This is a genomic window from Clostridium tagluense, from assembly GCF_003865095.1.
Classification (GTDB): Bacteria; Bacillota; Clostridia; order Clostridiales; family Clostridiaceae; genus Clostridium_AD; species Clostridium_AD tagluense.
This window is the reverse complement of sequence record NZ_BHYK01000009.1, coordinates 57672-173014: the sequence shown is the minus strand read 5'-3', so window position 1 is coordinate 173014 and position 115343 is coordinate 57672. Positions and strand designations below refer to the sequence as shown.

Sequence of the window (115343 nt, the reverse complement as noted above, 5' to 3'; positions counted from 1 at the left end):
ACTACACTTTAATTCTTCAACCCTAGTCTCAGTTGAATCAATGAATATTACAATTATAGGTGGTATCTTTTTATCAGCTATTAAATTGTCCAATACTTGTACTGCGGATAGAACATTAATGTACTCATCGCCATCAGTCAAAACTAGAAATCCATAAGGTTTATTCTTTTGACTATATTCATGAGGCGTGTAAATTCTAATTCTACGAGGATTTTCTAAATTTTCACTTTTAAATTTATGTTCCTCTAACTTTCCTTTAGGCACGTTATTTCTTTCTTTAACCCAGATATGTTCCTCCGCGTTTAACATTACTGCATAAGATCTTAACTTATCTTCTTTTCCCTTATCATCTTTAAAAATTGTTATATTTTTATTGAATCTATCATATGCTAAATTTTCAAATCGTTTCTCCCAATCATCATCAAATGAATCGTTTACAGAAAAATAATACCTAAAACGCACATCATTTCTCACCTTATAAGTTATATGCCACAAATTTGTTTTCTTAAATCTTTCCATTTTGTTCTCTAATAAATTTTCTCACCCTACTGGAGGTATAAACACTACATTTTCGTATTCTTCATCAGCTTTATAAACAAAGGTAACTAAGTCATTTTCAAAATCGCACTCTAATTTCTCTATTAATGGAGTACCATTATGCTCTATTTGCCACAAAAACTCTTCCATCGCCTGATTATTTACTTGCTGAAAATTTTCTTCTAACTTCATAATTATTTTACTCTTTAACAAAGTTTTTTCCATAGTAAATCTTTTCCTCCTCGCAAATTTACACGTTACTATATAAAAATAGTCCACTACCAAAGGCGAATGGAAATATTTTATAGTTGAAATTATATTTATAGAAAGTATTTTTGCATTTTTATAAGTTCATAATTTACCTTTCTTTTTCTCAAAATATTGTTTAATTTCAAAAGTTGATTCTCATCTTCACAAATACAAAATTTTCTCGTAAGGTTTCTTCGTCATCTCGATATGAAAATGATATTATTTCATTATTAGCGTCTCTACTGAAAGTCGTGCAATAATAAGGAATATAATTATTAGGTGCACTTATAAAAGTATCTCTGATTGCCGATGTATAATATAAATCCAACGCATTATTATGGCGATTCTCATTACTTATAAATAATTTATGGTTATCAACTATAACATTATATGAGACGCCAAGATTTTCACAATAATAGCTTCCCTCGTATACCTTTAACTCAGAATCATCAATTTTTTCTCCACAGAAAGGATAAAACATTCTGTCAATTTTTCTGCTATGTAACTGAATACCCTCTGGTACATGTTTATTATTTTCTACTACTGTATATGTTTTGCTTTTATCAGCTGATTTAAAAACACCATCACCATAATAAAAAATTTTAGTGCTATTTCCTAAATAATCTTCTACATAGTAAGTATCCTTCTTTTTTCTTATGTTCCATATGCAACTACTGATTGGATCCATATATTTTCCTGATAAGTCCAAATCAAATTCCACTTGATTGATATTTGTTTCAGCTGACTCATTCTCGTCCTTGCTGGCTCTTCCATCCTCATAACCGATTAATAATTTTAGAATACCATGCGTTAATCCGCCATCCTCATTACAAACATCAATATCATGAAAGAAATCCGTGTGATTTCCAAAAACAATCACAGATAATTTCTTTTCTGGCAATTGTGCATAATATGCACTATACCCACCCGCACATCCTCCATGCTGTATTAACTTATTACCATAAAATTTGCCAAGGAACAGGCCACAACCATATCCGCATTCTTCCCCATCATTTAACAATCCAGATGTTGTCAATACTTCTATAAATTTTTTTGAGGATTTTCCTAGAATATTATTATGAAAATTTTTATCCCATAAATAAAAATCGCGTACAGTTGTCCATAGCTGGCCAGCACCACCAACTTCTACATTCTCTTCATTAATGGAAATTGTGTCATGCCTTGAAAAATAACGTTCATAACTGTCATTAAAATGCACATAATCATAATTTGAATATCCAGCTGCTCTATTTTTAATGATTTTTGTACGATCATCTCTGATAAAAGTATTATTCATACCTAATGGTTTAAATATATGCTCCTCTGCATATTGGGTTAATGATATTTTAGTTACAGCTTAAACTATCTCTCCAAGTATAAAATATCCTGTATTACCATAGCTCCACCTCTCTCCCGGCTTGAAAAACGCCCAATCGCATGCTGTAACATATTTCCAAAACTCATCACGGGTGATATTTGTATCTTCTCGGATGCCACACACCAAATTAGCTGTATCATATACATCAGGTAATCCATTTGTCATGTGCAGCAAGTTAGATATCGTAATTTTATTACCACAATCCTTAAGCTCAGGAAATATACTCCTGATATCTTGATCTAATGATAATTTACCTTCTTCTATCAGCAAAGCGATACAAGTTGCTGTAAATTGTTTTGCAATAGAACAAACATGAAATACGGTATTCCCATCAATTGGGATGTCATAGTCTAAGTTAGCCACACCATACCCTTCGCAAAATATCAATTCACCATTCTCAACAACTCCAATAGCAATCCCTGGATAATCCTTCCTATCATACTTTTTACACATTTCATCAATTTTAGTTAATATATTAAATGTTGCCATTATATTTTTCACCCCTGATCAATTTCTTCACATAACTTAAAGCTTCATTAATATCTTTAAAATATTTATGATTAAATTGTTTTTTTCTTTATAATAACTTACAATTTTAACTCAACTAATGATAATTATAGCATATTACCTCATAAAGCACATGCATTTTTTGTTATACATGAAAAATACTTACATTTTAAGTGCCATATTATTTATATTTTCATTTTCAATAGTTAATTCGCATTTTGCTTATTCTTCAACAAACTTCCTACACACTTGTTCTATTTCCTTTTATAAAAAATATCCTAGCTATCCATATATCTTTAAATTAAAAAGACACCCTCTCCGGTGCCCTTAATTTTATTATTTTATTTTTTAGTTGTGTCGCTTTTCTTCAAAATATTGTTTGATTTCAAAGGTTGATTCCCATCTTCGTATTGTATATTCGTTAATTTCACATCTTAATGCTAATTCTCATAACCCACATTTCTTATAAATTTCAGTAATACAAGGACTTTTAGTTTCTATATAACTATCGATATCTGTTGGATACTTTATTGCTGCTTGTAATTTAATTACACTATATTTTTCCCTATCTTCCTTGTGTGTTCTCAAATAATTTCGAAAAGCAATGTACTTTTTCGTTCTAAATTCCTTATAACGTTTCCAACTAAATAGGGCCCTGAACCTAGCCAGACCTGGTTGGATATCTACTCAACTCTTGGATTTAATAAAACCATATGAAGATGGTCTTCCCATTTCCCATTAATCTTTTGATATTTTTCAGATAAACCTTCATTTTTGAAGTTAAGTTTATCTAACACTTTTAATGACAATATATTTTTAGGCATTACTGTAGCCTCGATTCGATGAAGTTTATATTCATCAAATATAGTGTCTATTCCTTTCTTTAATGCCTCTGTTATATAGCCTTTATTTGTTTCACTATAATCAATGCTATAACCTACATAGCATGATAAGCAAAAACTCTTAATTATATGACTAAAACAAATTGTTCCGATTATCTTCTCAAAACCTATATCTGTTTTTTTAAAAATCCATAGTCTTAATTGGTTACCATTAGTTATATCAATCAATTCCTGCTCTACTGCCTTTTTACGATTTTCTGCTTTATAAAAATCCTCACTTCTTAATGAGTCAAACTCTCTTAAATGTTCTCTGTTTCTATTAAAATAATCTAATACTAATTCAGCAAACGAGCCATCTATAACTTTTAAAACAAGCCTTTCTGTTTCATATAATTGATACATAGTAATCCCCCTTAATTTTTCATAAATTAGTTATAATTCATCCTATCCTACAATTGCATCTCAATAAAATCAAATTTAAAAACTTTTAAGCTGTCACTCTGTTTATCTAAAATCATGCATAACGTTACTATTTCCCAACGCTGAGAAGCTTAGCGAGACTTCGCAGGTGTAGCTTGGCTATCTTTTCAAGCTAATCTGAATGGGGATTTTTTATTATCTGATGAGATATGTTCTTCGCTTATTTTAATTGATATCCGTTACCCTTAAACTTCTTATTGAATAATATAAAAAAAATACATATGAATACAATCAAATGTTGTTTGTATTTTTGTAATCAATGTGTTTTTAACCAAGAACTTACCATCAAATAGAATTGGTATTCCCTCTCCACTCCATATTGAACCTTCGACTACTTTCATAGCTTGAATATGAAGATGAGGAAATTCAGTAAGTCCGGAATTACCTACATTAGCTATATGTTGACCTTCATTTACAAAATCTCCAACTTTTACTTTTATACTATCCCTTTGAATATGTCCGATTACAATATTTATTCCTTTACTCTGAATAACGATTTTGTTACCCACATTGTATGGATGGTTGCCTGAAAAAGGCTCCTCATTATCTCTATTGTCTACTACTTCAATAATTGTTCCATTACAAGGGCTATATATAGCTTCTTTATATATAGCATATTTTTCTATTTGTTTTGGCAATATATTTTTCGCAAAACTTCCAATAGAATTAAGTTTCACAATATCTGTGGCATATTGCATTGACTTATTAACATTATTTTTTGTATGCGAAGAACCGGCAAAATGATAGTTAATCAAACTACATTTTTTGCTATTGCCACCTTCAAATACATAATATGTTCCACTTTTAAAAGGAAACGCAAGACTTATTGAAGTCCCATTGTAAGATAATGCAGTTATTGACTTTATTATGAAATGTAGCATGGTACCTGCAACCAACAAGTAAATAAAAATATAAAAACCATTATTATATACAAACTTTGTAACATTTTCTTCGTATATAAACGGTAGTGTTACCATATCTGAAATTGATAAAGCAGAAACTATAACATATAAAACTCCAAATAAATACCTTAAATAGTAACAAATAAAGCCCCAATAACCTATAATAAAGATTAGTAGCATATATAAACCAGAAATTACTATCTTCATTAACCATATTAATTTACTGCTATCTCGTCCAATTAGAATCCATCCTAAAAAAAATAAAGGTATTACTATTATACTCATAAAGAAGAAAGTTAAAGCTATTGTACGATTTACCTTCATATTCTACATCCTTTCAAAGTTTAAATATATATATATCTTTTACCATGGTCTTAAGTTGAGTTCTATGTTAATACGCAAAATCTTACTAGAATAAATGCGTACTATCACTTTTTTATTAGCGGAACTAAACTATAACGTGCGTAGTCCTTTCTATATTTCTAACACTAAATCAATTTTATTCATTTTTGCATTTTCACCTCGTATAAATTCTTCTGTAACCATCTCATCTGAAGGTATATACACTGACCCAGAACTGCAAAACACATATCTTTTTAAATTCTCTTTATTTAAAATTCCAATTAATTTTTGCATATCTTTCATTTCATATGCTGAGGTGTCAAAAATATAGTCATATTTTTCATTTGAAATATTTACTTTTAAATCTTCAATTGATTTTCTATCACCTTTTAAATGTTTTCTAATTCCAGCATATTTAGGAGGCTTAATCCCTCTTGTAAATATATCCACGATATATCCTTTTGATATCAAATATTTTGTCAATGAACTGCTTACAAATTCAGTTCCACCCATGACTAAAATTTTCATACTTTATTCTCCTCTTTAATAAAAAATTACTCTTAATATTGCTTTTGACAACATTCATGAACCTTAGCAAGACGCGCTTGGTGAAAAAATGTGAGTAACTCTATTCATCAAAAGCTACTGAAATTGATTTGATATAAATTGCTACTGTCACTTATTTCCTATATTTGATTCAGTCAAAATAATCTTTATTTCATATTTAATTACTATTGTTCATTAAAAACTTTTAAGCTTTCTACCTTAATGTGATTTAACGATTGCGTTTAGATTATGCTCATTATCTCATAGTAACTTTTCATATAGTCTAAACCAGTTCAACCCGTAGTCTCCAAGTCCCAAGTCAACTGTATCAATATATTTAAAACCACATTTTTCATACAGCCTAATGGCAGGTATATTATCTTCGTAAACATCCAACCTAATTGATTTAGCTTGGGACTTAATGCTGTGTTCAATAGAAAAGTCCATTAATGCTTTGCCTACACCACAGTTCAAAAATTTTGGATGCACTACAAATGTATATACAACAAAAATATCTGCATAGTCAAACTCAAATTCCCATTTAGCTTTATAATATGCAGGTTCAGGTTCATGGCTTAAAATAACAGAACCAACAATTTTTCCATTATGTTTCGATACATAGAGATTGCCATGTTTAACTCCATCAATTGCATTTTGCCGAACAGGGTATATACCCTTTTTCCACCCAGGATAGTTTACTCCCTTTGCCAAGTGGTCATTTAAATCGTTATAAAGCTGTTCTAATTCATCAATATCTTTTGCTTTTCCTAATTCAAAAATGATATCCATATGTGTATCCCTCCAATTAATGTAAAATACAAATAATCTTCATAAGATAACAACTGTATCTTAAAAAATCATTCCAAATAACTTATGGCAATTACCTTTTTGTTCTAAATCCCATATAATGTCTCGTACCCCAGACACCGATCCCATTAGATCCTTTTGCTTTTGTTCGTCATAATAATTATTAATGATAATGCTAATTATGCATGAGACAATACTGGAAACCTTAATTTATTATTTTGAAATAAATCCTCTTTACCCTTCATGACAAATGTTATCCTTGGATATGATTCACTATATAATAATTATGGTGCAATATGTGAAAAATGTGTATTAAATTGTAAATACTATAATTACCCAACACAGTTTATTAATTTCGTTTTTAAGCGCAATACCTCACTATCACTTAACCCTATTTGAGAAAAATATTCTTCTACTGAGTTATATTTTTGTTGGAACATATCCAAAAATTTTTCCATATATTCTATTTTCGGAGTTATGATATTCACGTCAACATTCTTATTACTTTTACAAAACTGTTGTAACATAGAGCCTAAATATGCTTGCGAAATCTGATAATCAGCTAAAATATCTGTTTTGCAAACACCAACTAATAGCAACAACAATACTGAAATTACTCCTGTCCTATCTTTCCCAGCTGTACAATGGTAAAGAACACCGCCTTTAGCTTTTGCAAATACTCTCATGATATTAAGTACAGTTTTTTGCTCGTCTACCATTTCAAAGTATGAATTTGGAACAGCGTAAGCGCTTGCAGGCAAACATCCATCTCCATGTGCTTTGCAATGATAGTATTCAAATTTCTTATCATTTTTTAAAGCACAAGGTTTATTTTGAACCTCATCATCACTTCTCAAATCAACGATTGTTGTTATATTATTGGATAATAATAGTTCTATATCATCATCTGATACTTCAATTGGCACATCGCTACGCAGAAATACCTTATATGTGGTTGATTTTCTACAATCTATGGGATAACCACCTAAATCACGTGTGTTAAGAGTGTTACTTAATAAAAATCTACGCATATATCCACTTCCTTTATTATACATTGTTTAATAATACTTTCTTCTAATAACTACGTCTCAATAAGATCAAAGCCAAAAACTTATGAACAATCACTTTTTTGTTATAAATTCCGTATAATGTTTTGCACTCAAGTCATTCATAAGCCCCAGCGAGAAGCGCTTGTCGAAGGAATGTGCCTTGGCGATTGATCATCAGTTGCCCTATATATAGATTATAAGTCATAAATTTACACATTGCTATATAAAAATAGTCCACTAGCCAAAGCGGACGGCAACATTTTGTTATAGGTCGTTTTTGACAGTACACTTTGAGCAACACCTACTCCAGTTATACTTGAATATGTTTCATACTACATAATTATTGTGGTGCAATATATGAAAATTGTAAATTAATAGCATTAGATATTATCCATTTTTTTCAATTCATTAACCGCATTATTCCACAACATAAAAGATTGATTAATACCTTCTGAAAAACTACCTAACTTAACAACTTCTAATAAATTTTCGCTACATCCTTCGGGTTTAATATCAAAATTTTTAATAAAATCAAGTGTTCTTTTTCGGCTTGGGAAATAGGTTCTATTAATAGCAAACAGTGCTTGAAGGAAATGGTCAATTGCAATATCCATTGCAAAATGATAAAAAAATACATCCTTTCTGATTACAGCACGTTCTAAGTCTTCTGTATCTTCGAGTTCATCCAAATGATATTGTATAAGTATTTTTGCCAATTTGTCAGGATACTCGGATAATCTTTTTTTCAATGCATATAAAAAATCATTTTTATCGTATAAAACATTGATATTTTTTAACATGGCACATCGACCTATAGGATAATAATAATTATCCAATTTGTCTGGATATTCACCATTGAGTATAGATTCTACATCAATTAAAGTTTCACTTACTGTAAAATACATTAACCAAGTTTCAATACCATTTATAAGTATAAAATCTCCTATTCCCCAATGTCCTTCTTTAAAGACATTGATTTTACATTCTTGTATCTGCTCTCCTAATTGATTTATCATGGCTTGCCGCTTCTCAAATTCAGGTATCATATCACAATATATAAAAACATCAATATCACTCTCTCCTGCCTTGGGAAGCTCAATTTTGCTACCACTTATGCCAATTGATTGCACATCCCTCATTGCCGAAATACTATTCATTAATGTATCTATGATTTTCTCTGTATCATGAACCATGTTATCTCCCCCTTTTAGAAATATGAAATTTGATTTGCGATAAATTACAACTGCGTCTTAATAAAACCATGTCCAATAACTTTTGAACAATCAATTTCTAAATCTAAATTACGTATAACATTTCGTGTTGCCGTCGTTTCTGAACCTTAGCTCGACGCGCTTGTGAACTAATGTGCCTTGGCGTTGGTTTATCATTTTCTTGGGTTAAACCATACTTGAGTATATGACGATACCTTATAAAATCACTCTCTAGCCAAGGCAAACTGCAACAATTTGTTATACGTAGTTTTAGCTACCATACTTTAAGCAAAATCTACTCCAGTTATCATTAATCAATTATTTAATAATATTTTTTAAAACACTTAATAAGTTCTCACTACTTTCTATCATAGGAAAATGACATGAATTTGATACTATTTCAATATCAATATGCTTCTGAATAATTGGATTTATACCCAATTGACTTATTACTATTTCTTTATTATTAATGCCTCTATCACCATATATGAAATGAATATTGCTGTTTGCCATATTAATCATCCAAGTTAAATCTAAATTTTGAAGTTGATTTCTTAAAATTGGTGAATAGTATTTAGATTCTTGATTTAGCATATTTGTAACGTTTTCTTTTATAGTATCATTCGTATCTTCCATTAATAAGTTCTGAAAAAATTTCGCAGGACTTGTTATATAAGACTCAATTAATACAATATGTTTTAAATTTACATTTTTTAAAGTAGAAAGATGTAATGCTATTAAACCTCCCATACTATGTCCAACTATAAAATCATAATATTCATCTTCAATAATGAAATTATCTTTTACCCATGTTGAAAAATCAGAGATATTATTAAAATAATTAGTTAAATTTGTTGGCCATTCTATAAACTTTATGTTATGTTCATCATCGCGGAAACTTTTCTCGATATTTTCCCATATCCACGGTTTACATCCATACCCACATAAAAATAAACCTTTCATATCATTTTTCCTCCTTTACCTTTAAATAGATTTTAATTAAATCATTTTTATCCCGCAGTAATTTATTTAAAAATGTTGGATGTACTCCTGCATACATCTCCATGTCATAATCAAGTTGTTTCTGTTGTATAAGTTTACCACCTTTATTTAAGAATTGTATCTTGATACAATATAAATGCTCCCACAGTTTTAAACGCATTTAAAACGCTTAGATCAAACATTTTAATATCCCCCCTATTTCTTTTAAATCACTATTTTTTATGCGGAGTTATAACTTACATAGACAGAAACCTCCTATTGGTGGCAAAGGACTGTTTTACAACTACAAATAATATAAAATTAGAAATCCCGGTTGAAAGAGCATTAGAATACATTAATCTACCCTCTTATAAATATACAATTATTCACATTTTGAAAAATTACAAAGAATTTGTGCGGAAAGCCCACTCTCTTTAGGTGTGGGATGGATAGCACTACTAAAATATACCATTAGACATGGTTATTTTAGTACGATATAATATACTTAGGTTTTAAAACGAGCCATATACTATCGTTAATGTGTCAATTGTGATGCTTGATAGTGAAATTCTTGAAGAAAATAATTAGTTTTTATATGTTGTAATTTATAGTTTTTATTATAAGTGAGAGTATAAAAGAAGTTATTTAGTATTCAAGAACCCCATTCATTTATGTGTGGGAGTTTCAGGCCCTCTGTTTCATTTCCTGATTCATGTAAACTTTTATTATTTTTGATAAATAACTCGGATGCAATGCTAGAAATATAATCAGATTTTATATTTTTCCATTGATCCTTGTCATAAACATACTCTTGTCCAAATATTAAAGAAGATAGTTGCTTTATAATTGAATATGCTGCATATGAATGTGGTATAGACTTGTCATTCTTTGATTGATTTAAGAATTTTTCTATTAAGTTATACGGCTGGGGATTATAAATAAGTTCAATCAATTTTGCCCTGTACTCTAAATTGCTCCCGTTTAAATTTGGAAAATTTTTATAATCACTTAAATGTTGTGCTTCATGCTTTAAAAACCATACTTGAAACTCGGTAGAATTCGTATCTATATTTTCGACTCCATTATTAACGTAATATAGCCCTTCTGGTTTAGCCCATCCCCCTGCATAATGTTTTCCCATTGTAGCAAAATGCGCCCAACTTAACATTAAAAAATCAGTGATAAAGTACACTACTACCTCTTGCTTACCATCAGGTAAGGACACATTAAACTCTTTCTTCAGAGTATTCTTCCAAATATAAGGTCCTCTAAATGGTGATGTCACTCCACCTAAAAATGAATATCCTTTCTCTTTAAATATATTTTCTAATTCTAACTCTATTTCATCTAAATTAGAATGCTGATTAATGGTTACCAATTTTGACAAACTTGAAATTAAACGGTGTTCAGCCTGTCCTATAGAATTATTAATTAACACAGAACGAAAATAACGCAAATAACAATTTAATACATCTTTTACCCATGAATCATCTGAGTCAATTTCATAAATTTCATTATCAGTTAAAAAGCGTTTTTCATATTGTTCTATTAACATAAGAATATCATCGTTTTTATCCTTAAATGTTTTTAAATATTCAATGGCTTTAAGTACATTCCCTTGTAAGCACATGGAATAGAATTTTTGCATATCCATATTTTATTACCCCATTTCTTACTACATCTTCTATATACTTTTCATCTAATTTTTCAAATATCATTTTCTTACCTCACTTAATAATTTATAAATTCCTTTAAATAATCCATAAAATATGACAAATATTCGCTTTAGTATTAAAATTTTTTAAACACCTTAAAACTCAAACTCTCACCTTATTCTAAGTCAAGTCTATAGGTATACTCGTCATATACAATATCAGTTCCACGCTTTTTAAAAGCCCCCTCCTTTTCAACATAGAACCCCAACTTTTTCAAAACAGCATTAGACCCTTCATTTTCTTGGGCAACCTCTGCTGTAATTTTTCTCCCACCATTACGATATCCAAAATTAATTAAACCTTTAATCATTTCCGTTGCATACCCTTGTCTCCAATATTTCTTATGTACGCAATACCCCAGTCCCAAATGTTTGTTATCATCGCTCGGAACTACACTACATGTCCCAATAAACTCACCAGATTCTTTTAAAACAGCAATAAACGGATACCAACCTTTCTGATTTTCAATATCTTTAGCAAAATTCATTTCATCTTCATCTGCCTTGTCACGAGGAGGGTCAGATAAATATTTTCCCATTTCATCATCTAACCAAATGTTAAGACAAAGTGGTCCATCTTCTTCTCGTGTGCTTTTTATAATTAAACGATTTGTTATAATATCTTCCGTTACCATATTTATCAATCTCCTTTTTTTACACTAATTAAATTTATCTTTGCATTAAATTACTATTTATCTACATATCATATAATTTATCCTTCCTGATTTTTTTTACAAACTAGTATTGATTAATAAATTAGTGCGAAACAAAAACTTTAATTAATATGCCATTTCCACTAACGTCTTGTATTTCCAACGTCACTGAACCGGACCATCGGAGCATTTCTTCTAACGTTTCATGTTGGCGACGTTTCCCAACCCTAGTGCGAGCGCACTTGGGCCGGAAAATGTGCCTTGATGGCGGAAAACGATAACCTATATATAGATTATAAACCATAAATTTACACATTGCTACATAAAAAAAGTCCACCATTCAAGGCGGACGTCAACATTTTGTTATGTTTCAGGTAGAGTTAATCTGCACTGTATTTTTTTACCAATACATCGCGATGGTAGGATCATTTCAATTAAGGGAAAAGTCAGCATCAACCTATGCTTGTTATTGAATACTAAGTTTTAATCATGTAAAACTCTTGACTTTAATGAATTTCTTTAGAAATACCATTAATTCTTTCATAAATCTGATTTACTATAACATCTACAGATAACGAGCCATCTATTATAAAATCAGAATTTGCTTTTATTGAATTCAACGCTTCTAAATAAGCTAATCTTCCACATGATAAATAAATATCTAAGTCTTTTAGTATATTGTCAGAAGAAACTCCTTTAAAATCTCTAAGTATACGCCTAGCCATTGCAATATCGAGTGGTGTATCAATAAATATTGTGAAATCTATATATTCACGCATTTTGTTATGTTTATAAGCAAATGGATAATCAAGTAATATGCAGTCTAATGATAAAACAGGATTAGAAAGCAAAGAGCATAAGTCATTAATTAAAGGTGTCAATTTCCATTCATTATAATCTGCACCTCTCTTAAGCCAATCACATATGTCATCGGGACCTTCAAATTCATAATCATCAAAGAATAACGCTTTAGAATTATACAATTTTTTATTCAACTGAGTTGTAATAGTTGTTTTTCCACCACCTGAAACTGCTGCAATCGCAATTACTAACGTCTTTTTGCTGTTCATTGTAATCCTCCAATTCTAATAATTTTCTTAATAATAAAGGATCCCTTAAAATTCTATTAGACTTGGTCTAAAATTTAAAAAGCCCTGGCGAACCAGAGCAAAAAATTCTATAAACGTATGAATGCCAATAAAAATTTAAATATATTAAAATATAAGCCCATAAGTCCTATACCAGCAATACTACCAGTAATAAATCTTCTGAGATTCGTAGACTCCTTAATGTTTAAAAATTGAATTAACCAATCACAGAACATAATAACTATAAATAAAAAACAAATATATAATTTAAAAACTGTATTCGTTAAAAAGAATGGTATTGCAATAATTTGGCCAAGGTAGACACCTGTACACCTTACGCATACTGGAAATTGCATATCAAAAAAGCGAAAACTTCTTTCGGGCATCTGGTGACATCCACCTGCAGCCCCTAGCTTATAAAAAAATAGCCATGTCCTTTTAATATAATTTGGGTAATCAATGAATTTCATTAATCCATTACATTGCCACAATTAGCACAAACTCTTTTTATTTTACTTTTTCCCATACCGCAAAGTCCACATAATAAGCCTACCCAACCAAAGATTATGAATCCACAACATCCTTTTCCTGCCCCAAAACCCTTTGATTCAGATACTACTTGAATATTTTCACTACCACAATTAGGACATGCCATGACAAGTTCCTCCTTAAAATTACGTTTTATATAGAACTATTCTACATATTGTAAAAAAATCCTTCATAATTCTCCAAAAGCTTTAAAATAGTATTAAAGAATATTGTTCATATTTTAGATTTTACGGGTTAGTTCTATAAATAAATTGTGTCTTAATAAAAACAAACTCATGAACTTTCAATAAATCGCTCTTTTTAACTAAAATTACGTATAACATTTCTTGTTGCCGACGTTCTTGAGCCCTAGGGCGACTGCGCTTGGCAAAAGAATGTGTTTTAGCAGTCTTTTCATGCCAAAACGAACGGGAATATTTTGTTATAGGAAGTAGATTGACCCTCTTCACAAAAATTTTTATATCGAAGCAATTATTTATGTATTATAGTAGCTCCACAAGTTTCTTCATAGAATTCTATTGGACCAGCTTCATCAATAATGGCATATTTATATCCATCATTATTCATGTCATTTAAGCAACTATGTAAAATTGTGTATCCTACATTTTTCTTCCTATATGCCATCTTTATTCCCAGTGGTCCAAACAAACCTTTTTTGACTATGTCATATGCCCCAAACCCAATTACCTCATTCTCTTCAATTGCAATATAAATGGGGATTATTTCTTTACAAAATCCACTTTTTATGTTACATAGCCATTTATTATTAAATTCTTTTTCTATAAAACTGAACAATTTGTCTGTATCTGAAAGAGTTGCTCTCTTTACAATGAAAGATGTGGATTTAAAATTAGGCTTAACATAATTTATTAAAGATACAGCTAAGTCGCGAGGGGTTGTGGTTATATCTAATATTAATTCTCTTTCCTCATAACTGAAAAAATTTCTAACCTCATTATCCGAAACAAATATCGCCTTAATGATATGACCTTCATTCAAATATATCTGCCCATACAAATTCATAATCGTTTCTGCCTCTTTTAAAACTTGAATTGTTTTATTGGAAACTTTGCTATTAAAATAGTGATGAATATATTCTTTACCATCAAATTGTAACTGATTTGAGATTTTCATTAATGAATTTATATCTATAGGGAACTTAAGATTTAATTCACCCAATACGCCTGTTTTCACTTGTAGCACGGCAATAAATAGATGGATGGGATATAAAATTGCTCTATTATCATTATTAATTAAATTTTCTGCTAATGAAAAAATTCTCTGTAGTCTTTTGGTTAGTTTAATCTGTTCCATATTATCCCCTTTCTTAAAATACAATTGAAAAATACTTCATTAACTAAACCAACATAACTCTTTGGTTTCGCTTATAAAATAACGCCATTATGGATTATTTTTTGTAGCTGTACTAATTTTTATTGCTCTAAAGAATAAAAATTGAGGTCTCTTAGTTAGTTTATCATAAACCTTTGGCTGCTCTACTCTAAATTGTTCTATTGGCATAGGTTCTAATAATTTATCTATCCTAAATCCATTTTCTATAACTGCAGAAACTATCTTATTCAAAGGTCTCCTGTAGAATTGAACTTTAATTTTACCTTTATGTGTTTCCCACTCATCATCTATAATCTCTGTAGAGAAGTAATTTTCCTTGTTAAAAACTGTAAAGTCCATAAAAGGATGATGAACTGAGAAAATAAGTTGCCCATCCTTCTTTAGAATTCTATTAAATTCACTCATTACTAAATCCCAATTTTTAATGTAGTGAAGTGTTAAAGATGATAACACAACATCAATAGACTCATCCTTAATAAAGTCTAGTGGTTCATTCAGGTCAGCCCTTATAATTTCAGCCTTAGCTCCAACTCTCTCTTTAGTCATTTTTATCATGTTAGGACTAAAATCTAATGCTATTACACTTGCCTCATTTTCCAGTAACCACTTAGTGTACCACCCCGCCGCACAGCCTGCGTCTAAAACTTTCTTTCCTTTTACATCTGGAAGTAAAGATAAGGTTGCAGGTCTTTCATAATAAGCATTGAATGGTTTTATATCAACATATTTAAAATAATATTCTGCCATTTCTTCATATGATTCAAGCGAAACTGAGTCTTTATTTATAACATGTGTTTGTTGTTGTAAATTATCCAATATATTTGCACCACCTTAATTATAATTTTAAAATATTCATTAATAAAAAAGCTTAAAGCGAAATAAACCTTTTATATAACTTATCCGTTATAGTTTCAATTTCACTATATCAGTTAGGGTACATAACTAATTCAAGGCCGTCAGCAGATAATTTTTGACCATCTTCTAATATTATTTTGTAATCAGATTGATAAGGATACTCAGTTATAACTCCTGTTGAACAAAAAAACTCTGTTCCTTTCCTTCATGAATGCCATCCCCTTTAACTTTGGTCTTTTGTATCATTCCCAACAGCTCGTTAGAGTAATGTATTCGTCCTTTGCGACCAAAATCGATTGTTGGTGTATCATAATCATAAATAATTAGATACTCTTGGTTCCTTGGTGCTTCACAAACAATATGGCCGTCTGAATCAATAACCGCCGTTGGAGCTGTTTGATATTTGGATATGCTGTTAACTGATATTATTGTCATTACATTTTCCACAGCCCTTGTTACTAGATGAGATTTAATTATACCGTATCTTTCTATTAAGTCTTGCTCTGAGACATCGCAAAAACTAACAAAGCATAGTTGCACATTTGATTTGAATAATTCTCTAAAGTACTCTGGGAATCGGACTTCAAAACAAATTCGAAAGCCTATCTGAATATCATCAATTTGGTATATGCCTAATGAATCACCTTTTGTAAAATTATCTAAATCCCACCCCCATAATGCTCTCTTATCATAATTACCTATACTTTCACCGTTTGGGCCAATTAGTTGGAGTGAATTGTAGTACTTGGAGTTTTGTATTCTTATAGTTCCTAAAACGATATACATGTCATGTTTTTTAGCAAGCTGTTTAATTTCCTGTAAATATGAATTTAGGATTTCAAAATTTATTTCTTTAATAATAGGTGTTTCAACAGGCGGATATCCGCAAGTTGCACATTCTTGAAAAACAAGAAGCCTAACCTTATTTTGAGATGCACTAGTAATAGCCCTAATTATTGCTTCATGGTTGTCCGAAATGTTGTCACTACCTCGAAACTGAAAAACTCCAACTTTCATTTATTCTCCTCCTTTTTTATACAAATACACATTAGTTCTAAATCTTCTACAAATGAGTCTTTATGATTTTCGTTCTCTATAATTTTAATAGTGTTGAACTCAGGGATTCCCACTAATCCATTCATGATTTAATTAGCTATATATGAGGAATATGACACATGGGTTAATAGAGATAGTAATCATATTCCGTAGTGAATTAAATATTTCTTTTCCTTAATTGCTTCAGATATTTTTTTTAGTAGCAGTTTGAGTTCTTGTGATTGGTATCGATTATTTGCATCGGTAATAATATTACAAAATTTTCCAAGAGACTCTGGTGGGATTAGAGTTATCCCACAATAATTAAGACCCCACATTGGGTTAGTTAAAATGTGAGCATAGGTTTTCATATTCGTAAATTCTTCTACATATTTATTAATTATTTCATCAAGCAAATCATCATTAACCGAAGTACAATTGTATTCTTCAGGTTCATATTCAACATACCATTTGTCTTTTATCAAAAAATCAATTATTCCGAACTCATGTTTTGTCAAATTGTCACCTCCCAAGAATATAGAGTTAATCTGCACTGTATTTTTTTACCAACACGTCACGATGGTAGGATCATTTCAATTAAGAGAAAAGTCAGCATCAACCTATGCTTTTTATTGAATACATCAACTCACCATCATAAGAACTATCCTCTTCATCTTCTATTTCGTACTCAAAACACATCCCCATCTTGTCCAACACTCTCTTTGATACTTCATTATCTTTATTAACAGTTGCGACTATTTTATTAATATTCATATTTTTAAAACCATACTCAATAATGGCCTTTCCAATTTCAGTTGCATATCCTTTCCCATAGTGTTCTTCAAATAGTCCATAGAATAATTCGTTTTCTGTAGTGTCATATGTAAGTGGAAATAATCCAACAAAACCTACACATTCATTGTTATCTTTTGCAACTACTAATAAGAGAAATCCCTTAAAATTAGAAATTGTACTTTCTTTATATCTATTTAATATTCTTTTCATTAATTCTTGACATTCTTCAAGCGTTCTCTCTTTAGCAAATGGAACATATTTCATTATCGCTTCATTATTCATTATCATATGCAATTGAATAATATCAGCATTAGTAAAATTTCCAATCACTAAACGTTCTGTTTCTATTCGTATATGTTCATACATTTTAGTTTTCTCCTTTATTTTACATTTTTACACCAATGTTACTTATTCTTTATATTGGAATAGCTAAAAATCACTAATTGCGTAAACAAATTTCATATAGACCTGAAATGTCACATAACGTTGCTAATTCCCGACTCCGAGAAGCTTAGCGAGACTTCGCTTTGCTTCGCAGGTGTGGCTTGGATGTCTTTTCATGCAAAGCGAACTGGAGTATTTTGTTAGAGGAAGTAGTATATTTTCTCAATACTTTATGCGTTTACTACACCAATTTTATCCTCGACTTTTATTTATCATATAAGAATGTTGTAACCTTATTTTGTGAAAATGATAACTACTTAATCAAATCCATTTCAAATTCAATTTCATGTTTTAAAGGTATATTAAAATCTCCGAATAAAGGAATGGATGGTTTTAACTTTCGCGAAGTATCCACTGCATTATGATATAGATTTGCCATATCAAATCCTCGTTTTTGGTAAAATCGTATAGCATTTATATTATCATTTGTTGTAATCAATTTTATTTTCATACATTTCTTCTTACTTGCGGTTTGAATAACTTTATTTACAAGAGCAGTTCCAACTCCTTGTCTTTCCCTTAAACTGTCTAAAGACATAATTTCACACTCATTGACCTTAATTCTATAAGTAACTAATCCAATAATTGTTTCTTCATCATCATAAATAACAAAACCATCCAATATAGTCATATCAACTAATTCGCCTCTGACAACCATATCAGCAGAAAACCAATGTGAGCTAATAAAATCATTAATTTGTTTTCTGTTTTCAGAAGATATTATTTTTATATTCATGCTTCTATTCACACCTCTTTAAGAACAATGCTTGTTGCATCATATTTTTCAATTATTTTATATTAAAAACTTAATGCGGAATTAAAACTTTCATTATTATACTATTTCCTCTAACGTTTCGTGTTGCCGACGTTCCTGAACTTTAGCCCGGCGGCAACATTTTGTTATACGGAGTTTTAACCCCTACACTTTAAATAAGACTTATTTCGGCTTGCAATAAATTAATCTTGTATTTTTATAAAACTAATAAATTTATCTCCTTGAAAAGTTAATTCTCCAACATCGCCTATATGATGCTTCTTATACTCTTTACGCGGAAGTGAAAATTGTATTATTTCCTCATCTTCAAACTTGAAAGATAACAAGTATATAATAGAGGAGTTTACTAAATAACGTCCTTGACTAAAAATTACATCTGCTTTATCATCTATTATTATCGTTTTATATGTACATACCTCATAAGTTAGTTGCCTAATAATCCATGGTATTCCCCAAACAATTAGTATGAAAAAAAGCACTGGAATACCAACTAAAACGAACATAAGATATATCATAGTAAGCCTTTCATTAGAATTCATATTGTAACTCCTTCTCATAATATTTGTCTTAATAGTAATTCATCCTTTTTTACTACTACGTCTCAATTAGTTCAAAACCAATAACTTATGAGCAATCAATTTCTTGTTCTAAATTCCGTATAACGTCTCGTATTTGCGATGTAGTTTTAGCCACTACACTCTGAGCTGAGTCTGTTCTCCCTATATTTATACTAATATTACGTCTTAACCAACACAAAAATTTTATGTAACTGCTTATAGTTTTAGACATACTACTTTTGAACAATAATATTCCATTTAGTATATGGAAATGGATTAATTGAATGATGAATACTTTCTTCTATATAAGTAGTAGCAATATCTACAAGGCTGACAATTTTCCATTTTCTAAATAAGTCTCTTATTCCTTGTTCATCAAAATAGTGGTGTGGAACTCCTGCTTCAGGACCATCTTCCCTAACAAAAGTGTTTTTTTCTATTTCTTTTCCCCTAAGGTCTGCCCTACCTGATTTTGTGGAAAGCAATGATACCATAAACATACCATCAACACAAAGGGTTTCATATACAACGTCTACAGCCTTATTAATATTACTAATGGTGTTATGGTGTAGAGCATCCCAAGAAATAGCGCCATGAAAATTAAATCCTGTAAATGGGTTATCGGTCATATCTGCTACCTTAAGATTTGCCATTAGTTCATTTTTTTCAAGCCATTTCTGAGTATAAATAATTCCATTCTCAGAGATATCACTGCCATATGCATTATGTCCCATTTGTGATATTAATACAGTATGCCTTCCAGCACCACAACAAAAATCCCATATTGTTAATGGTCTATCAGTAAATATGCCCTCAAGAATTTTTATAAATTTATATACTTCTGGCTGTGGTAATGCTGATATAAATTCTTCATTTAGAAACAATTCATTCCATGTTGCCATTAATTGAACCTCCATTCTCTAATAAAAAAATCAAGTTATTACATAAAAATTAGCTATTAAATTTACTAAAATCAACTATAAAAATTTTTAAGCTGTCACTCTACTTATTTTAAATTACGTATAACGTCGCTAACTCCTGACGTTCTTGAGCCCTAGCGCGACCGCGCTTGGCGAGTGGATGTGTTTTGGCAGTCTATTAATGCCAAAACGAACGGGAGTTTTTTGTTATAGGAAGTGGCAACTCTCTATATTTTGGTATTAATCCCATTTAATCAACTATTCGTTATTATAAACAGTAATCACTCATAGCGAAAATTTCTTCTGAACTCATTTCAATCATATTTTTAACGCCAATTTGCGGATAGCATTTTCTAAAACAATCAATAATTTTATACCCAAAGAAATAGCCTGTGCACCAAGGTATTCCTGCTTCATCATCACCAAACATATATCTGCTATAATCAAAATTAGTCTCATTCAACAATTTATAATAATACTTATTCCACAATTCCTTTTCTTGTTCTTTTGATATATGAGAAATCCATGTAGGATTTAATGTTGGGTTAAGGATTTTTGCGAATGTATCTGCTTGTCCATCAATTAACATTGCTTCTATGAAACTTCCAGTACCCCCTCTTCCATGAACCACATGCCAGTAATTCCCCCACACAGTATGATGATATTCATGAGCAAATACATATGGAATCCATTCTATATAATCCTGAACAAAAGGATTAACATTTATTAAAATATTACCAAATACATTAACTCCCAACACACCATTTTGCCGTTCTTTAACAATACAATTTTCATCATCTAATGGATAGATCGCAATTACGATAGGATCATCATCATAATTAGAAATAGGAATACACATTTATAAATCAAAAGTGTTTTCTATAACACCTGGTAATACACTATATATTGATTTTCCCATCCTCTCTTCAAAATATTGTTTGTTTTTGAAAGTTGATCTCCATTTATTAATAATATGCCCATGTATCCCATGCCTTAATGCTACATCAACCATTCTCTTTTCCATTAAGCAAAACCCGCTTGGTAATGCTAGTGCATCACATAATTGTATCAATCTATCATAATCATCATATTCTGCAGACTCAATGTAATTTTTAATAAAACTGTATTCTTCATCGCTACAATAATCCCATCTTCCAAAACAAGTTCTTATATCTTGGCATTCAAATGAATGAGTTAAACAAACTTTTGCTAGTTTATAATACCCCTTTTCCATAGCAAAATTGTAGCCGTGTAAAATATGCTTCATATATGAAACCCCAAATCTTACACCAATGTCATGCAGCATTCCTAGTACTAAAGCAACATCTGGGTTTAACCCTTTACAATTTTTTGCTATCAACTCTGCTGCTCTTCCTGCATTCATTGAATGCTCAATCCAAGGACCAGGATTTAATTTTTGTCCTTCTAGTAATAGTAATTTTGCCTCCTCTAGGCTTGGCACACCTTGTCCCAAATGATTTATCATAATTGTGCATCTCCTTTAATAACATTTATTAATAAGTACTAAGTAACTAATTTAGGAATGGCATATAACGTTTCGTGTTGCCGACGTTCCTGAACCCTAGCGTGACGACTTGGTGAATGAATGTGCCTTGGCGGTTGTTTCAGAATTATCTTTGCTTGAAAAATACATTTAAGTGAATAACCTGTCCTCTTTCAAAGTACTCTCCAGCCAAGGCGAATGGCAACATTCCACTTTATATTATATTTTTTATTATTTCAATAGCTTTAGGTAGGTTACTTTCTAAAAATTCATTCAAGGAATGAACTAAATTATCTTTATCTATCTCCTCTGTTATTAATACTACCTCAGGATAAGAATCAAATCCCATTTGTTTAGATAAATCATTTCTTGTGTTCATCAACTTTTTAACATCATCTTTCATTTTGTAAGATAAAGCTAATTTATATTGACATCTATCTGCTTTTATATCTTCGGAAATATTATCGCTATAATTATCTAAATTATCAATGCGATTTCTAATTTCTGATACCAAAGGATCTTTATCTACTAAATCCTTTTGCATTAGTAACGAAGCTATTTTGCTTTTTCTATCTATGGGTTGTACTTCTTTATTAAATAGTTTTACTGTATCATATATCTCTGCATCTATTTGAGATAAGTTATAATTTTCATTTTCAAAATAGTTACACCATTGTGACGTTTGTATTTTCCAATATTTGTTTATATATTCCTTCACGAATTCTATTAACACACTAACCACTACTTTTAGGTGATTTCATATAAATTGTCACCCCAATAGGTATATTCCATGTTTTATCATTTAAATTCCATTTATGCCCTTTTCTACTTTTAACTTTAGCTATTCTTTCTTGTGAATAATCGAATGATACAGCTAATTCATTTTCATGTTTTGGTACATTTACAGTCATCGCAATACCTTCTTTCTATATTACAAGAACATTTGTTCTTGTAATAGTAATTGCCATGCCGTAAACATATTATACCATTATTTTAATTTTATGTGTATTTATTTATGGTATTTCATCTATTATTGATTTAATATGTAATTATTTACAATATCCTAGCTCGTAACTATATAAAAAATACCGTCCACCCAAGGTGAACGGTGATGATTTAATTTTGTTAAAGCTATTTTTTATAAATTTATTATTTTGAAAAACCTTAACCCTCTCTTCTGGAATAAGTGGAACAACTACTTTGATTTTCCTTTTTCCTGTATTTAAAATATTATTACAGCAAGGTTTTGGACTCCCTCCACTTAACTGTCGAAGCATGCATTGAGAACACTATATACAATTTTAGATATCCTCGCCCATTTTTTACGTGCTTTTTTCGCCAACTCAATGGCAATGCGTAAAAAATCTTCGTCTGTAAATGACGTATAAAAGCACTTCCTTATGAAACCTTAGTAATTAAATTGCCTTTGTAAATGTACATTTTCTTTTATTTAATAAATTCTCTAGGCGAATTCTTAAGTTTACCATCCATTCAGGTTCATTATTCCATTTTTCTTCTACAGAGCGTAGCAATCGCACATATCCATATAAATCACTATATCTTCTGAAGATAGGTAATAATTTAAGCATACCATCGGAAATATTATACTCGTCGCGGTAGCCTTTCATAAATTGATTTATTGCGGATTCTACTTGTTCTTCTAGCATATCCTCTGTAATTTCATCTATTGATATTTGAATATCCAGTGCATACCAATGATACATTGCATCATCAAAATCTATAGGGTTATAGCTTTTCGTAACTTCATCATAAAATACGTTGTCAGGTTCAAAGTCATAATGGATAAGTCCAAAATTCTCTTTTGTAGTAAGTAGCTTTAAAAAGTAATCTTTAAGCATATAGAGCTCACTTTTAGCAGCTGTTTCATCTGGAAAAGCTGCTAATACATCTTCCATCCAGTCTATTTTTTCTTTCCAGTCATTACGTTTATTATTTACTGGTTTATGTTCACTGCTTAGTTTATGCAATTTCCCTAATGCTTTACCTAATCCTAAGATAATATCATCTGTCAAAGGGATTTCATTTAATTGTTTACCAGATGCTTTTTTAAATGCAACCGCATAGTATATCCCCCAAGGCATATTTACTTCCTCAGGTTCATTACAATATTTGTGTGGAAAGCCCACTCCTTAAGGTGTGGTATGGATAGATAAGAAACTAGCTTTGTATTTTTTGGGGGGTATAAAATCATTTACAATATATTACTTACCCCTATTTCTTTTCAATAACAATATGTTCAGTTTCATCTTTGTTTTTATTCATTTGCATAATCATATTTTTAAATTTCTCCGCTACTTCCTCTTTTTCTATTAATAATTTATTAATTCTATCATTAAAGCTTTCTTGCAATTCCTGTATTTTTAATTGTTGTTCCTCTTTTAATTTTAAAATTTCTTTGTCCATTTGGAAACTTGTTCTTTCCCTCTGCATTTCAATATCTTGATTAGCTTTAATTTCAAGTTCACCTATTTTACTTTTGTTTATTTGCTTTAACTCATCTATTTGTTTTATTAATCTATCTTCTTCATCATTTTTATTTGCTAAATCATTCTTCAATTGCATATTCTCATTTGTTGATTTGTCCTGCTCTGTTTTAAGTTTTACAATTTCATCTCTGTACTTAATATATTTTTCATTGGTTTCCGTTAGCTTTAATATTTTTTCCTCCTGCATATTATTAAGGGTTTTTGAACTCTTAATACTTTCTTGTAGGTCTTTACTTATATGCTTTGCATCTGATAAGTCTTTTTCCAGAGTGTTTATTTTTTTATTCTCTTCTTTTAACACGTTAATCGCTTCTTTTAGTTTTTGAAGGTCGTTATTCTTATCTACTAGCTCATTTCTATGAATATTTTTTACTTCTAAGGCTTTAATATTATTTCTTTCTACTATGTTTATGTATATATCCGCCATTCTACTGGTTATTGTTTGTAACTCCTTTATATCCTCGGACATATTACTGTCTTCTTCTCTTGCTCTATTTAATTCGTAGTATTTAACTACTTGCTCCATGAGTTCCTTATTATTTATACCTTCACTTTGAGCCAATTCATTAAACTTTTGTTTTAATTCATCACTTATTCTTACGCTTAATATTGCATCCATTTCCTGCTTCCTCTCTTAGTCCAGTATTTTCTATGATTAATAGAATAAATTTAATATTTTTGTAATCAAATGACATTTATACGTTGAATCCGTCTACTACTTGCTAAAATATTTATATAAACACTATAATTGCTAGGATATTTGGGTTCAATAATTTATTTATATTAATAATTGAAAAATACTTAGTATATTATATAAAATTCATTATTGTAAACATTGGTATACATTTGTATATAGATAGTTTATACATGTATACATAATGTTTACTTTATAAGTATACCATAAAACTTTAAAAAATACATGTAAAATCAGTAAAAAAGCGTGATTTAAAGTAAAAGCAAAACCATTCAATATAACTTTTATTATATTGAATGGTTATTTTGAAGCATATGATGAAAATTTATAAGTATTATTAATTTACTAATATATTAAATCAATAAGGACATAAGAAAAATATATATAGTAGTTTAAAAACGTTGTACTCAAAAAGAGGAAGTGCCTTATAATAGACTATTTAAACAGATTTATGGATGAAACTATAAATACTGAAGAAAAATTTTTGAACTCCTTATACAATCCTTATAATTACCTAGTATTATAAAACTATAGCAAACGAAAGGAAGAAAGTCATATAAATAAGGAGAGATTATTATGAAGATAAAAAAAATATTGATACCTTTGTTCACAGTTTTATTTTGTACACTAGTAATAGGGTATTTTGCAAAAGATATAATAATTAAAAAAGTAAGAACCTATGAAATTAAAGATAAAATTGTTTGCAAAGTTAATGCTAAAAATGCTACTCAAATCAGTTATAAGGAAGTAACCTATCAAATTTCAAATGTTTCATTGAATCAATCTAAAATTGGGGGATGGAACGGAATTATTGACCGAGTGGTAGTTCTTGATAAAAAAAATTGTATACTTTCGCAAGAAGAAATTGATTCATCTGCCACGTTAACTATAAAGGATATGATGGAGAATATTCCCAAAGATGCAAAGTTTATTGTTTCTTTTCAAAATGTTTGTTCAATAAAGGGTACGGACAATAAAGAAGCCATTGCCGTTCAAATCAATAACAGCTTTTATAAAGCTATTCCGGCAATAACAGGGTTTACTGATAAAACAGCAATTACATATGAAAAAGAGGCTTATTCAGAATAAGCTACAATTTGCTATGAAAATTATGGATAATATAAGTTGATTTGATAATATTTTGACGTTATACTGTTTATTGACATCAGAAAGGAGTGATGAACATGGCAAAAATTTTGGTTATTGATGATGAGCCAGATATTCTGGCTTTAATTAAAAATATTCTTCAGAAAGATAATCATTTAGTAACTACAGTTGTAAATCCTGAAAAAATTTTAACTAACGAATTCATAAACTTTGATTTGATTTTACTGGATGTTATGATGCCGGGTATGGATGGCTTTACTTTTTGTCTAAATATTCGAGACATTGTGGACTGTCCAATTATTTTTCTTACCGCAAAGACCACTGAAATAGATATCATGTATGGTTTAGGGATTGGTGCTGATGATTACATTACGAAACCATTTGGCGTGGGGGAATTAAGAGCTAGAGTAAATGCTTACTTAAGGCGGGAAAACCGTGAAAAACGAAGTACTCTTTGCGTATCTGGAGTAAAGTTTGATTTAGCTGGCAAGGAAATTTTAGGGGATGATAAGAAAATTCCCTTAACAAAAAGTGAATATAACATCTGCGAGTTTCTTGCCAGAAATCAAGGACAAGTTTTTTCAAAGGATAAAATATACGAAGCCGTTTATGGGTATGATGGTGAAAGCGATAGTTCAGCTATTACTGAACATATTAAAAATATAAGGGCAAAGCTGGCTATTTTTGAACTGTTGCCCATTGAGACTGTTTGGGGGATAGGATACAAATGGAAATAAAGAAAAAAGCTTTTACCCTAAAGATAGTCTTTTTTAAGTATCTATTAACTTTAGGAGTTGCATTTATTCTTTTCGTCGGACTATATGTGGTAATTATAGATCTATGCACAAGAAATGGTGTGATTCTTATACCGAGTTATAGTGAGGATTTGGCGCGGCGAGCAAAACCGTTGCTTGCTAAAACACCAAAAATTACAGAGAATATGATACCCTATGGATGTAAATTTGCTGTTTTCGATAAAAAATATAAAGTTGTAAAAACAAATTTAGAAGGTCAGACCTTACTGAGTGCAACAGAATATGCTAAGGGTACTTACCCTAAAAGTGGGAGTAAAAAAAGCTATTATTTTATTGAAAGGCAAGATGGTTTTTGTGTTTTGCAATACTATGTTCAAATGAGCTACAGGTCTGATTTTTTAAATCAACATTTTCTATCTCCGGAAACCATTATGATTGTAACCTTTATAATCTTATATTTTTCCATTGTTTTAATCATTACCACTATTTATGCAAAGAATCTAAATAAACATCTAAGGCCCCTTTTGCAAGCTACTGAAAAAATTAAGAAACAGGATTTGAACTTTGACATAAAATATTCAGGAATCAAAGAATTCAATGATGTGCTTTTATCAATATCGGAGATGAAAACAGAATTAAATAAGTCTTTGAAACAGCAATGGAATCTTGAACAAGCAAAGAAAGAGCAGATTTCCGCTCTTGCCCACGACCTTAAAACCCCATTAACCATTATCAGTGGAAATGCTGAATTACTGTTTGATTCAAGATTAAATAAAGAGCAGCAAGAATATACTGATTATATTTTAAAAAATACTGGGCAAATCCAGAAGTATATTAAAACATTGATTGAAATTTCAAATTCAGAAAAAGCTCTTTTCTTACAACCAGAAAAGATAGATTCCGAAAATTTTATTAATATAATTCACAATCAGCTTGAAGCACTTGCAAATACCAAGGAACTTAAAATTGAATTTACTAAAACTGATCTTCCTAGGTCAATTATGGTTGATAAGTCTCTGCTTTACCGTGCCATTATGAATGTCATTTCAAATGCGGTGGATTATTCCCCTAATAGCGGAAAAATTTATTTTGAAGTGAAATCCCTGGATAATGAAATCCACTTCATTACAACAGACAGTGGTAAAGGTCTTTCAAGGGAGGATATCAAATCTGCCACAAAACAATTTTATATGGGCGATAGTAGCCGAACATCGAAAATTCATTTTGGGATAGGTTTGTACATTACCCAATCATTTGTAAACCTTCATGGTGGAAGCCTTCATATCGGTAACTCATCTGTCACTGGTGGTGCAGAGATAACAATAGCGATTCCAATTTTCAAATAGGATAATAGCGGCTTTTGCCTATGCCTGCACCATTTGTATCTTTTTATATTCCTCAGTTTTAGAAATCTCTTCAAATGTACCCTTTTGTACAATTTTTCCACTATCCATTAGAATTACTTCATCGAATTTATCTAAATTTTTTGATAGTTTATGAGTAACCATAATAATTGTTTTTTCTTCAATATTAAGAAGAGTATTTTCTAATAATTCAGTTGTCTTTACATCAATGGCTGAAAAAGGCTCATCCATAAGACATATTTCTGTATTTGCTGTAAGCATTCTTATGATTCCTAAAACTTGTTTTTCACCACCACTTAACTGCTGTGAATTATTTTGGGATTTAACAACATCAACTATTTTCATTTTCAAATTATCAGTGACTTTATTTACGTCTGATTCTGAATAAGAAGAAAATACTGTAGCATTATTCATAAAATCATCAGAAAATATATGTTCATTTTGATTAAGACAATACATAATTTGAGCAGTATCTAAAGAACTTATATTTTCTCCATCAATTTTAATGGTACCAGAAGCTTCCGTCATATACGACATAAGCATGTTAATTAAAGTTGATTTTCCTGATCCATTATGGCCAATTAATGCATATTTTTTGCCTTTTTCAAATCTACAGCTAACACCTGATAACGAAAAGTTATTATACTCAAAAGCTACATTATCAAATACAATATCACTATTAAATTGCTTCTTAACTTTTAATTCATCATTTGGTACTTCTTTTAGATAAGAAAGTACCTTTTCTTTTGTCATTTTTAAAGAACTAACAGAGTTAAGATCATACATAAAGTCGTTAATAGGTTCAATAAAAACATTGATATAACCAAAAGCTGCTAAACATGTACCAATTGTTATTTCATGCTTTAATAGTAAAATTGATACAATTATAAACGCAATTGCACTTACACAACTTAAGCTAAGATGTTCTAAAGCCATTGTCAAGCATTTAAATTTGCCATATTCAAATCTCATATTTTTTGTGGTAACTAATGCTTTTTCATGTTCTCTATTAATACTTTTTCTTGTTCTGCTTTGAATAACTTTAAATCCTTCAAGAAAATCTTTAATCTTTGAAACATAAACACCCATTTGATTTAAATAAGCATTTCTTTTAGTAGCTAATGGTTTCGAAGCCCACTTTGGAATCATTATTGTAAGTATAGATCCTAAAAGTATTACAGTTGAAATTCTCCAATCTACATTTACAAATAAGAAAACACCAAAAATTATAATTTTATTAGCAGCTTGTATTATATCTATAAGTGGTGTTAAGTAATCTTGGTCAAGTGCAGTTATATCATTTCCTTGAATTGAAATATATTCACCCGCATCTTTTGCTGAAAAATTCTCATACCTAGAGCTAAAAATTGATTTGAAAAAATCACTTTTTAATGATTGTTCAAAATTTAAACCGGCTTTCCAACTAAAAATCATCGAAAAATAGCAAAATATTACGGCGCCTAATAAACATATAACGTATATGACTACAATTGTAAGAAAAGAATTTGTGTTTATTACTTTTCCTGTTATTAAATCAAATAATTTTTTTTGCAGTGCTGGTAGTGCTGCAACAGATAATGCCATAATCCCATCACATAAAATTCTCATAAAAATAAAAAATTTTATTTCATAAAAGTACTTTTTCAAAATTATTTCCCCCTTCTATTTTGTCTTGCATAAAAACCCGTCTCATTACTTACAGCACATAGTCCTATATGATATATGTGTATGCGTCTTGACTATAAATTCAGTAATTCTCTAAGCAAAATTATACCCTAGTACTATGTTCTTTTCACGTTCATAAATGCTTCTGTATAGAACTTGACTTATACTAATCTAATTACGGCACGTAAATAAACCCAGCAGAGTTATCCCCTGTTGGGTTTATTTTTAACTAGCTAATTTTTCACTTCTTATTGCTCTTCTTATACTACTCTCGGAAAGGTAATATTCAGAGCATAGCTCCTCTACGCTAAATCCATATGTAAATTTCTCATATATTTCAACATTCCTAGCCTTTAAGGAACTTTTGGCTCCGCTATTTTCTCCCCAAAGCTTCTCATTACCTTTTTTTCTAGGGATATATAAATACCCCCCATCTATATAACTTTGAATAATTTCTATTACATGTTCTGGTAAGATATTTTCTGCTTTAACATATTTCATTCCTATACGCTCCTTTAATTCCATAATATAACTATGAATTAAGCGCAAAAACTACTATATGTTAAGCCCATTTTATCTACTATATCTAATTACTCTAAGCAAAATTGTAGACTTAACATTAAAATAGTCTTTGCTTAGAGCTCCTACTACATAATGTAAACTTTAAGTTATACATTTTTTCACATCCTTAAATTATTTATATGATCAACATAACATAGGTCATAATAAAATTTAAAATTACTATAATATTTTAGTTTTTACTAATTATACATACAATTAATTTACATGTCAAATTTTCAACATAATTACAGTTAAGCTATTTTCGTAATTTTCTGACTTAACAATTATTTGTTGTTTCAATTTTATGGATTTACTGATAAACTTAGTATATAATTATCATTACAAAACGTTTACAAAATCATGTAAATTGTAATGTACTAATTTATTACTAAAATTTATTTATACACTAAAAGAAATATGGGGGGATAATTTAATGAAAGTTTCAATGTCGAGTTTTTTAATGAATCAAAAACCTATTTTGAAAAAAATAGTAAACCTTCTTTCTGAAAACTATAAATATGTATCAATCTTAGGTACAGATACTAAAGGCAAAATATATAACGTACAAAAAACTGGTATAGATTTAAGCGACTCACACTGGTGTGAACGTGGTTTTGTTATAAGGGTTCATAACGGTATAAACTATTCTGAGTTTTCTTTTAATGAAATCAATGAAAATAACTTAAATACTATAGTGGATGAAATACACTTAAAAATGGCCAAAACTCTTGAAAGACTAAAAAATGCCTCAATAACTATAAATACTTATGAATTAATAGAGGAAGCTTTAATAAAGGAGCAGTTTTTAGGTGAAGTCACTACTCTTCCTTCGAGTTTAACGTCAAAAGAAAAAATAGAGAAAATGTGTTCTATTAAAGATTCTGCTTTAAGTTATTCAGATTTACTTGTAGATTTTAAGGTAACTTATCATGAGGTTCACGTGTCAAAAATATTTATTTCAAATAATAAAGAACTAGAACAATCCTATATATGGAGCGAAGGATATTTGGTAAGTATAGTCCGTAGAGATGAAAATACTAAATACGCCCATGCATCTTTCTCTGGTTTAAAGGCAGTAGAATTAATTGATGAAATGGAAAATAACATAGAAAAAGTGATAGATACTAGTATAAAACTTTTAGACGCTAGAAGCGTAATACCAGGCGAATATGAAGTAATATGTTCTCCTGAAATATCAGGGTTAATTGCTCATGAAGCTTTTGGCCATGGAGTAGAAATGGACATGTTCGTCAAAAAAAGAGCAAAATCTATGGAATATCTAGGTAAAAGCGTGGCATCAGAATTAGTTACAATGCATGACGGCGCTGCAGCTGCTAGTAATATGTCTTCTTATTTGTTTGATGATGAAGGAGTCCTTGGAACAGATACTATTGTTATAGAAAAAGGTCAACTTAAAACTGGAATTTCTGATATATTATCGGCTCTTAAGCTAGGAACTACACCTACTGGTAATGGTAAAAGAGAATCTTTTGAAAGAAAAGCTTATGCAAGAATGACTAATACCTTCTTTACTGCGGGAAATGATACTTTAGAAGATATGATAGCATCTATCAAACACGGGTACATTTTAGACGGCACCATGAGCGGCATGGAAGACCCTAAGAATTGGGGAATCCAATGTATGATACTTCAAGGTAGTGAGATTAAAGATGGAAGATTAACGGGCAAAATAGTCTCCCCTGTAATTATGACAGGATATGTGCCTGATGTTTTAAAATCCATATCTATGCTATCAGAAACCGTGGAACTTTCTGGTTCTGGTGCTTGTGGCAAAGGTTATAAGGAATGGGTTAAGGTTTCAGATGGTGGCCCATATATCAAAGCAAAAGTGAGGTTAGGATAATGATAGAAAGAATAAAAAAATTAATTGCTGAATCTGTAAAATTGAATAGTTTAGAAAAAGATAGTATTAAAATGGATGGTTTTAAAATAATAGAAAATAAAATAACTGCAAATGAACTTTTCTTTGTAAAAAAAGGATTAGATATGTATAGAGCTAAAGATGTTAATAATTTTAATATAACAATCTATAAAAACTTCACGGAAGAAGATGTAATGTATACAGGCTCCTCTTCAGCTATAATTCATCCTACTATGAGTGATGAAGAAATCCTTCAGGTTATTGAAGAAGTTTCCTTCGCAGCAAGCTTTATAAAAAACAAATATTATCCTTTGGTAGAACCTTCTAATAAAGTTCAGGAGGAAATAACAAGTAATTTTTCTGAGAAGCCACTTAGCGAATGGCTTCCTACACTAACTGATGCAATCTACAATTCAGATACTTGTGATAAAGGAGGTATAAATTCTTCTGAAATCTTCCTTAATAAAGTTTATACACGTATTGTAAGTTCTACTGGAATAGATGTATCTTTCACCACATATAAGGGGGAAATTGAATTTATAACCAATTGGAAGGAAGATACTGAAGAAATCGAACTGTACACGCACCTAGATTTTTCAGACATGGATTATGATTTGATAGATGAAAAAGTAAAAGAGATGCTTATTATTAGCAAAGAAAAAGCCATTGCATCCCCTACTCCAGCACTTGAAAAGTACAACATATTACTTAATGGAACCCCAGTAATAGAACTATTAAGCTATTACGTATCGCAAGCTTCTGCTAAAACTGTATACAATAGAATGTCTACTGCAAAACTTGGTGAGAACATTCAAGGTGATGATGCACAGGGTGACTTAATAACTCTTACTTTAGATCCTTTTATGAAAAACTCAACCAACTCTTCCCCTTATGATTCTAATGGTTTTCCTTTGAATTCTGTTAAGATATTTAATAGTGGTGTTTTAAATAGATATCATGGAGATTTGCGTCATTGCCATTATTTAAATATAGAGCCTACAGGCAATATATCAAACTTTATTATTGAAGGTGGAAAACATTCCATAGCAGATTTTAAAATGGATCCATACCTAGAAATAATAGCTTTTTCCGATTTCCAAATGGACACTTTAACAGGCGATTTTGCTGGAGAAATTAGGCTAGGCTGGGTTTTTGATGGTACAAGTACTATTCCAGTTACAGGTGGTTCCGTGTCAGGTAATATTAAGAAACTTCAAAAGCAAATGTATTTATCAAAAGAAATGCAAAAGGATAATAACTTTATAGGACCTAAAATTGTTAAACTATTGGATGTAAGTGTAGCTGGAATAGCATAAAACTTTGCTTTTTATGAACATTAACAGTAGCTTTATCATAGAATTTAATAATAGTAATTTTATGGAGCGTAATATGGAATTTTTTAAAACAAGCAAGTATTCTAGAATAAATGCTGTTAATTATGCAAGGACCTATGCACTACATCCAAACCCTAGCTTTAGGTACTTCCCTCTTATTGATAATGAGACAAGTGGGGATTGTGCAAATTTTATATCTCAGTGCCTACTAGCTGGTGGAGCACCTATGATTTATAATGGCTCACATCCTTGGTGGTATAACAAGGCTAATACCTTAAGTACAAAGGATGACACATGGTCTGTGACCTGGACTGTAGCACATTCCCTATATTGGACATTAAAGGTTAATGAGCAATCTAATGCCAACGCAATTAAGGGTCTTGAAATATATGATACTAGTTTGCTTGAATTAGGCGATTTGATATTTTTCGAAGGTAATAATGGAAATATATTTCACTCAGCTATTATTACCTCTTTTAGATATGGGCAGACTTTAGTTTCTCATCATTCTTTTGAGGCCTTAGATATATATTATAAAAATTCTTGGCCAGCTAAGCGTGTTCATTTTTTTAAAATAAGTTTGTAAAAATAATAATTTTATACTTTAGATACACATAAAAAATAACAAGTCAAAAATGCTAGCATAATGACTTGTTATTTTTTATGTGTAAATTTCAAACCAACGTTATAAATTCAATATTATAACGTTAAATATATTTATTTTAAACGTTGTATTTTAACTTAATAGTACTTATAATAGTAGTATAGCATAAATTTGGAGGTGAATTGTTTGATTAATAAAACTACAATAGCAGATATAGCATCGGCTTTAGATATCTCAGCAATATCTGTGAGCAGAGCGCTATCAGGCAAAAATGGAGTTGGAGAAGAATTAAGAGAAAAAATCACACTTAAAGCAAAAGAAATGGGATATAAAAAGTCTATAAACAAAAATACTTATAAGATTTTGGTACTTCATCAAAGACCTCTTATACAAGATAATAGTAATTTTACTTATATGATACAGGGAATTGAGCACGCTCTTCAAAATATGAATATATCTTATCACACAGAATTTGTCGATAAAAATAACCAAGATAAGATGCAACTTCCATTTAAATTATTAAAAGAGAATAATTTTAACGGTCTAATTTTCATTGGGAAATTTGATGATAACTACGTTGGTTTTCTAAAAGACAAAATTAAAAATTACATTTTTTATACAGGATATTCTCCCTCTTGCGATGTTGACAGTGTTTGGTTTAATTATAATAATGGTGGATATAAGCAATGCGAGTATTTAATTAAAAAAGGACATGTGGATATTGGTTTTTTAGGAAGGCGCAGTATTTTGTTTCGGAATAAAGAAAAGGTACTTGGAATAACTTCAGCTCTTGAAGACTATGAAATACCTATTCAAAGTGAATTCTTTACTTATATTGAAGAGAATTTCGAAGAAAATTTTGAAGCCTCAGTTATGAATTTACTAAAAGCTAAACATAGGCCCTCAGCAATTATATGCCAAGGAGACTTTATAGCTGTGAAATTAATCAATCTCCTTTATAAAAAAGGAATCAAAGTTCCAGAGGATATTTCTATTATTAGTAGTGGCAATACTGAAATGGCATCGCTAACTATGCCTCCCCTTACAACTTTAGATTTAAACATTGAATATTCCTGTGAAATAGCAGTGGAGCTCCTTTTGAAAAGGATTAATAACCCTGATAAACCTTGTGAATGCATAACTATAAACAGCACTTTAATTTCAAGAGAATCTGTTAAAAACTTAACCACGTTTCAGCATTCCAGGTGATGATTAATTAAAATTTGTAAAGGAGAGAATTAAATGGGAAAGAGCATAATAGTAGATTTTATTAAAAAGCACAAAATATCATATATTATTGGCATTCTATTTATGTTTTTAACATCTTATATTCAGTCGTTTTTCCCTAGAGTTCTAGGTGATACCATTGATATATTAGGAAGGTCTAATTTTAATTTAAATCTTGTGAAAATCAAAATAGTATACATACTTTTAATTACTACGGGCACTTTTATAAGTACTTATGCATGGAGAAATCTAATTGTAGTAAATGGTAGAAATCTTGAATGTCATCTTCGTGAAAAATTATATAGTCATTTTCAAAAACTGTCTCCAGAGTTTTATAACAAAAGGAAAACCGGAGATTTAATCGCTTACGCTATAAATGATATTTCTGCTGTAAGAATGACTTTGGGGCCAGCAACAGCCATGATAATAAATGGCATTGCTATTTGTAGCGTTTCTATATATTCCATGTCAAAGATTATGAATCTAAAATTCACTTTAATGATACTAATGCCAATTCCCTTTATCATATTTTTCATGCTAAAAATAGGAGGACTAGTTCAAAAGCGATTTAGAGTTGTTCAAGAGAACTTTGCATCTATATCTGGCAGAGTTCAAGAAAATATATACGGAATTAGAGTAATAAAGTCTTACGTTCAGGAAGAAGCTGAGGCTAAGAAGTTTGAGATATTAAATGATGCAATGATGGACTCTAACATTAGTATGGTAAAAGTATCTGCCTCGCTATCCCCTGTAATTGAGATTTCTTTTAGTATAAGCTTTGTTATGAACCTTATCATAGGTGGAAATATGGTGTTAAATGGAGGCATAACTCTTGGTGATTTTATCGCCTTTAATGGATATTTGACCATGATTATGAGACCTATAATTTCCATTGGAAGAGTTATAAATATAGTTCAAAGAGGTATTGCTTCAATTAAAAGATTAGATGAAATATTTAATGTAAACCCCGAAATTTGCGATGGAGAGAAAATGATAAGTACTAATATTGAGGGTGAAATAGAATTCAAGAATCTGAGCTTTTCTTATACAGGTTCTGACAAAAATGCTTTGCAAAACATTAACCTTAAAATACCTAAGGGCTATACCATTGGAATCACAGGAAAAACCGGTTCGGGGAAAACCACCCTAGTAAACTTATTATTAAAGCTTTATATGCCATCACCAGAAGAAATATTTATTGACTCAGTAGACATAAATGACTATTGCCTTGCAACACTTAGAAGTAGCATTGGGTATGTGCCTCAAGACAACTTCTTGTTTTCAGCATCCATTAAAGAAAATATAAAATTTTTCAAGGATATATACACAGATGACCAAATTGAAAAGGCTGCGATTATAAGTTCTATATATGAAAGCATTATGGATTTTCCCAAGGGCTTTGATACCATACTCGGAGAACGTGGTGTTAATTTATCAGGTGGTGAAAAACAACGTATTTCTATAGCAAGGGCCATAATTCGTGATCCGTCAATACTAATTTTAGATGACTCACTATCGGCTGTGGACACTATTACTGAATCTAAGTTACTTAAAAATATAAAAAAGTGCAGAGGTGGAAAAACCACAATAATTGTTGCTCATAGAATTTCCACAATAAAAGACGCTGATTTTATTATAGTCTTAGATGAAGGCAATATATGCGAAAATGGAACTCATAATGAACTCATAAAGAAGGGAGGCCTATATTATGAAACCTACAAATCTCAACATGAAGAGATTGAAAAAAAATCAGAGTGGGAAGTTTCATAAAATCAATAGTATTAAAAGACTCTTATCCTTAACAAAACCATACCTTAATAAGATAATTTTAGCTGCATTATGTGTAATGATTGTAAATGCAGCAGAACTTTTAAAACCATATATATTAAAGCTTGTTATTGATGATTTTTTAATAAAGAGAATATCACAAAAGGGTATCTATTCTATAACATCTATGGCGCTATTATATTTTGCTGTTGTTGCTATTGGTGGGTTATCTTCTTTTGCGCAAGTTAATTTAATAAATAAAGCTGGTCAGGAGATTATGAGAAATTTAAGAAGAAGAGTATTTAGAACAATACAATTTCTTCCACTATCCTATCTTGATAAAACCTCCTCAGGAAGACTCATAACTAGAGCCACAAATGATGTGGAAGCACTAAGTGAAATGTATACTGATGTAATTATTAGTCTATTTAAAGATGTTTTCTTACTTATAGGGATTGTATATGTTATGCTTGCCCTTGATGTAAAATTAGCTCTTATATCATTTTCTGTGGTTCCTATGATGTTTTTTATTATTTTTCTTTTGAAAAATAAGATTAAGAATAATTTTTCAAAAATGAAAAGTCTAATAGGCAGAATTAATGGATTTATGTCTGAGAATATTTCAGGAATGAAAATAATACAAATATTTACAGGTGAAAAAGAAAAAAATAATGAGTTTCTAAAATTAAATGGCGAGTATTTAAAAAGCACATTATTTCAAGTTAGGATGAACAGTATATTAAGACCCGCAGCGGATGTTTTCCAAAACCTTGCAGTAGCAATTATACTATGGTATTCCATGAGCAAAATTGCAAATCATACTATAGAGATAGGTGTGCTTTTCGCTTTTACAACCTATATAAAACAATTTTTTAATCCAATTTCTGATCTTGCGGATAACTATACTACTATCCAATCTGCTTTGGTTTCTGCAGAACGGATTTTTGAACTCCTAGATGAGGAAGATTCTCTTGAAGATTTAGATGAGGGCAGGAGCATTGAAAATTTACAGGGAGATATAGAATTTAAGAATGTATGGTTTTCCTATAATAATTCAGATTGGACATTAAAGAATCTTTGTTTTAAAGTTAAAAAGGGAGAAACTGTTGCTTTTATAGGAGAAACTGGTGCTGGAAAAACTACGATAATAAGCCTCATAAGTGGATTTTATAAAATTCAAAAAGGTGAGATACTAATAGATGGAATTAACATTAATGATATAAAAAAAAGAGACTTAAGAAAAGCTATATCCGTTGTGCTTCAAGATGTATTTTTATTTTCAGGAGATATAAAATCTAATGTTATATTAAATGATAATATAAGTGAAAAAACATTAACCAAGTCCCTTAAAACTACCTGTGCCTTAGACTTTGTAAATGGACTGACCGGGGGAATACACTCACCTGTTATGGAAAGAGGCGCAACTTTCTCATCAGGGCAGAAGCAGCTTTTATCATTTTCTAGAGCTCTCGCTCATTCACCATCGATATTTATATTAGATGAAGCTACAGCCAACATAGATACACATACTGAAAAGCTAATACAAAAGGTAATTGAAGAAATGGCTCAAGATAGGACCACACTTATTATTGCACATAGATTATCAACCATACGAAATGCAGATAAAATAGTGGTGCTAAAACATGGAGAAATTATAGAAGTAGGAAATCACCATGAACTTATGGGTCGTGGTGGATATTATAAAGATATGATACAAGATGATACAAAGATTGCAAACTAATATAAAAGTGGTATGAAAATGCTACTTTAGAGAATGTTTATAGATTTGTGTAAATAACTTTAGAAGTGTATATCTAACTAGAAATTAGTATGGGAATTTACTCCTGTACTAATTTTTTACTTTTTTAGCGTGGTAAAGTAAAAAATATAGCAAGCTCTACATCTCTGTAAGGCTTGCTATATCAACATTTGGTGATTCCTAGGGGAATTGAACCCCTGAGTCGTTAATTTGACTTTTATAACTTTCTGCAATCTGCTATAACTTATGTATATCAGGCCTTCCAAGGGTATAACATTCTAAACCTTTCTAACACTTATGTGGGAAAATAAATGAAAAAATCTTAATAACTTCTCTTAGCATTATTAAGAATAATGGATAGTTGAAGAATATATAAAAACACAGAATTACTCCATTACTTTAGTAATCCTAACAGTTGTTTGTGTCGTCCGTTATGAAAGATTCGAACTAACCATGACTCTCAACCACAATAAATGGTACCATCATCTCCTGCTTGGTCATTCCTGCATGATTTGATAAGAACCGTTTTGATTTAGGACTGTAGGCAATGCCTTGGTCCCCAATGGCAACTGCCAAAAAATCACCAATAAACTCCTCAAATTTTCTATGGGCTTGACCCTCTCCAAATAAATTTCCTTCTAAGACTTCCGCCTTGGAAAACAATAAAAAATCCTTGCCAAAGGCTTTGTAAAATTCCTCTTTAAACATTTCTCTAAACTCCTCTTTTACATAAAAACAGGTGGCTCTACTTTCAATAGAAATTGGTCTTACTAACATCTTTAAAAGATGAGGATGTTCGCTAACAAACCTATAGTTCAAATTAATATGCCCATGGTCTGCGGTTACAATAACAATAGTATCCTTTAGCACCTGGCACGTTTTTTCTACTCCCTCATTTAGTTCTTTCACCCATGAAGTTACTTCACTACTATAGCAGCCATATTCGTGCATAGCAGCATCAGGTTGTGGGAAGTATGCATAAATATACTTGTTTCCAGCAAGATTACAAAGTCTTTCTACCTCTTCAAACATTTCAATATGTGATGAAACTTTATTGGTGCCAAAAGGTGATACACTGTAAGCTGTAGCATTACCAGTTTCATTGATAATATCATATACGCTTTTATAAGGGATTATTTTTCCAGCCACATGATAATCAGCAGCTTTTTCATCACTATCTCCCAGCGTGTTAATAAAAGCATTCACAATCTTATCTATTTCGCTAAAATATAAACTCCAGCCAAGCCACCCATGTTCCTTAGGCGTCAATCCACTTTCAATAGAAGTTGTTGCCGCAGTTGTGGTGGGTGGAAACACTGTAGATATTTCTGACACAAAATGCCTTCTCAAAAAACTTCCTTTATCAAGATGGTTTTCTAAGGCATCTACGCCTAGACCATCTAATAACATGACCACAACATTTTTATAATTTTTCTTTAAATAGTTATCAAATATTGTTAAAGTTTCATGATGGTTTTCTGCTCCATAATGTTTCAGAACTGAGCAAGCCAAATTCACGATAGAATTATTATAGTCTGGATGTTTTATGTCCATAAAGTGCCTCCAATCGTCTTCTTCAGATTTTGCATTTTGTTCTAACTGATTCCCAATGTGCCATTGTATATAAATAAGCTTAATTATAAACAAATGTTCTCTTTCCCATTATCTTTATACCCCTATTAGTAAACCCAGTAGATATTAAAATAATTTTTTGCTTCAAAATCACCATTTTCATCTTCATCCCCAATACGTCTATCTATTCAGCATCAAAATCAATAAAGTACTTTCTCTCTGGTGTATGTATCGTGAGGGTTGCTAAATTAATATTGTCCTCTAAAATATCCACTCTGTATTCGAACATGATATCATCATTTTGCTTCTTCATGAATAAGTAACTTCCTTCTTCTTGATCCTCGGCCTTATCACTTATTTCATCGTAGATTTCTTCGCCACTGACTTCTCCAGGATATCCTGACTTTCTTATCTTTTCATCTATTGCTTTAAAAAACTGTTCCATTTTTTCGCTCTCCTTCTTTTTTAATAGCTATTTCTCTTCAAATCAAGTATATACTATGCTTCTAAATAACAGTAGCCTTAATCATTATTAATTAATGATCAGAGCAAAACCTCACTTATCAAACTCACATGGTTCTCAATGACCTCTAGGCTAGTAATTACTTCATATTTTAATTATTCAATTAGATTATTATACCTTCAAAATGATCCATTTCATGTTGAATTATTTGTGCTATAAATCCAGTAAACTCTTGCTTTTGCTTCTTAAAATTTCTATCAAGATACTCCACTTCTATCAGTTCATATCTCTTTGTTTTTCTAAATCCAATTAAAGATAAACAACTCTCTTCAGTTTCATAAATCTTTTCTTTATTTAGTATAAATGGATTTATCATAGGCACAATAAGGTTGCCTACAGTAAATACCAATATACGCCTTTTTACTCCAATCATATTACTAGCCAATCCAACACAATTCTCTAGGTTTGCTCTTAATGTATCTATTAAATCATCAATTACTACTATATCATTTTTAGTTGCATCTTCTGATTTTTGTCCTAAAAACAATATATCTTTTACAATTGGTTTTATCATAATGTATACCTCTTTTTCAGTTGTATTTTTTATAGATCATACTATATCATATATAAAATTAACACATAAAGTCCAACACCCAGTTGGCACATCAATTACACAGGTTAACTTACATTTTTTAATTTTTTTTACAAATTATTTCTGATTATACATTGTACTGTAAGAAATTTATGTTTAACTCAATGATAAATTACTATTTATCTACAGATTATTATAAATTGTCTTTACTTCACAATTATTTAAAATTGACTACACTTTTTAATAAAATTTTATATACTTCAAGTTCTTGTTATTAAGAATAATTGGAAGCTGAAGAATATATAAAAAACGCAGAATTACTCCATTACTTTAGTAATTCTAACAGTTGTTTGTATCGTCCGTTAAGAATGATGCGAACTAATTAAACTAAAAATTGAAATTTATCGCTGATGAATAATAGTATCAAATAGTTTTTCATGAGCATAAAAACGTTCTCTTATAAAATTGACATAATCATCTGTTTTAATGAACTGCTTAAACTCATTATATGGTATATAGCGATAATCAATAGTTTCTCCTTCTTGTAATTGAATTTTTGTTTTTTCTTTATTTATGAATACTACAAAACATTTATAAATTGAGGAATCATTATTATAAACATAAGAACATACAAAATTCAAGTCAGAATCTGTTACTTCTATCCCTATTTCTTCCTTTAGTTCTCTGATAGCACCTTGCTCTGGTGTTTCGCCTTTCAAGATTGATCCACCAGTTATTTCCCACTTTAACGCCAATGCTTTATTTTGATGTCTTTGAGTTATCAATACTTCATTATCTTTTGTTACAGTATAAATTTCAACAACTATATGATAAACACCTTTTGGAATAGGTTCATCTCTAAATTGGTCAAATCCCAACTTATTACAATCCTTATCATAAGCATCCCAGATTTCACTTGCCATATACATCATCCTTTTCAAATTGCTATTTATATCACTCAACCTTAAACTGGAATTTATGGTTCTAATTCCTTAAATAAAAAGCGTAATGACATTACTGTTTTAGATATTTTATATTTACTTTCTAAAGATACTAACTTAGGATTTTCCACTAAATAAATAACTTCTTTTTCACTAACTCCAGACATTAATGCAATTGTTTCTGCCGAAATACTATGATATTCTAATAACACTTGCAAAAATGCTCCAATTTTAAAATCAGCATCATCTTTTCCACTAAGTTCAATCATAGAAATTAAATTAGACATTTTAGAAAAGTCTTTAGAATTTTCAAATATTTTTTTTTCATCTTGACTTAAAATAACTTCTTCTTTTACATCTAATAGTTTTGAAAGCACATCTATATTAAATTTGTATTTTTCAATCAATAGTTGCAACTCTTCCATCACATCTTTTTTAGTTATCACTTTCACATCTTCCATATTGATCATCTTTCTTACAAAATAAATTACTATTTATTAAATTGTTTTACATCATTCATGTGTCGCATAAATTTACTAGTTCGCCATATCCAAGTTATTCATTTTCACTACACTCATCAATTAAATATTCATTTTTTCGACTGCCTATTATTAGCCTAATCGGTATATGGATAATTAAGAAGTTGATTTATGTAATTCTCGTGTTATTGAAAAATTTATGTGTTGCTATATTTTTGAATATAAAATACCAAATAATAGGTAGCTTAGCAAATGAAATGTTGGAACTTGCTATTTGGTATTTTCCATCTCCTTATAAGCACCTATCACTCTTGTGATTTAAATCTTATTACCTAAAAGTTTTTGTTTTTTGAGCATTTAAAACAATATTATTTATATCTAATTTTATTTTTTTTAATTCCACTAACTTCATCCACTCTGTAAAGGTTTTTAAACCGTCTTTTATTCCTAAAATTTCCATATTGCATTCTGGCGTGCTACAAAATAATACATAATTGTATTCATCCTTTTCAAGTGAACTCTCATATTTTATCCCATCATATCCTAACATTTTTATATATTCGGCTAATACTTGAGTGGGTACATATTCTACATCGGTATTATCTTCTTTTTTCATGGGTTTGCTTATTTCTTTTGTAAACTCGATTAGAAATTCCTTTGCAAATATTAAACTATGATTATATTTAGGACTAAATAAATTTTCCATTGGCATATTAGGAATTTCTGAAAGATTTAATATTTTCAAATCTTTTTTTAATTTAAATTTGCCTAATAAAATATTATCTCCTATTTTAGGTCTTATTTCTCTAATAGTAGTGTCTGCATTTTCAGCGACATACATATAAGAAATTCCCGCTGGACTCATTCTATTATTTTTTACATACTTTGAGGGAGAAGGTCCTATTTCACATATTAATTTTTGTTTTTCTCTGTGTAAATTTATATCTTTATCTTCTAAATTTCTTGATCTAAAAAGATACTTACCCTCGTTTAAATTTAGAATTAAACTTTTATATAATAATACTTCTTTTATTCCGTTTAATAATTCTTTTCTATTTATACAATCTTCTTGTAAGTCAAAATACCTTGTAATATATTTAACTTTGCATTTAAAATAATTCCACATATCTTTATACTCATTGTCAGTGTAACCATAATGAGTATATCCATCATCAAAAATTAGAATATCTCTATTATCATTAAAAGTTTCAAATCTTTTTTGTGCTGTATCATTATATGTTAGTGCATTAAATAATCTTTTAATATCTTCAACCTCTTCTGAAAATATATCTTCTTTATCTCTTAATAATTCAAATGTTGAGATACCCCTAATCACTTCTTTTATTTCATTCATCCCAAGATACATACTCATTTTTTCCATATCATATACTTCAGTATTATATATATTTGAGTATGCTCTTGATACTTTATCATAAATATAATATCCTAAATCTTCTGTGTTGCTAATATACGCATTTTGACTATGGCAATATGTACACTTTCCCTTTTGGTTATTACTAATAATAAATTTTTTTATGTATTCATTTTTAAAACAATTAACACAACAATTCAAATTTATCTTCTCCTTTTAACTCTCATCTATAGTCATCAAACTTTTTATTATTCAAACATAAACCTCTTTCCTTATTTCACATTTTGCTTATCCATTATTTACTTCTTTCGAACTAACTGCTTATTACCTAAACCTTAATATTTTATTCTCATAATTAATACAAAATCAAATGATTTTTGATATAGTGATACCCTCTTTTTCTTTTGTAATATTCATCATTTTAAAATCATACTTCCAATTTACCATTATATGGAATAATGGGTAGTTAAAATAATACAATTTCAAATTATTTTGGCCATCACTAATTAGTACAGGAGAGGATATTGTACTCTCTAAAAAAACGTAGCCCAACTGATTTTGTCGAATATGTAATTGTCAGATGAACTAATAGTTTTAAATCACTTAAACTCATACTAATTAATATAAATCTATCTAACCCCCCATAACAAAAATAAACTATTTATATTAGATTAGCAATTCAACAATTTGTAAAGTTATGAGCAAAATCATAATTTTAATATGTCACGCGTCAATTTTTCTAATGGTTTCTTTAAATCCTGATTTTTGTCTTCAACATTGATTCCATAAAGAATACGGTTTTTTTCATTTTCTGAAAGCGTTTCTTTGGTACCTCCTCCTAAATGAGATAATATAGCGCTAAGGCTTTCTTCCCTATCTTTGTTTAATAATGGTTCATTATTAAACAAAGTGTTCATCACAGAATCATGTACATTGCTGCCATAAATAGCATTTGTCCTAATAATTTCAGCTGCATATTCTTTATGTGACTGGTATACTTGTTCTAATTGAAACATTTCAATAGAGCCATCAACATATTTCTTCTTTTTTTTATCACTTATGCTAGACCTATCAATACTAATTCTATATTTTTCAAATTTCAGAGTATCATCTTTTCCATATAAAAGATCAAAAAGTGATTTCCCCTCATTTTTTTTATCCACAGGTATAACTTCAAATTTTACTTCATCTCCAAAGCATTCTGCATAGGGGTATAAAATCTCAATTGGCTTGTCAATCTTCATTCGAGAATTGCATATTTGACAAGCCGGCACAAAGTTATATAATGATAAAGAAAATAATTGAAACTTAGCTTTTGGATAAAAATGATCTAAATCTGCTGTAGCTAATACATCAATCTTATCTTTTTTATTTTCACTAGGCTCATATGATGTAATATACTGTCTGTTGCAATATGGGCAAACTACTATGTCTAATGTGTTCAGAATAATATGCCGTTGTTTATCATTTAGCATTTCATAACTAAAAAAAAATTTAATCATATCATTAAATTTTTCAATATCACATAACTTATTAACATCACCAGAACTATTTGTATAAAATTTCTCTTTTCCCTGTAGTTCAATACACATTGTCTTTTTTATATCTATAACACTTTGCTTAACAAACTTTTTTCTACTGTTTATATTCCATTTAGTTATCTTTTTATATGCTATTTTTAATATTTTAGGTGTGATTTTAAATTTATTATGGTTAGAATTATACTCTTTAATTTTTGCATTATAAATATTTTCTATAACATATATACATTCCTGCTCATTAAATTTATTATCTTCAACTAACTTCATAACATCATTTTTCATTTTTTCTATATCATAAAATACAAATTTAGAAAGTGTATAGTACCCTATTATTTTAAACCAGTAATCACTGAAATCTTTACTAGGTGGTTCCTCAGACAAATCAGCTAGATTTCCAATAAAATTTCCTGTTAGTAAACTACTAACTAAGCCTTCATCCATATCTCCATCTTTTTTTTTAAAAAAAGGAATAATGTTATCTGTAATATATTTTTTATTTGTTATATACAAATTTTTAGCACTCGTACCAGTACCTTTACTTGGCGTACCCTGAGTGTTGTATTTAATTAATACCTGTTTCATCATAGTTGTTTGATACCATTGGGCTAAATACTGTATTTTACCATCACCATATATATTGGAATCAATTTTATTATTAAAGCATTTTTTATTTATTAAAATCATAATTTTTCCCCATCGTAACCTTTATTTTTTAGTTTTGATACTTCTTGTTTTAATTCTTTTATTTCTTTTATTAAATGCTCTATTATGGTTGGTGAATCAATATCAAGTAAAAGTTTCTTATTCTTCTGAAGCATATCATTTAGGCGGGCTCTTATTAATTTATCCGAAACCATATTAATTAAATTAGATATATCATCTATTTCCTTACTTAGACATTGAGCAGGCAAATTCTCCTACAGGTGCATCCATAAAAAATCCATCATTTAGAAGTTCGTAAATATTCGCTGCAAAACTATGCTTCGGCTTTTTTATAGTTCGATTATATGTTCCATTTTCATCTAGCTCCAATTTAATACAAGTAACATAATCTGATGGCATATCAGAAACCATGAATGGAGAATGAGTAGTGATAATAAACTGACATTTATTATTAGTTTCACTAAGCAAACTATTAATAAACGTAGTCACATAGTATATTAATCTTCTAGACCATTCAGGATGAAACCCCGCATCCGGTTCATCTAAGAGAAATAGATAATTTGAAGCTTTATTATATTTCTCAAACTCATAATTTTCCTCCTCATCTGAGATTATGTTCAATGAGAAAATCCCAGATATACTGGAAAACAAATCTATGAAAGCCAGCTCTCCTGAGCTCATATTACCAAATCCAACCCATTGTAATTTCAACGACTTTATATTATCATCGTTGTAACGAGTCTTAATTTGATTTGTAAAATTAATTAAATTAAGTATCTTCATATCTATTTCCTTATCTACTTTTTCATTCAAGAAAATCTTAAATCCAATACTGCCTGTTGATCCAATTCTAATTTTCAACCATCCTTCTTCAACAAAAGAAAACAGTTTTTCTATAAAATCAAACTCAATGTATTCTCTTATTATTTTCATTGAACTTGTCATGTTTTTGGATTTATTAGTAATACTATTCAATACATTTTTTAGATAACTATTAAGTTCTAATAACGAATTCATATTGTATTGGCACTCTAAATTTTGAATATTTTTTACATTTGTAATATGCATAACCCAATACACATAAACAATCATCTTTAATAAATTTAGTCTTTCGTTTGAAAACTCCTCTTGATAGAAGCAGTCTACTAATAATGCATCTGAATGTTGTCTATATTTAATATAATCTTCATCTATTTCACCATACCCATATTGCTCTTTAGTCCTAATATTTAACTTGCAATCTTTACTCTCACTTATCATAAGAGTAGCTGTTTCTAAAATAGTTTTCAAATAACCATTTACTTTTCTGTTTTTAAAAAATTTCATCATGGAATAAAGATCAACTGGAATACTAAATTGATAGGCTAAATTTTCTGCTGGAAAATACTTTTGTAATAACGGCAATTCATGTTTAACAAAATTGTAAACTGCTGCTGGTTTATTCCCCGCAATTATACCAAAATCATCAGGATTGCCGTAGTTATTAACCCAACTTCTACTCAACACATTAGGTATATGGCGACATGCATAAGATGCATCACCTATTTCTTTAGGTTTAATAATATTTTCTATATTCCAATCTTCTAATATTTCTATGTTAACCGGGTAATCCACATCTGTATTAAAAAACCAATTCAATTTTCCATCTACTATCTCCAAATAAAGAGCAAACCACTGTCCACTACCTTGACCGCCTAAACAATCCATTATCGTAGATTTACCTGCACCATTTTCTCCTACAAGTAAGTCAACTCTACTTACATGTTTTTCTTCACCCCAAAATTCTTCGCTAAGACTATCTGTTTTCTCTTTTTTGCTAATCAAAACTTTACATTCGAGATTTTTTTCATGAAATTCTTGAACATGAAATTCAAAATGATTACTAAAAGCTAACTCAATATTATTTAAACCTGTATCTGAATAAACTAAACAAAAATATACTAATTGAATTCCCTGCATAAGCTTCCTCCTTTGTATACAATAAAATTTATATAGCTATCATGTGAATCTGAATAAAGACACATTATAATAAACGTTATGTTTTAAATTCATCTGCACACTTTTTATCATTTTAAGAATATATCTCATAAGAGCCCTGCTAAAAAAAATCTATTAATACTCTAACGTGTATTCCAAATTTATTCGTTATTTCGGTAAACACTCGCCTTACATTTTACTACGAACTGCAGAGGGTTTGTCGCTTTCTCTATGGATTGACGTAATCATTTCAACAGCCCATATATCAAAGTATTCCTTTGCTTCTTTTCATCTTTATCATCTATTCCCTTAGCTGTATTATTAGGCATATTTATAAGACTTATTATGTATTTCTATATAGATTGTTCGAAAACGAGGCGCACACTTCCCATTATAGACACAACATGTCCAGTTTTATGGATAATTCGCAGTTAACTTAATTTCCTTTCATAGATATTTCGTAATTTAAGAAAGATCTGGATTTATAATTATGTTAACTCAAGTCGACAAATTGGAATTTATACCTCACACCAAATAAGGTTATTTTATTATTTTGAATACCGATGCAAATATTAAATTTCGTTTAGGTTAATTGGCTTATATTTTAATCTTTCCTTCAAGTTAATTCCTTCTTCTTTTAATATATCATCTATTTTCTTTCCATTTCCATCATATATTTCACAATTTTCAAAACCCATAAATACATCTAATTTCTCACCTTTTATTTTATTAGGGTTATTCATAACTTTAAAATTAGTTTCAATTTTGCCAAATTGAAACTTAATAAATTCTAATTCATGTGGCATTGGGTAAATTGTTATTTTATTTTTACTCTTACCTAAGTTATAATCTTTAAACTTGCATGGCACTGCTATTTGATATATATAATTACCAAATTCTAATACAAATTGATAAAAAGGAACTTCAATTACATCATTATTACGAATAAATCCATGTAGAGTTAAAGAAAGTGGTCGTGGTCCTGGAACAAAACGCTCAATTATCCATTCATAATCTTTCATATCATAGTAAGATGTTGCATCACTCTTTTCTCCTAACCACTTTACTGTACTCCAAAAATAAAACATATACTCATAAGGTAAAACGGACAATGCCATTTTCACAAAAGATTTATAAACTGATAATGGAGAATAACTTTGTCGCACCGAATGAATAAGCATACCGTTCTCTTTCATTTCAATAAAATTGCTACCCTCAATATCTTGAATCACAATCCCTTTATTAGTAAAATCAACTCTGCTTTTACCACTCTCACTTTTATATGAAGGTACTCCTTTTTTTGAATGAATTTGCGATAAATTTCTGGTAATTCCTAAATATTTAGACAAGTTATCTTCAAAGGAATTACCAAATTGCTCATTACAAACATCACATTCATTTCTAGAGACAAACTCTTTATTTCCAATTAGTTCAGAAATAGCATGTGCTTTCTTCTTAAATGTAACTTTAGGAGAACTTTTCCCACAAAATCGACATGTATTATTCTTATCATCAAACAAAGGTGTTTGATCACTATTATGCGTATATTGAAACAATGGCATATATTTTTTAGTAAAATAAGCCACTCTTTCTTGCAAATTTTTCAATTCATCATAATCCATATTCTCACCCCAAATCTTATTTCAAATATTTTTCTGTTTTACTAATATACAAATTCCTATTTATTCACTCTACCTTAAACTGCAACTTATGATTCTAATTCTTTAAATAAGAAGCGTACTGACATTACTGTTTTAGATATTTTATATTTACTTTCTAAAGATACTAACTTAGGAGTTTCCAATAAATAAACAACTTCTTTTTCACTAACTCCAGACATTAATGCAATTGTTTCTGCCGAAATACTATGATATTCTAATAATACTTGCAAAAATGCTCCAATTTTAAAATCAGCATCATCTTTTCCACTAAGTTCAATCATAGAAATTAAATTTGTATTTTTCAATCAATAGTTGCAACTCTTCCATCACATCTTTTTTAGTTATCACTTTCACATCTTCCATATTGATCACCTCTCTTACAAAATAAATTACTATTTATTAAATTGTTTTACATCATTCATGTGTCGCATAAAAATACAAGTTTGACATAACTCTTTAACTGAAAAATGACTTCAGATTTCGCTCATATCCACTACACCTATAAAGTGTTTCACATATTTTAAATTCCCATTATTAACATAATTAGTATATGAATAATAGGAAGTTAGCTTTTATTATAAATCCATATATCCATATTTCTTGAAGTACTTTTCTAACTCTTTATCTAAAAAGTCTATTGCCATTTGAGTAATTTTCAAATGACACATTTGAGAATGTATCTTGTTTAAGGATTCTCTATTAGCCGTTGGATTAACTGCTGTAGTTGGATATGTGTTTATTCCAACAGAATTGTATAGTTTTTGCAACGGTAATGTATTTTTTATTGGTGCATCTATGAATCTTCCTTCTATAAATTCAATGTAATATGGGTAATCTTGTCTACTATCGTCTGCTGCTATCTCTTGCTCCGTCGCAACATTCTTTTTGTTATACCCATTTGTTATTGTTCTACCAATAATCATAGGTGATGGTTTATTTTCATCATCATAACTTAGAGCAACTATATAAACAACCTCATTGTCCTTAATACCAGTAGGTTTTTTTTAAAAGTAAACGCGGTTTAAATCAGAGCTCTTTCTTTCCCTCAAAAAGTTCACGCTATTATCTAGTCTATCAGTAGATTTAGAATTAAATTTGAGCCAAGCATTACTTGAATGTTGCATGATTTCGCTATTTAACACTTCTTCTAGTATATCAGTTATTTTAACAGGAATAGCATCTTTGGGTTGTTCATCTACAGGTGTCCACGGCTCGGTATTTAATCTTGCTCCGCGCTTAACAAAATTACCTTTTGATACACCTTTTATTAGGCCTTTTGACGATTTTGCTACATCGACAATCTCTTTTTCTATCCATTCTTTTGTTATCTGACCCTCTCCAGTATCTTTTATCCTATTCCACAGTTCTTCAAAGTGCATATTGCACTCATTACCAATAACTTCATCAGAGTCAATAAAGACACTTAATTCATGATTAGTAAAAAATCCGCCATTAGTGAAATTTGCAGACCCTAGTATGGCAGAATATTTATCAAATACATATAACTTTGTATGTAAGCCAAGTAATGCAAGAAGTTCAGCACCTGAATCTAGCAAAGTATTCAATCCTTCAATACTGCTTACCCCTTGAATAAAATCCTCACGATAGAATCTTGTTATAATTTGACACTTAACCTTAGGACTATTTCTCAAGAACTCTGCAAGTTTAAATGCAGTAGTTCTTCCTATAAACGGAGATATAATCCTTATTGATAACTCAACTGAATCAACTACCTCATAAAATTTACCAGCGAAGAATCCTGATGTTATTAGTTCAACCCCCACACTTATTTCCCTCCTATATTAAAAACTTATATAATATATATGTATTATTCAATTTTCAACTAAATACAATTCAGGTTAGCTATAATTTATCTATATTTTTCTCGTAGTTAATTACTTTTCTCTAGTAATATCAGCTTCTCATTATATGGATAATGTGAAGTTCAGAATAATAAACTGTTCCATTTATTTGTATTACTTTTTATAGTATTGTTACAACTTCAGTTTATTATATTAATCCTAATTCCTCACAAATATCCTTTGTCAATTTTGCTAGTGGTCTTTTTCCTAAATCTTTATTACTTATGTAATTTGAAACTACCATTTGCACTACTTCTTCTCTACTTTTAAAAAGTTCTGGATATTGAGTGTATAGCTCGTCTATTCTGCTTTCATTATAAATTATTGCTTTTTTAATAAGTTCTCTCACATAATCTTTATGAAAATTATATAAATCTTCAAGATGAAAAGTATTTATTGAGTTTTGTATTTTCTTTCCTTTATCACTATTGGGATCTTGAGGCTTTAATTCAATTTTAAAATTATCCGAATTGCCTAATAAATAACTTATATCATAACTTTTTTCTTCACTATCATTTATAAAACCAGTTTCAAACTTTGCAAAATCTCCAAAGCATTCTTCATAAGGATAGATAATTTGTTTATTATCATTTAGTTTTCCAAGATTACATACAGCACAGCATGGAATTAAATTATAAAGAGATACTGCAAAATAAGGGTATTGTTCTTTTGCATAAAAATGATCTAATTGAGCATTTGAGACAAGTTTTTTCTTTTTATCATATACATATGTGTCTATAAAGTTCCTGTTGCAATAAGGGCATACATTAATATTTAATTCATCAATTAAATAAGCTCCGCCCCATTGATTTTGAAAATCTCTAAACTTATTATATTGATTTTCAAAATACTTTTTTATATTATTTTCAGTTCCACGAATAATCCCTAATTGATTTTTTAGTTCATTCAAACTATTTACATTTCCTATTATAAATTCCTTAAATACATCAAATTTTATATCTTCTTGCTCTTTAATCCATATTTTTATGTTACCCTTTTTTATATTATTAGACCATTTATTAAAACTATCTCTATCTTTAAAAAAAATTTCAAGAAATTCGTTATCAGTTTCTCTTGTCATTTTAGCTATCCAATTTTTCAATATATTATCTTTAAACCACTGCCAATGCTTATTTTTTATATCTTTCAGCTTACGCTCACTAACTTGTATCTTTATCATGCCTCTTCTCCAGCACTCTCTTTTAATTCTCTAATCTTGCTATCCAATAACTTCATTATAGTTTCAACTTTATCAAGTCCTTTATCTCTTAAGATTTCTTTCAATTCGGCTTTTTCTCTTTGTAAGGTTGCAATCTCTAATTCGTAATCTTTTTTATCTTCCGGAAAGGTTATCCTATGCATTTCCTCTAACTTTCTTTTAATTAAAGGCTCGCCTATATTATCAATAATATATTTTATATTTTCTTTTAATTTATCTATATTAATTTCATCCTCTTCTTTGCAATTCATATATTTTTTATATTCTTCTTTAAATTCTATATTTTCAATTTCACTTTTATTTTTAAATTCTTTATATTTATCCATAATTTTTACTACATTTTTTATTTTTTGATTAGCAAATTCTCCAATAGTACTATTCATGAAAAATGATTTAGTTAATAAAGTATGTATATTCGCTCCAAAAGAAGCTATATTAGATTTTTCAACAATAGCTTTACCATCATCATTCTTTATAAATTTAATTACATTTTGTTCAAATATATCGGTTAAAATGAATGGTGAGTGTGTTGTAATTATAATTTGAAAATTAAATTTGCTATAATTTTTAGTAATAAATTTAACTAACTCATTTATAAATGTTCTTGACCATTCTGGATGAAAATGAACCTCTGGCTCATCTAGTAATAGTACTGTGGTTTGTCCATCTTTATTTAGTTCTTTGTATTTTTCTTCTTCTAATTCTTTTTTATTAATAGTAAGTGACCTATCTAATGCTCCAAATACATAGTTTAAATATTTTAGTCCTTCTGATAAGTATATAATTGATGGTTTAATGGTTTTAGTTACAAGCGCATAATCTGCACCATACATATTCATATGGTAATCTAGTTCTAACAACTTAGTAAATTCTTTAACAAGTTCATCCTCTATTATGTCTTTTAAATTTATAGTTGCTTCTATCTTTGACTCTGATGTAAATCTAAATTCAAAATGTTCCGAATTATTTACTATACTAAATAATTCAGTTAAAAACTTTACATATTCTTTACATACCACTGATTTTTCTTCCAAATGGTTTAGCTTGTTATTTAACGTATTTTTTTCAGCAATAATTTTAGTTATATCTTCTTCCAAACCATAAATTTCCTTTTTTATTGAATCGTACTCCATTAGATATGTATCTAATCTCGATTTTTCCCATTCCTGAACATCATCTCTAGTTATATGATGTTGAATTATATCTAATCGTTTATCTAATAAAGCAACTAAAAAAACTTCTTTAAATTTAACTTTATCAAGTTCTAAATATTTTTTACAAATATCAAATTGAGGTAATATATAAATTTTTTTATCATCATTATCTTTGTTTATAATTTCAAGATTAAAACATAATTTCAGATGATTCGTTGTATAATTTTCTTCGTTTTTTCCAGTAAGATATATAAATTCATATAAGTAAGATTTTTTATTATATGGCGCTCCAAATCTATTTAGCGGACGCGTTCCATTAACTCTATCTCCCCTGATGTTATTGAACTCTTCGCCAATACTAAGATATTCAATATTGGATAATGCTCTAGTGTGTTTATCCATTTTAGTTAATTGGTAACTATTTTCTTCATCTAATTTATATTCTTCAATCTTGTTATCTTTATATACAAATAGTGAAGAATAACCTTCTTTTTTATCACTTTCAATGATAGACTTTTGATTAATACAATATAGATTTACATTAACTGTTTCAATAATTATATTTTTATTAGTACCTTTATATATAATAATGAATTGACCATCTTGACTAGATTCTTCTAAATTTCCTATGCAGTTTAAGAAATTACTTTTTCCAGTACTGTTCTTCCCTACTATAGCAGTTATATTTTTTATATTTTCTCCATAAATATTAATCTCATTAATGTCTTTTTTTTCTTTAATATCAACACTAACTGTTGGAATATCATCTTTATTTTCATGCATATCAATATTAATAATAAAATTATTATTAAATATAATTTTTTGTTTTTCTATATTTCTATAGCGTTCAATATAAACACAAATTAATTCCATGTTTTGTTCCTCCCAAATGTATATGCAACCATTATATGCTAGGCTCCTTTAAAAATACATTTATGCATAAGGTAAAAAGGCTATTTATTAATAAAATATTATCCACTACCCATCTTTACTAGACTCAGCAAATCCATCATTAACATTTTAGTTATTATAATTCACACTATTAACCATATAAACTACTACTAACTAATTTAAAGATGAACTTCCCATTTTAGACATAATACTCATAAATACTTCTAAAACATTCTACCAACAATCTTTCTACCTATAAACGATCAAAAATGCTAACATTTATTTACATACTAAGTAAAATCAACAGTTTAGGCATTATCTATAATAAGTACAATCTAAATTAGAATGCATATAAAGTAATTAATTTGCTTATGGTGTTAATTAATGGATGTAAAACCTCTCATATATATTTTCTACATCATTCTATCATATTCCTTCTAAATTTGTATAATAAATCAAAATAACTCGTTATCTACTAAACAATCCATCTTAACTTTTCTTTAATATTAAGAAACAACAAAAAAACACCGATATCTAACCGATGCTTTTTGTCTAAGTTATGACTCATTTACATATCTTGCTTTTAGTTCTTGAATATTCATAGATAAATTCAATCTTTTAGCACTTTCAACCACAGCAATCCATAAGCCATCGTTATGACTAGCCACTCCAGATATTTACCCAATACATTCTAAACCTTTCTGAAACTTATGTGTTAAAATTGTGGGAAACAAAAATATAGCAGGCTTTACATTGCTGTAAAGCCTGCTATATCAACGTTTACGTTTTGGTGACTCCTAGGGGAATTGAACCCCTGAATCCACCGTGAGAGGGTGGCGTCTTAACCTCTTGACCAAGGAGCCGTATTAACACTACGAGATTTATTATATCCTTTTATATACCATAAGTCAAATAGATAAACTGAATAGATAATCAATTAATTATTATAAATTCAAATTGCATTTGTTTGTATTTACTACAAAAAAACAAGGTATGCAACTTTGCTGCACACCCTATCTGATTAAATTTATAAATTTCTTTCGTATTGCTCTACCATTTTTTTAACCGTTTCTCCACCAACTGAGCCACATTGTCTTGATGTTAAGTCACCATTATAGTCTGTAAAGCTTACTCCTAACTGATTTGCAGTTTCCATTTTGAATTTATTTAGTCCTGCTTTTGCTTCTGGTACTAAACTTCTGTATGGCATATTATGTAACCTCCTTTAAACATTTTGTTTGTTGTACTAATATAATGTACACATTTAATAAATTTTATAACCTTGTTTTAATGGTATTAATGGCAAAAAGAGAATATAAAAACCATTCTACCTCTAAATGCTATTTCCTAGAAAAATCAGTGACTTTAATATTTATTTTATATGCTCTTTAATATGCTGTTAATATCATCGCTAACTTTTTTCCTATTCGCATATACCCATTGTTCATCAAAATTTAATTTACATACTTTTGAAAATGAATAATAAAGATTTATTTTTTGGTAGTAAAGTTCTAATTCATAAAGGTCTTCTAAATGACACTGTGGTTTTGAGATAATCTCTTTTTTAGCTAGGAACATGAAGATAAATACCAAGTCAAAAATGCGATTTATATTGACTTAGTATTTATCTTCATGTGACTTAATATTATATTTTATCACAATACTAATTTTTCATACCTTTTTTAGGCACAACCCAATAAAACACCCAACTTAATTATTTTAAGGTGGATGTTTTATTGGGTTGTTTTTTAAGATTCCTTATAATGTTTGTAAAATAATTCTCTTTATTTCATTGAATTTTTCTGATGTAACTATATCTGCAGTTCTATTTTTAGGTAAATCAACAATTATTTCTTTTTTTATAGTTGCTGGTTTATCTGATAATACATATATTCTATCAGATAAAAATATTGCTTCTTCAATATCATGAGTTATAAATATTATGGTAGCTTTTAGTTCTTTAATCACGTCTATTAGCCAATAGTGCATCTTTGATCTAGTAATTGCATCAAGTGCACCAAAAGGCTCATCTAGCAGCATAATATCCGCGGATGACATATATGTTCTAAGCAATGCGGCTCTTTGCCTCATACCTCCGGAAAGCTGAAATGGATATTTATATTCAAAGCCCTGGAGTCCAAAAGTTTTAAAATGAGTAAGCACCTCGGCCCTTGCCTCTTTTTTAGATTTCCCTTTTATTATAAGAGAAAGTGTAGTATTGTCCACAATATTTTTCCAAGGTAATAGCAAGTCCTTTTGATGCATATAACTTACCTTTTCAATATTACCATGGCATTCTCGTCCGTCAATTATAATTTCACCTGAATCTTGAAGTAAAAGACCTGATATAATATTGAAAATAGTACTTTTACCACTGCCACTTGGTCCGAGTAAACTTATAAATTCATTTTCACTGGCATAAAAGGAAACATCATTTATTATATCCATACTTCCAAAGGTTTTTTTGATATTTGATACCCTTAATTTTTCATTACTAGTTTGGTAAGTACTCATTAGTAAATGCCTCACTTGCCTTCATATCTTTTTGTATAAGCTTTCTGTCTAAAAGAAATTTGGTGTAATTATTCCAAACTGATTCTTTCATTTCACCCCATCTTTTAGCTTCAGCTTTATACTGTCCCTTTAAATATTTTTGACTCTCTATAGCAAGAGCTTTATCTGTCTCTGGTGCATTTTTCAATAAAATTTTAGCACTTTCCTCAGGTTTTTCCATACAATATTCATATCCTTTTGTAACAGCTTTTAAAAATTTCTTTGCTATTTCTGGATTTTCTTTTAATTTATTTTCATTAGCTATAATTACTGGAGTATAATAGTCTAAATCATTATTTAATTTTCCAATATCAATATAGTCAATAGGAATATTTTTAAGCTTAGCTTCTATTCCTGTCCATCCATAAAATATCCATTCAAAATCAATATTTTTCTTAGTTACAGCAAAGAAATCCTCTGCTCCTGCATCCACTGTCTTTAATTTTGAAAAATCCGCATTATCTTTTTTCATAAGGGCTTTTAATATTGCAGTTTCGGAAGGAGATCCCCATCCACCATAGGTTTTACCTTCAAAATCCTTGGGCGACTTAATGTTTTTACCTACAGGTGCTGCAAATCCTGAAGTGTTGTGTTGAATTATTGTAGCTATAGCCTTTATTGGAAGTGGATCTTTAGCACTTCTAGCATAAGTTACATCTTCTTGATAGCTTATACCAAAATCTCCTTTACCTGCTGCAATTAAAGTTGAAGTACTTCCCTGTGCAGGCTGGATGATCTCAACATCAAGTCCTTGTTCTTTGAAATATCCATTGTCTTTTGCTACATATAATCCAGTATGATTAGTATTTGGTACCCAATCTAAAATGACTGTAACCTTTTTTAAGGTTTCTTCCTTAGTTACACTTTCTTTTTTTGTACCACAACCTACAAATAAAACTGCAGTCATTGAAGCTATTAATAATAATGAAATAGATTTCTTTAGCATCTTATTACCTCCAAGTAGAATAAAATATTATATAAGTTTAGTTTTTCTTATCTGCTTTATTTCTACTCCAAGGAGTAAAAAAATATTGTAATAAATACAAGAGCCCAAATAGTCCCATGCTTAATAATACAATAATTATAATTACTGCAAAAACTTTATCAAGGGCATATGAATTTTTAGCTCTAATCATATATACCCCAAGACCCTTATCTCCTCCTAGCCATTCTCCAATAACTGCCCCCATAATGCTATAGGTCGCGGCTATTCTAAGGCCTGAAAAAAAATTCACAGTAGAGGCTGGTAGCTTTACCATTGTAAAAATTTTAAACTTACTGGCTCCCATGGTCTTTAAAAGGTTTACCATATCCGTGTCCACTGATTCTAAACCATCCATCAAACTAATAACTATAGGAAAAAAACATACTAGTACTACCACAATAATCTTAGGCAATGTTCCAAAACCAAACCATATTACAAAAAGTGGTGCTAAGGCAATAATAGGAATGGTTTGAGATACTACTAAAATTGGATATACGCATTTTTTGATAAGCTTTACATTGTCCATTAATATAGCTAAAATTAATGCGAGCAAAATTGATATTGTGAATCCAATCAAGGCTTCACATAAAGTTGCATAAATATGTTTAGTAATACTAGGCAATATATTAACTAAGGTAATAATAATGTCTTTTGGTGAAGGCAATATGTATTGTGGAACCTTCCACTTATCTATAGCTATCTGCCATATAAAAAGAATTACTAATTGAAAAAATATAGGAATGAGCTTATTTTCTATATTTATATGTTTTTTCATTCATAGTCACGCCTTCAGCTTTATAATCTATTTTTACTATAGAAACAACTCTAGCCGCTCCTTGCTCTACACAAATTTCTTGAGCCATTTTTACTATATCCAAAAGCTTATCTAGTTCACCCTCCATAGTAGTTTCCATTGGTCCTACCTCATATTTTACTCCGCTAGCTTGAATATACTCTATAACCTTGTCTACCACAGGGTAGATTCTTTCCTCTGCCACCACTGGTATAACTTGAAGACTTACATTTACAACTGACATTTAAATTCCTCCTTAGTCATCACCTAGGGTGATGAATTATTAAAATAAAATAAACCCTTAGCTCTTAATTGAACGAAGGGTTTTTTAATCCTATAACTTTACACCGTTATAAAGTCTTATTTAAAACTAAGTGCAAATCATATTTTCCCTCCGCCGGCATTACCCAATTCAGGTTATAAGGGTCGAAACATAAATGTTTCCTCTCAGACAAAATATTGACTCCCCTAATTTTTAATGTTTAGTTACTTTACAAATTCATATTACCTTAAGTTTCTTTTAATGTCAAAGAATTTTAAGATATTATTGATTTTTCTTAACAGCTCATATTGTTTTCAAAATTTTTGATATGTTCTTTAAGTTCGTCTATTTGTTTTTGCAAATCCTTATTGCTACCCTTAGTATCATTTTTCCCATTATCTCCACCTTGGTCATCTTGCTGCGCTTGGAGATTTTGAGCTTGAGCTGCAATTATTAAAATGATCTGTGCTACACCTACTAAAAAATTTCCTACTACATTTTGTTGATTAACATTAAGCTTTTCAGCAATTAAAATCCCTACTACTGTTGCTAATGTAGCTAATTCACAAGGTGTGTATTCTTCTATATTTTTCATTGATTGCCTCTTTTATAAAATCATTATAATATATGATATTCTTTTCATAAACAAGGGTGTAAATATAATTTATTTTCGATAATATAGGTCATGGAAATCTACTTGTTCATATATTACTCATAAAGGGGTGTTATATATGGACATTTATAATAAGAGAAAATTTGCAGATGTAGTGTTTGAAGGTGGTGGGGTTAAAGGCATTGGTCTTGTAGGTGCCTTAAAAACATTTGAGGATAACGGGTATGCGTGGAAGAATATTTCAGGAAACTCTGCTGGTTCTATTGTTGCTGCACTAGTTGCAGCGGGTTACTGCGCTGAAGAAATAAAAAAATTAATGATACAAATTGACTACAAGAGAATTGCTGATAAAAGTCATTTTAATATTCCTATATTATCTAATACTTGCAATCTACTATTTAAAAAAGGCATTTTTAAAGGTGATTATTTGAAAAACTGGATTGATGAAGCTCTTTTAAATAAACTTCAGCTTAAAAAGGGAAAAAAAGTAACCTTTGGAGACTTGATTATCCCAGAAGAAAAAGGGATTCTTTTAAATAATAAGAAGTATAAAAGAAAATACAAGCTTCATATTATAGCAACGGATATTAGTCGTGGGAAGATGCTAATATTGCCAGAAGACATTGCTGAATACGGTATAAATCCTGATGATCTGGAAGTAAGTTTGGCAATTAGAATGAGTATATCTATTCCCTATTTTTTTCACCCTGTAAATTTAAATGATGCAAATTCTAATAAAAAGTCTTTCATTGTTGATGGCGGGGTTCTAAGTAATTACCCAGTTTGGATTTTTGATGTAAATGGCATCCCCAGGTGGCCAACCATTGGTTTTAAGCTAGGAGGAAACAAAGAAATCCGAGAACATAAAATCACAAATATTTTGAATTTCACTAGTTCAATTATTGAGACTATGTTAGAAGCACAGGATGATATTCATATAAGAGAAATGGATTACTTGCGAACTGTAAAAATCAATACTCTTGATATTAAAACCACAGACTTTAATATTTCTAATAAAAAAATTATGGATTTATATAATTCTGGTGAAGTTTGTGCCTATGATTTCCTTAAAAATTGGAAAGTTAATTATAAAAAGCATTCACTCCTTAGAAGTAATTCTTCTAAATAATTATTATTAAAACACAAAATAATTATTCATATATTCAATATTTTATTTACCCAATAATAATAAGAACTTAAAAGCACCTTTAGCTTACAAATAAATTAAAGGTGCTTTCTTGTGTTAGTTTTTTTAACTAAACTTAGTCACAATTCAAAATTTATGATATTATGGTTATAAAGAAAAAACGAGGTGATTTAAATGAAAAAGATATTATTAACAGGTGCTAATGGTTTCTTTGCATCAAGGTTCTATACATATTATAAAAATAAATACGATATACTTCCATTAACCCATAGTGACTTAGATATAACAGATGGAAGCAAGTGTTTAGAAATAATTCAAATTTTTAAACCTGACTATGTAATACATACTGCCGCCATTGCTGACACAGGTTTGTGTGAAACAAATCCAGAACTATCATATGAAATAAATGTTAAAGGTTCAATTAACATTGCTAAAGCTTGTAGTTTAACAAAATCTAAATTAGTATATTTAAGTTCTGAACAAATTTTCAATGGCAATTTAGAATCAGGCCCCTATAATGAAAATCACATTCCAATGCCTAATACAGTTTACGGAAAACATAAACTCCAAGCTGAAGATGAATTAAAAGGAATTATTGATGAACTATGGATTTTAAGATTTAGTTGGCTATTTGGATTTCCAGAAAAAAATTGCAGGGTAAGTTCTAATATTCTATGGAATGTGGTATCTTCTGTTTTAAAAGATAAGAAAATAAAATTACCCGTAAATGAATTTAGAGGGATGACTTATGTTTATGATTTAATAGAAAATTTCCATAAAATTTTAGATTTCCCCTATGGAATTTATCACACAGGAAGTGAGAATGATTTAAGCACTTATGATATAGCATTGCTCATACTAAAAGAAATTGGATTAGGTCATAAAGCAGATAATTATTTAGAAAAAGATACTGATAGATATAATGACCATCCAAGGGACCTTCGAATAAGTAATGATAAATTAAAAAAATATGGTATTGATTTGCCCGAAACTGTAGATGGCATTAAAAATTGTCTTAGAGATTTTAACTACTAAAAAACTAGTTATAACTATCTATTTGTTATTCTAATTTGCTCCTCTTTCTTTTAGCATTTTATTTTTGCAAATTTATTGCACATTCAACTGAAAGTGGTTGCGTTATTTATGTTATTAATCTATATTTTTAAACATATTGTACTACACTTGAAAATTTGATGTAATGACCTATCAAAAATATTGATAATCTAGATATAAAAATTAATTGTAAGATAAATGTGGAATTTATAATGGGGGTAAATATGAATAATCAAAAACAATTTTTAATTTTAGTTGTGGAGGATAGTTCTTTAAATTTACAAATTATTAGTGATATTTTAAATGGCAAAGGATACAAAGTTGCAATTGCTAGAAATGGATATGAAGCATTAAATTTCTTATTAGAAAATACCCCAGATATTATTTTATTAGATATTATAATGCCTGGTTTAAATGGAATAGAATTATGCTATGAAATAAAAAAAAGTATAAAAACAAAAAATATACCAATTATATTCATTAGTGCTCTTACAGATATATCTAGTAAGGTAAATGGGTTTAAGGCAGGTGGAGTAGACTTTATTACAAAACCTTTTCAAAAGGAAGAAGTATTAGCCAGAGTTCAAATTCACCTTGCATTAAAAGAATCTATGGAAATCATCAAGGAGCAAAAAAAACAATTAGAGGAGTCAATTATATCTAAAAATCATTTTTTTTCCATTATTGCACATGATTTAAAATCACCCTTTAATGGATTAATTGGAATAACTGATTTTTTTTCCAAATCCATTGAAGAATTTGATAAAGAAGAATTAGCCCTGCTTGCATTAGATATGAATAAGACAGCAATAAATTTATATAGATTATGTGAAAACTTACTGGATTGGGCTAGTTTACAAAGAGGTACTATGGCCTTTACCCCTGTACAATTTGAACTACAAGGTTTAGTTAAAGATTGTGTTGAGGTACTAAAATGCAATTTTACACAAAAGAAAATCATTGTGAAAATAAACGTAGCAAAACAAAATGTAAATTGTGATTATGATATGATACATACTATAATGAGAAACTTAATTTCCAATGCAATAAAATTTACAAATATAGGCGGATGTATAACAATTTCATCTAATTATTTAGATTCAGGATTTATAGAAGTTTCAGTTGCAGATACTGGAGTAGGAATGGACCCCAGTATTCTTTCCAAATTGTTCCGAATTGACATAAAGCACGGTACAGTTGGAACTGAGGGAGAAACAGGTACAAGTTTAGGGTTAATTTTATGTAAAGAGTTAGTAGAAAAAAATAGTGGGAAAATATGGGCCATAAGCACCATGGGACAAGGGAGTTGCTTTAAATTCACAATACCTAGCGAAAATATTTTTATATAAGAATAGAAAAAAATATATCTAATCTGGAATTGAGATTTTAAATTTAAATTGTAGGAAGGAGATAACTGGCGTTATCTCCTTCCTACGATATAGAGTTTCTAATTCATTTTGCATAGTGATATCCTTATCTAAAATTTTAGGTCTATTTTTGTTAGAATCTTCACTACTAACGCCTCCAACAGTTTTTCTCTATACTATAAGGCCTAAGTTTCTCATAACAACAATAAATTTATCTGTTTCAATTGGTTTTGATGCGTAGGCTTCACAGCCTGAATCATAAGCATTTAATACGGTTTCTTTATCATTTAGTGCTGTGGTCATAATTATCTTTACTTTTTTGTCTTCTTCAACGCATTTTTGTTTTTCAATATCTCTAATGGATTTAAGTGCCCTCATTCCATCAAGTCTTGGCATCATAATGTCAAGACATATTAAGTCATATATATTTTCATCTTTTATTGAATTTAAGTAGGCATCAATGGCTTCTATGCCATCTACAACAACCTCACATTCTCCATATTTAGAAAGAAATTTTTTCATAAATAATCTACTTGTAAAGTCATCCTCTGCTATTAATATTCTCATTTATAACACCTCTTTATCAAAATTTATTAAAAGCTTTTACTATTGTTTCTTCAATAAATGGTTTTATTACAAAGCCTAATGCACCTGCAATCACAGAATCTCTCACAATTGTTTCTTGTCCCATTGCAGAAATCATCATAACCTTTGCACTCTTATCAAAAGCCTTTATCTGTTTTAATTCCTCAAGTCCATCCATGACTGGCATTGTAATATCAAGAGTTACAATATCTGGTTTAAGAAGTTTATATTTTTCAATAGCTATTTCTCCATTTTCAGCCTCTCCAACTATTTCAAATCCGTTTCTTTCAAGCATAGTTTTCAATGCCAATCTCATAAATATCGCATCGTCTGTAATCAAAACTCTTTTCACTAAACCCATCTCCTCTAAAACTTTATTACACTATTTTACACAATTTTACACTATAACATATTATACTACATACTTAAACATATATCTATTGAATTTTTAAAATATTCAGTTTATTAATTGAGCCATATTAAATTAACAATAACATAAAATTTAGTGGCAATCCAAATTTTATGTTATTGTAGCTGTTTTACTTTCCAAAACCTCAGCAAAAAAAACACGCAACAGGTGTGTGGGAACCTGTTGCGTGTTTTTATTTAAAAAGCTTATATTACAACCTTAGAGCGTTTATTTCATCTCTTTTTTTATGCCTCGACTTAAAGTATTCTCATAATCTATAAATTCATATACATCTTGAGCAAATAAATCGCTAAAGCTCTTCAGTTCCTCTAATGTTAAACTTTCTATAGCCTTATGTTGCTTTTCACAATGTAACACAATAGCTCCTATAACTCCATGAGCATCTCTAAATGCTAATCCCTTATTTACAAGATAATCTGCAGCTTCCGTAGCATTTAAAAAACCTGTTTTAACTGCGTTATACATATTATCCTTTTTAATTTTAAGACTACTTAGCATTCCATTCATAATCTTTATTGATTTTAAAACTGTGAAAGCTCCATCAAAGAAAGGCTCCTTATCTTCTTGCATATCCTTATTGTAAGCCAGTGGAATTCCTTTCATAGTGGTAAGTAAGCTCATTAAATCTCCATATACTCTCCCGGTTTTCCCTCTTATAAGTTCTGCTGCATCTGGATTTCTTTTTTGTGGCATTATACTGCTACCAGTAGAGTATTCGTCACTAATTTCAATAAAATTAAATTCCTTACTACTCCATAAAATAAGCTCCTCACTTAATCTACTAAGATGCATCATTATTATAGAAAAACATGATAAAAGTTCTAATAGATAATCTCTATCACTTACCCCATCCATAAAATTATCTACTGGTTTTTTAAACCCTAGTTCTCTCGTTGTAAAATCTCTATCTGTATCATAGGTGGTGCCTGCTAGTGCGCAGCATCCAAGAGGATTTTCATCCATAATGTCAATAGCGCTTATAAGTCTTTTCACATCCCTAGATAGCATATTATAGTATGCCATAATATGCTGTTTAAAGGTTACAGGTTGTGCTCTTTGCAGATGTGTATAACCAGGCATTATAACAGCATTATCATTTCCTAATTTTTTAATAGTACATAAAATAACACCTAGATTTTCAATAACTTCCTTTGCTTTATGTTTTGAATATAATCTCATATCCACAGCAACCTGATCATTTCGACTTCTTGCTGTATGAAGCTTTTTCCCAACATCACCTACAAGCTTTGTAAGTTGTATTTCCATAAAACTGTGAATATCTTCATAATCACCTTCAATTTTTAATTTACCATCTTGAATATCTGATAGAATAGAATTTAAACCATTAACAATAGTATCGCACTCTTTATTAGTTAAAATGCTACATTTTGCAAGCATTTTAACATGAGCTATACTGCCCATAATATCTTCATAATACAATCTTTTATCAAAGCTTAGAGAACTATTAAAGTCCTCCATAAGACTGCTTTCTTTTTCAATAAATCTTCCACCCCAAAGTTTCATATATATCACCCGCTAAGCCTTCTATAGATTTTGTAATTTTGCTTAAATATTATTTAAATGTTTGTATGCCTTAATTTTACTTGGCAATGAAAATAAGTTTATAAATCCTTCTGCATCCTTATGATCATATAGTACACTTGAACCAAAAGAAGATATACTTGCATCGTATAGTGCATTAGGCGATTCTTTACTTGCTACCATAATATTTCCTTTATACAATTTTAATTTAACAGAGCCTGTTACGGTTTCTTGAGTCTTATCTACAAAGGCATCAAGGGCTTCTCTCATAGTGCTAAACCAAAGGCCATCATAAACTAATTCTCCATATTTCTGTGATATTTGATATTTAAAGTGCAATGTATCTTTATCTATAGTTATTTCCTCAAGTTCTTTATGAGCTGCATAAAGAACAGTACCACCTGGTGTTTCATATATTCCTCTTGACTTCATTCCTACAAGTCTATTTTCTACTAAATCTACAATACCTATTCCATTTTCTCCACCGATTTTGTTTAATATTGAAACGATATCTATTGGCTCTAATTCAATTCCATCTATTTTTGTCGCAATTCCCTTTTCAAAATATATATCTACATACGTAGCTTCATCTTTAGCTTTTTCTGGAGGTGTAACCATAAGATACATATCTCTTTTATGGTCATTTTTAAAATCTTCAATATCTCCACCTTCATGACTTGCATGCCATAAGTTTTGGTCCACTGAATATATTTTTTCTTTGGTTACTGCTATTTCTATACCGCGAGCATTGGCGTAATCTATAGCATCTTCTCTTGATTTTATATCCCAGATTCTCCAAGGAGCAATAATCTTTATTGTAGGATCTATGGCTGCTATGCCTACCTCAAATCTAACTTGATCGTTTCCCTTACCAGTACATCCGTGGCATATATACTTTGCCCCTTCTTTATGAGCAATTTCTACAAGTTTTTTAGCTATTAATGGTCTTGCAAAAGCTGTACCTAACAAATATTTTCCTTCATATGTAGCATTTGCCTTAACCCCTTTAAATACGTAATCTTTTATAAATTCAGCTGTTACGTTTTCGATATATATTTTCTTAGCCCCTGAGCTTAAAGCCTTTTTCTCAATTGCCTTCATATCGTCCTCTTGGCCAACATTAATGCAAGCTGCTATAACATCCATATCATAATTTTCCTTAAGCCAAGCTATTATTATTGAGGTATCCAGACCTCCTGAATATGCTAAAACCACTTTATCTTTAATTATTTTTTCCATTTTTATATCCCCTTTCGATTTTGCTTTTATATTTTAATATCTTAGGTTTAATCTAAAGTATTTTATTTAAAAACTCTTTAGTTCGTTGCTCTTTAGGAGCAGTAAAAAATTCTTCTGGAGTTCCCTCTTCTACTATTTTTCCTCCATCCATGAAAATGACTCTATCTGCCACTTCCTTTGCAAACCCCATTTCATGGGTTACAACCACCATTGTCATGCCTTCTTTTGCAAGATCCTTCATTACTCCTAAAACCTCTCCAACCAGCTCTGGGTCTAAGGATGAAGTAGGTTCATCAAAGAGCATTATGTCAGGTCTCATAGCTAGGGCTCTTGCTATAGCTACTCTTTGCTTTTGTCCTCCTGATAATTTTGATGGATAATTCTCTAATTTTTCACTAAGACCCACTTTTTCAATAATTCCCGCGGCTCTTTTTAATACTTCTTCGCGGGCTTCTCGCTTAACAGTAATTGGAGCCTCAATTACATTTTGGAGTACAGTCATATGATGAAACAAATTAAAGTTTTGGAATACCATTCCTACTTTTTCAATAGTATTTCTCATATGTTTTTTATTTTTTACATCCAGTTTTTCTCCTTCAATAAAAACCTCTCCCCCATCAGGATTTTCAAGGTGATTTAAACATCTTAAAAACGTGCTTTTTCCCGAACCAGAAGGTCCTATTATAACTAGTACTTCTCCTTTTTTAACCTGTACATTTAAATCTTCAAATACTGTTAAGCTTCCGAATTTTTTAGTTAAATTCTTAGTTTCTATCATATACACTCCATATCACCTCTATTAATATACTGACAGTCTTTTTTCATAGTATGAAAATGCTGTAGTAAAAATTGTTGTCATTAAAAGATATAAACATCCTGCTATAAAGAAAGCTTCTAGCGGCCTAAAGCTTGATGCGTATAAAAGCTGCGCCGACCTCATAACTTCCACCATAGTTATAGTAGCTACTAAAGATGTATCCTTAAGCATTGTTATAAACTCATTACCTACTGATGGAATTATTATTTTAAAGGTTTGAGGTAATACTACTCTTTTCATAGTATCAAAGTAAGTGAACCCCAAGGACTTGCAAGCTTCAAACTGCCCTTTATCTACTGAAAGTATTCCACCTCTTATTATTTCTGCCATGTAAGCTCCTGAATTTAAACTAAGTCCTATTATTGCTGCTTGAAAGGCTGTAAACTTAATACCTACAAAAGGTAATCCAAAATAGAAAAACCATAATTGAAGCAGCATAGGTGTTCCTCTAAAGAGCCAGGTATAAAATCCTGCTACCGTACCCATTAGCTTATTTTTAGAAAGCTTTAATATGGCTGTAACCATGCCTATTAAACTTCCAACTACTACTGATATAAGAGTGAGTTCTAGTGTTATTAAACTTCCTTTTAATAACACAGGAAACATATCCTTTAAAATATTTATATCCATTATTGTCCTCCTAATTATTTCTTATATGCATCAAATCCAAACCACTTTTGTGAAAGCTTAGAGAGCGTTCCATCTGATTTAAGTTCATTAAGGGCCTTTTGCACAGCTGCTTTTAATTCCTTATCTTCCTTCTTAAATCCAATTCCTATAGGTTCTTCGCTAATTCTGTCCTGTAAAACCACAAATTCACCTGGTTTCTTTGATACATAATATCCTCCAACTTGAGCATCCATAACTACTGCATCTACTCTTTTAGATGATAACTCTTGAAAGGCTTCTGTAATTTTGTCATACTTTTTAATTTCTTTTAATCCCTTTATTCCGGTGGCTGCAGCATCTCCTGTAGACCCTAGCTGACACGCTACTATTTTACCCTTTAAGTCTTTCAAACTTTTTATTGATGTATTCCCTTGTTTTATAGCAATAACCGGGCCGCCCATTAAATAACTGTCTGAGAAATCTATACTTTCTTTTCTCTTATCCGTAATACTGAGAGCTGCAAGTATAATATTAAATCTCGATGAGTTAAGAGCTAAAAGTATTCCATTAAAATCTGTAGTCGTGTACTCTATTTTCACTCCTAATTTTTTTCCTATTTCATTTGCCAAATCTACATCAAACCCTACTAAGGTGTTTTTAGAATCTCTAAATTCCATTGGAGGATATGAATCATCTGTTCCTATAGTTAGTGTGCCCGCTTTTTGAACTGCTTGTAGAGAATTTAATTTTTCCTGTTTTTGGCCGCATCCTACAAGTAATGAACCTGCCATAGTAACCATTAATACAATTGACATAATTTTTTTCATTTGTACCACTCCTCCATTTATACAATTCATTTGTGGATATTTATACATTTTTATGTATAATGCATATTCTTATCTCATCTCTGTATTTTAGTCGATTTACAACCAATACCATTGATTTGTCTGCCTTGTTTTTATTTATTATATACCGATTTTTATAATAATGCAATACTTTTTCTTTATATTTATTCATTTTATATAATAATTATGCACAGCGATTAATAGAAACTTGCCAAACTAGCTGATTTTACTGAGTTTTAGTTATGATAGATCGCCATTATTAATGTTGTTTTTAATCACTTAAGAACTTTTGAAAAATAGATGTGTTAACAGGATATTTCCGTTTACTTATAGAAAACCAAGATAAAAATTTGATTACAATCCAAATACTTTTATAAAATTTATTTATATAAATATCTAAATATGCATATTAAAAAACACGTCACAGCTTAAATTATCTGTGACGTGTTTTATTTATAATTGCTTTTTTCACTAATCTACAATATTAAACACTTCTAGATTTGCGCTCACAATCTTTTTCTTCATAAGTTCTACTATAGCTTTCGCAGTATCTAATGAAGTAACAACTAAAACGTTATTCTCAATAGCCGTCCTTCTAATTCTAAAGCCGTCTGTTTTGGAATCATTTCCTTTAGTAGGGGTATTTATTACTAAATCAACCTGTCTACTCTTTATTACATCAATTATATTAGGCTTTCCTTCTGTGATTTTTTTAACCTCTAAGGCTTCAATACCATTATCTTTTAATAGCTTAGCAGTGCCCTTGGTTGCTATAAATTTATAATTTAATTCGCTAAAACCTTTAGCTATATATATAAACTCTTTATAATCCTGCGGGTTTATTGTGGCCAAGATAACCCCACTTTCTTTTTTAAATTTCATTCCAGAAGCTACAAATCCTTTATACAAAGCCTCTTCAAAATTTCTTCCTATTCCTAGCACCTCTCCTGTGGATCTCATTTCCGGTCCTACGCACACCTCAACCTCTGGAAGTTTCTGAGTTGAGAATACCGGAACCTTAACGGACACTAATTTTGGCTCTTTGTAAACTCCGGTACCGTACCCTAAATCCACTAGTTTTTCTCCTAGCATAACTCTTGTTGCCAATTCTACTATGGGCACTTTGCTAACCTTACTAATATATGGAACTGTACGACTAGCTCTTGGATTAACTTCTATTATATATAATTCATTTTTAAATTCTATAAACTGAATATTGATCATACCCATTACTTTAAGGCCTATTGCTATTTTCCTGGTATATTCTAATATTTTTTCTTTTATAGTCTCGGATATGTTTTGGCTTGGATATATTGTTATACTATCCCCGGAGTGAACTCCCGCCCTCTCCAAATGTTCCATAATACCCGGTATTAATATTTCTTCTCCATCACAAATAGCATCAACTTCTATTTCTCTACCTAATAAATATCTATCTATTAAAACTGGATTTTTCTTATCCTTATCAAAGGCATTCACTAAATAATGCTCCAGTTCCTCTTCTCCATAAGTTATTTCCATTCCCTGCCCACCCAATACATAGGATGGTCTAACCAAAACCGGATAACCTATTATTTTAGCCTCTTTTAATCCTTCTTCTAAATTCCAAACAGCTTTTCCCTTCGGTCTATTTATATCTAATTTTTCTAGTAATGCATCGAATTTTTCTCTATCTTCCGCTGCATCTATTTGTTCAGGCTTAGTTCCATATATAGGTATATTTTTCCCCTTTAAGAATTCAGCAAGATTAATAGCGGTTTGACCCCCAAATTGAAGAATAACTCCATCTGGTTTTTCTTTTTCTACAATATTCAATACTTCTTCTTCTGTTAATGGTTCAAAATATAATTTATCTGAAATATTAAAGTCTGTACTTACAGTTTCTGGATTATTATTTACTATTATAGTCTCGATTCCTAGCTTTCTAAGAGCAATTACACTATGAACAGATGCGTAATCAAACTCAATACCTTGTCCTATTCTTATAGGACCTGAACCTATTACCATAACTTTCCTTTTGTCACTTACCTCAACCTCATCATATTCATCATAAGTTGAATAGTAATACGGGGACAAAGCTTCAAATTCCCCTCCGCAGGTATCTACCATCTTATAAACAGGCTTAATGTTCCATATATTTCTCAGTTCATAGATCACGTTTGGTTTAACCCCTAATAAATCTGAAATTCCCTTATCTGAAAATCCCTTTTTCTTTAATAATTGTAACCAATCTTTATTCATATCTCCTAGGTCGGTTTTTTTTATCTTTTCCTCTTCATCTACTATCCACTTAATTTTATTTACAAAGAATTTATCCATACCTGTAATTTCCGAAACCTTATCCACCATATAATCGCGTCTAAGCATTTCAGCTAAATGAAATATCCTCTCATCATCAGGGGCCATTACATTATCCTTCAATTCTTGCAAACTTTTTTGTGCTAAGGAGTCATCTTGCAATGAATATTTTCCGATTTCCAAAGAGCGAATTCCTTTTAATAAAGCTGCTTCAAAATTACTTCCAATTGCCATTATCTCCCCTGTAGCCATCATCTTTGTGCCTAAAACTCTATTTGCCTCTTGAAATTTGTCAAAAGGCCACTTAGGAATTTTAACTACCACATAGTCTAGAGAAGGTTCAAAACAAGCATAGGTTTTTTGTGTAACTGCATTTTCTATCTCATCTAGTGCATATCCTAGAGCTATTTTCGCCGCTACCTTTGCAATGGGATATCCCGTAGCCTTAGAGGCTAGAGCAGAGGATCTACTTACTCTTGGATTAATTTCTATAACTGCATACTCAAAGCTTTTGGGATGTAGCGCAAGTTGAACATTACATCCACCTTCTATTCCTACATTGTTTATAATGTCTATGGATGCACTTCTAAGCATTTGGTATTCTTTATCAGAAAGAGTTTGACTTGGTGCTACAACAATACTATCTCCGGTATGTATCCCTACAGGATCTATATTCTCCATATTACATACGCAGATACAATTACCGAGGTTATCTCTCATCACTTCATATTCTATCTCTTTCCAGCCTTTAATACTCTTTTCTAGAAGCACCTGCCTTATAGAACTTAATTGTAATCCAAGTTCTAATATTTCAATCAGTTCTTCCTCACTTTCGGCAATTCCACCACCACTTCCGCCTAACGTATAAGCCGGTCTTACAATTACAGGATAGCCTATTTCGTTAGCAAAGCGCACTCCATCTTCTATTTCTGTAACAATTTCACTTTCTACAACTGGCTGATTAATTTCCTGCATAAGATTTCTAAATATTTCTCTATCCTCACCTTTTTTTATGGCTTCAATAGATGTGCCGATTACTCTCACATTATATTTATCTAAAATATCATTATCAGATAGTTCTACAGCTAAATTCAAGGCTGTTTGCCCACCCATACCACAAAGCATGCTATCCGGTCTTTCCTTTTCAATAATCTTCTCTAAAAACTCTATAGTTAGCGGTTCTATATAAACAATGTCCGCAACCTCTTTATCTGTCATTATCGTTGCCGGATTACTATTTACAAGCACAACTTCTATGCCTTCCTCTTTTAATGCTTGACAAGCTTGCGTTCCAGAATAATCAAATTCAGCAGCTTGCCCTATTATTATGGGCCCCGACCCAACTACTAATACTTTTTTTATGCTTTTATCTAATGGCATATAAATCCTCCTCTATATTATCTTTTGTTTAATTCTATTTGTATATCCCAAATTTCATCTACTTTGTATTTTGCTCTTATACTTGCAATTCTCAATACTAACTTAGATTATCGAAAGGAATTTATCGAAAATTGCATCTATATCCTTAGGTCCAGGGCAAGCTTCCGGATGGAACTGCACAGAGGATATTGGCATATTCTTATGTTTCATGCCTTCTATAGTTCCATCATTTACGCTTACATGCGTAACTTCCATTTCTTCTGGGAGTACGCTTACATAATATCCGTGGTTTTGTGATGTAATATACACCTTATTTTCTTGCATATCTTTAACAGGATGATTACATCCTCTATGACCAAATTTAAGTTTTTCGGTTTTACCACCAAGAGCTAAAGCTAAAAGTTGATGTCCTAGGCAAATTCCAACTATAGGTTTTTTACCTATAATTTCTTTTAGCACCTTAATTACTCCCTTTAAATCTTCTGGGTCTCCAGGGCCATTTGATAAAAATATCAAATCTGGATTAACCTTTAATATTTCTTTCGCAGATGTATCCGCAGGAAATACTGTTAATTTGCAATTTCTTTGCATAAAGGATCTCAGAATATTTTCTTTTATTCCAAAGTCCACAACAGCCACATGGGTCCCTGTGCCGTAAATAACATAAGATTCTTTTGTAGTAACCTTCATTACAGCATCAGTATTATTAAATGCCACAAGCTTTTGATTTATTTCACTTTGCGATAATTCCTTCGTAGTAATAATACCTTTCATAGTTCCCTTATTTCTAAGTATTTTTGTTAATGCTCTTGTATCAATACCTTCTAGGCCCATTATTTTATTTTGCTTAAAATATCCTTCTAAATCCATTTCACATCTAAAGTTATTAGGGTTATCACATTTTTCTCTAACAATAAAGCCTTTGACCTTGGGTGACTTGGACTCTACATCTTCTAAATTAATTCCGTAATTTCCAATGAGCGGATATGTCATAGTTACTATCTGTCCATAATAGGATGGGTCCGTTAAGATTTCTTCATATCCAGTCATCCCTGTATTAAAGACTACTTCCCCCACACCTTCCTCTAAATACCCAAATATATTACCCTCAAATATTATTCCATTCTCTAAAATCAATTTACCTTTCATCTTAAATCCTCCTACATAAAAATCATTTTTTAAAACGTCAAAACGCACCAATGAATATTTATACAATTTTTATGTATAATATTTTTTCTTCTTATATGCCGTGTTTTTAATTATTTTTATTGGTATTGCTAGTTTATTTTTATTAATTATATGTTAATTATCATAATAAAGCAATATTTTTCTTGTTTTTTTATTCATTTATCGTAATATTTATTCATCTTAAAATATACTTATCAGCTAAAACCATTTTTTTAAACAAAATAAAGGATAACAAAGAGACTATTTAAATAATCTTTTTGTTATCCTTATTAATATATTGATTATATTTATTAACGAAATAGAAAATATACTTACAGCTTTATTGCAAATATTACCAACTGTGTTATATTTAATAGTATTAAATTTGAATTTTTCTACGCAAAAAAAACATGTCATAATCATCTATACTCCTTCCTAGCCTCACAGGACTAACTTAAAAGTGTACTTCTTTTTTTATATATAATTTATAATTTCTTCTTAGTTTAATTTAGATTTTGCAATTTGTCAATGCATAAATATAATTTTTAGTTGCAAATTAGTTGAAATTTGGTAAAATGTAAGATGTGTTTAAAATTATTTACAAGAATTTAACCATATTTCAAAACTAAAGGTGTGGTTTGACTAGGAGGCAACAGTATGCAAAAAATAGGAATGAGAAATATTAAAACTGCAATTTCAGTTTTTTTATGCATAATTATATTAAGGTTTTTTCATAACGAAAATCCCTTTTATGCATGTATAGCTGCAGTAATAACAATGCAAAGCACTGTACACAATTCTTTTACTACAGGTAAAAATAGGATGATTGGTACTATCATAGGTGCGATTTGGGGATTAATATTCGCACTTATAAGTCCTAATAACGTATTTCTTATCGGTATAGGCATAATATTTGTAATTTATTTTTTGAACCTTCTTAATAGAAAAAATTCTATTATCATTGCATGTGTAGTTTTTTTAGCAATAATGACGAATCTTAAACAAGGCACTCCGCTAGTTTATAGTTCCAATAGAGTTATAGAAACTTTTGTTGGTATATTTGTATCAGTTTTAGTAAACTATCTTATATTCCATCCTAAATTTTTAGATAACTTGCATAAAGACGGAAAATTTTTAATTCATAATATTTTTATAACATCTAAAGATGTATTTAATTTTAATGGAGATATTAATATTTCTGGCTTAAACCTTCAAATATCCAAATTGGAAAAATCATTAGACTCCTACTTAAGTGAAATACAAAGTGAAGGTGCTGAAAAACAACATGTTAACAAAATTAATAAAGTTATAGATACTTCAAAAACTGCTTATAATCATCTAGTTATATTAAATTCTATAACATTCACAAATTCGCCTTGTAATTGCTATTTTAATGAAAGTAACCGCTTTAACATAAATGAATTGTTCCATGAAGATATACTTAGTACATCTTACATAAATAACGATATAAACATAGTATTTAACTTTCATGTTCAGCATTTACTTGAAACACTAACTATTTTAAGAGAACTGTACTCAGAAGAATATTGAGTTATTTAATAAGCAAAGCCATACTGCGAATTCACAGTATGGCTTTGCTTATCATTTTATAAATCTGTCTTCGTATAATAAACAATACCTAATGCACCAGGTCCAACATGGGTTCCTATTACAGGTCCAATTGGAGCTATATCTACTTTTTTACCTATACATTCTTCAATTATTTTTGCAAAAGCTTGTGCCCCTTCTACATCATTTATGTGATGTATCATCACTTCGCCAAGTCCATGAGAGCTTATATCTTCAATAAATTTATCAACCATAGTTTGTATGGCACGTTTTTTAGTCCGTACTTTATTAAACAATTCTGTTTTCCCATCTACTACAGTGAGAATGGGTTTAATTTGAAAAATAGTACCTAGCAGTGCACTTGCACCACCTATTCTGCCACCCTTTTTTAGATACTCTAAAGTATCAGGTATAAACAGAAATCTACTTCTTTTTATATTGTCTTTTACGTTGCAAGCTACTTCAGCTATTGATTTTCCATTTTGTGCTGCAATCGCCCCCGTTAATGCTGCAAATCCAAGTTGCATACAATTAGATCTTGAATCTATAATCTGTATTAATGCATTTGGATAACTCTCAAGTATCATATTTTTTGCAAGGCATGCATTTGAATAGGTTCCACTCATTTCTGAAGATAGAAAAACACCAACAACTTCATTATTATCTTTTACATTTTTTTCTAGGATGCTGTACATTTCCTCTAATGATGGTTGTGATGAAGTGGGAATACTTATGCTCTCATGCAGTTTTTCATAAAAAGTTTCGTTTTTAATATTGATTTCTTTAAACTCCTCATTTTCAAAAATAACAGTTAGTGAAGTTATAGAAATATCATATTTTTTTATTAACTCCTCGCTTATATACGAGGTACTATCCGTTATTATTTTTACGGTCATTGTCCACCCCCACTTGTTCATTATTAAATATATTATACTATATTCTTATGCTAAGCAATACCCTAGAAGCTATGAATAATATAAATCATAATTATATTAAATTTATACCCACAATAACTGTAATATATTTCACAAAATATTAAATTATTTTAAACTCTTGCAAATAGCACTAAAATGCCTCCTCATATGGTATAATTATAAAGTGAAAAAGTAGGTGATATGAATAACTTTGTTAACTGTTTCTTTTGAAATAAACAACTATTAAAATAAAATCTTTAATATAACTAATATAAAAATCAAGGGGAGGTGCTGCAAAAATATAGGTTAAATCATATGGCTACCTATATTTGCAAGCAGGAAAATATGGATAAAGATAAAAATAAACAAACAGAAAAAGAAACTAATGAAAGTATAAATAGTTTGTATTCAAACAACAATTTAGAAAAGCATAAAACTAAATCTAGTGAAATGAATCAATTAAAGGATCATGCGGAAGGCCAAAAATACATAAAAGAAATGCATGAACTAGCAGATAAAAATGAATTTAAAAACAATATAATTGTTTTAGGACTTTTTATGGTTATAGCTGCTATAGTTGTGTTTTCTATATTAATGAACACCTCTTTCATGAAGTCAAAAACAGACGTTGTTACCAAGAAAACAACTACAGAAAGTACTGCTGCTAATGACGCTAAATCTATTACATCCCAAGAGAAGATTTATGGATATTTAGATGTAGAAGCAAATAGAACTTCCACACTAAAAAAAGCCATCGCCTTAAACAAAGGAACTAAAACAGGAGTTACTGTATATCTCTTGTCAGAAATTTTAAGATCCAACGACATTGCTATCCCTGTAGACACGTCTACTGTTAAACAGTTGGTAACAGATTTAACTTCAATGGATTGGAAAAAAAATACTGACCTTACTAAATTACAAAAGGGAGATATATGTTTCACCACAGATGTGTCTGGAAAACCTGGTGTCCCTTCCCACGCTTATGTGTTTATGGGTTGGTTAGAAGATGGTAAGACTCAATATGCTAATGTATGTGATGGTCAAATTCAAGAATATAATAATATACTTCATAAACGAAATTTATCTATTTCAGTTGATGAAATAGATAAATTCAGCTTTTTTCTTAGGAAATAAACGAAAAATGTAAATTTTTACAATAACAAACTAAGGATAGCCTAAGGGCTATCCTTTTATTTTTTTAAAAAAATATTTTCACTGGAAATTTTTATAAATTTTTAGTAAAATGTAAGTGACTGTATTTTAAAATTACTATAAATTATAAAATGGAAAAAGTAAGGGGGAACTAATGAGAAATTCGAATATTCTAAAAACTTATTCTGGCTTACCTAGGAGTATTTATATTGTATTTTTCGCTAGAATTATTAACAGTATGGGTAGTTTTGTTCATCCATTTCTAACACTATTTCTTACTAAAAGCATGGGTCTTGGACTTAAAACTGTAGGTTTATTTTTAATGATGTCAGCCTTATCTTCTATACCTGGCTCACTAATAGGTGGAAAATTATCAGATCATATTGGTCGAAAAAAAATTATTATTATTTTTCAAGGTTTGGCAGCACTATGCCTTATCCCTTGTGCCTTTCTGGGTAAATCTATAATAATACCATATCTACTAATTCTTTCATCCTTTTTTGGAGGAGCTGTCCAACCAGCAAATAGTGCTATGATGGCAGATTTGACAAATACAGAAAATAGAAAATCCGCCTACTCTCTTTTATATTTAGGAATTAATATAGGCTTTTCCCTTGGCCCACTGATTGCAGGCTTTTTATACAATCATTATTTGAAAATTTTATTTTTAGGAGATGCAGCTACAACTATACTATCATTAATACTAGTTGCTGTATTTGTAGAAGAGACCCTTCCCGCTAAGACAAGCACGGAAGATAAAGTAAGTAATGATTTTTATAACGAAAATGAAAAGGCCGAAGAAGGTAGCTTACTAAGTGTGCTGTTAAAAAGACCTTATCTTATAGCTTTTGCTACAATTTCAATGATTTATTCATTCATGTATTCTCAATTTGGCTTCATTACCCCAATGCAAATGGATAAACTTTTTAGTGCTGAGGGTCCAAAACTTTATGGCTCTATAATGGCTATTAATGGAGTAGTAGTAGTTACTATGACCACAATTATAGCTGCTGTAACAAGAAGACTTAGACCTATATTTAATATAGCCCTAGCTGGTTTATTTTTCTCTATAGGTTTTGGAATGCTATTTTTAGCAAAAACATTTACGGTATTTGTTATCTCTACAATTGTATGGACAATTGGTGAAATACTATCTGCCACTAATTCTGGAGTGTATATTGCAAATCATACACCAATGTCACATAGAGGTAGATTTAATTCAGTTATACCACTAATTACTGGTGCAGGCTTTGCGATTGGTCCCTTTATGATGAGCTTATTTATTAAAAATAGGGAAGTAAACTCCGCATGGCTTCTGGTGTTTTTCTTTGGAATCTTGGCTTCTACTTGTATGTATTTACTATATTTAAACGAAAAGAAAAAAGAAGCATAGTTTTACCCTAGACTTATACAAAAACATTAATGCCCAATATATCCTTGGGCATTATTTTTTAAAATTTTATTTCTTTTATAACATTTCCCTCTAAATCTTTTATTTGGAATAAATCATCTTGAAGTATTGCATAAGAATTAGGGTTCTTTTCCTTAGGTAATGATAGTGATCCTGGATTTAATACATATATTCTATTATGTTTTTTAGCTACTGGGAGATGTGTGTGACCCTGTACCAAAACATCATTTTCACTTAAATTTGGCATATTATCTTCATTATATATGTGTCCATGTGTCAAAAATAATCTTCTATTATTGTACAATATTATAGAATAATCAGCCATCATAGGATACTCTATGAGCATTTGATCTACTTCGCTATCACAGTTTCCTCTAACAGCTATTATCTTATCTTTATATTCATTTAAGAGATTTGCTACTTCCTGAGGTTTGTACTCCTCGGGCAATGGATTTCTTGGTCCATGATATAATGCATCTCCTAGCATTACTATATAGCTGGCGCCTTCTTCTCTATAACGTTTTAATGCCTTTTTTAAAAAGAAAAGCGAACCATGTATGTCGGAAATAAAAAATATTTTCATTTCTACTTGACTCCTTCCATAAAATTAATTTTTGTGCTTTATAATACCTATAGCTGTGCCTATAATGTATGTATCTTCGCTATCTACTACAATAGGCTTATATTTTTCATTTTCTGGCATAAGTAATACTCTATCTTTGTTTATAGAAAGCCTCTTTAAAGTAGCGTTACCACCTATGTCAACAGCTACAATATCTTTATTATTTGCAGCATGTTCTTGTCTTATTATTACATAATCTCCATGATTAATGTTTGCCCCAATCATACTGTCACCTTTAACCTTTAAAATAAAGGCATTTTTCACTCCCTTTAACCAATACTTTGGAAGATAAAATTTACCTTCTATTTCAGAATTAATAAGTATAGGTTCACCTGCTGCTATATCACTATATACAGGTAGTTCTAATAATTCTTCATTTATATACTCATAATCACCATTTTCATCATTTAATAGAATATCTGATATCCTACTATAATCCCTCATGAATTTATAGGATCTGCTATGCCTTAAATCACAAAATTGAAAATTCTCCAATGATTTGATGTCTAAATTTTTGTCCTTTATCTCCAACTGTTTTCTTTGAAGGATTTCTTGTGTTTTATAATTATTTTTAAATAAATGTATTTTTGCCTTTTCTCCTAGAGGTTTAGAATTAACTCTTTTGCCTTTTATCATCCAAGAATTAGTATTGTGAATCATATCTATATCAACAAGAAACATCATGTTAGAATAAGATTTTTCTTTAAATAATGCATTAATAAAATCTAACTGCACCTTAGTTAAATCATTACTTTTATCAACTATAATATGACAATACTTACCATGTGCAACAGTCTCCGCCATTAGTAGAGCATATATATTAATATCTTCATTATCAACTAAATTCTCTGACCTAAGCTTCTCATTATATGTAAGCATAAGCTGAAATATTGCTTTTCTAGCAGTAGAATTTTTGGGAATTTTTTGTGGTCCTTGTCCTTTTTCACATTTTCTTCCTGTTCTATTGCATTGCAAATAGGCATCAATTTTTAAGTAATTGCAACTTTTCATCCACTTTACTTCTTCAATAAAAAATTTAACATAACTCGCATGTAATATCCTTAGACTTGGATAAATATTTTTAATGTCCAATATGCAGTTTTTCATAATGCTATTTTTTTTATCATTACCTATTATTTGCTCATTTTTTAATTTATATTTATTTTTATATTCTAAAAAATATCTATGTAAAATGCTTTCTAATGTAACCACATGAAATTTTCTTTCACTATTAGAAAATAGAGTTAAATAATCTAATCTAGTTTCTTTTTCTACTTTGTTATATATGTCTTCAATATAATTTATATCTTCATCCTTAGAAGCTAACATTAATATTTTATCCTCTTCATATAAACAATAATTGTTTTTTAAATAAAGACTTCTATAGATAGATGCAGTTGTCTTACCGGAACCTTGAATCCCTCTAATTGTGCTATATCTTGAGGGTTTGCTACGAATCATCCTTTGTTGCTCTAAAGTTAATTCCATTTCGTCACCTCCACTGTTGTAAACATAGTAATATTATACCTTAATTAGAGCTTAAAAGTATGATTTTTCTATAATTGCTTATACTATAATAATGATTTTATTAAATTTTTTATAAATTTTGAATATATACAAGCATCTACTGAGCATACTAAGTTGTAGAACAATTTAAAAACTTTTCTAAATAGGATGAGAACTAGAGGTGATTAGTGTGAAATCAAGGATATTGAGTATTATTATTTCTTCAATGCTTATAGTTACCTGTTTATCAACTGCTGTTTATGGCAAAGATTTAAGATGTAGCTCAGTTATAGACTCTAAAAATGAATATATTAACTGTCATAACAAGGATAAATCAAAAACAGCTGACCTAATAAAATTTTTCAAAAACGTCTTTAGTAATAATATAGCTGTCAATGGTTTAAGTACTAAGGAATATAATTGGTATTTCCAGCCCCGCAATGACAATACGCCACCTGAAGGACCTAAAGAAACTATTAAAATTATATCAAACTATGAGTGTTATTATTTAGGAGACACATCAAAAAAGACACTGTATTTAACTTTTGATGAGGGATATGAAGCTGGTTATACTGCTCCTATTCTAGATGTTTTAAAAAAACACAATGTGAAAGCAGCTTTTTTTGTTGTAAAACCCTATATTACTTCTAACCCAGAATTAATTAAAAGAATGGTAGATGAAGGGCACTTAGTATGTAACCATAGTAATCACCATCCTTCAATGGCTTCAATAGTAGACGTGGAAAAATTCAATAGAGAGTTATCTGATGTAGAAGCTGAATTTGAGAATGTTACAGGGAAAAAAATATCTAAATATTTTAGACCTCCTATGGGAAAATATAGTGAGCTATCCTTACAATATACTCAAAACTATGGCTATAAAACTATATTTTGGAGTTTTGCCTACATGGATTGGCTTACTGATAAACAACCCTCCCATGAAACTGCAAAAAAACGTATTATGCAAAGAACTCACAATGGTGGAATTATGTTACTGCACGCAGTATCAAAAACCAATGCTGAAATATTAGATGATGTGATTACACAGTGGAAAAGTCAAGGATATGAGCTTAAAACACTAGATGAATTACCTTCAAAACATTAATCATCACTGAAGGTGTTGCAAATTAACTTCGCTGATGAAGCGTTATCCCAGGAGCTTTAATATTAAAAACTTCAGAAGGAGACTTATAATCCCACTGAAGTTTTGTTTTTTAAAAATAATTGGTGGATTTTTATTCACTTTCTTTACTTTTCCATAAACCCCAAAAGCCAATCTCGGGAAATCTATAATTAATTGTTTTTATATAACATTTCTACATGTGGAATATCATCTTCTAAATACACATCACTAACCTTTACAAACCCCAGGCTTGAATAAAAATTTAATAAATACTCTTGTGCAGAAATTCTAATTGTTTTTTCCTTTAAATGATTTTCGATAAATTCTATTGCTCTTAGCATCATTTTCCTTGCTAATCCTTTACCACGATATTTTTTATCAGTTAAGACCCTTCCTATAGATATCTCGTTATAAGAAATGCCCTTTTCTAAAATTCTTAAGTACGCAAGAATTTCTCCATTTTCCTTTGCAAATAAATGATAAGATTTTTTATCTTTACCATCACACTCTTCATAAATACATTGCTGCTCTATAACAAACACTTCATTTCTAAGTTTTAAAATTTCATATACTTCTTCACCACTTAGTTCAGTAAACTTTTTCATTTCCCAATTCATAGCTCTCCTTCTCCCTTGCTTCATTTATATAATCTAGTTGAGATTTATTATATCTAAATCTTAATGCAATTTAGTTAAGATTTCAACCCTTTCGACTTAATATTAAGTATAATGAAAAATCTGTTAATTGCAATTTTTTCTCTAAATTATTATTTATATTTCCTTTTTTGCATTATTATGATAATATATAATAAATATTGTATATTTAAAGGGGGACTAAATAATGAACAGAAAAAAACTTTTAAGTCTTGTTCTTACATTGAGCATTTTATCTTCAAACATTTATGTATTTAACGTTAATGCAAAAGGTGTCAATAATGAAGCTGGGTATAAACCAACTATGACATCATCAAAAGATTTGACCAATGTATTAAAAGAATGGCAAGTTTCTAAGTATAAAGGAGAAGGCATGGTAATCTCTATAATTGATAGTGGTATTGATTATAGACATAAAGATATGAAAATTACTGATCCATCAAAAGCTAAAATTAAAAATAAAAGTCCACAAGCAAAAGGAAAATATTTTACTGATAAAGTCCCTTATGGATATAATTATGCTGATAAAAATCAAAATATAATTGATGAAGGAAATATGCATGGAATGCATGTAGCTGGTATAGTTGCTGCAAATGGAGACTCTACTGAGGTTTCAAAATTTGAAGCAATTCAAGGAGTTGCACCTGAAGCGCAACTACTTGCAATGAAAGTCTTCTCAAACGATCCAGATTATCCAAGCTGTAATGATGAAGATGTAGTTCAAGCTATAGAGGATTCTGTAAAACTTGGCGCAGATGTAATAAATATGAGTCTTGGTTCCGATTCAGGTTTTGTAGAAAATAGCGCACCTATACAAAAGGCTATAAAAGAAGCTGAAGAAAAAGGTATAGTTGTAGTAGTTTCAGCTGGAAACTCTGCATACTCAACATCTCCTGATAAAGTTTCTGATATAGTTGATACAGCAGTAGTTGGTTCTCCATCTACTGCAAAAGAGGCTCTAAGTGTAGCATCTGTTAATAATAGTATGCTTGTATGGCCCGCACTAACATATAAAGTTGGTAATGAGTATAAAGATATGGCATACTTAAAATCAGAATTAGACATTAGCCCAATTGGGCTCTTAAAAGGTGAATACGATATTGTTGATTGCAGTCTTGGAACTCCTGAGGATTTTAAAGGTAAGAATTTAAAAGGTAAGGTTGCACTTATTAAAAGAGGATCTAATACTTTTATAGAAAAAGAAATAAATGCTCAAACTGCAGGTGCTGTAGCGGCCGTTATATACAATAAAGACGGTGAAAAATTATATATTAGCATGGCAAATGACCCTAGTGTAAAAATCCCTTCAATATTCATATCTAATGAAGATGGGGCTCAACTACTAGCTTCAATAAAAACTGGCACTAAAGTTAAGTTCTCAGATAAAAAAGTAAGCATAAAAAATCCTACCGCTGGAGAAATGTCTGATTTTACATCTTGGGGTCCTACTCCAAATTTGGAATTTAAACCTCAAGTTACTGCTCCTGGTGGAGATATTCGTTCAACAGTTAATAATAATGAGTATAAATATATGTCAGGGACCTCTATGGCATCCCCACATACCGCTGGTATTATGGCATTAGTTCTACAACACATGAAAGAGTTAAAATTAGACAAGTTATCCCCAAAAGAAAAAGCTGAACTTGCAAAACAACTTATTATAAGTACAGCAAAACCTCAAATTGATTCCTCCTCTAACAAAGATTTAATTCCATTTTCTCCAAGAAGACAAGGTGCCGGCCTTGTAGATGTAGCTGCTGCTGTTAAAACCAATGTAATTATTGTAAATGAAGCTGATGAATCTACTGCTGCATTAAAGCAAATTAATGGACTTACAAAACAATTCACTTTGAAATTTAAGAATTATGGAAATAAGGAAGAAACCTATACTGTTAAGACTCCAAATGTAGTACTATCAGATAAGAGCGATGAAGCAAAAGACATAATTCTAAAAGGAGCTACAGTTTCCTTTGATAAGGATAAAGTCGTTGTACCTGCAGGATCAGTAGTTGAGCTTAAGGTTACACTAAATATACCTGAAAGCACAGCTAAAGGAGCGTTTGTAGAAGGATTTTTAACCTTTGAACCTAGTTCTAAAGATTCAGCGACACTTGGCGTTCCATATATGGGATTTTATGGTGAATGGAATGAATCTTTAATCATGGACAAGCCACTTTGGGATGAAGGCTCTCATCTAAAAGGAACTGGAGTATATAGCTTAACTGAAAATGATGATGAAAATCTTTTAGGAGTAGTTGGTGAAGACGAAAAAAGCAAATTACCAATAGTTGATGAAAAATTAATCGCTGTAACTGCAGCAAATGGAAAAGTAAGTGTAACACCAAAAATAAAATTACTCAGGAATGCTAAAACTATGCTTGTTAATGTAGTAGATGAAAAAGGAAATTTAGTTAGGAGTCTAGGTGTTGAAAAAGATTTAGCTAAAGATTTATGGAAAGCAGACCCTGCTAATAAATTACAAGATGATAACTATAAAGAAGAATCGCCATGGATATGGGATTTAACTAGTTATAATCCAGTTAGTGGAAAATATGAAATAGTTAAAGATGGGCAATATTATTTCGAAGTTAAAGCATCAATTGATTCTACTACTACAAATTATCAAACTATGAAATTACCAATTAAAGTTGATTCAACTCTTCCTACTGCAGCATTGACTTCGCAAAGTAAAGTAAATTCAAGAAAATATGTTTTAAAATTCAAGGCAACAGATAAATTATCTGGAATAAAAGATTTTAAAATTATGAAAAATGGAACATATATTACAGATAAAAATGGAAGTACCTCTATGAAATTAGCACAAGATGCCGATGGAAACTACTACGTAAATTTAGATCTACAAAGTGGTAATAACAAGCTCACAATTTATAGTACTGATTATGCTAAAAACACCTATGAATATTCAACAAAGGTAGAAGTACAACCCCTTACAATAACTTCGCCTAAAGCGAGCACAGTATTCCCTTCAGGTAAATTTGAATTGTCATATTCAGGAGATTCTAAACTTGTTTCCGACATGAGATATTTCAATATTTTAGTTGATGGTGAGGTTTCCGCAAAAAATATTGAAACATCATCTTATAAATTTGAAAACTTAGCTCCTGGCAAGCATGAAATAACTGTACAAGCTTATGATATAAAAGATACTAAACTTGAAGAAGTGAGTACAAATGTAATTGTTAAAAATGATAAATTATACGTTAACTTTACTGGAGTTAAAAGAGAAGGTAGTTTCTATAATTCTGCGACTCCTACTTTAAGTGGAGATTTATCAACTGGAGTTAAATTCTTTAAAATACAAGGCACCGACGTTACTATAAATTCAGACTTAACTTTCAAGAAAGAACTAAACCTACAAGATGGCCAAAATAAAGTTTCAGTAACAGCAACAGATGAAAAAGGTAACAAGTTCGACTATTCATTGAATCTTTATTGTGATTTACTTGCTCCTAAGTTAGCTATTAATGGCATTGATATATCTGGCAAAGATAAACAAATAAACCTAGCAAAAAATGTTGACACTTTTAAACTCAACTGTGAAGTTTCTGACAATAACTTTGGATTTAAATTGTTTGTTAATGGAAATGAAATATCTACAACTGCAGATATTTACGCTAAAACAGCTCACTTTGAAACAGAAGTAAAACTTCATACAGGAATGAATTATATTGAAGTTAAAGCCGTAGATAGAGCGGGTAACGTGACAAGTAATATACTATCCGTATTCCGCTAAAAGCAATAAAAAGATAGTCTTCATCTTATGAAGACTATCTTTTTATATTAAATTTAGTTGCATGATTAAACCAAGCTAACTCAATTGATACCATAATAGTGTTAACACTACCTTTTAAGTCTTAATATAATTTTTTTTATTCCCCCACACATGTCTAACTCTAAATCCTTAATACTACCTATTATAGACTCATTATCACTCTGCAATATTTGCCTTCTAAAATTTTTATCTTTAAAGAAATCATTATCCTTATTTTCTATGTAACTTTTCAAAGCTTCAAAAAAGCTAAAACTCAATTCTTTTTCCTTTAATTTTGAAAAATCATTAACTGCCCATAATATATAATCTCGAGCCTTCGCTGTCCCACCATGGCTGAGTAAATAATTAAAGAGTTGCTTAAAGTTATAATTTATATAAACCCCTTTAGAGAAAGCATCTTCTTTTTCAGAAATGTAGTCTAATGTATTATGAAAATTACATTCTATAAAACCAACCATAATTTTTCTAAAAGTTTCTCTTGAAATTTCCTTTTCATAAAAATATTGTATTCTCTCTTTTACTTTCAAAAGTATGGGAGACACTTCATAGCCCTCTGTAAGCTTTTCAAGGGACAACTCACAAATGTTTCTTTCATTAAAACTTATTTCCCTATCTACCTTACTTGCAAGTATTCTCTGAAGATAATATACAATCATATATGTATCATTTTTTTTATACTTTTCTTCCATAATAAAGCTCTTTATTTGCCTCTTAGATATTTTCGATATATCTATATCTTCTAAGATATTCATATCAATTTCTTTACCTTTAGGCTCTTGGATTTTTATTTTTTCAATTTGAACTATATTGCTTTCTTCAGATTTTATTACCTTATGTTTTAAGTTCTCTTGAACACTTGCTGTGAATATTCCATTATATTCTTCTAAACTAAGTCCTTGCCCCTGCTGATTTTCTTTAATATATTTATCAACTTTTTCAAAAAACTCATTTAATACTTGTGGCTTATCTAGGTTATTCCAAATAAAATTCAAATAATCATTTTCATTTTTAAGTTTCATTACATTTAAATGTTCTTCCTCTTGAAAATCAAAAACATATGCAAGAGATTGCGCTACATCAGCTTTCCTTACCCCACCCTTAGCCACAAACTGAAGATTTATAAACTCCTTGATTTTTGAATCTTTCGCATAAGTTATAAACCCAAAATTTCTTCTAACTAGGTATGGAAGACCTATATATATATACTCCATTAGCTGTTTTGAGTATTTTGATAACTGCTGCGCTGGCACTTTCAGCACTATATATATTTTTCTATTATTTAAAACAGAATCAAAACACGCACTTAAAAGCTTCTTATACATAATCTCTTGTATACCTAATTCCTTGAAAAACTTATCCCTTTTGAAAAATTCATGACTCTGCTTATCCATAGGTATATCAGTTAATTCATCTAAAAAAGTTTCACCTCTCTTATTGTCACCCCCATGTAATTCAAAAATCGGCATTTTAAATTCCGCATGAAAAATTCTTTCAGGATTCCTGATATAAAACTCCTTCTCCACCTGACTTACTACATAATTATGAGTGAAATATCTATTTCTTTGACCTGTATAATCTTTGCCAGCAAAACTTGAACATCCAATTACCATTTCTCTAGGTGGTATATTAAAACACATAAGTGCCTGGGGATATTTATTTAAATCTTCTTCCTCTATTAGTTCAAAAGGTGCTTCATAAAAACAATAGTTATGAAGCACCTCTTTTATTAACTTATCTTTTAAACCCTTGCTTTTGGAAATAGTATCATATCCTGGGGTATCACTGAATAATCCTTTTTTCTCCCTTGTATAATAATGTTGCTGAATCATACTATTACCTTCCTTCTTTAATATAACCCATCTTATATAAAAGCCATAAAAAAGGCTCTTCTATTCTTAAAGGGGATATAGTAAAATTGTCATTGATTTTAGAGTTTTCTGGGTTACAACCTAAAGAAGACACTGCAAAATAGCCTACATTTTTAAAATATGCATCCATAGCGCCTTTAAAAGGTGTGTCTACTTTAGTTAAAAACCTTCTTATTTCTCCATCAATATTTTCAAATTCATTTAGATTAAAGATGCCCTCATGATTACAATTTCTAAATACGTTACTACTGGCACTTATATATTCTTCATCATTTAAACTAACTAGCATATCACTTTTAGTAACCACTACTGCTGTAGGTATATCTGTTATAGTTTTTTCTTGCTTAGATATAAAATTTTCGAATAAATACACAAGAATTTCTTTAGGTTCTTGATATTTATCTGTAAAATCTCCTTTTGATCCATTTGCTAAATTTATTTTTTTCCTTAATGCCCTCATTTGTAATGGGTCTATAAGAAATATAATACCGTCAGAATTTTGAATATGTTCTCCGTGCTTGTCTATATAATCCTTATCCGTCATACCTTCTCCTGGCACATCATAAAACACAAAAGTTATTGGCTTTTTAGATTCATCCTTAAACTTAAAAGTTTCAATTAATGGATCTATATGTTGCTTTGGGGTAGGTTCTAACATTTTATTAAATTCAAATATTATCCTCTGGTTCTGCTTTATATCTTCATTATACTCTGAGCTTCCAGGAATAACTGCGGCTTTAAACTTTTCCGCAATTTGGCGTTCAAGATAATATAAAAGACAAGACATATAAACAGACTTCCCCGCTTGAGAAGCTCCTACCACTGAAATTATTTTTGTATCCCCTCTACCTGAAGTTATAGGGAGCACATTATGACAATATGGACACAATCTCTCCTGTGTAACCTTATCATAATTATCTCTTACTTCAATAATCGCATTATCAACCTTGGTCTTGTTTTTTTCTGGCAAATCTACTGCTCTAATAATAGCATTTATCTCTCCTAAGGTAGCTTTACCAATCCTTCTATTATATTCATTTAAAATCTCATCAATCTGTTTTTCATACTCTGGATCTCCATCCTGATCATGACTTACCCTAAAATGAACATCCTCATTATTAAAAGTTTTAAAACAAAATGGACATTTAATATCATCTGTATTACGTTTTTCTTTAGATCTCTTTAAATTATAATTTTTATCTACTTTATTTTTTTTACCTAGTGCTAAAATATCAAAAATACCCATACAATACCTGATTTATAAAAACCATCAGGTACTCACCTCCCTTTTATAGCTATCAATGAACTCACTCTTACTTTTCTCTCAGATTATATGCGCTTCCATACCTATTAACATCCTTTATGAAAATCTTAACAAATTCATCCCTGCTAATTTCTATACTCGGCATTTCATTTACCCCTGGATGAAAGTCCCCGATAAAATCAAATTTAATTCCATCCTCCTGACTTTCGGGATAGTTCCCCTGTTTTTTTACATAACATAGTACATCTTTTTTAAAAGGTGCATCACAAATTATTTTCATCTTTACTTTTTTATTTTTACTAAATAAAGGCTTATACTCTATAATCTTATAAAAAATATCAGGCTTTCCTGTACAAACAATTACTTCATTTTCTCCATCCTGTTGTTTTACAAGGATAAGCTTCTCATTAATTTCCTCCGCTTTAAAAATCATAAATTTGTATTGGTCAATCTCCCTTATACTCTCAACATAACCATTAAACTCTCTATACTCTTCTCTAGTAAATATCTTTACATTTTCCTTAGTTATAGCTTCTATACCTAGCTCATCTAAGGCTTTAGACTTAAAAATATAGACTATATCATAGCCACAGGCCCACTGCCACTTTATAACAAATTTTTCTTTTTCTATTTCACATTTTACTGATTTTATGCCTTGTTCTAAGCTTTCTAAATCTCTCATATTCATAGCAAAACTCCTATCTATATAAGGTACATTCATTTTCAAATGTCTAAGCAAAATTGTCTACACACAAAGCTATTATAAACTTCTATTCACCAAATGTATTACTGCCTTTTGCATTCTTTGAATATGAATCATAATTTATTTTTGAATTCACAGCTTTAAAAAATCCATTTTTTTTGTCTTTTACATCTACAGGTACTGAGAATAAAGTAAATATAGTTGTTAGCATTACAGCTGCAATTAACCTATAAAAAGTTCCAGCCCAAGGTATAAATTTAAACCCTAATTCTAAAACAATTCCTGCGGTTACCCCTCCTACTAGTCCACCTATAATAAATCCCTTTAGAAGATATTTGTTATCAAACATAAAACTTATTGCTGTTGAAATAACAGCTCCTATAAGGGTTATAAATATTATTCTCATTATTGCATAAAATTTAATACTATCAAATAAGCCGTTTCTTTTATCTACGAGTAACCTTTGATCTCTATATTTATAGATTTTGCTAAAAATGTCCTTTAAATTTTTACTTTCAGAAACACTGTAATAATTTCCGTTAGTTACACTCGATATTTTCTTTAGCATTTTTAAATTATTATCCTTAGCCATTCCTACCGTATAAACGGAAATTTTATTATCCTGAAAAGGTTTTATAACTTCATCGAATTTTTCATTTAAATCAAAACTATCCTCTCCATCAGATAACAATAATACAATAGCATTCCTATCAACTTGCTTTGTGCTTTGTATTTCTTTTAAAGCAGTATCTAATGCAGCCTTCATATTTGTTTGACCCCTAGGCGCTTTTAGAGATTCTAGCTTTTCTAAAGCCGCTTGTTTAGTTTTTTCCGTAGCTTTAGTCATTGGAAATATTTCTAAAACTTTATTATCGAAGGTGTAAATAGAGAATCTTTTTTCTTCATTCATATTTTTAATAAGATTTTTCGTTGCCTCAAATCTATCATTATTGGGATCTGTACTTTTCATACTTTCCGAAGTATCGATTAAAAGCAATATATCATTAACTTTTTTATTGTTAACATCAAACCCATAAATAAATTGAAATAATGCACCAACTATAAATAAAAGCACAAATGTGCAAGGTACTAAGAACTTTAAAGAAGTTTTAGAATAATTATTTTTCCAATTATAACCATTGAGTCTTGGATGGATAACCTCTGCAATAATACACATAAGCCCCGAAAAGAAAGCTATAATTCCAAAATATAATCCCATGAGTATACTTTGAGGAAGGGTATATTTATAAGCATTTAATAATAGTTCACTAAATATAAATCCCAAAATACCACCTGCTCCACTCATGAAAATCATCAGTCCGTTAATTCTCTTATCCTTCACAAAAAATCCCCCTTTTTGAAGCTAAATATCTGGAAGTAATGACGCATCTATTCTATGAAGCTTATACTCATTATCTATGCAAGAATGATAATATCTTGCAGCATTTTTAATATACATTACATCTCCTAAAGTAAATCCCCCCATTAAATTAAGCTTTTCTATACCACTAGCTCTTTTTTCATGAACATAACCTATATTGTAACTTCTACCATCTCTATCTACATTGAATGCATATTTAATAAAATCGCTACTATAATCACCAAAAAAATATTTTTCCTCGTATTTATTTACATTATAATTCATAATATAGGCTTTTACAGTGGAGTTTTCCTCTAATATACCGTAGAGCCTTTTATACAATTCATCTTTGGATAATACACTATTATCTATAAGCTCTATAGATACATTAGCCCTTTCATTTAACTCATCCTCAAAGGATTTTGAGAACTCAGCTTCGCATAAAATGTATTTAGTGCAAACCTCACATAGTTTTTTAATAAATTTTTCTTTATCATTTATAGACTGATTTATATCCCCTAAAAAATTTTCCTTGAAATAAAAATCTTCGCCATAGCTCTCTGATAATTTATTTACTATTTTCTTAACTATAAGCGTGTAATATTCTTTTATGTTTTGTGCTATATATTCATTCTGCTCTTTAATATCATTATTTGTATAATCCTCAATACACTCCCTTATACTTTCAATATAATCAATTTTTTCCTCAAGTTCTTCATGAACACTAATAATAATATCTTCGCTTAATCTCAGGATACCTTGAGCTATCTTAAGTTTTAGTATGTACAGCTTATTTCCATAGACTCCTTTAAATAAGTCTTTTTTAATATCATCTAAAACAACATTTGAAGAAAATAAGCTTTTGAAAAGCGAAGGTACCTGGACCCTTTTACTATAAATTTCATTGATTTCCTGACTTATAGCTTCAATGCTTTTATCTATATCCACATATTTAAGCCTTATGTCTTGCAGAGCTTCTACTGGGTTCGTTAAACTATATGTTCCATATAACCCATATCTCTTATCTTCCATTAAAAGTTTGACAATGCCCCGTATTTCCTTGTTAAGACTTATGTTTTTTAATTTTTCATCAATAGCTTTTTCAAAATTATCGTTGAAGAAATGCTCACAACTATTCCCATAAAGCATTCCCTCAGCTTCCCTTAATGTGAGTTTTGCAAGTTTTGAAATTGAAATATTGGAACTTATAGTCATAAGCCCCCTCATGTCCTCTACCCCTTTTCCATGGGGTAGCATACCACTAGCTTTTAAAGCTAAATTTTCATCATCTAACATAAAAACTCTTAGCAAATTATCTTTGTTTTTATTTGAATACTGCTTTATTTTATTTGTTAGCTCATCATAAAATTGGTTTATAACCATAAGAGCAACTGTATTATTAGGCCTTTTGATTTTTGCAAGTCCTGCAGTAACTAAAGTAAAACTCCCATTCTCCTTCGAAATATTCTTTTTAAACCTAGCATTATCATAATATTGATTTTCCATATCATAATAAGTATCTATATTCACATTTCTGTTTTTTATAAGATTTATATAGGAAATAATTTCGTAATTATCTTGCAGGCTTCCACTAGAAACTATACCTTTTTCATTAGTATCGCTAAGCAAATATACTAAATCAAATATAGGTTTATTTTCGCTAATAACGGGTAGCTTTCTGTCACTTCCAAAAACCTCTATATCTTCTTTAAAAGTGAAATCACTTTTTTGCATATATGAAAGCTCCTTAAAAAAGCTAAAGGCTAAGGCGGCATCAAAAAATGCGTCCTTCTGGTTTTTTTCTAGGAGTAAAGCATAGAAATCTGCTAAAACAATTCTAAAATGCTGTGAAAGCTTACTTTTTATTAGTAAACTTATTTCCGGCACTAAAATATTCATAGCATCATCAGCTCTACTTACCACAGAAATGGTTACTCTCTCGAAGGAGCTAAAAAGTTTACCACAATCTAAAAGCTTGTTTTTCATCTTCATTATTTCTTCATTTAAAGCTATAAGTCCATTCTCACCTTTATAAAAATTATCACTTATATCATATCTAAGGGTTTTTTTATCTTCTATATCTATACCAGAAGCTGTAGCCTTAAAATTAAAAACATTTTCAGCTTCAAATTTTTCTTTATGGTATACATTAAAAAACATTATGCCTTTACTATTATCCCATTTTTTATTTACATCCTCATATACAGACTTTAATCCTTCATTACTCTTATCTCCAATAAAAACAAAAATCACTGGACTGCTGGCAATTTTCTGTTCATCTTCTCTGTATACTGTATTATCAGTGCTTAAACAATATCCCTGTGCATATTCTTTCAAGATATTTTCCATTTTAAACTCACCACCTTTTGGCATTAAGAGTTGAATTTTAAGCTATTCTAAATTCACCCTAATCTCTTTAAGTTTATCATAAGTATTAACATAGAAACTATACATATCCTGTCCATTCTCTATTTCATACCTTCTGTAATCTAACTCTTCAATAGCCTTACTATAATTTTCTATCATGCATTTTATTCTACTGTACAATGTAGTTGTTCCCTCTTCCATAGATAAATCCGCTAATCTTTTATCTGATTTAGCTTCAATAACATTCCTATGCTTTTCATCGATTTCACAATACTTATTATAAATCGAGAATTCAGCATATTGCTTTTGCTTCATTAGATTAACAAAAGGCTCTATTTCGGTCCTTTCATCTGCATCCTTGTCATACATATACACAATACCTTTTTTACAAATAGTTTCTGTATACATAGCTTGAATAAAGTTATCTAATAATTTGGTTTTTTTATCGTTATCGTAAATATTGCTTCCAAGCTTATTTATCTGCTGCTCTATAGCTTCATATTTTTCTATCTCAAAATTTAAAAGTTGAATTAATCTTGGACTTCTTATTAAATTTTCCTTTGCAACTGATTCATCTCTACTATCAAAAATATAATACATTTGCAGATCATAGTCCTCAATTTTTTCTAATTTATTCTGCATTAATTTTCTAAGTTCTCCAATACATTTCCTTATTTCAGCCATATTAGGGGTTTTTCCCTCTTCAATAGCTAAATCATAGTTTAATAAGAATTTCTCTATATTAAATTCCTTAGTGACAATAACTTTATACTGTGAATTTGTTATCTCAGATACTCGCTCTATACAGCCATAACTTACAGCTTTATCAAAAACCTGTCTTATTTCACTATTATATTTCTTGACTCTTTCATTATGATAACTAGTTCCCCAAGACTTTTCTGGAATAGGTGATGGTAAATATGTCCAGTTAGTTTCTCTTGTTTGAATAAGATGTCTTCCTATTCCCTCTTTAGTAAAAATAGATTCCTCATAAATTTTTTCATATTGTCTTATTGAGGTATAAGCATATAATGGTACTCCATTTTCTGTATTTAACCAAAATATTTTATTTGATACCTTACTTCTCTTAATATTTACAGAATGACCTAAGGTACTGCTTTCTTTATATTCCTTAATCCCTTTATATATTCTTGGAGTTTTAGCTGGAACTGACACCATATTCCAAGATGGGAAAATTAGCGAGCCACCTGCATCTTGAAGCTGAAATATTGGTATTGCATCCTCATCTAGTCTTGGTGCAATTTCCGTTTGAATTAATCTTTCAATAGATTTTTCTTCTCCATACTTCATGATTAAAAAATCTTCCATAGATTTTGTTATTATATCTCCAAATTCTTCTGATACAAAGTTTGATATAGAACCTACTATATCCATATGTTGCTCATCAATCCATTTTTGAGATTCCCCTAAAAGCTTATCTGTAAATCTTCTTATTAAATCATTTGTATCTTCATCACAAACCATCTTATCTATAGTTTTTACCACATCTGGTACATTAATAAGATTCCAATAATAGGTTTTCCCGCTATTAACTTGTACTTCTTCACCTTTAACAAGAATATTACCATCATCCTTAAGCACCTTATTTAATTCATTTAAAATTTCAGTGTAAACTTTATATATTTTATTGTTTAAATTGCTTATAATTTCAATAGCATTCTGATAGAATTCTATCATCTTCAAAGTTCTTTCTTCTTCTGTCCTTGCATAGTACTCTTCTATTTTAGCTTCAATATAATCATTTTTCTTTGATTCTTTTGTAAATAAAATAGTCTTCTTCGCTGCATCAAACTTATCTTGTGCATCCTCTCTAAGGTTTTTAATGTTATCTGGTAATCTTCTATGCTTTTCTATTAATGATTCTTTTATAATCTCTAGCGTTTTCACCATATTAAATCCTTCATTTGAAAATAACATCTTTGAAGCATAGAAGGGGCCCTTAGATGCATCTTTAAACATTCTATCTATCTGCTGATTTAATACTACAGATATTTCACCAGGGTATTGTCTTTTCACCTTCAAATACTCATCACAAATATCCCTTAAGTATTCACTAAGCTCTTCATCCATATTTACTGCTTCTTTTTTAATAACATTTGCAAACTCATACTTATCTCTGTTTTTATAACCTGAAATAGGTTGTCTACCTAAATTTTCACGTTCAAACCTTGCTTCTACGGCATCTTTGTCTAGTTTTACCATTCTAATAAATTGATCCACATCCTGCTCTGTTGGTGATTTTTCAAACATTACATCCATCTTTTCAAAAACTTTATATGCAAGATAAGTAGTTATTTCTTCAATAGGTAAAACTGCTGAGGATGCTCCTATAATGTTATATTTATAATTTGCAGAATAAGGCTTTTCCATATTCTTAATGTTTTGCTCAATGTTGCTTATGTAATCATGAATAGCAAACTCCTGTCCTGCTTGTCTTTCCTCACTAGCCATAAAATTCGTTATGTTTTCTGCCGTGACATTCATGCAGTAATCATAAGCATTACTTAATAGTTTACCCTCTTTATTTGTAGCAGAAATCAAGTGGCATAAATCAAAAGGTGGAGCCTGAGAATCAACTTCTAAAGCACTTTTATACTTCTGCTTAAATCTATCTCCCCTTTCTGAAATGTTCATTAAATAATCTAATTCTTTTAATGCAGCATATCCATTTTTCATAATATAGTTTCTCTCGTGCATTCCAAGACCCTTAGATATATTAACGTCTGGGGTAAACAAGTATCCTAAAATATTTACCCTATCTATGCCATAGCCACCAAATTTTCTTTCCATTATTCCTCGAACTATATATGCAATATCAAGAAAACATCCACTTCCTGTTCCACCAGAAATACCTGTAAGCATAAATACATATAGCTTTTCCTTACTATCCTTCATAATAGTATTTATTTTTTTCTCTATACTTTCAACAACTTCATTTATCTTTGTGAAAAGTAATAACCTTCCAGCCTGCCTAACCCCACAAGCGCCTTTCATTCCATCTGATATATTAAGCTCTGGCGATAACCACTCTGAGATACATGGATCCATAACTTTTCTATCGCTTAAAATAGCTCCAATTTCTGCATTAGATAACATAACCAATTCACTTTGAGGGTCTAGTCCAATGCCTTTGTACTTCTTATTTTTTTCCTGCATATTAGTTTCAAAGCCTAAAAATTCTATTTTATCAGGCTTCTCTTTTCTTACCTTTGTTAAGGAATCTTCAGGTAATTTAAACCTTCTATTTATTTGATATTTTAATCTTAACATTGCATCTATACCCGTACCACCAAGTCCTATGATAAGCATAGGATTTTCAATGGTATCTACACGTATTTTATCACTAATGATTCCCCCACCAGTCATTACGTTTAGTTCTTGTATATGCTCTCTTATATTTGCATTCATATTAATTTCCCTCGCTTTCAATTTTGAGTTCTAAACTTAAAAAACTAGTTACTATAGAACTCTAGAATTATACTTTTAGATGATTTATTTAAAATTACTACTATTCTTTCACCATTATACAACTTTGTCTTAATATCCTTTGATAAAACTCTACCAGATTTTTGAATACTGCACTGTGAATTATTTGCTATCTCAATGCTGTCATCATTCTTAAAGTGAAATTTCAAGTCCTGTACCTCTGAAAATTCCTCTTTAAGTCCCAGTACATCATAAAGACTAAATTTCCCATTGTAAGTATGCAAACTTCTATGTTGAGGCGCTGATACTTCACTAGTGTTTTCATCTCTAATTTGAAACATCACACGACCAAAGCCAGCTGCTTTATTTTTCTTTTTCAAAACTATCGCTATTACTATTATAATTGAGGCAATGATAGCGAGTACTGCAAAAACAATACCCAGTGTATTTTTTTTATTATCACTTTCCGCGGGTTTTTTAACTGCCGTATTATTAGAAGGTTTTACTGTAGTTCCTCCTCCAATTGACACAGGAGAAGTTTCTCTATAAAAACTCTTTCCATCCACCCTTATCTTAACTTCATATTTTTCATTATCTTGCAGCGTATATTTTCCACTAAATAAATGATTACTATTTTGAAGCTGAAATTCTTTAATATCTCCATTTTTTAAATTTTTAACTATTAGTTTAGCTTTCATATCTTTATAAAGCTCATTGTCATCAATAACTTTTCCATTGCCTAGAAAATAAGCTTCTATATTCATAACCTGGCCTATTTTAGGTGCCACTGGATTAAATTTAGCCTCTAGCTCAATATCATAATTAAAAATATAGCTAATATTTATTTTATCACCACTAACTCCCTTAACTTTGATTATCCAGTCTCCTTGCACCGGCTTTACTATTTTTAACATAGAATACTTACTCGAAGAAGTGAAAATTATATCCTTAGAAGGAATAGATATATCAACGCCCTTTGGATTTACTAATTTTACGGAAACAGGCTTATCCGACAGCATAGATACATTAGCTTCTAGTACATTATCATTAGGTATATTTAACTTTACCTCTTGAAATCCACCATTTGCTATGATACTTCCACCACTTTGAATATTGATTTTTGAATTATCCGCATAAATATCCGTTAATATCTGTGTAAGTTCTTCTGCCTTATTAGTTATATAAGTTTTGCCCTTAGTTTTACTTGATATACTTTGTAATTGTGCCTTATCTACAGTACCATCATAATTTAAGCCTATAGTATATATAGGGTACTCCTTACTTTTCGCAGTATTTGTAGCATCATTTAAATCCTTTAATGACTCACTCATACTTCTCTGTGGATCGTTTTTACCATCTGATAAAAGAATAATAATTGGTTTATGAGTGTCTTCATGACCGCTCTCCATAAGTTTTACAGCTTCTTTTATACCCATCCCTGTATCTGTTTTTTGTCCAAAGGGTATGCTGGTGGTCATTCTCTTTACACTATCTTTGTCATCCGCTGAGTTCATTTCGGCTAAATTATGCAATCTAATAATATTATCTGAATAAGCCACAAGCCCTACTTTATTTCCCGAAGTTCCACACATATCTAGAAACATTTTAATAGCTTCTGTTCTTATTTGCTCTGGATCACTGGTTTTCATTGATCCACTAACATCTAAAACAAAAATCACATCTAAATTTGAAACTCCAGCACTAGGCTTAGCCAAAACACTTAAGGTGCAGGATATTTGAAGTGTTAACACTATCATAAATGCTATTAATCTATTAACTTTTTTATTATGATTCATTTTGCTCAACTCCTTCTTAATCAAAGTCCAATGTAATAAAAAATCTATTTACAAATACTCTTATGTATTTTAGTATCCACCTGGCCTAAAATCCATTGAAATACTTCTGCTTCATGGTAGTTTGCTTTATTTTCACTTTGCTTTATCAAATTAAAATCATCTAGGAGAAAAAATTTATAATCACTGAAATTATTTTCTATTTTAGCTTTAAAATTTTCTTCAATATACCCATTAAAGCTTCTCTTAATCTGGTTATTAGTTATAACTGCTATTGGCTTATTAATTATTTCTCCAGGCTTAAGGCCAAAATTTTTTTGAAGATTTAAAATAAATATATCTAATATGCCATCTAAAGTTAAATTATTTTCGCCCTCTAAATTTACAAGCTCTTCACCATTAAATATAAATACTATTCCGTCATAATAGTTAAAGTATCTATACTTTTTCAAATTATCACTTAATGCCAAATTACGCTCATTAGTATTAAAAATATAAATTTGTCTTAAAGGTTTTTTTCTGTTTTTCCCCAAGAAGAACTTTTGAGTTTTTGGTGTTGATACATAGGCTTTAAAAGGTGATTTATCAAATTTCCATTCTATAGTATCAAGCATATTGTATGTGAAATTTGCTTTTATGGATGGGTTTGTTCCAATAATTGGTATGCATATTTTCTTCACTTTATTCATTTTAACTGCATTTTTACAATTTCCACAAAGGGTTTTTAACTTATTTTTTCCGTTTATTGCAGTTAGTGGCAAGTTATTACCACAACTGCACTTAAAATAAAAAATATGCTTAAAGGTAGGCATAAGAGCTGCATACCTGTTGCTGCAACTTGGACAGACATAATAGGGCATTGTTACTTTTTCATAGCATTCTTCACATATATCTGACAAATTCGCATTGATTAAATTTTTTTCTATAAAATATATAATTTTGAAGAAAATAAACTTAAGAGGGTAGACTATTGCTTTGTAAACAAATCTCATTATATCATTAAAAAACTCCAATCCCAGTCCTCCTTAGTGTAACTATGTTTTTCTATTTACGGATTAACTTATTTATTCCTCTTTGAACTATAGAAATTTCTCTGTTGCCATGAATTTTCTTACATATACTATCCCATGGAGTACGTATCATTGATTTATTTCTAGCGTAGCTCATCAGATAACTCATATAGCCTTCATATTTCTTCATTTCTCGCGTAGACTTATTACTTAAAATATTAATTGTTTTATTAGTAATATAATTAATTGTAGACTTTGAAAACTCATCTATATTTCTGAAAACATAAATTATAAAATTAAAAAACACTTCATATCCTTCTAGTTTGTTCTCATTTAAAAACTTTTTATAAACTTTCTCCTCATTTAATATGTCTTCTAAGGTTTTCAAAAGTAATTCATAATATATTTCTTCATATAATCCTAGGCAAATAGCATCAGTTATCCTTTGATAATCAACTTTTAAATCTTCATTTACTCCATTTATGTATATATTAGATAAATACCAAGATAAATATTTTCTGTATGTATGTCTGTCCATATAATCAAAGTCTAATTTAACTTTTCCACATACTGTTTTTATTACATTTGTTCCCTGCTGAAGATTCATCCCAAAATGAACAAGCTCCGTAATACCTGGCTTTGTTACAATATCTCCCATTCTTTTAAGGTTCTTTATATCTGGAATAATTATTGCAATTTCTTCTTCTGGATATACTGCTTCTAATTGCTTTTCAAAGTTACTTATTAAATTATATAATAAAGATTCATCTATAGTAGTTTTTAAGCAGTTATTTAATATAAATTTAAGAATTTCAAAGGATTCCTTTGAAATCTCCATACTATTTTCTAAATTGTTCAAGAATTCCATAGTAGCTTTGGAAAAATATTTTCTTTTATATCTAGGTGTTTTATTAAAAATGGAATCGCAATAATCCCAAAAATATTCACTCTTGTCTTGCGCATAATTAAGTTCATACACAAAATATCTAAATAATAGTTCTTCACCACCATCTATTTCACTCAAAATATTTCTAATTTTCAACTCCCAAGCTTCATCATTCTCTTGTTTTGCTTCCTTTAAAAGTTGCAATACTATTTTTTCTTTTTTACCATCTCCACTGACTAAAACATTTTTATGGCATATAACCATAAAATTTGCGAAATACTCCTCATTCTTGTAAATAGACTTAGTTATATATTTCATTTCATCTTTATTAAAAGTTAAAATATCAACACATCTATCAATAAATTTCACTAATGCAGTATTTTTAATTATGCTTTCCCAGCTTACAATATTGCATGTCCTATAGCTGTAAAATTCGAAGTTTCCAAAAAGTGTATATAAATAAAACTGAGCATGCCTTGCCTTTGCACCTTCCATATAGGTATAAAGTTCATCTAATCTATAAGAATCAAAGGAATAAGTTATAAACTCATCTATCTTATTACTATTTATTGCTCTTATTTTATCGTGTAATTCTATAATTTCTTCTAATTTAATATTTTCTCTATCTACCACCATAAAATAAAGAGCGTTAAAAAAGAATTCAAAAGCATTTTTTATATAAATTTCATTTTTTGTTTTAAGTGCTATATTAAATAAAAATTTTGAAATAACCTCTGCACTATGTAAATCTACTTCTCCACTTATTTTTTTAAGCATAGGTTCTATCTGTATAAAAAGTTGCTTAAATGTCTCTATAGAAGCATAGTTATTAACAAAGTCTATTCCCTTTATTATGCTATCTGTATCCATTTTTGCAATACCTTTTTTTATCATATTATAAAGATATAGACAATTATCAATTTCATCATCTAGTACATCATAGTCAAATTTATCTATAAAATCTATAAATGGTAGCAGACTGTCTTTTGATATTGAAAGCCCTACCTGTGCTAATTTGGAAAATTTGAAGTCATGATTAAAATCACTACTATATCCATTTATAAAATCAAATGCATTATACTTATAAATATTATTACAATCCTTAAAATTAATTTTAGTTCCTTCTCCTGATGTACCACAAATAGTGTAATTTGTATTTTCGCAATCATTGCTATAAGTAGTAAAAGTTAATAATTTAGACAGTTTTAAAGGAAGACACATTTGAGCCGCGGCTATCCAGTAAACATTATTTTCATTAGTATCACAAAAAATAATTTTCTTATGTTCTTTATGATACTCAATAACTGCATTCATCATATTTTTAAAACTTTTGCTCCTTTTTGTAGTAGAAGCTCCTTTTAGAAATTCAGAAACGCTCTCTAATGTGATAAATCTTCCTAAAGGTAGTTGCTGCAATACTTGCAAAGATTCTATTTGCTGAGCATTTTCTTCACCTTGGGTTAGCTGTTTTTTAAAAACCTCCGAGCCATATATCTGTATAGGATGAAAGGTCATCTCTCCCTTTTCAAACAATAAAACATGACAAAAGTAGTTTCCAAAGCGTCCACTATAGTCTTTTCCTGTATATTTAGCTTGGCATACTGCTTGTTTCCCATTTTCAAGAATAAAATAGGAAAAGGCCGTTGGAAACAATATATCTATTTCATCTTTAGTAGGTTGACTAGGAAGATTACTCGGTGGAATATACATACAGTAACTCTCTATTTCTTTTCTTTCAGCCTCTGTAATCCCCTCAGATACGGAATAGGTTTGAAAACCCATTCCAGAGGAAATCCCTTTTCTACATGAGGTATAATACAATTGCTGTATTTTCATAAAATATTAGCCTCACTTTCTCTTTTCTGATTTTATAAGCTTATGTTTCCAAAGTAACCATAAAAATGGATCTTCAACTCTATTAGGTCTTAAATTCTTAATACTATTACTATCAGGGCTACATCCTAAAGCAGTTAGCCCAAAATAAGCAAATTCCTTAAAATTTGAACTAAGCTGATTTGCAAAATTTTCTCCACCCCAACTTCTTACAAGTGATTCCATTGAACCATTTACATCCTCAAAATCTGCAATATTGAATTTTCCTGAACCTATATGTTTACTTGGGTAATTAATACAACTAGATGGATCTAGTAAGGACTCTACTGCATCCATTTTTGAAAATGCCACTGCCACTGGTATATCTATAAGTTGTGTCATTTTCTTATCTTTTGCACGTCTTATAAGGTTGGCTGTTCTTGAAAGCAAATCTTCAATTTCAGTGTTCTGCTCCGGCAATTGGGTTCCCTCTGGAAGAGAATCTCGTACATTAGTAAGCTGTAGTGGATCTAATAAAAAAATAATACCAGAAGAATTATATATATATTTATTTACCGACTTCATGGTGTCTTCTTCATTCAAATCCTCACCTGCAGTATCAAAAAACGCTATTGTAACCACATTACTAATTCTCTTGCTTTTTAAAAGACCACCAAAGATGCTGGTCTCTCTAAAAGCTAAAGTATATATAAGTGGCTGACTAACGGTTGCATCTGTCTTAGCCGAATGTGTAACCCTGATTATTTCTTTACTTCTAAATACCGGATAATAAAAATCATTACGATACCTTGTTATTGTAGCATCGTTAATGGCTTGCAGACTGCAATTAAATGCAGCACCAATTTCGTTCATTATTTTATCTATAAGCACTGCAATATAATGGCTCTTCCCTGCTTCCTTAGCACCTATTACTGCAAAAATCAAGTCTTTATATTCACCTATAGTGTAGGGAAGTTCTGCATTGCATGTAGGACAAACCTTCACATTTGTGCTCTCCCCGCATGAATCACAGAACATATCCTTTGGCATAATATTTTTCCCCTCATTAGAAGCTGGAACCATTACAATTTCTCTTTTCGCATTTTCACATTTATTTGGTTCATTTTTACATATAAAATTCACTTCGCTTAATTTATGTTCTGTAAAACAAAATGGGCATATATAAGTAGATTTTTTTAATAAGTTCATATTTCATGCCTCCTAGCAATTATCTCTAATAGATAACACTTATTTAAAATAAAGTTTTTCTCTAGCGGGAGATATTATCCTATATCTTATACTCTCTTTGTCATTCATAACAAATAGCTTTATGTACATATTGTTTTTTATAGACTCTACAGGAAATTCAAAAACAGATGGTCTATTTTTAGTTATTACCACCTCATTAAAAGTATATATATCATCACCATCTAATTTTTGAATCGGCATATTCCCTCTTTTACCTATCACCGTAATAGCTGGTAATTTGACTTCTCCCTCATCTTCCATACTAAACATAATTTCTGCTGACTTAATCTTGCCGAGTAAACTTCTTTTAATCTTCAAATTATAATATATTTCAATAGGTTTTTTGTTAACAATAAGACGACGTTTACCTTGTGAATAAAAAACCTTATCATTCATTTCCGCCATAACATAAATAGTGAAATAATAATTCCCTTCTGATATCCTGTCAATAACAAATGTTCCTGTATTTTCATCTTTTTCTCTTTTTATTACACTAGTAGCTGCCGATGAATCCTCAGCACTTTTAGGAAAGCTATCTCCTCTATAAACTACCTTAATCTTATTTGCTTTTTCTGGCCATTGCCATTGCAAGCACAATTGATTATGCTTAACTTCCCCCACTATAGCTGCTATATCTATTAACGTAGAATTTAATTCTTCTACAGTTTCTATTTGTATTTCATTTTCTGGTTCACTCTCTTGAATTTTATTTATTATGATTTGCTGGACTTGTTCTTCTTTTATTTCTTCACTCTCAGCTATCTCGCATTTTTCAAAGGACTCTTTTTGTAAATTAATTGGTTTTTCTTCAAACTGCTCTTCTATATTTACTTCCTCTATTAAATATTCATTATTATTAGTTATTTCAGCAATTTTTTCTCTTATTTCTTTTTCTGTTAATGAAGGAAAGGAGTCTACAAAGTTATTTATTTCTTCATTTGATAGTTCATCTTTTATAGAAAGAATTATCTCTATCTCCTCTTTTAGATCATTAATTTCTTTATACTTAATTTCCATGCTATTAGATTCAACTCCTTCATATTCTTTTACTAAAACATATTACCACTTAATTATATTCTACAGTAGATTACAATTTCCTCTGATTTATTCTATTTTTATGCAATTACCCATAAATTAGTGGTTATTATATTATTTACTAAGCCTCTTATTAATTATGATTTTAAAATTGATTTATTACAACCATTTTTCTCTTATATTTTGTAAATTTACTGATAATTTTAGCATTTTACTAAAGATTTCTTATATAATTCTACCTATGTTTCACCACTAAGAAAAAAACTCCTGAACTCTTCGAGCTCAGGAATTTTTTTTACTTTTTAGGTCCTTTGTTTTTTTGTTCCTTTTTGTCACTTTTCTTGCCCTTATTCTTAGTTGAAGCACCTTTACTTTTACCCTTATCTGGCATAATATATACCCCCTTATTTTGATATCCTTTTTGTTTTAGGTAACATAACAATTATTAATAGATATTCTCTTTGCTCTGCTTTTAATTATGTTACCTCAACTTTGTTCATGTTAAAAATAGTAGCTATTATAAAGAGTATGCTACAGATAATTAAAAATGCTATTGTATAAGAATAATTTTCTATAACATAGATAGAGGCCTTATTTTCATTTATCGAAACACTTTCTAACCATTTAAAGTTTAAAAGAACTTTGTCCAAAATACTTACCTGGTCACAAATTCTTTCTATATCACTCAAAATATGAGTGGATATAAAAACGGTGGTTCCTTCTGACTTCAAGTCTTTATTAAACTCTAATATTTCCATTCTTCCCTCAGGAAAAAGTTCATTTTATTATTGAAAATATTTATTATTTGCTATTAGAAAAAATATCCATTTTTAATTTTAAAAATTTTAAAATTATGTTATAATTTATATATAAATATATTATTCAACTAAAATTAAGGGAGGAGATTATTTGTTTATATTTATTAACATTATACTAGGTGTAATCTTGTCGGTTTTAACTATTATCTTCATAGTGAAAAAAATACTTGTTGGAATTGTGATTACGGACAGTGGGTTTATTATTTCAGTGCTTATCCTTCTTGGTGTGGTAGGACTATTCTGCTCACTATCTGCACTTTTAGGGGCGCACAGTATTGATGGGTTGGCAATAAGACTTAATACTGACAAAGTTATATCTGCGGAAGAAATTACCATGATTAAAGAAAATATATCAAAAGCAAAAACTAGCAATATTATTTCTCTTATAGTTGGCTATGTTGCATTAATTTTTAACCAGATTATATATACGATAATGGCAAAAAAAAATAAACAGGCCCAAGCGAAAGTTAAGAATCGTTGGGACTGGGGTAAACTGAATTAAAAACATTTACAAAAGACAAGTGACGATATTGATTTTAAGCGTCAGAACTATGTCTCTTTTTATTATTTAATAAAATCCGTGTCACTAATAGATATATAGGCAGATTAGCTGGCGTATCCATCAGTGCAAAAATTCCCCAAAGCCAATAATATTTTTCTTTACGTCTTCTTGCATCATAAAAAACCCATGCTCCTTGGAGTAGTAAGATAGGAATAACTATTGCTAACAGTATAATTAGTCCATTATTCGAAATCACCATTAAACTTCACTTACCCTTTTTTATTGCTATTGCAGGTATTATTATCCAAGGAGTAAGGGTAACTATAATGATTTGCGAAATAATAAGTATCTTAGAACCCATTTTAAGGATGACTATAGAATATAAAGAAAGAATTATAGTGGATAATAATCACTACCACTAATCCTTTAACGCAAATATTCAGTAAAAAGTTCACTATTTTTATATTATAGTCTATAACCATTAATTTATTTTGCTATTTTTCTTTTTTAATCCCAACAACTATATTTAAATGTTCCGTAGCATCTCTATATTGTGGAAGTTCACACTTCTCCACAGCAACCTTAACGAAGTTATCGTATACTGCTCTGTTTTCTTCATAAACCTTTTTAAGTGGAAGATGTAACCCACTTAAGAAGCTTTCTGCCCCACCATAACTTATGATTTTAAAACCAGCTTCCTCTATTTCTTTTAACGCAGTATCTGGAGTTGTAAAATATACCTCTGTAAAGCTTTCAGTTTCATCAAATACTTGTTCGCCTAAATAGTTATATACATTGTCAATTTTCTCAAAGGTCTCATAAAATTCAGTAAGCCCTGCTTTCAAAGTTCCTATTGAGTTAATGTAAGAAATCAGTGCCACTCCATCATCAGTTAATTTCTTTCTAGCTTCTTTTAACACCTTTAATCTATCTTCTTTCTTATAAAGATGATACATTGGTCCCATTATTAGTATTCCATTAAACTTCTTATCTTCTAATCTATGAATATTTAATGCTGTATCACAAATAAATTCTTCTGCTTCTAATCCTTCTGATTTAATCTTCTCCTTAGCAATTTTAAGCTCTTCACTTGATAACTCAAATAAAGTTACATCATAACCCTTTTTAAGCATTTCAATAGAATATCTTCCTGGTCCACATCCTATATCACAAAGCTTTCCCTCTTTAGGAAAATACTTATCTATAAGATAAAGTGTACTTAGAAACTCCACTTTTCTATATGAATTGTCTAATCTCTCCCATTCATGTTGTGCATTTTCATCATAATATCCTTTTACTATGTCACTCATTCTAAATTCCCCCCTAGCCTTCTATTTATCTTAGTATTTGAATATCATTTTTACCATTAACCAATAATAGTTACTTTTTTATTTGTGGCATCAAGCTCTATTAAACACCCTATGGGTAAAGTTATCATAGGGTGTGTGTGGCAACAATCAAAATCTGCAATAAATGGTATTTTTCTATCACCTAATACTTCTAAAAGAATTTCATATGGGTTTCTACCCGTTTTCAAATCATCAAATAATTCATGCTTACCAAGAATTATTCCAGATATTTTATCAAAAATACCGTTTACTTCTAAAAAGGAAAAACTTCTTTCTATTGTTGCTGCATCTTTTAATGAATCCTCTATAAAAAGTATATCCCCCTCTTCTATTTTCGGCATATATTCACTGCCCCATATGCCTTGTATTGTATTTAAATTACCGCCAATTACTCTCCCCTTGACATTACCCTCATAAACCGTAATCCACTGGTTTTCTCTTTTTTCTTTGCTTCTAGCTTGTGTTTCCCAATTAATACACTCATCTGTCCAATACTCAGGAATCTCTAAAGCATAAGGAAATTTTATTTCATCTACAGTAATTTCTTTAAAATAGTTATAAGTCCAATCAACAAAAGGAGATAATTCTCCAAAGGATGCTACCAGTGCAGGTCCATAATAAGTATTTATTCCTGTTTTTGCATATATGCCAAGTAAAATTGCAGTAACATCTGAATATCCTATTATTATTTTAGGATTTCTTTTAAATGCTTCGTAATCTATATAAGGAAGAATCGAATTTGAATTCATGCCTCCTATAGTAGCCATAATGCATTTTATATCTGCATTTCTAATTAGACTGTTTAATTCATCTGCCCTTTCTTTAATACTTCCTGATCTATAAAAATCACATTTTCCAGTTAATTTTCCTTCAACTATTTTGAACCCCTTGTTTTCTAAATATTCCTTTGCCCTTTCAAATCTTTTAGGACAAGTGTAAGTTATAGGTGATGATGGTGAAAATATACCAATCGAATCTCCTCTTTTTAATTTCATTATGCTATCCATTACAATTCCTCCTCTTGTAATTTCATTCAATACAAAAAAACCTTTCATCCTACTATAGGACGAAAGGTTTAACTTCCGTGGTACCACCTAAATTATTATAAAATAATCACTCACGCTGCAGTACGGAACAATATTCGATACTGCTCACTTATAACGGTGTGATACCGTCCCCACCTACTTGCTTTTTAGATCATTGCTTTCAGCTGGATACTCCGAGATGTTTTTCGGTTAAGGTTTCCATACCAATCTCACACCATCATTGGCTCGCTATAACTTGTTCCAAAACTTACTCTTCTCTTCATAGTATTTATATTTTTTCCATTTATTACATTATATTGGTTGCTATTACTATTGTCAATAATTAATTCAAGCAGTTCCTTTAAAAAAGTTCCATTTGATCAACGGCTACTTCTTCTTCTAATTTAAATCTCGAAGCAACAATAGTTTCTATATATTCTTCCCCTTTTATATGCTCTGATTTTAAATATTTCAACCCACTTTTAAGCTTTGATGGTACTAAATCCAGCACATATATATTGTCAAATCTATTTAATACAGACTCTCCTCCAAGTCCAGACAAACAAATAAGCTGGGTGTTACTTTTCTTAGCTATATCCATAAGAGGTTTTAATAAGTGCTCTGCATTAGTTTGTGCAAAGGGATTATCCATTATAAGAACTTTTCCATCTTCATTGCTCGCAAATATATCTGTTTCGTCGCGTCTCATATATGATAGCAGGCTTGACAATATTACAAAGGCTGAAAGGAAGCCTTCTCCCCCTGAGTTTAGTGCAATTTCGTTCCAACCTAATTGAATTTGCCTATCCTCTTCTATTTTATACAATTTAACCTCTATATTGCTTATAGATACAACTTCATTGTAAAGATCACGGGTATTAATACTCTTAGATATTAAGTCTTCTATATTTTCATTGCTTTGAAGTCTTTCAAGTGCTTTTATAGTAAGAGCTTCTAAAAAATCATTAACTCTTAATCTATAAATTTCACTGCTTGGCTCCCACTCCGGAAGCTTTATACTTAGCATCTTTACATATTTATCTTTTATTTTTATTGAAGAGTTATTATCAATTTTCCCAATATTTGCATGCACCTCTAGTACATATTCGTAAATACTTTGAGCTACATTATCTTTTTCTCTAGTTATTAAATCAATATCTGCTTGAAGCTTTTCCATTAATGCCTTGTGAGCATCTAGTGTTATGTTCAAGTTTTCTATTACAATATCTGGCTTATCTATACTTCTTTCAATAGTTTCTAAGGACTTTTTAAAGAAATCATCATTTAAAAATAATGGTTTTCTTGATACTCTATTTATTTCATTACTTAAGGCAAGACTTTTCTTTGCTTCTTCCTCTAATGACTGTCTATAATCACGCCTAAGCTCTCCGCTATATTTGTTAAGCCCTTGAATTTCAACCTCCATTATAAGCTCCTGAGTTATAACGAAATCCTTAAACTCTTCTAAATTAGATAAATTGTTTTCAAGTTTTTCTATAGTGTTTACTGATAATAATTTTTCCTTTTTAACTTCTTCTAACTTATGACTTTTCTCAAAGGTTCTTTTATTAAAATCTCTATCCAATATTTCTTCTCTTGCTTTCGGAGTTTCTTTATTAAAATCATCTCTTATTCTTTTATAAAGATTTTCTATATTGGTATCAACTTTTGCAAAAGCTATTTGTAACTCATTTATGTTATTATTGATTTTAGCTATAGCACCTTTAAGATTCTTTAACTGGCCTTTTATTTCTTCTTCTTTAAATCTATCATAGGTTACTTCCCTATATTGAATTTCACTTAAACAATATTCACTACCTTTAGCTATTAAATCTTCTTCTTTTAGCCTAAATCTTTCATTTGCATCTTTGAGGCTATCTTCTAAAAGCTGAATATCTGTGGAAATTTCCTTAGTTAAGCTGTCATATCTAGCTTCTAAGTCTTCTATATCCTTTTGCAAAATTTCACCTTGATTATATTGATTGTACTTGTTGAAATTATCCTGAATTTTCTTAAGCTTTCCATTTAAATCTCTAAGTCCATCTTGGATATTTGATAATGAAATTTCAAGGCCTATTTTATTCTTTTCTTTAATGTTTTTATCATTAGTCAGTTGAGTTATATTTTCACAAAGGTCATCTAGCTTTTTCTTATCAAAAGTATATCTTTCATAACTTTTTAAAAGAAAATTAAAATCTTCTATTTCCCTTTTTAGTTTTTGTAATTCACTTTCCTCCGTTCTTATTGTCTTGTTTGTGTTTTCTAAAGTTTTATTTATATCCGCTATGGTACCTCGAAGAATATTAAAACTGTTTTCCTTGGATATTAATTCTTCATCCTTTAACTCCAAGTGTTTCTCTAAGTTTTCATAAATTTCTTTATCCAATATAGAAAACTCAACTTCACTTCTATTTCTTTCATAAAACTGAGTATCACTTATCTTCCTTGCTAAAGCTTCCTTTAATGAAGTTATTTCACCTTGTTTTTCACACAATAATTTCTTTAGCTCTTCTTCATTTATAAGACCATTGTTAAAGGATACATAAAATGTGATATCCTCTAAGTTGCATAAACTATTCACTTTTCCACTAGATTTATTAGTTAAGCTCTCTCTTTTCACTATAGGAATAGGATAGGAGGTAAACACTCCTATCTCTTCTTTTTGAAGCTTTATTAAATCCTCTGGATCCATAATTAGGGAGTAGGGTAGAAATGGATTATCCTCTATGAATTTTATATTTTCCACTTGACTGTAATTGTTTTTCTTAAGCCAATCTATACCATAGATTATATTTATATCTCTTAGGCGGAGCTTTTCTTCCATGTCCTTTGGAATTTCTAGTGTTCTTCCCGTTTGAAGTTTTTTCTCCTCTTGTTGCAACTTATTTAATTTAATAATGAATTTATTTTCTTCCTGCTTTAAAATTCTAATTTTACTATTAAACTCATTTATTATATATTCTTTATGGAAGAGCCTACTCTCATCTACATCTATGTATCTTATAATATTCTTTCTATTTTCTATTTCTTTAAGTAGCTTATTTTTCTCATTTTTCATATTGCATATTTCATTATTTATATTACTTATTTCTTTTGAAACATCCTCTTTTTCTCTTTCCCTGGCCTTAATTTCAATAGATTTATCTTCATATAATTTTTTGCTCGTAGTAATTATTTCTTCTTTTTTAGTTGAACTTTCACTATATGATAGGGTTTCCTTATTTATAAAATCTTCATTACAATATCCCATTAAGTTTCTTATAAAGGCTTTTTTATATCTATTATTAAAATTCTCTTCTTCCTTTGAAAAAGAATTTATATTACTTTGAAGTCCACCCTTTACTATGCTCTTTTGCTGAAGTTCCTTATTAAGTTCATCTATTTCCTTTTTAACTTCATCTATATTTGTTTTTGTAATCTTTATGTTTTCCTCATTTTCCTTTAAACCCTTTGAAGTTTCCCTTTCTTTACCTTCATAATGTTTCTTTAAAGTAAAGCCTATATTCTCCCTTTCTGGCTGTAGATCCTTATTCTTTTCCTTTGCAATATCTATTCTATTTTCATATTTCTGAACATCTCTTGAGGCTTTAACGTACTCCCCGTATATCTTTGAGCACTCTAGCACCTGCTGCGCTTTTTCAAGATCACTTATTTTTTCATTAATATTTAAGGCTTCTTCTATAGCTGTTTCTTTATCTGCACTTATATCTTTAGCCTTATCACAAAGTGCGTATACCTCTGATGATATCTTTTCATATTTAATATCCCTAATATATGATTCTATTTCTGAGATTTTAAACTCTAGTTCCTCTTTGTTTTGCTGCGCCAGACTTAAACTATCTTCTAAATACTTTATAAGATTAGCTATTTTATTTTTCAAACTTTCACTGTGAATTTTATGCTCCATAAAAATTTCTGCCACAGCCAATATTTCCCTTGCGCAGATTCTAAACTCTTCTATAGCTTGTTTTTTCTCTATTTTAGACTGATTATATCTATACTGATATATGTATTTTTTAACTATTTCACTGAAATTCTTTATTTTGTCTTCATCTTTATTAATCTTATCTTCTACAGCTTTAATAAACCATTTCTCCACAAGCCCTGATACATTTTTTGCTTCTTGAAAAAGCTCTGATAACCCTGATTCTTTCATGTTAATTTTCTTTACTATGCTTTCCCATTCTTTATTATTTATCTTATACTGCCTTAAATTATCAAAGTAATTCTTAGTCTGCGACGGCACCGTCATATCAAAATAATTAAAGTTTATGTTCTTATCTTTTTTCAGCTCTTCCAGCAACACTTTAGTGTTAGTAAAACTTTTGATTTTCTTAATATTCTTTTCAACTTCAACTGCTGGAAAATTGTAAATATCATATTTACTATTCCCTCTATACTCATGTATAAAAGTTACTATATCTAAATCTTCTCCGGAATCATCATCTGAGGAAATGAGCCTTTTTTTAACCATCATACCAACAAGCACATGCGAAGTGCCACCATCTAGCACCCATTCTGTTAAAATGTAGCTTGGTGATGATGAGGTAAAATAACTTTTAAAGGTTCTATCTTTTAAATCCCTATACCTCTTATTTACAAAAGGGGCCATCATGAGCTGAACCATTACAGACTTACCCCCACCATTTCTAAGGCTCAAAAGGGTGCTCTCGCCACCTAGTTCGAATATCTCATCATCTATCTTCATAGAATTGTTATTATAACTAAAGTTTACAATTCTA

General features: G+C 29.9%; 100 protein-coding genes, 1 tRNA gene, 1 pseudogene, 1 riboswitch and 1 other annotated feature (2 of these 104 cut by a window edge). Of the genes and pseudogenes, 18 read left to right on the top strand and 84 right to left on the bottom strand.

What is annotated here, in order from left to right; all coding sequences use genetic code 11:
• The 30 genes and pseudogenes from Ctaglu_RS10245 to Ctaglu_RS10095 all read right to left on the bottom strand — a co-directional run.
• On the bottom strand, positions 1-519 hold the 5' portion of the coding sequence (locus tag Ctaglu_RS10245; RefSeq protein ID WP_233439743.1) for an alpha/beta hydrolase. Its footprint begins 456 nt before the window's first position; 519 of the gene's 975 nt are visible here — the first part of the coding sequence; its start codon is at positions 517-519; its stop codon lies off the left edge, out of view.
• Positions 520-540: 21 nt separating this feature from the next.
• Positions 541-762: a hypothetical protein gene (locus tag Ctaglu_RS25905; protein WP_233439742.1), complete on the bottom strand. Its 222-nt coding sequence runs from the start codon at positions 760-762 to the stop codon at positions 541-543.
• A 166-nt stretch (positions 763-928) separates the two neighbouring features.
• A pseudogene (locus Ctaglu_RS10240) lies at positions 929-2617 on the bottom strand (serine hydrolase domain-containing protein).
• Positions 2618-3118: 501 nt separating this feature from the next.
• Positions 3119-3340 carry a GrpB family protein gene (locus tag Ctaglu_RS26175; protein ID WP_267901270.1) on the bottom strand — a complete coding sequence of 74 codons (222 nt, stop codon included), beginning with the start codon at positions 3338-3340 and terminating at the stop codon, positions 3119-3121.
• A gap of 14 nt (positions 3341-3354) precedes the next feature.
• Complete coding sequence (locus Ctaglu_RS10225; RefSeq protein ID WP_125000929.1) at positions 3355-3915, bottom strand: GNAT family N-acetyltransferase; 561 nt, start codon at positions 3913-3915, stop codon at positions 3355-3357.
• A gap of 272 nt (positions 3916-4187) precedes the next feature.
• Positions 4188-5219 (bottom strand): M23 family metallopeptidase, encoded by a 1032-nt coding sequence (locus Ctaglu_RS10220; protein WP_125000926.1) that lies wholly within the window; start codon positions 5217-5219, stop codon positions 4188-4190.
• Positions 5220-5369: 150 nt separating this feature from the next.
• Positions 5370-5765 (bottom strand): NAD-dependent epimerase/dehydratase family protein, encoded by a 396-nt coding sequence (locus Ctaglu_RS10215; protein WP_125000923.1) that lies wholly within the window; start codon positions 5763-5765, stop codon positions 5370-5372.
• A gap of 279 nt (positions 5766-6044) precedes the next feature.
• Complete coding sequence (locus Ctaglu_RS10210) at positions 6045-6572, bottom strand: GNAT family N-acetyltransferase (RefSeq protein ID WP_125000919.1); 528 nt, start codon at positions 6570-6572, stop codon at positions 6045-6047.
• 350 nt (positions 6573-6922) lie between these two features.
• The gene (locus Ctaglu_RS10205) at positions 6923-7621 is read right to left on the bottom strand and encodes a tyrosine-protein phosphatase (RefSeq protein ID WP_185732657.1); all 699 of its coding nucleotides are present in this window, start codon (positions 7619-7621) and stop codon (positions 6923-6925) included.
• A 398-nt stretch (positions 7622-8019) separates the two neighbouring features.
• The gene (locus Ctaglu_RS10200; protein ID WP_125000912.1) at positions 8020-8832 is read right to left on the bottom strand and encodes a DUF4037 domain-containing protein; all 813 of its coding nucleotides are present in this window, start codon (positions 8830-8832) and stop codon (positions 8020-8022) included.
• Positions 8833-9168: 336 nt separating this feature from the next.
• Positions 9169-9813, bottom strand: coding sequence for a hypothetical protein (locus tag Ctaglu_RS10195; protein WP_125000909.1), 645 nt, complete (start codon positions 9811-9813; stop codon positions 9169-9171).
• Between the two features lie 670 nt (positions 9814-10483).
• Entirely contained in the window at positions 10484-11485 is a 1002-nt protein-coding gene (locus Ctaglu_RS10185) for a hypothetical protein (RefSeq protein WP_125000903.1), read from the bottom strand.
• Positions 11486-11661: 176 nt separating this feature from the next.
• Positions 11662-12180, bottom strand: coding sequence for a GNAT family N-acetyltransferase (locus Ctaglu_RS10180; RefSeq protein WP_125000900.1), 519 nt, complete (start codon positions 12178-12180; stop codon positions 11662-11664).
• Between the two features lie 524 nt (positions 12181-12704).
• Positions 12705-13268 carry a nucleoside/nucleotide kinase family protein gene (locus Ctaglu_RS10175; protein WP_125000897.1) on the bottom strand — a complete coding sequence of 188 codons (564 nt, stop codon included), beginning with the start codon at positions 13266-13268 and terminating at the stop codon, positions 12705-12707.
• A 107-nt stretch (positions 13269-13375) separates the two neighbouring features.
• Positions 13376-13672 carry a DUF2085 domain-containing protein gene (locus Ctaglu_RS10170; RefSeq protein WP_267901268.1) on the bottom strand — a complete coding sequence of 99 codons (297 nt, stop codon included), beginning with the start codon at positions 13670-13672 and terminating at the stop codon, positions 13376-13378.
• Between the two features lie 83 nt (positions 13673-13755).
• Complete coding sequence (locus Ctaglu_RS10165) at positions 13756-13941, bottom strand: LITAF-like zinc ribbon domain-containing protein (protein WP_125000892.1); 186 nt, start codon at positions 13939-13941, stop codon at positions 13756-13758.
• A 365-nt stretch (positions 13942-14306) separates the two neighbouring features.
• Positions 14307-15149 (bottom strand): Clp protease N-terminal domain-containing protein, encoded by an 843-nt coding sequence (locus Ctaglu_RS10160; protein ID WP_125000889.1) that lies wholly within the window; start codon positions 15147-15149, stop codon positions 14307-14309.
• Positions 15150-15236: 87 nt separating this feature from the next.
• Positions 15237-16004 carry a class I SAM-dependent methyltransferase gene (locus Ctaglu_RS10155; RefSeq protein WP_233439740.1) on the bottom strand — a complete coding sequence of 256 codons (768 nt, stop codon included), beginning with the start codon at positions 16002-16004 and terminating at the stop codon, positions 15237-15239.
• A 204-nt stretch (positions 16005-16208) separates the two neighbouring features.
• Complete coding sequence (locus Ctaglu_RS10150; protein ID WP_125000886.1) at positions 16209-17060, bottom strand: carbon-nitrogen hydrolase family protein; 852 nt, start codon at positions 17058-17060, stop codon at positions 16209-16211.
• 179 nt (positions 17061-17239) lie between these two features.
• A complete protein-coding gene (locus tag Ctaglu_RS10145; protein ID WP_125000883.1) occupies positions 17240-17596 on the bottom strand; it encodes a hypothetical protein in 357 nt (118 codons plus the stop codon).
• A 97-nt stretch (positions 17597-17693) separates the two neighbouring features.
• On the bottom strand, positions 17694-18239 hold the full coding sequence (locus Ctaglu_RS10140; RefSeq protein WP_125000880.1) for a GNAT family N-acetyltransferase: 546 nt from the start codon (positions 18237-18239) through the stop codon (positions 17694-17696).
• 331 nt (positions 18240-18570) lie between these two features.
• Positions 18571-19053, bottom strand: a complete 483-nt coding sequence (locus Ctaglu_RS10135) for a GNAT family N-acetyltransferase (protein ID WP_125000877.1) — start codon at positions 19051-19053, stop codon at positions 18571-18573.
• Positions 19054-19274: 221 nt separating this feature from the next.
• Positions 19275-19631 carry a DUF2500 family protein gene (locus Ctaglu_RS10130; protein ID WP_185732656.1) on the bottom strand — a complete coding sequence of 119 codons (357 nt, stop codon included), beginning with the start codon at positions 19629-19631 and terminating at the stop codon, positions 19275-19277.
• Between the two features lie 251 nt (positions 19632-19882).
• Positions 19883-20551 (bottom strand): class I SAM-dependent methyltransferase, encoded by a 669-nt coding sequence (locus tag Ctaglu_RS10125; RefSeq protein ID WP_185732655.1) that lies wholly within the window; start codon positions 20549-20551, stop codon positions 19883-19885.
• A gap of 286 nt (positions 20552-20837) precedes the next feature.
• Entirely contained in the window at positions 20838-21428 is a 591-nt protein-coding gene (locus Ctaglu_RS10120) for a DUF2268 domain-containing putative Zn-dependent protease (protein WP_125000868.1), read from the bottom strand.
• A complete protein-coding gene (locus Ctaglu_RS10115) occupies positions 21429-22055 on the bottom strand; it encodes an HD domain-containing protein (RefSeq protein ID WP_125000865.1) in 627 nt (208 codons plus the stop codon). It abuts the gene before it with no gap.
• 232 nt (positions 22056-22287) lie between these two features.
• A complete protein-coding gene (locus Ctaglu_RS10110) occupies positions 22288-22806 on the bottom strand; it encodes a hypothetical protein (protein ID WP_185732654.1) in 519 nt (172 codons plus the stop codon).
• Position 22807: 1 nt separating this feature from the next.
• Positions 22808-22984, bottom strand: a complete 177-nt coding sequence (locus Ctaglu_RS25110) for a hypothetical protein (protein WP_185732653.1) — start codon at positions 22982-22984, stop codon at positions 22808-22810.
• 504 nt (positions 22985-23488) lie between these two features.
• Positions 23489-24175 carry a phosphotransferase enzyme family protein gene (locus Ctaglu_RS10100; RefSeq protein ID WP_125000856.1) on the bottom strand — a complete coding sequence of 229 codons (687 nt, stop codon included), beginning with the start codon at positions 24173-24175 and terminating at the stop codon, positions 23489-23491.
• A 130-nt stretch (positions 24176-24305) separates the two neighbouring features.
• Positions 24306-25199 (bottom strand): hypothetical protein, encoded by an 894-nt coding sequence (locus Ctaglu_RS10095; RefSeq protein WP_125000853.1) that lies wholly within the window; start codon positions 25197-25199, stop codon positions 24306-24308.
• A 651-nt stretch (positions 25200-25850) separates the two neighbouring features.
• Here Ctaglu_RS10095 and Ctaglu_RS10090 point away from each other — a divergent pair.
• From Ctaglu_RS10090 to Ctaglu_RS10080, 3 genes are all read left to right on the top strand, one after another.
• Positions 25851-26363, top strand: a complete 513-nt coding sequence (locus tag Ctaglu_RS10090; protein ID WP_125000849.1) for a NisI/SpaI family lantibiotic immunity lipoprotein — start codon at positions 25851-25853, stop codon at positions 26361-26363.
• 95 nt (positions 26364-26458) lie between these two features.
• Positions 26459-27118, top strand: coding sequence for a response regulator transcription factor (locus tag Ctaglu_RS10085; protein WP_125000847.1), 660 nt, complete (start codon positions 26459-26461; stop codon positions 27116-27118).
• The gene (locus Ctaglu_RS10080; protein ID WP_125000844.1) at positions 27109-28482 is read left to right on the top strand and encodes a sensor histidine kinase; all 1374 of its coding nucleotides are present in this window, start codon (positions 27109-27111) and stop codon (positions 28480-28482) included. The genes Ctaglu_RS10085 and Ctaglu_RS10080 overlap by 10 nt, the downstream gene beginning before the upstream one ends.
• An 18-nt stretch (positions 28483-28500) precedes the next feature.
• Here the strand turns inward: Ctaglu_RS10080 and Ctaglu_RS10075 are convergent, their stop codons facing one another.
• Positions 28501-30147 carry an ATP-binding cassette domain-containing protein gene (locus Ctaglu_RS10075; protein ID WP_125000841.1) on the bottom strand — a complete coding sequence of 549 codons (1647 nt, stop codon included), beginning with the start codon at positions 30145-30147 and terminating at the stop codon, positions 28501-28503.
• 243 nt (positions 30148-30390) lie between these two features.
• Entirely contained in the window at positions 30391-30690 is a 300-nt protein-coding gene (locus Ctaglu_RS10070) for a CD3324 family protein (protein ID WP_373861672.1), read from the bottom strand.
• 469 nt (positions 30691-31159) lie between these two features.
• Between Ctaglu_RS10070 and Ctaglu_RS10065 the strand changes: the two genes are divergently transcribed.
• From Ctaglu_RS10065 to Ctaglu_RS10040, 6 genes are all read left to right on the top strand, one after another.
• A complete protein-coding gene (locus tag Ctaglu_RS10065; RefSeq protein ID WP_125000835.1) occupies positions 31160-32590 on the top strand; it encodes a TldD/PmbA family protein in 1431 nt (476 codons plus the stop codon).
• Positions 32590-33924 carry a metallopeptidase TldD-related protein gene (locus tag Ctaglu_RS10060; RefSeq protein WP_125000832.1) on the top strand — a complete coding sequence of 445 codons (1335 nt, stop codon included), beginning with the start codon at positions 32590-32592 and terminating at the stop codon, positions 33922-33924. The genes Ctaglu_RS10065 and Ctaglu_RS10060 overlap by 1 nt, the downstream gene beginning before the upstream one ends.
• A 73-nt stretch (positions 33925-33997) precedes the next feature.
• On the top strand, positions 33998-34528 hold the full coding sequence (locus Ctaglu_RS10055) for an amidase domain-containing protein (RefSeq protein WP_125000830.1): 531 nt from the start codon (positions 33998-34000) through the stop codon (positions 34526-34528).
• A gap of 204 nt (positions 34529-34732) precedes the next feature.
• Positions 34733-35755: a LacI family DNA-binding transcriptional regulator gene (locus Ctaglu_RS10050; protein ID WP_233439739.1), complete on the top strand. Its 1023-nt coding sequence runs from the start codon at positions 34733-34735 to the stop codon at positions 35753-35755.
• Positions 35756-35788: 33 nt separating this feature from the next.
• Positions 35789-37543, top strand: coding sequence for an ABC transporter ATP-binding protein (locus tag Ctaglu_RS10045; protein WP_125000827.1), 1755 nt, complete (start codon positions 35789-35791; stop codon positions 37541-37543).
• A complete protein-coding gene (locus tag Ctaglu_RS10040) occupies positions 37482-39281 on the top strand; it encodes an ABC transporter ATP-binding protein (protein ID WP_125000824.1) in 1800 nt (599 codons plus the stop codon). Before Ctaglu_RS10045 ends, Ctaglu_RS10040 begins: the two co-directional genes overlap by 62 nt.
• A gap of 465 nt (positions 39282-39746) precedes the next feature.
• Here Ctaglu_RS10040 and Ctaglu_RS10035 read toward each other — a convergent pair whose 3' ends face one another.
• The 23 genes from Ctaglu_RS10035 to Ctaglu_RS09930 all read right to left on the bottom strand — a co-directional run bounded on the left by Ctaglu_RS10035 (position 39747) and on the right by Ctaglu_RS09930 (position 60874).
• Positions 39747-40853 carry an alkaline phosphatase family protein gene (locus tag Ctaglu_RS10035; RefSeq protein ID WP_125000821.1) on the bottom strand — a complete coding sequence of 369 codons (1107 nt, stop codon included), beginning with the start codon at positions 40851-40853 and terminating at the stop codon, positions 39747-39749.
• A 202-nt stretch (positions 40854-41055) separates the two neighbouring features.
• Positions 41056-41316: a hypothetical protein gene (locus Ctaglu_RS10030; protein ID WP_125000818.1), complete on the bottom strand. Its 261-nt coding sequence runs from the start codon at positions 41314-41316 to the stop codon at positions 41056-41058.
• A 181-nt stretch (positions 41317-41497) separates the two neighbouring features.
• A complete protein-coding gene (locus Ctaglu_RS10025) occupies positions 41498-41908 on the bottom strand; it encodes a peptide deformylase (RefSeq protein WP_125000815.1) in 411 nt (136 codons plus the stop codon).
• A 419-nt stretch (positions 41909-42327) separates the two neighbouring features.
• Positions 42328-42849, bottom strand: a complete 522-nt coding sequence (locus tag Ctaglu_RS10020) for an NUDIX hydrolase (RefSeq protein WP_185732652.1) — start codon at positions 42847-42849, stop codon at positions 42328-42330.
• A gap of 53 nt (positions 42850-42902) precedes the next feature.
• Positions 42903-43313: an HTH domain-containing protein gene (locus Ctaglu_RS10015; RefSeq protein ID WP_125000809.1), complete on the bottom strand. Its 411-nt coding sequence runs from the start codon at positions 43311-43313 to the stop codon at positions 42903-42905.
• 361 nt (positions 43314-43674) lie between these two features.
• Positions 43675-44919 carry an RES family NAD+ phosphorylase gene (locus tag Ctaglu_RS10010; protein WP_125000806.1) on the bottom strand — a complete coding sequence of 415 codons (1245 nt, stop codon included), beginning with the start codon at positions 44917-44919 and terminating at the stop codon, positions 43675-43677.
• A 506-nt stretch (positions 44920-45425) separates the two neighbouring features.
• Positions 45426-46943, bottom strand: coding sequence for a hypothetical protein (locus Ctaglu_RS10005; protein ID WP_125000803.1), 1518 nt, complete (start codon positions 46941-46943; stop codon positions 45426-45428).
• Positions 46940-47170: a hypothetical protein gene (locus tag Ctaglu_RS25105; protein WP_207669462.1), complete on the bottom strand. Its 231-nt coding sequence runs from the start codon at positions 47168-47170 to the stop codon at positions 46940-46942. Before Ctaglu_RS25105 ends, Ctaglu_RS10005 begins: the two co-directional genes overlap by 4 nt.
• Positions 47148-48881: an AAA family ATPase gene (locus tag Ctaglu_RS10000; RefSeq protein WP_125000800.1), complete on the bottom strand. Its 1734-nt coding sequence runs from the start codon at positions 48879-48881 to the stop codon at positions 47148-47150. Before Ctaglu_RS10000 ends, Ctaglu_RS25105 begins: the two co-directional genes overlap by 23 nt.
• 590 nt (positions 48882-49471) lie before the next feature.
• Complete coding sequence (locus tag Ctaglu_RS09995) at positions 49472-50521, bottom strand: HNH endonuclease (protein ID WP_125000797.1); 1050 nt, start codon at positions 50519-50521, stop codon at positions 49472-49474.
• Between the two features lie 86 nt (positions 50522-50607).
• A complete protein-coding gene (locus tag Ctaglu_RS09990; RefSeq protein ID WP_207669461.1) occupies positions 50608-50865 on the bottom strand; it encodes an HTH domain-containing protein in 258 nt (85 codons plus the stop codon).
• Between the two features lie 270 nt (positions 50866-51135).
• Positions 51136-51483 carry a hypothetical protein gene (locus tag Ctaglu_RS09985; RefSeq protein WP_125000791.1) on the bottom strand — a complete coding sequence of 116 codons (348 nt, stop codon included), beginning with the start codon at positions 51481-51483 and terminating at the stop codon, positions 51136-51138.
• Positions 51484-51564: 81 nt separating this feature from the next.
• Positions 51565-52344, bottom strand: coding sequence for a phospholipase D family protein (locus Ctaglu_RS09980; RefSeq protein WP_185732650.1), 780 nt, complete (start codon positions 52342-52344; stop codon positions 51565-51567).
• 226 nt (positions 52345-52570) lie between these two features.
• Positions 52571-53602: a hypothetical protein gene (locus Ctaglu_RS09975; RefSeq protein WP_125000783.1), complete on the bottom strand. Its 1032-nt coding sequence runs from the start codon at positions 53600-53602 to the stop codon at positions 52571-52573.
• Positions 53599-55668 (bottom strand): AAA family ATPase, encoded by a 2070-nt coding sequence (locus Ctaglu_RS09970; protein WP_125000780.1) that lies wholly within the window; start codon positions 55666-55668, stop codon positions 53599-53601. Before Ctaglu_RS09970 ends, Ctaglu_RS09975 begins: the two co-directional genes overlap by 4 nt.
• 806 nt (positions 55669-56474) lie before the next feature.
• Positions 56475-56549, bottom strand: a tRNA-Glu gene (locus Ctaglu_RS09965).
• 164 nt (positions 56550-56713) lie between these two features.
• Positions 56714-56896 carry an alpha/beta-type small acid-soluble spore protein gene (locus tag Ctaglu_RS09960; protein ID WP_125000777.1) on the bottom strand — a complete coding sequence of 61 codons (183 nt, stop codon included), beginning with the start codon at positions 56894-56896 and terminating at the stop codon, positions 56714-56716.
• Positions 56897-57063: 167 nt separating this feature from the next.
• Positions 57064-57264 carry an SUV3 domain-containing protein gene (locus Ctaglu_RS09955; RefSeq protein ID WP_125000774.1) on the bottom strand — a complete coding sequence of 67 codons (201 nt, stop codon included), beginning with the start codon at positions 57262-57264 and terminating at the stop codon, positions 57064-57066.
• Positions 57265-57444: 180 nt separating this feature from the next.
• Positions 57445-58200 (bottom strand): ABC transporter ATP-binding protein, encoded by a 756-nt coding sequence (locus Ctaglu_RS09950; protein ID WP_125000771.1) that lies wholly within the window; start codon positions 58198-58200, stop codon positions 57445-57447.
• Positions 58181-59185 (bottom strand): ABC transporter substrate-binding protein, encoded by a 1005-nt coding sequence (locus Ctaglu_RS09945; RefSeq protein ID WP_125000768.1) that lies wholly within the window; start codon positions 59183-59185, stop codon positions 58181-58183. Before Ctaglu_RS09945 ends, Ctaglu_RS09950 begins: the two co-directional genes overlap by 20 nt.
• A gap of 37 nt (positions 59186-59222) precedes the next feature.
• Positions 59223-59999 (bottom strand): ABC transporter permease, encoded by a 777-nt coding sequence (locus Ctaglu_RS09940; RefSeq protein WP_125000764.1) that lies wholly within the window; start codon positions 59997-59999, stop codon positions 59223-59225.
• On the bottom strand, positions 59971-60261 hold the full coding sequence (locus Ctaglu_RS09935) for a thiamine-binding protein (protein WP_125000761.1): 291 nt from the start codon (positions 60259-60261) through the stop codon (positions 59971-59973). Before Ctaglu_RS09935 ends, Ctaglu_RS09940 begins: the two co-directional genes overlap by 29 nt.
• A gap of 127 nt (positions 60262-60388) precedes the next feature.
• Positions 60389-60497: riboswitch (TPP riboswitch) on the bottom strand.
• Positions 60498-60574: 77 nt separating this feature from the next.
• Positions 60575-60874, bottom strand: a complete 300-nt coding sequence (locus tag Ctaglu_RS09930) for a hypothetical protein (protein ID WP_125000758.1) — start codon at positions 60872-60874, stop codon at positions 60575-60577.
• A gap of 136 nt (positions 60875-61010) precedes the next feature.
• Between Ctaglu_RS09930 and Ctaglu_RS09925 the strand changes: the two genes are divergently transcribed.
• From Ctaglu_RS09925 to Ctaglu_RS09915, 3 genes are all read left to right on the top strand, one after another.
• Positions 61011-62021 carry a patatin-like phospholipase family protein gene (locus tag Ctaglu_RS09925; RefSeq protein WP_125000756.1) on the top strand — a complete coding sequence of 337 codons (1011 nt, stop codon included), beginning with the start codon at positions 61011-61013 and terminating at the stop codon, positions 62019-62021.
• 192 nt (positions 62022-62213) lie between these two features.
• Positions 62214-63074: an SDR family oxidoreductase gene (locus tag Ctaglu_RS09920; protein WP_125000753.1), complete on the top strand. Its 861-nt coding sequence runs from the start codon at positions 62214-62216 to the stop codon at positions 63072-63074.
• A 242-nt stretch (positions 63075-63316) separates the two neighbouring features.
• A complete protein-coding gene (locus tag Ctaglu_RS09915) occupies positions 63317-64441 on the top strand; it encodes a hybrid sensor histidine kinase/response regulator (RefSeq protein WP_185732649.1) in 1125 nt (374 codons plus the stop codon).
• 189 nt (positions 64442-64630) lie between these two features.
• On the opposite strand, the gene Ctaglu_RS09910 is transcribed toward Ctaglu_RS09915, so the two are convergent.
• The 9 genes from Ctaglu_RS09910 to Ctaglu_RS09870 form a co-directional block, all read right to left on the bottom strand.
• Positions 64631-65026: a response regulator gene (locus Ctaglu_RS09910; RefSeq protein ID WP_125000747.1), complete on the bottom strand. Its 396-nt coding sequence runs from the start codon at positions 65024-65026 to the stop codon at positions 64631-64633.
• A 16-nt stretch (positions 65027-65042) separates the two neighbouring features.
• Positions 65043-65396: a response regulator gene (locus Ctaglu_RS09905; protein WP_125000744.1), complete on the bottom strand. Its 354-nt coding sequence runs from the start codon at positions 65394-65396 to the stop codon at positions 65043-65045.
• A 285-nt stretch (positions 65397-65681) separates the two neighbouring features.
• Positions 65682-66998, bottom strand: coding sequence for an argininosuccinate lyase (gene argH, locus Ctaglu_RS09900; protein WP_125000741.1), 1317 nt, complete (start codon positions 66996-66998; stop codon positions 65682-65684).
• 42 nt (positions 66999-67040) lie between these two features.
• A complete protein-coding gene (locus Ctaglu_RS09895) occupies positions 67041-68243 on the bottom strand; it encodes an argininosuccinate synthase (protein ID WP_125000974.1) in 1203 nt (400 codons plus the stop codon).
• Between the two features lie 64 nt (positions 68244-68307).
• Positions 68308-69039: an amino acid ABC transporter ATP-binding protein gene (locus tag Ctaglu_RS09890; protein WP_125000738.1), complete on the bottom strand. Its 732-nt coding sequence runs from the start codon at positions 69037-69039 to the stop codon at positions 68308-68310.
• A gap of 15 nt (positions 69040-69054) precedes the next feature.
• A complete protein-coding gene (locus Ctaglu_RS09885) occupies positions 69055-69702 on the bottom strand; it encodes an amino acid ABC transporter permease (RefSeq protein ID WP_125000735.1) in 648 nt (215 codons plus the stop codon).
• A 14-nt stretch (positions 69703-69716) separates the two neighbouring features.
• The gene (locus Ctaglu_RS09880) at positions 69717-70508 is read right to left on the bottom strand and encodes an ABC transporter substrate-binding protein (protein ID WP_125000732.1); all 792 of its coding nucleotides are present in this window, start codon (positions 70506-70508) and stop codon (positions 69717-69719) included.
• Between the two features lie 489 nt (positions 70509-70997).
• Positions 70998-74204, bottom strand: a complete 3207-nt coding sequence (gene carB, locus Ctaglu_RS09875; protein WP_125000729.1) for a carbamoyl-phosphate synthase large subunit — start codon at positions 74202-74204, stop codon at positions 70998-71000.
• A 102-nt stretch (positions 74205-74306) separates the two neighbouring features.
• Positions 74307-75353: a carbamoyl phosphate synthase small subunit gene (locus Ctaglu_RS09870; RefSeq protein WP_125000726.1), complete on the bottom strand. Its 1047-nt coding sequence runs from the start codon at positions 75351-75353 to the stop codon at positions 74307-74309.
• Positions 75354-76028: 675 nt separating this feature from the next.
• On the opposite strand from Ctaglu_RS09870, the gene Ctaglu_RS09865 reads away from it, so the two are divergent.
• Complete coding sequence (locus Ctaglu_RS09865; RefSeq protein WP_125000723.1) at positions 76029-76922, top strand: FUSC family protein; 894 nt, start codon at positions 76029-76031, stop codon at positions 76920-76922.
• A gap of 56 nt (positions 76923-76978) precedes the next feature.
• On the opposite strand, the gene Ctaglu_RS09860 is transcribed toward Ctaglu_RS09865, so the two are convergent.
• Positions 76979-77836 carry a DegV family protein gene (locus Ctaglu_RS09860; RefSeq protein WP_125000720.1) on the bottom strand — a complete coding sequence of 286 codons (858 nt, stop codon included), beginning with the start codon at positions 77834-77836 and terminating at the stop codon, positions 76979-76981.
• A gap of 363 nt (positions 77837-78199) precedes the next feature.
• Here Ctaglu_RS09860 and Ctaglu_RS09855 point away from each other — a divergent pair, with 363 nt between their 5' ends.
• Both Ctaglu_RS09855 and Ctaglu_RS09850 read left to right on the top strand, forming a co-directional pair.
• Positions 78200-78988: a hypothetical protein gene (locus tag Ctaglu_RS09855; protein WP_207669460.1), complete on the top strand. Its 789-nt coding sequence runs from the start codon at positions 78200-78202 to the stop codon at positions 78986-78988.
• 172 nt (positions 78989-79160) lie between these two features.
• On the top strand, positions 79161-80399 hold the full coding sequence (locus Ctaglu_RS09850) for an MDR family MFS transporter (RefSeq protein WP_125000714.1): 1239 nt from the start codon (positions 79161-79163) through the stop codon (positions 80397-80399).
• Positions 80400-80457: 58 nt separating this feature from the next.
• Here the strand turns inward: Ctaglu_RS09850 and yfcE are convergent, their stop codons facing one another.
• Both yfcE and Ctaglu_RS09840 read right to left on the bottom strand, forming a co-directional pair.
• Positions 80458-81000 carry a phosphodiesterase gene (gene yfcE, locus Ctaglu_RS09845; protein ID WP_125000711.1) on the bottom strand — a complete coding sequence of 181 codons (543 nt, stop codon included), beginning with the start codon at positions 80998-81000 and terminating at the stop codon, positions 80458-80460.
• A gap of 24 nt (positions 81001-81024) precedes the next feature.
• Entirely contained in the window at positions 81025-82527 is a 1503-nt protein-coding gene (locus Ctaglu_RS09840) for a LexA family protein (RefSeq protein WP_125000708.1), read from the bottom strand.
• 208 nt (positions 82528-82735) lie between these two features.
• Here Ctaglu_RS09840 and pdaA point away from each other — a divergent pair, with 208 nt between their 5' ends.
• Positions 82736-83650: a delta-lactam-biosynthetic de-N-acetylase gene (gene pdaA, locus Ctaglu_RS09835; RefSeq protein WP_373861671.1), complete on the top strand. Its 915-nt coding sequence runs from the start codon at positions 82736-82738 to the stop codon at positions 83648-83650.
• Between the two features lie 188 nt (positions 83651-83838).
• Here the strand turns inward: pdaA and Ctaglu_RS09830 are convergent, their stop codons facing one another.
• Positions 83839-84285: a GNAT family N-acetyltransferase gene (locus tag Ctaglu_RS09830; RefSeq protein WP_125000705.1), complete on the bottom strand. Its 447-nt coding sequence runs from the start codon at positions 84283-84285 to the stop codon at positions 83839-83841.
• A 223-nt stretch (positions 84286-84508) separates the two neighbouring features.
• On the opposite strand from Ctaglu_RS09830, the gene Ctaglu_RS09825 reads away from it, so the two are divergent.
• Positions 84509-88075 (top strand): S8 family serine peptidase, encoded by a 3567-nt coding sequence (locus tag Ctaglu_RS09825; RefSeq protein WP_125000702.1) that lies wholly within the window; start codon positions 84509-84511, stop codon positions 88073-88075.
• A gap of 107 nt (positions 88076-88182) precedes the next feature.
• On the opposite strand, the gene Ctaglu_RS09820 is transcribed toward Ctaglu_RS09825, so the two are convergent.
• From Ctaglu_RS09820 to Ctaglu_RS25760, 12 genes are all read right to left on the bottom strand, one after another.
• Positions 88183-89943 carry a GAP1-N2 domain-containing protein gene (locus tag Ctaglu_RS09820; RefSeq protein WP_125000699.1) on the bottom strand — a complete coding sequence of 587 codons (1761 nt, stop codon included), beginning with the start codon at positions 89941-89943 and terminating at the stop codon, positions 88183-88185.
• A gap of 4 nt (positions 89944-89947) precedes the next feature.
• On the bottom strand, positions 89948-91228 hold the full coding sequence (locus Ctaglu_RS09815) for a TRAFAC clade GTPase domain-containing protein (protein ID WP_125000696.1): 1281 nt from the start codon (positions 91226-91228) through the stop codon (positions 89948-89950).
• Positions 91229-91295: 67 nt separating this feature from the next.
• Entirely contained in the window at positions 91296-91934 is a 639-nt protein-coding gene (locus Ctaglu_RS09810) for a hypothetical protein (RefSeq protein WP_233439737.1), read from the bottom strand.
• A gap of 82 nt (positions 91935-92016) precedes the next feature.
• Positions 92017-93291 carry a vWA domain-containing protein gene (locus Ctaglu_RS09805; RefSeq protein ID WP_125000693.1) on the bottom strand — a complete coding sequence of 425 codons (1275 nt, stop codon included), beginning with the start codon at positions 93289-93291 and terminating at the stop codon, positions 92017-92019.
• Between the two features lie 21 nt (positions 93292-93312).
• Positions 93313-95658 (bottom strand): hypothetical protein, encoded by a 2346-nt coding sequence (locus Ctaglu_RS09800; protein WP_125000690.1) that lies wholly within the window; start codon positions 95656-95658, stop codon positions 93313-93315.
• A gap of 42 nt (positions 95659-95700) precedes the next feature.
• The gene (locus Ctaglu_RS09795) at positions 95701-99105 is read right to left on the bottom strand and encodes a tubulin-like doman-containing protein (protein ID WP_125000686.1); all 3405 of its coding nucleotides are present in this window, start codon (positions 99103-99105) and stop codon (positions 95701-95703) included.
• A gap of 44 nt (positions 99106-99149) precedes the next feature.
• A complete protein-coding gene (locus Ctaglu_RS09790; RefSeq protein ID WP_125000683.1) occupies positions 99150-100919 on the bottom strand; it encodes a vWA domain-containing protein in 1770 nt (589 codons plus the stop codon).
• Between the two features lie 44 nt (positions 100920-100963).
• Positions 100964-101929, bottom strand: a complete 966-nt coding sequence (locus tag Ctaglu_RS09785; protein ID WP_125000680.1) for a hypothetical protein — start codon at positions 101927-101929, stop codon at positions 100964-100966.
• 31 nt (positions 101930-101960) lie between these two features.
• Complete coding sequence (locus tag Ctaglu_RS09780; RefSeq protein WP_125000677.1) at positions 101961-104648, bottom strand: GAP1-N2 domain-containing protein; 2688 nt, start codon at positions 104646-104648, stop codon at positions 101961-101963.
• A gap of 12 nt (positions 104649-104660) precedes the next feature.
• Complete coding sequence (locus tag Ctaglu_RS09775) at positions 104661-105833, bottom strand: hypothetical protein (RefSeq protein WP_125000674.1); 1173 nt, start codon at positions 105831-105833, stop codon at positions 104661-104663.
• Positions 105834-105872: 39 nt separating this feature from the next.
• Positions 105873-106889 (bottom strand): hypothetical protein, encoded by a 1017-nt coding sequence (locus Ctaglu_RS09770; protein ID WP_125000671.1) that lies wholly within the window; start codon positions 106887-106889, stop codon positions 105873-105875.
• A 494-nt stretch (positions 106890-107383) separates the two neighbouring features.
• Positions 107384-107665, bottom strand: coding sequence for a hypothetical protein (locus Ctaglu_RS25760; RefSeq protein WP_207669459.1), 282 nt, complete (start codon positions 107663-107665; stop codon positions 107384-107386).
• 151 nt (positions 107666-107816) lie between these two features.
• Between Ctaglu_RS25760 and Ctaglu_RS09760 the strand changes: the two genes are divergently transcribed.
• Positions 107817-108227, top strand: coding sequence for a hypothetical protein (locus Ctaglu_RS09760; RefSeq protein ID WP_125000668.1), 411 nt, complete (start codon positions 107817-107819; stop codon positions 108225-108227).
• A 34-nt stretch (positions 108228-108261) separates the two neighbouring features.
• On the opposite strand, the gene Ctaglu_RS09755 is transcribed toward Ctaglu_RS09760, so the two are convergent.
• From Ctaglu_RS09755 to Ctaglu_RS09740, 4 genes are all read right to left on the bottom strand, one after another.
• Complete coding sequence (locus Ctaglu_RS09755; RefSeq protein WP_125000665.1) at positions 108262-108486, bottom strand: hypothetical protein; 225 nt, start codon at positions 108484-108486, stop codon at positions 108262-108264.
• A gap of 235 nt (positions 108487-108721) precedes the next feature.
• Positions 108722-109537, bottom strand: coding sequence for a class I SAM-dependent methyltransferase (locus Ctaglu_RS09750; RefSeq protein ID WP_125000662.1), 816 nt, complete (start codon positions 109535-109537; stop codon positions 108722-108724).
• A 56-nt stretch (positions 109538-109593) separates the two neighbouring features.
• On the bottom strand, positions 109594-110583 hold the full coding sequence (locus Ctaglu_RS09745; RefSeq protein WP_125000659.1) for a S66 family peptidase: 990 nt from the start codon (positions 110581-110583) through the stop codon (positions 109594-109596).
• A gap of 52 nt (positions 110584-110635) precedes the next feature.
• Positions 110636-110894: a binding site (T-box leader), on the bottom strand.
• Positions 110895-110962: 68 nt separating this feature from the next.
• A protein-coding gene (locus tag Ctaglu_RS09740; protein ID WP_125000657.1) for a coiled-coil domain-containing protein crosses the window boundary here: on the bottom strand, positions 110963-115343 show its 3' portion. The gene runs 20 nt beyond the window's last position; only the last 4381 of its 4401 coding nucleotides appear in the window; its start codon lies beyond the right edge, outside the window — the gene reads right to left on this strand; its stop codon occupies positions 110963-110965.

Bases quoted from the DNA above. Each gene is read 5' to 3' on its own strand.
- Ctaglu_RS25905 (WP_233439742.1), bottom strand. From the start codon at position 762: ATGGAAAAAACTTTGTTAAAGAGTAAAATAATTATGAAGTTAGAAGAA.
- Ctaglu_RS10225 (WP_125000929.1), bottom strand. From the start codon at position 3,915: ATGTATCAATTATATGAAACAGAAAGGCTTGTTTTAAAAGTTATAGAT.
- Ctaglu_RS10220 (WP_125000926.1), bottom strand. From the start codon at position 5,219: ATGAAGGTAAATCGTACAATAGCTTTAACTTTCTTCTTTATGAGTATA.
- Ctaglu_RS10215 (WP_125000923.1), bottom strand. From the start codon at position 5,765: ATGAAAATTTTAGTCATGGGTGGAACTGAATTTGTAAGCAGTTCATTG.
- Ctaglu_RS10210 (WP_125000919.1), bottom strand. From the start codon at position 6,572: ATGGATATCATTTTTGAATTAGGAAAAGCAAAAGATATTGATGAATTA.
- Ctaglu_RS10205 (WP_185732657.1), bottom strand. From the start codon at position 7,621: ATGCGTAGATTTTTATTAAGTAACACTCTTAACACACGTGATTTAGGT.
- Ctaglu_RS10200 (WP_125000912.1), bottom strand. From the start codon at position 8,832: ATGGTTCATGATACAGAGAAAATCATAGATACATTAATGAATAGTATT.
- Ctaglu_RS10195 (WP_125000909.1), bottom strand. From the start codon at position 9,813: ATGAAAGGTTTATTTTTATGTGGGTATGGATGTAAACCGTGGATATGG.
- Ctaglu_RS10185 (WP_125000903.1), bottom strand. From the start codon at position 11,485: ATGGATATGCAAAAATTCTATTCCATGTGCTTACAAGGGAATGTACTT.
- Ctaglu_RS10180 (WP_125000900.1), bottom strand. From the start codon at position 12,180: ATGGTAACGGAAGATATTATAACAAATCGTTTAATTATAAAAAGCACA.
- Ctaglu_RS10175 (WP_125000897.1), bottom strand. From the start codon at position 13,268: ATGAACAGCAAAAAGACGTTAGTAATTGCGATTGCAGCAGTTTCAGGT.
- Ctaglu_RS10170 (WP_267901268.1), bottom strand. From the start codon at position 13,672: ATGCCCGAAAGAAGTTTTCGCTTTTTTGATATGCAATTTCCAGTATGC.
- Ctaglu_RS10165 (WP_125000892.1), bottom strand. From the start codon at position 13,941: ATGGCATGTCCTAATTGTGGTAGTGAAAATATTCAAGTAGTATCTGAA.
- Ctaglu_RS10160 (WP_125000889.1), bottom strand. From the start codon at position 15,149: ATGGAACAGATTAAACTAACCAAAAGACTACAGAGAATTTTTTCATTA.
- Ctaglu_RS10150 (WP_125000886.1), bottom strand. From the start codon at position 17,060: ATGAAAGTTGGAGTTTTTCAGTTTCGAGGTAGTGACAACATTTCGGAC.
- Ctaglu_RS10140 (WP_125000880.1), bottom strand. From the start codon at position 18,239: ATGTATGAACATATACGAATAGAAACAGAACGTTTAGTGATTGGAAAT.
- Ctaglu_RS10135 (WP_125000877.1), bottom strand. From the start codon at position 19,053: ATGAATATAAAAATAATATCTTCTGAAAACAGAAAACAAATTAATGAT.
- Ctaglu_RS10130 (WP_185732656.1), bottom strand. From the start codon at position 19,631: ATGAATTCTAATGAAAGGCTTACTATGATATATCTTATGTTCGTTTTA.
- Ctaglu_RS10125 (WP_185732655.1), bottom strand. From the start codon at position 20,551: ATGGCAACATGGAATGAATTGTTTCTAAATGAAGAATTTATATCAGCA.
- Ctaglu_RS10120 (WP_125000868.1), bottom strand. From the start codon at position 21,428: ATGTGTATTCCTATTTCTAATTATGATGATGATCCTATCGTAATTGCG.
- Ctaglu_RS10115 (WP_125000865.1), bottom strand. From the start codon at position 22,055: ATGATAAATCATTTGGGACAAGGTGTGCCAAGCCTAGAGGAGGCAAAA.
- Ctaglu_RS25110 (WP_185732653.1), bottom strand. From the start codon at position 22,984: ATGACTGTAAATGTACCAAAACATGAAAATGAATTAGCTGTATCATTC.
- Ctaglu_RS10100 (WP_125000856.1), bottom strand. From the start codon at position 24,175: ATGCCTTGGGGGATATACTATGCGGTTGCATTTAAAAAAGCATCTGGT.
- Ctaglu_RS10095 (WP_125000853.1), bottom strand. From the start codon at position 25,199: ATGGATGCAATATTAAGCGTAAGAATAAGTGATGAATTAAAACAAAAG.
- Ctaglu_RS10090 (WP_125000849.1), top strand. From the start codon at position 25,851: ATGAAGATAAAAAAAATATTGATACCTTTGTTCACAGTTTTATTTTGT.
- Ctaglu_RS10085 (WP_125000847.1), top strand. From the start codon at position 26,459: ATGGCAAAAATTTTGGTTATTGATGATGAGCCAGATATTCTGGCTTTA.
- Ctaglu_RS10080 (WP_125000844.1), top strand. From the start codon at position 27,109: ATGGAAATAAAGAAAAAAGCTTTTACCCTAAAGATAGTCTTTTTTAAG.
- Ctaglu_RS10070 (WP_373861672.1), bottom strand. From the start codon at position 30,690: ATGGAATTAAAGGAGCGTATAGGAATGAAATATGTTAAAGCAGAAAAT.
- Ctaglu_RS10065 (WP_125000835.1), top strand. From the start codon at position 31,160: ATGAAAGTTTCAATGTCGAGTTTTTTAATGAATCAAAAACCTATTTTG.
- Ctaglu_RS10060 (WP_125000832.1), top strand. From the start codon at position 32,590: ATGATAGAAAGAATAAAAAAATTAATTGCTGAATCTGTAAAATTGAAT.
- Ctaglu_RS10055 (WP_125000830.1), top strand. From the start codon at position 33,998: ATGGAATTTTTTAAAACAAGCAAGTATTCTAGAATAAATGCTGTTAAT.
- Ctaglu_RS10045 (WP_125000827.1), top strand. From the start codon at position 35,789: ATGGGAAAGAGCATAATAGTAGATTTTATTAAAAAGCACAAAATATCA.
- Ctaglu_RS10040 (WP_125000824.1), top strand. From the start codon at position 37,482: ATGAAACCTACAAATCTCAACATGAAGAGATTGAAAAAAAATCAGAGT.
- Ctaglu_RS10035 (WP_125000821.1), bottom strand. From the start codon at position 40,853: ATGGACATAAAACATCCAGACTATAATAATTCTATCGTGAATTTGGCT.
- Ctaglu_RS10030 (WP_125000818.1), bottom strand. From the start codon at position 41,316: ATGGAACAGTTTTTTAAAGCAATAGATGAAAAGATAAGAAAGTCAGGA.
- Ctaglu_RS10025 (WP_125000815.1), bottom strand. From the start codon at position 41,908: ATGATAAAACCAATTGTAAAAGATATATTGTTTTTAGGACAAAAATCA.
- Ctaglu_RS10020 (WP_185732652.1), bottom strand. From the start codon at position 42,849: ATGGCAAGTGAAATCTGGGATGCTTATGATAAGGATTGTAATAAGTTG.
- Ctaglu_RS10005 (WP_125000803.1), bottom strand. From the start codon at position 46,943: ATGATTTTAATAAATAAAAAATGCTTTAATAATAAAATTGATTCCAAT.
- Ctaglu_RS10000 (WP_125000800.1), bottom strand. From the start codon at position 48,881: ATGCAGGGAATTCAATTAGTATATTTTTGTTTAGTTTATTCAGATACA.
- Ctaglu_RS09995 (WP_125000797.1), bottom strand. From the start codon at position 50,521: ATGGATTATGATGAATTGAAAAATTTGCAAGAAAGAGTGGCTTATTTT.
- Ctaglu_RS09985 (WP_125000791.1), bottom strand. From the start codon at position 51,483: ATGATTATTGGTAGAACAATAACAAATGGGTATAACAAAAAGAATGTT.
- Ctaglu_RS09975 (WP_125000783.1), bottom strand. From the start codon at position 53,602: ATGATAAAGATACAAGTTAGTGAGCGTAAGCTGAAAGATATAAAAAAT.
- Ctaglu_RS09970 (WP_125000780.1), bottom strand. From the start codon at position 55,668: ATGGAATTAATTTGTGTTTATATTGAACGCTATAGAAATATAGAAAAA.
- Ctaglu_RS09960 (WP_125000777.1), bottom strand. From the start codon at position 56,896: ATGCCATACAGAAGTTTAGTACCAGAAGCAAAAGCAGGACTAAATAAA.
- Ctaglu_RS09955 (WP_125000774.1), bottom strand. From the start codon at position 57,264: ATGTTCCTAGCTAAAAAAGAGATTATCTCAAAACCACAGTGTCATTTA.
- Ctaglu_RS09950 (WP_125000771.1), bottom strand. From the start codon at position 58,200: ATGAGTACTTACCAAACTAGTAATGAAAAATTAAGGGTATCAAATATC.
- Ctaglu_RS09945 (WP_125000768.1), bottom strand. From the start codon at position 59,185: ATGCTAAAGAAATCTATTTCATTATTATTAATAGCTTCAATGACTGCA.
- Ctaglu_RS09940 (WP_125000764.1), bottom strand. From the start codon at position 59,999: ATGAAAAAACATATAAATATAGAAAATAAGCTCATTCCTATATTTTTT.
- Ctaglu_RS09935 (WP_125000761.1), bottom strand. From the start codon at position 60,261: ATGTCAGTTGTAAATGTAAGTCTTCAAGTTATACCAGTGGTGGCAGAG.
- Ctaglu_RS09930 (WP_125000758.1), bottom strand. From the start codon at position 60,874: ATGAAAAATATAGAAGAATACACACCTTGTGAATTAGCTACATTAGCA.
- Ctaglu_RS09925 (WP_125000756.1), top strand. From the start codon at position 61,011: ATGGACATTTATAATAAGAGAAAATTTGCAGATGTAGTGTTTGAAGGT.
- Ctaglu_RS09920 (WP_125000753.1), top strand. From the start codon at position 62,214: ATGAAAAAGATATTATTAACAGGTGCTAATGGTTTCTTTGCATCAAGG.
- Ctaglu_RS09915 (WP_185732649.1), top strand. From the start codon at position 63,317: ATGAATAATCAAAAACAATTTTTAATTTTAGTTGTGGAGGATAGTTCT.
- Ctaglu_RS09910 (WP_125000747.1), bottom strand. From the start codon at position 65,026: ATGAGAATATTAATAGCAGAGGATGACTTTACAAGTAGATTATTTATG.
- argH (WP_125000741.1), bottom strand. From the start codon at position 66,998: ATGAAACTTTGGGGTGGAAGATTTATTGAAAAAGAAAGCAGTCTTATG.
- Ctaglu_RS09885 (WP_125000735.1), bottom strand. From the start codon at position 69,702: ATGGATATAAATATTTTAAAGGATATGTTTCCTGTGTTATTAAAAGGA.
- Ctaglu_RS09880 (WP_125000732.1), bottom strand. From the start codon at position 70,508: ATGAAAAAAATTATGTCAATTGTATTAATGGTTACTATGGCAGGTTCA.
- carB (WP_125000729.1), bottom strand. From the start codon at position 74,204: ATGCCATTAGATAAAAGCATAAAAAAAGTATTAGTAGTTGGGTCGGGG.
- Ctaglu_RS09870 (WP_125000726.1), bottom strand. From the start codon at position 75,353: ATGAAAGGTAAATTGATTTTAGAGAATGGAATAATATTTGAGGGTAAT.
- Ctaglu_RS09865 (WP_125000723.1), top strand. From the start codon at position 76,029: ATGCAAAAAATAGGAATGAGAAATATTAAAACTGCAATTTCAGTTTTT.
- Ctaglu_RS09860 (WP_125000720.1), bottom strand. From the start codon at position 77,836: ATGACCGTAAAAATAATAACGGATAGTACCTCGTATATAAGCGAGGAG.
- Ctaglu_RS09855 (WP_207669460.1), top strand. From the start codon at position 78,200: ATGGATAAAGATAAAAATAAACAAACAGAAAAAGAAACTAATGAAAGT.
- Ctaglu_RS09850 (WP_125000714.1), top strand. From the start codon at position 79,161: ATGAGAAATTCGAATATTCTAAAAACTTATTCTGGCTTACCTAGGAGT.
- yfcE (WP_125000711.1), bottom strand. From the start codon at position 81,000: ATGAAAATATTTTTTATTTCCGACATACATGGTTCGCTTTTCTTTTTA.
- Ctaglu_RS09840 (WP_125000708.1), bottom strand. From the start codon at position 82,527: ATGGAATTAACTTTAGAGCAACAAAGGATGATTCGTAGCAAACCCTCA.
- Ctaglu_RS09830 (WP_125000705.1), bottom strand. From the start codon at position 84,285: ATGAATTGGGAAATGAAAAAGTTTACTGAACTAAGTGGTGAAGAAGTA.
- Ctaglu_RS09825 (WP_125000702.1), top strand. From the start codon at position 84,509: ATGAACAGAAAAAAACTTTTAAGTCTTGTTCTTACATTGAGCATTTTA.
- Ctaglu_RS09820 (WP_125000699.1), bottom strand. From the start codon at position 89,943: ATGATTCAGCAACATTATTATACAAGGGAGAAAAAAGGATTATTCAGT.
- Ctaglu_RS09815 (WP_125000696.1), bottom strand. From the start codon at position 91,228: ATGGGTATTTTTGATATTTTAGCACTAGGTAAAAAAAATAAAGTAGAT.
- Ctaglu_RS09810 (WP_233439737.1), bottom strand. From the start codon at position 91,934: ATGAATATGAGAGATTTAGAAAGCTTAGAACAAGGCATAAAATCAGTA.
- Ctaglu_RS09800 (WP_125000690.1), bottom strand. From the start codon at position 95,658: ATGGAAAATATCTTGAAAGAATATGCACAGGGATATTGTTTAAGCACT.
- Ctaglu_RS09795 (WP_125000686.1), bottom strand. From the start codon at position 99,105: ATGAATGCAAATATAAGAGAGCATATACAAGAACTAAACGTAATGACT.
- Ctaglu_RS09790 (WP_125000683.1), bottom strand. From the start codon at position 100,919: ATGAATCATAATAAAAAAGTTAATAGATTAATAGCATTTATGATAGTG.
- Ctaglu_RS09780 (WP_125000677.1), bottom strand. From the start codon at position 104,648: ATGAAAATACAGCAATTGTATTATACCTCATGTAGAAAAGGGATTTCC.
- Ctaglu_RS09775 (WP_125000674.1), bottom strand. From the start codon at position 105,833: ATGAACTTATTAAAAAAATCTACTTATATATGCCCATTTTGTTTTACA.
- Ctaglu_RS09770 (WP_125000671.1), bottom strand. From the start codon at position 106,889: ATGGAAATTAAGTATAAAGAAATTAATGATCTAAAAGAGGAGATAGAG.
- Ctaglu_RS25760 (WP_207669459.1), bottom strand. From the start codon at position 107,665: ATGGAAATATTAGAGTTTAATAAAGACTTGAAGTCAGAAGGAACCACC.
- Ctaglu_RS09755 (WP_125000665.1), bottom strand. From the start codon at position 108,486: ATGGTGATTTCGAATAATGGACTAATTATACTGTTAGCAATAGTTATT.
- Ctaglu_RS09750 (WP_125000662.1), bottom strand. From the start codon at position 109,537: ATGAGTGACATAGTAAAAGGATATTATGATGAAAATGCACAACATGAA.
- Ctaglu_RS09745 (WP_125000659.1), bottom strand. From the start codon at position 110,583: ATGGATAGCATAATGAAATTAAAAAGAGGAGATTCGATTGGTATATTT.